This is a genomic window from Rhizobium sp. 21-4511-3d, from assembly GCF_053522545.1.
The window spans coordinates 164,918-276,181 of record NZ_JBNWCF010000007.1; the positions used below are offsets into that span (position 1 = coordinate 164,918).

Genomic DNA, 111,264 nt, shown 5'->3' on the forward strand with positions numbered 1-111,264 from the left:
CTGCCAGCCGACATAGGGCGCGCCGTCATATTCGACGGTCATCCGGTAGCGCGGCATCAGCTGATCCTTGTGCCGCGGGCAAGCGGCGTGCCGCGCAGGAAGTCTGCGGCAGGCAGAGGCTTGCCACCGGCTTTCTGCAACCGGGTGAGCCGGATAGCGCCGCTCGCACAGGCCACGACCAGATCGTCGCTCAGCAACTCGCCCGCCGGGCCATTGCCCTCTGCGAGTTCGGATCCGAGAACCTTGACGCGTTCCGGCTTGCCGCCGATTTCGAGTTCAAACCACGCACCCGGGAACGGCGCCAGACCGCGGATGTGATTGTGAACGTCAGCAGCGTCCCTCGCGAAGTCGATCCGGGTTTCGCCCTTGTCGATCTTGCTCGCATAGAGCACGCCTTCGTCCGGCTGCGGCGTCAGCGGCAGGTTGCCGCTTTCGAGCGCAACCATCGCCTCGCCGATTGCCTTGGCGCCGACATGCATCAGTTTGTCATGCAGCTCGCCGGCCGTCATGTTCGGGCCGATCTCGACCTCACGGGTGAGCGCGACAGGGCCGGTATCCAGCCCCTTGTCCATCTTCATCACCATCATGCCGGTCTTTGCGTCACCGGCCATGATCGCCCGCTGGATCGGCGCGGCACCCCGCCAGCGCGGCAGCAGCGATGCGTGACCGTTGTAGCAGCCGTCGCGCGTGCCCGTCAGGATCGCTTCGGGAAGCAAAAGACCATAGGCGACGACGACGGCGACATCGGCATCGAGGGCGCGGAATTTCTCGCGCTCGTCCGGATCCTTGAAATTGACCGGCGTGAAGACCGGCAGGCCGAGCAACTCCGCTGCCTGATGCACCGGCGACTTCTGCAGATCGAGCCCGCGGCGGCCACCCGGGCGCGGCGGCTGCGAATAGACGGCAACGATCTGATGCCCGGCATCGACAAGCGTGAGCAGCGTCGGAACCGAGAATTCGGGCGTGCCCATGAAGATGATACGAAGTGACATTCTGTTCCGCCGTTTACCGATCAGCCGTCTTCAAACGGGTTTACGAGCTTGAGATCAAGCCCCTCGAAATCTTTTATGTTGCGGGTCGCCAGCGTCGCGCCATGCGAGAGGCAGATGGCGGCGATCATGGCGTCCTTCGTTTCCATGCGCCTTCCGCGTCTCTCCTGCTCGGCCCGGAGCTTCCCATAGCGGTGCGCCGCATCAGCCGTGAAAGCCACAATACGCCCTGCAAAGGCTTGCTCAATCCGCAAATAGCTCTCCATCAAGCCATCGCGCCGCCGGCCGTCAGGCAATCTTGAAAGGCCGTATTGAATCTCGGCGATGCTGATGGTGCTGATCAAGAGTTCGTCCGGACGATAGCCATTCAGCCACGAGACAAGCCGCTCGCTATACAGCCGACCTTCCAGCTCCGAAAGCACGTTGGTATCGAGCAGGACACTCATTCGTCGAACTTCGGCGGTTCGCGGTCGGGCTCCCGCCGGGCGGCCTCAATCGCTGCCAATTCGTCATCCGTCCACCGCTCGGTGGAAAGCAGTGCGGCAAGCCATTCGCCCGCCGGACGGCTGCCGCTTCCGGCGGAAGCAAGTGACCGGCGCAGATGAGCGATTGCCTCGTCGGAAAGACTACGGCCGCTTTCGCGGGCGCGCTCCTGAAGCTCACGCTTCAGCGCATCGTCCAGATTCCTGATCAGCAGATCGCCCACGAAAGCCTCCTACGATATCACTGATATCATAGTGCTTCCGCGCGCCTTTTTCAACGACCGGTCAGATCGCCTTCGACTTGGCAGCCTTGGTGAACTTCTTGATGACCATCTCGCGCTTCAGCCGCGAGATATGGTCAATGAACAGCACGCCGTTCAGGTGATCGATTTCGTGCTGCAGGCAGGTCGCCAGCAGGCCGTCGGCTTCGGCGGTCAGTTCCTTGCCGTCGCGGTCGAGATATTTGACGGTGATCGTGGCGGGACGTTCGACCTCGGCATAGTAATCCGGGATAGAAAGGCAGCCCTCTTCATAGACAGAGCGCTCGTCCGAGGACTTCAGGATTTCGGGATTGATGAAAACCTGGGGCTGCTTGTCTTCGCCTTCGCGCGAGACGTCGATGACGAGCATGCGGCGCGGTACGCCGATCTGGATAGCGGCAAGGCCGATGCCCGGCGCGTCATACATGGTTTCCAGCATGTCGTCGGCGAGACGCTTCAGTTCATCGTCGACGCGCTCGATCGGCTTGGAAGCCTGACGGAGAATGGGATCGGGAAGAATGATGAGTGGCTTGATGGTCATGGCGTTCCCATAACCTATCTTTTCGGGCGTGGGAATTATCCCGAAACTTCCGGAGGCGGTTTTTTGCTGCCGCCACCGGAAAATCGCCGTATTCGTCTTACGCAGCGCGGCGGCTGATGGTGCCGCGGATATCGGCCTGGGTGCGGAAGCGCTGCAGCAGATCCATGAGATTGCTGACCTCGCCGCGCAGGCGGCGGGTTTCGGCAGAGGTGTGCTCGACCATGCCGGAATTCTGCTGGGTGATCGTATCCATGTTGCGGATGGCGACGCTGACTTCGTTGACACCGGTCGCCTGATCGCGGGCGGCAGCGGCGATCTCGGCCACGACATGGTTGATCATGTCGATGCGGCTGATCATGTCGTTCAGAGCTTCACCAGTGCTGCTGACGATGCCGACACCTTCGTCCACCTGGGCGGAGCTTTCCGAAATCAGGTTCTTGATCTCCTTGGCAGCTTCCGCCGTGCGCTGGGCAAGCTGACGAACTTCCTGCGCCACGACGGCAAAGCCCTTGCCCGCTTCACCGGCACGGGCGGCCTCGACGCCGGCATTCAGTGCCAGAAGGTTCGTCTGGAAGGCGATCTCGTCGATGACGCCGATGATCTTGGCGATCTCGTCGGATGACTTCTCGATGCCGGCCATGGCCGAGACGGCGCTGCTGACGAGCTCGCCGGAGCTCTTCGCACGCTGCTGCGTCTCGCGAACCGCGTCCGAAGCCTTCTCGGCATTGGCCGCTGTCAGGCCGACACTGACGGACAGCTGCTGGAGGGCGGCTGAGCTCTCCTCGACGCCGGCCGCCTGCTGCGCGGTGCGCAACGCCAGATCGTCGGTTGCCTTGGAGATGGTGTTGGTGCCGCTCAGGATTTCGGCAGACGTGCTGCGGACCGAGCCGAAGGAGCTGCGCAGAGCCGCAACGGCGCGGTTATAGTCTTCGGCCATATGCTTGAAATTGCCGGGCAGATCGGCCGGGAGGGAGGCTTCCAGATCGCCGTTCGACAGCGCTTCGAGGCCGCGGCGCAAATGATCGAGCGCCATCGCCTGATCCGCCTCGGCCCTGGCGCGCTCCTCTTCCAGCTTGTGGCGCCGCTCTTCGAGCGCCTCGAGATAGACGGAGATCGAGTAATCCATGTCGAGCATCGCTGCCTTGATGACGGCGGAGAGCTTTTCGGCAAGCGCCTTACCCTGCTGGCGGCCGAACATCGACGGCCACTGCTTCTCCATGATGCCCTTGACGAGCTCGGACATGACGATCGCGTAGCCGCCGATATACCAGCGCGGCTCCAGACCGATGCGCGCATGCGTGCGGCCCACGGCGGTGACGCCCCTCACGTAGGTCTCGTCGAAATTGCCGCCCGCGAGGTTCGCCCAGTGGTTTTCCTGCGCCTTCTTGGCGTGGCCCATATGCGACTTGTCGGAGAAGAAACCGGCGACTGCGGGGGTCTTGGCTATCTTGGCGTAGAACTTGTCCAGCGCACCGCCGACCAGCGAGCTGATCACCGGCCGCATCTCGCTCATCGTCTTGCGCGCGGTATCATCGAGCTCGATGAAATCAAGGCGCTGCTTGAGGGAGGACTGCGAATGCTGGCTGGTCATGATGATCTCTGTCTGCCGGGGGGCGATGTAAGGAATTGTTTCCGCAGCGACATTTCTAAAATATGGTTGAGCAATCGTTAAACCCCGCTACGATTTATCGTTGCAGCAACTTGGCAGGCTGCGGCCTTTTGGCGGCATCTTCTGCAGCTGTTGATATGTTCACGTTTTGATCTAGTCAGGGCGTTGAAGTTTGCTATGGTGGGGCATGAACAATTCCGCCGACTCGCTCGCCATTTCGCTCGCCGCCATCAATCCGGCCATTCTTGCTCTCGTCGGCGGCGCCATCGCCGCGATGATTGTCCTGCTGGTTTTCCTGCTTTTCAGGAGCGGTAATCTCAGACGGGAGCAGAATGAGGAAGCGGCCATTCGCTCCGCCGAAGCGGATGCGCGCATGGCCGAACTGCTGAAGATCCAGGCCGAGATGCAGGGCCGCATCTCGACGATGGCCGAAGTCTTCGGCACTCGTCAGGCCGAGCTCAATCAGGCGATCAACCAGCGGCTGGACGGCATGTCGCAGCGCGTCAGCCATACGATCACCGAACAGACGAAATCGACGCACGAGAACCTGCAGCGGCTTCAGGAGCGGCTCGCCGTCATCGATGCGGCGCAGAACAACATCCAGACGCTTGCCAAGGATGTCGTCGGCCTGCAGGCGATCCTCTCCAACAAGCAGACGCGCGGTGCCTTCGGCCAGTCGCGCATGGAAACGATCGTCGCCGATGGCCTGCCGATGGGCGCCTATGCATTTCAGCAGACGCTGTCGAACGGCTCGCGCCCGGACTGCACGGTGAAGATGCCGAACGGCGCGCCGCCGCTGGTCATCGACGCCAAGTTTCCGCTGGAGGCCTGGAACGCGATCCGCGATGCCGGCGGTTCGGATGCAGGCAAGGCAGCGTCCCAGCAGTTTCGCCGCGATATGGAAATCCATATCCGCGATATTTCCGAGAAATACCTGATTCAGGGCGAGACGCAGGACACGGCCTTCATGTTCGTGCCGTCGGAATCGATCTTTGCCGAGATCCACGAGAATTTCGAGCCGATCGTCCAGAAGGCGCACCGGTCGCGGATCGTCATCGTCTCCCCATCCCTGCTGATGCTGTCGATCCAGGTGATCCAGGCCGTCCTCAAGGATCAGCGCATGCGCGCGCAGGCGCATGTGATCCAGGGTGAGGTCGCAAACCTGATGGACGATCTCGGACGTCTGGACGAGCGTGTGCGCAAGCTGCAGGGTCATTTCGCCATGGCGCAGAAGGATGTCGACATGATCGTCACCTCTGCCGACAAGCTGACCAAGCGCGGCTCCAAGATCGAAGCGCTGGAATTCGAGGCGACCGCTGACGGCGCCAAGCCGGAGCGCGACGCGGAGCCGGCGGCGAAATCCGTCGAGAGCCGCACCGGTCTTCTCAAGCTCAGGGTGGTTGACGAAGAGTGAGGCCTTCGGGCAGTGTCGCGCCAAAATCAAAGGACGGGACATTCACATGATCACTGTGTTCGGCTCCATCAATATGGACCTCATCGCCACCACCGCACGCCTGCCGAAACCCGGTGAAACGGTCGCCGGAAACGGCTTTGCGACTGCGGCGGGCGGCAAGGGCGCCAATCAGGCGCTGGCGGCCCGGCGCGCTGGACGCACGGTGCGGATGGCGGGCGCCGTCGGCAAGGACGAATTTGCGGCGCCGGCGCTGGCGCTGCTCGATGACGCCGGAACCGACCTCGCAACCGTCAAGCGCGTCGAAGGCCCGACCGGCACTGCGCTGATCCTCGTTGGCGGCGATGGTGAGAACATGATCGCCGTTGTGCCCGGCGCCAATGGTACGGTCAGCGCGGCGGATGCCGATGCTGCGATCGCAGCGATGGATGCCAGCGATATCCTGATGCTGCAGCTTGAGGTTCCCGCGCCTGCGGTGGAGCGTGCGCTCGAAGCCGCCCGCAACAAGGGCGTTCGCACTGTGCTCAATCTCGCGCCGCTGATTGCCGATGCCGCACGCCTCGGGCGCCTCGCCGATATCGTCATCGCCAACGAGACGGAATTCGAGCTGCTTGCCGGCCAGGAGAACATGACAGCGGGCGACCGCGAGGCCGCGCTTCAGCGCCTGCATGGCGAGACCGGCCAGACGCTGATCGTGACGCTCGGAGCCGATGGCGTGATCGCCATTCGCGACGGCCAGCTGGTGCGCGCAAAGGGTCTGAAGATCGAGCCGGTCGATACGGTCGGCGCCGGCGATACCTTCTGCGGCTATCTCGCTGCCAGCCTTGATGAAGGGCTCGATTTCGAGGCCGCGCTGCGTCGCGCAGCCGTTGCCGGATCGCTTGCCTGCCTCAAGGCCGGAGCCCAGCCGTCGATCCCGCTGAGTGCCGAAGTCGCAAACAAGCTATAGACTTTTCTGTTTCCGATAGACGCAAGCAAAAAGTGAAGGTGTTCAGACTACTAACGGTCCGCTTTCATACAATTTCACTCAAATTTAAGAGATTTCTGGCGATCTTTTCGGCGATCGCCAGGCCTCCTCAGAGGGTGCCCGGTTTAGCCCCACGGCCGCTCCATGACGAAGCGGCTCACCTCGCCTTTGCCGGAAATGTTCGTCCGGCAAGTCGCCCCGCCGAGGCACCATGTTCATCTTTCGCATGAAGTCGCTTGCCGCAAAGCTTATTGTCATCACGGGCGTTGCAATCGCGCTCGTTCTTTTCGTTTCTAACTTTTTCCTGATCGATCAGACGCGCAGCCGCGTGCAGACCCTCACGATGGATCAGGCCAATCTTGAAGCTAAAGCCATTGCCAACGAAATCGCCGCCAATGTCGGCGAACTCGCCAGCGCAGCGCGCTCCATGTCCGGCGTCGTCGGCCGCGGCCACGAGGGCGGCAATTTCGACCGCAAGGGCATCATCAACGTCCTGAAGGCCAATCTCGAAAAGAACCCCTTCGCCTTCGGCAGCTGGTTCTGCGAGCAGCTCGGCGCCTTCGATGGCAAGACCACCGAGATTGCCGACAAGCTCGATCAGGGCACCAACAAGGCCGGCGCCTTCACGCCCTACTGGTCGAAGACAAAGGATGGCGCCATCCAGTTCTCGACCTTCGATAACGATTATACCGCCGAGTGGTGGAAGCTTGCCGCCGAGAGCGGCAAGGGCGCGATCACGTCGCCCTATCTCGCCGAAGGCACCGACGTTCCGACCCTCCTGACCTCGATCGCCTACCCGGTTGTCTCGGGTGACAAGATGATCGGCGTCGAAGGCGTCGATATCTCGCTGAAGTCGCTGACCGACAAGCTGCAGGCCCTGCATCCGTTCGGCTCCGGCCGCGTCACGCTCGTTGCCCAGAATGGCAACTGGATCGTCGCGCCGACCAAGGAACTGATGTCGAAGCCTTATGAAGGCGACGGCTCGACCGAGATCAAGAACGCCCGCGCGTCGATGGCGCCGACCGTTGTCCGCAACCTGACCTTCGATGGTTACGAGCCCTTCGACCGCGTCGTCTATCCGTTCGCCGTCCCGGATCTCAACGCAACATGGGTCGTCCTCGTCGACGTACCGCATACCGCGATCAATGCCCCGGTTCAGGATCAGACCTTCATGATGATCGTCGGCGGCATTCTCGTCCTCGGCGCCGTTATGCTGGCCCTCTACTTCGCTGTGCGCTCCTTCGTGCAGAAGCCGCTCGGCCAGCTGGTCGCCGGCGTCAAGAAGCTGAGCGACGGCGCCTATGATCAGCCGGTTGCCGGTCAGGATCGTGCCGACGAAATCGGCTCGGTCGCCAAGGCTCTCGAAGGCTTCCGTTTCGCTCTTGCCGATACGCGCCGCCTTGAAGCCGAAGCAAACAACCAGCGCAGCGCAGCTGAATCCGAGCGCAGCCGCTCCGAGAGCGAGCGTCAGCAGTCGGTCGCCCTGCAGCGCCAGATCGTCTCGATCGTCGGTGCCGGTCTTTCCGAACTGTCGCAAGGCAATCTCGGCCACCGCATCAACGAGGATTTCCCGGGCGAATACGCGAAGCTGAAGCAGGACTTCAACGCCGCCCTCGCCAGCCTCGAAGAGACCGTCCATACGATGAACACGAGCGTCGTGAACATCGGCTCCGGCACCAGCGAGATCAGCAACAGCGCCTCTGACCTTGCCAAGCGCACGGAACAGCAGGCTGCAAGCCTCGAGGAGACCGCTGCGGCGCTGAACGAGCTGACTGCGCAGGTCAATTCGAGCGCCGAGAATGCCCGCACCGCGGCTGACAACGTCAACCTCGCCTGCGAGGATGCCGAGAAGTCCGGTGAAGTCGTGCAGAAGGCGATCGCCTCGATGCACGGCATCGAGCAGTCGTCCACGGAAGTGTCGCGCATCATCGGCGTCATCGACGAGATCGCGTTCCAGACCAACCTGCTCGCCCTCAACGCCGGTGTCGAAGCCGCGCGTGCCGGTGAGGCAGGCAAGGGCTTCGCCGTCGTCGCACAGGAAGTCCGTGAGCTCGCACAGCGCTCTGCAAGTGCCGCAAAGGAGATCAAGACGCTGATCAACACCTCGGCCGTCCAGGTCAAGGAAGGCGTCGATCTCGTCGGCCGCGCCGGCGGTACACTGCACAAAATCGCCGAGCAGGTCATGGGCATCAACGGCCTGATCCGTCAGATCTCCGCGTCGGCCAGCGAGCAGGCGATCGGGCTGAAGGAAATCAACCAGGCCATGAACCAGATGGACCAGGTGACGCAGCAGAACGCCGCGATGGTGGAAGAGGCAACGGCGGCCAGTGTGACGCTGAACGACGAGGCGCAGACGCTGAAGGCGCTCGTGCTGCGCTTCCGGGTTTCCGGCCAGGCAAACAGTGCGGCGCTGCGGGCAACCGCCGAGCATCTGCGCGCGCCCGTCGCCGCACCCGCATACCGGGCTCCGGCACCACGCCGAGCGGCTGTCTCCCACGGCTCGGCCGCAGTCGCGCAGGACAATTGGGAAGAGTTCTGAGAAACCATCTCAAACGAAAAGAGGCGCCCGGGATGACCGGGCGCCTCTTTCATTTCTGCGATTGAAAATCTCAGGCGGCGTTCGAGGTCTGCTCTTCGTTGAGGAAGGCATAGATCGCCGAGGCGGAGTCGGTGGCGCGCAGCTTGGCGACCAGATCCTGGTCACGCAGCACGCGCGCGATGCGCGACAGGGCCTTGAGATGATCGGCGCCCGCCCCTTCGGGAGCGAGCAGCAGGAAAACGAGATCAACGGGTTGATCGTCCAGGGCCTCGAAATCGACCGGGCTCTCGAGACGTGCGAAGACGCCAACGATCGAGCGGACGCTGGCGAGCTTGCCATGCGGAATTGCGATGCCATTGCCGACGCCGGTCGAACCCAGACGTTCACGCTGCAGCACGACGTCGAAGATTTCCCGCTCAGACAGGCCCGTGATTTTCGAGGCCTTTGCCGCCAATTCCTGAAGCAGCTGTTTCTTGGAATTTACCTTGAGGGCGGGGATAATCGCATCTTGATGCAGCAGATCTGCCAATGCCATTTCTTTTTCCTTCTGTGGCCGAAGCCGGGTGATTGGAAGAGCGGCGCTTGGCGCCGCTCTTCGCCCGATTTCAGCTCTTGATATTGGCTGCGTCGATCCAGCCAATATTACCGTCATGCCTGCGGTAAACGATGTTCAAATGTTCCTTGCCCGGGCTGCGGAACAGGAGCAGCGGCTCATCCGTCATGTCGAGCGCCATCACGGCGGTTGCGACGGACATTGTCTTCAGCTGCTTCGTGCTCTCGGCCACGATGGCCGGGGCGAAATCGTCGGGAACCTCTTCTTCGTGGTCAGGCACTGCGTCCATGACCGTATAGGCGACTTCCGCAAAACCGTTCAGATGATTTCCGGCATGATGATCCTTGAGCTTCCGCTTGTAGCGGCGCAGACGCTTCTCGATACGCTCCGAAGCGGCATCGAAAGCCACCTGCGGATCCATCGCCTCACCAGCCGCATGCAGCACGACCCCGCTATCGAGGTGGAGCTTGCAATCGGCCGAGAAGCGCGAGCTCGACTTCTCAACGATCACTTGACCAGAATATCCCCCGTCGAAGTATTTCGTGACGGCCATGGCCACTTGGTCCTCGATCTTTTGACGGAACGAGTCACCAATTTCCATATGTTTACCGGATACACGCACACTCATGGAGTTTCCCTTCTTATAGTGGTTTGCGGTACCAGTTTACGCCAAGCCTACTTCTCATCCAAGCACTTCACGCAAACTCAAGCAAGATCGGCTTAAGTCTCGTGCTTCAAGCGCCCTGAGGATGATGGGGATAAGTCTGAACGCTGTTCACAGCGCCAATTGCGGCGGGCTAATAAACGGAGGTTACCAAAAAGTCAACGCCCGGCCGTCAGGCCTCAGAAGCCGGCGACCTTGGCGAGCGCCCGCTTTTCGCGGCGGCGCTGCACCGAAGAGGCGATGTTCATCGCTTCCCGGTATTTGGCGACGGTGCGGCGGGCGAGATCGATCCCGCCCTTTTTCAGCATGTCGACGATATCGTCGTCCGACAGCACGGCTTCCGGGCTTTCCTGCATGATCAGCATGCGGATCTTGTGGCGGACGGCTTCCGCGGAGTGACCATCACCGCCCTCTACCGCGCTGATCGAGACAGTGAAGAAGTATTTGAGCTCGAAGAGCCCGCGCGGCGTCAGCATGTATTTGTTCGAGGTGACGCGGCTGACGGTCGATTCATGCATCTTGATGGCGTCGGCAACGGTCTTCAGATTCAGCGGGCGAAGATGATCGACACCGTGCAGCAGGAACGCATCCTGCTGGCGGACGATCTCGGTCGCCACCTTCATGATCGTCTTGGCGCGCTGGTCGAGGCTGCGCGTCAGCCAGTTGGCATTCTGCAGGCATTCGGAGAGGAAAGCGTGCTCCTCGCCATTCTTCGTGACATTGGCGAAATAGGACTGATTGACCAGCACGCGGGGCAGCGTGTCGGGATTGAGCTCCACCAGCCAGCTGCCGTCGCTCGACGGCCGCACGACGACATCCGGCATGATGGCTTCGGAGACGCCGGTCTCGAAACCGCTGCCCGGCTTCGGATTGAGCTGGCGAAGCTCCGTAAGCATGTCGAGCAGATCTTCCTCATCGACACCGCAGAGGCGCTTCAGCGTCGAGAAATCGCGGCGCGCCAAGAGTTCAAGATTGGCGACAAAGGCCTGCATCGCCGGATCGAAGCGATCTTTCTGGCGTAGCTGGATCGCCAGACATTCCGCCAGGTTGCGGGCAAAGACGCCGGGCGGATCGAGGGTCTGCAGCGCGCTGAGCACGCGCTCCACATCGACCGTCGTGGCGCCGAGACGTTCGGCGGCTTCGGCGATATCCCCCTGGAAATAGCCGGCCTCATCGAGCTGATCGAGCAGGTGCTGGCCGATCAGCCGGTCGGCCATGTCAGGCAGGACGAAGGGCACCTGCTGGACGATATGGTCGCGCAGCGAAACCTGGCCGGCGACGAAATCATCGAGATCATAGGCCTCGCCCTCGGCGCTGCCGGGCATCGACTTCCACTGGCTCATCAGCTCCGGCGCATCGGCCCGCTGTGGCGCGCCGTCGTCCTGGAAGACATTCGAATAGTTGGAATCGAGCTCTTCGCTCAGATGGCTGACGCTGCCTTCGCTGCCATTGTCGTACCAGTCGCCGGAGAGCGCATCGGTGCGCTCGTCGTCATCCTGCTGGTGGGTGTGGGATTCATCTTCGCCGTCACGCTCGCTGCCCGTTTCCGCGTCATTTGACGGAAATTCCAGCAGCGGGTTCTTTTCGACTTCCTGGGAGATGAATTGAACGAGTTCGAAATGCGTCATCTGCAGCAGCTGGATGGACTGCATCAGCTGCGGCGTCATGACGAGGGATTGGTTCTGTCGCAGGAAAAGATTGGCAGACAGGGCCATGGCGGACGCGAAACTCCCGTTCATTTCCTCCGGGAAGCCGCGTCCGAACAAGCATTTCAGGCCACGGAAATCCAGTTGGCCCAAAAATTGCTTTTTTATTCTATTTGGTCAAGCTCAAGTGTGACGGGAAGGTGAATTTCCGTCGCCTTCGACCGTATCAAAGGCTGAAATTATCGCCAAGATAGAGGCGGCGAACCTCAGGGTTGTTGACGATATCGTTGGCCCGGCCATGCGTCAGAACTTCACCGGCATGGATGATGTAGGCGCGGTCGATCAGACCCAGGGTCTCGCGGACATTGTGGTCGGTGATCAGAACGCCGATGCCGCGTGCCGTCAGATGGTGCACGAGGTTCTGGATATCGGAGACCGAAATCGGATCGACGCCGGCGAAGGGTTCGTCGAGCAGCATGAAGGTCGGGTCGGTCGCCAGCGCGCGGGCGATTTCCAGACGCCGGCGCTCACCGCCCGACAGCGATACGGCTGCCGCCTTGCGAAGCTTCGAGATGTGGAACTCTTCGAGCAGCTCGTCGAGCTTCTTCTCGCGTGCCGCCTTGTCCCTCTCGTGAACTTCGAGAACGGCGCGAATGTTTTCCTCGACCGTCAGGCCGCGAAAGATCGAGGCTTCCTGCGGCAGGTAGCCGACGCCGAGGCGCGAGCGGCGATACATCGGCATGGTCGTGACATCATTGCCGTCGATCTCGATCGTGCCTTCATCGACCGGCACGAGACCAGTGATCATGTAGAAACAGGTGGTCTTGCCTGCGCCGTTCGGCCCGAGAAGCCCTACCGCTTCGCCGCGCCGGACGACCAGCGACACGCCATTGACGACACGCCGGGTGCTGTAGGTCTTCGTCAGACCGCGCGCAATCAGCGTGCCCTGGTAACGGCTTTTGTCTCCGGCAGATGCGTCCGCGGCCTGCGGCGCGGACTTGCCGAACATTTTGGGAAGCGAGAGAAGTTTCACGAGAGGGCCGGGTCAGTTCTTCTTCTGGGACTTCGGATCGAGCTGGATCTGGACGCGGCCCCCGCAGCTATCCAGTTGTGCCTGTCCGGTTTGCATGTGGACCGTGAGCTGGCAGCCGGTGAAGACATTCGGGCCATCCGAGAGCACAACCTTGTCGCCCTTCAGGATGAATGTCTGCGCCGCCATGTCGAAGGCGCCGTTATCGGCGGTTGCCGTCTGTGTGCCGGAGCTCAGGAAAACCTTGTCGGTGACCACGATGTGGTCGATATCGGCGTTGCCGGACGAGATCGATGCAGCGCCGGCATCCGGCTTGGCATTCGCATCCGTCGCCTGACCGTCGGCATTTGCCTTCGGCTTGTAAAAGACCGTCATGTGGCCAGCCTGCAGCGTCGTCTTGCCCTGAACGACCTTCACGTTGCCGGTAAAGTCGGCCTTGTGTTCCTGGTCGTGGATTTCGAGCTTGTCGCTCTCGATCTGGATCGGCTCGTTCTTGTCGAGCTTGAGGCCGTCCATCTGGCTGGTCGTTGCCTGCGCGAATGCAGCTCCTGCAATCATCAGAAGCGCCAGAGCGCCGCCGGTTGCTGCTGCGCCAAGCTTACGAATTGGAGAGTGACAATCTTTTGTCATTAAAGAACCCGGCTGTTAGGTGCCCTGTTTGCGGATGGCGGATGGATCGACGTTCATACGAACTTTCCCCTCGAACGTGATCACGCGACCCTTATCCGTCATCTTGAGGGAGTTCGCAACAACCGAAGTTCCCTCTTTGGTAATGGTTACGGGGTCGTCCGTGCTCATGCTGCCACCCTTGATATCGAGCTTGGCAGACTTGAAATCGGCGGTCAGACCGTTGCTCAGGAGAACGGTGAATGGCGAGGTAAGCGCGAGCTTGTCGGTCGAGCGGTCGTAATCGGCCGATTGCGCCTCGACGCGAGCGATCAGATCGTCGTTGACAGGGACGGCCGCCTTGATCGTCTCCAGCGTGATGAGGCTCGGGTTCTTGATGTCCTGCAGAGCGCGCTCGGCGAGCATCGAATAATTGATGCCATCGGAATTGCGACCGGCGATCGCGGGCTTGGCCATGACGACCTTGCCGTTCTCGATCTTGGCGCCCTCGATCTTCAGGTTTTCCGGCAGATAGGCGCGGACCATGGAGACGGCGATGAAGGCCAGAGAAACGACGACGGCGGCGACCGGAAGCAGCACCTTCAGACGGCGCACGCGCCCCGAATGACTGAGCGCAGCGCCATAGGCAGTGCGCGCGGGTCGGGCAAAGGCAGCCTTCCCGCCGCTGTTGATCGTATCGAGCATTAAGTCTGTCCGTGTCTGTCGATCGGCATTCCTATATAGGAACTACTTCGGCCGATCACAGATCGTTTCGCATTATTACATTACCTTGCCAATATGGATTTTTTTCTGCAACAAGCAACAAAGGCAAGAAAACGCGGCAAACCGGCATTTTCACAACAGCATGCCGCCTTATCTGATATCGCTGTGAATTGTGGCCGTCTCAGGCCCTGGAGGACTTATGGACAGCTCGACGATCGCCGACCGCCGCAGACTTCGCCGGCGACTGGGCTTCTGGCGGATCGCAGCAGCGGTGCTTCTGGTGGCGCTCGGCCTCTCGCTCTACCTGTTTTTCCGCAGCGATATCGAGCAGAGCCGTCCGCAGATTGCCCATGTGACGATCTCCGGCCTGATCACCGACGACGACGAGCTGCTTGAGCGGCTGAAGAAGATCGAAGAGAACAATCAGGTGAAGGCCGTGATCGTCTCGATCTCCTCGCCGGGCGGCACGACCTACGGCGGCGAGAAGATCTTCAAGGCGATCCGGGCGATCTCGGCCAAGAAGCCCGTCGTCTCGGACGTGCGTACGCTCGCCGCTTCCGCCGGCTACATGATCGCCACCGCCGGTGACACGATCATTGCCGGAGACAGCTCGATCACCGGTTCGATCGGTGTCATCTTCCAGTATCCGCAGATCCAGCCGCTGCTCGAAAAGCTCGGCGTGTCGCTGCAGGAGATCAAGTCCTCTCCGCTGAAGGCCGAGCCCTCGCCTTTCCACAATACCAGCGAAGAGGCCAAAGCGATGATCAATAACATGGTCCAGGACAGCTATGCCTGGTTCGTGGATCTCGTCGCCGATCGCCGGAAACTGCCGCGCGATGAAGTACTTAAGCTCGCTGACGGGACGATCTATACCGGCCGCCAGGCGCTGAAAGTGAAGCTGATCGACCAGCTCGGCGGCGACCCTGAAATCCGCGACTATCTGGCCAAGCGGGACATTAGCAAGGACCTGCCGGTCGTTGATTGGGACAAGAAGAGCAACACGCCCTTCCTGCTCGCCGGCGCGGTTTCGAAGGTCGCCACACTTCTCGGCTACGGCGACCTCTTCAAAGCCCAGGACCTTGAGGGCATTCTGCCACAAAAGTTGCTCCTTGACGGGCTCGTTTCAGTTTGGCAGTTTGGCCGCGATTGATAAGAAATCAATAATTTAAGGGGGCGACCGTGATCAAGTCGGAACTGGTGCAGATAGTTGCCGCGCGCAACCCGCATCTCTATCACCGCGACGTCGAGAATATCGTCAATGCCGTCCTTGACGAGATCACCGATGCACTGGCGGCGGGCAACCGCGTCGAGCTGCGCGGCTTCGGCGCCTTTTCCGTCAAGAACCGCCCATCGCGCTCCGGCCGCAACCCCCGCACCGGCGACACCGTTTTCGTCGAGGAAAAGTGGGTTCCCTTCTTCAAGACCGGCAAGGAGCTGCGCGAGCGGCTGAACCCCGGCCAGGCCGATCAGGACGATTGAGCCTTCCGCCTGCGGCGAAACCGCGCTTGAAGTTCGCCGCCGGATTCCTATTCTGCTCTTAGCTTGAGAAGCGCCGTTTCAACGACGGCGCCATAATGCGCGGAGGCCATACATGGCGAAGAAGATCACCAACCTTTTGATTTTGCTGCCGCTCGGCATCATCCTGATCATCTTCTGCGTGGCCAACCGGCAGAGCGTGACGCTTGCTTTCAACCCGTTCCGCCCGGAAGATCAGGTTCTGTCGCTCTCCGCGCCATTCTTCGTCTTCCTGTTCATCGCGCTGATCATCGGCATGCTCGCCGGCTCTGCCGTCACCTGGTTCAGCCAGGGCAAGCACCGCAAGCGGGCGCGCGTCGAAGCCAAGGAAGCAATCCGCTGGCAGGGCGAAGCCGGCCGCCACAAGGCGCGTGCGGAAGAGATCGCCGGGCAGCTGCCCTCACGCTGATTGGCGCGACGGATCGAAGGTCAGCTCTTCGTATTCGCCTTCGGCCGAAGTTCCGGTGCCGGTCACGGCAAAACCCTTCGCGACATAGAAGGCCTTGGCGCCCACATTGTTGACCAGGCATTTGAGCCGGTATCTGTGGCGCGGCCAATCAGGGAGTGCGCCCAGCAGCGCCGTTCCGACGCCCCTGCCCTGCCATTCCTTGCGGATATAGAGCATGTGAATGAAATCGTCGGCCGCCCAGAGCGTCATGAAGCCGGCAACAGAGCCATCCGCCGTCTCGGCGAGCCAGACGAGCTCGCCTTGCGTATGGGAAAAGAAATCCTCGTGCTTGAAGCGCGACGGATCGACCCAGGTGAAAGTCTGGCGGCGGACCGCGAGATAGATATCGGCAAGCTCCTCGCGGTCCGACGGCCGCGGCGTCCTGATCATCAAATCCATGATCAAGAATTAGCCGATGAACGGACAGCCGCCAATGGCCGGATCACGTACCCGCCTTTTCCGAAACGGCGGCGTTGAAATCGGCGAAGAACTGCTGCGCCAGCTTCTGCGAGGTGGAATCGACAAGGCGGGCGCCGAGCTGAGCGATCTTGCCGCCGACCTGGGCCTTTGCGTTATATTGCAGCACGGTTTCCGCGCCGTCTTCTTTCAATACGACATCGGCGCCGCCCTTGGCAAAGCCGGCGATGCCGCCCTTGCCCTCGCCCGAGATCGTGTAGCTTTCCGGCGCATTGATGTTGGAGAGGGTCACCTCACCGTTGAAGGTTGCCGAGACGGGGCCGATCTTGATCTTGACGGAGGCGGCGAGCTCGGTGGGCGACTTCATCTCCAGGGTCTGACAGCCCGGAATACAGCGCTTGAGGACTTCGGGATCGTTGAGCGCCGCCCATACGGCATCGCGCGGTGCGGTGATGCGTTCTTCGCCGGTCATATCCATTCGAAATCCTCCCATTTCGGATTGCTAAACTTATCACAGCGGGAAAGCGCTTTGCCAAGGTGAAACGGAATGCTATTTGCACGGGCTCCATCGAATTGAAGACGCGGAAAACCACGTTGAGACAAAAAGACCGCCGGCCGGGCGCAAAGACGCCTTCCGGCTCCTCCGGCCCTCGCCGCAGCGACGACCGTCCGAACCGCCCGGCCAAGCCGGTTGCCAAACCCGCAGCGCCCCGCGAGGCGGTGCGTGAGGCAGCCGTGCCTGTTGCCGTCGAGCGGCCGCTGAAGACCCGCACCGGCGACCGCCCGATCGAGCGCGTGCCCGTCATCCTGGAATCGCTCGGCGCCGGCGACTTCCACCTGATCGACAGCGGCAACGGCCAGAAGCTCGAGCAATACGGCCCCTACCGCATCGTGCGGCCCGAGGGACAGGCGCTGTGGCAGCCGACCCTTTCCCAGCCGGTCTGGGACAAGGTCGATGCCGTCTTTACCGGCGATGTCGACGAAGAGGGCACCGGCCGCTGGCGCTTCCCGAAGGAAGCGCTCGGCGAAACCTGGCCGCTGCACCTGCTTGGCGTCGATTTCTTCGGCCGCTTCACCTCGTTCCGCCACGTCGGCGTCTTCCCTGAGCAGATCGTCCACTGGAGCTGGATGAAAGAGCAGGTGGAGAAGGCAGGCAGGCCGCTGAAGGTGCTCAATCTCTTCGGTTATACCGGTGTCGCCTCGCTGGTGGCCGCCGCTGCCGGCGCTGAGGTCACCCATGTCGATGCATCCAAGAAGGCGATCGGCTGGGCGCGCGAAAACCAGGCGCTCGGTCGCATGGAAAAGCTGCCGATCCGCTGGATCTGCGAAGACGCGATGAAATTCATCCTGCGCGAAGAACGCCGCGGCAATACCTACGACATCATCCTGACCGATCCGCCGAAATTCGGCCGTGGCCCGAACGGCGAGGTCTGGCATTTGTTCGAACATCTTCCGCTGATGCTCGATATCTGCCGGGAGATCCTCTCGCCGAAGGCTGTCGGCCTGGTGCTGACCGCCTATTCGATCCGGGCGAGCTTCTATTCGATCCACGAGCTGATGCGCGAAATCATGCGTGGCGCCGGTGGCGCCGTCGAGTCGGGCGAGCTGGTCATCCGCGAAGGCGGGCTTGACGGCAAGACGCCGGGCCGCGCCCTCTCCACATCCCTCTTTTCGCGCTGGGTGCCGAAATGAACGAATTCCACGACCGCGGACCGCGCCGGGTCGGCCAGGTGAAGGAAGTCACCTCGCTTGCCAACCCCATCATCAAGGACATCAAGGCGCTCAGCGACAAGAAGTCCCGCGAGCAGAGCGGCGCCTTCATGGCCGAAGGCCTGAAGCTCGTCATCGACGCGATCGAGCTCGGCTGGACGATCCGCACGCTTGTCTATGCCAAGGCCGCCAAGGGCAAGCCGCTGGTCGAGCAGATGGCGGCGAAAACCGTCGCCTCCGGCGGGCTGGTTCTCGAAGTCAGTGAGAAGGTGCTCTCTTCGGTCACGCGGCGCGACAATCCGCAGATGGTGGTCGGCATTTTCGAGACCCGCTGGAAGCCGCTGCGCGATATCCGCCCGCAGCAGGGCGAGACCTGGATTGCGCTCGATCGCGTTCGTGACCCCGGCAATCTCGGCACCATCATCCGCACTGCCGATGCGGCCGGCGCCTCCGGCGTCATCCTCGTCGGCGAGGCAACTGATCCCTTTTCGCTCGAGACCGTGCGGGCAACGATGGGTTCGGTCTTCGCCGTGCCGGTCGCCCGGGCATCGATGGACGAGTTCATCGCCTGGAAGAAGACGGCCGGTGTGCAGGTCGTTGCCACGCATCTCGCCGGCTCCGTCGATTATCGCACCATCGATTACAAGAAGAAGCCTGTCGTGCTCCTGATGGGCAACGAGCAATCCGGCATTCCCGAGCAGCTCGCCAGGGAGGCCGATGCGCTTGCCCGCATTCCGCAGCAGGGCCGCGCCGACTCGCTCAATCTTGCCGTTGCGAGCGCCGTCATGCTCTTCGAGGCGCGCCGCCACCTTCTCTCACTGTCAGAGGCAAAATGACCGAACAGACGCTTCCGCGCCCGGCCCTCTTTTCGCGCCCGCTGCCGATCCTGCTCTTCATCATCGTGGCGGTGATCCTCGACCAGATAGTCAAGATCGCCGTCGATCATTACCTGCCGCTGCAGGAAGCCGTTCCCGTCATTCCGATGCTGGCGCTCTACCGCACCTACAACCTCGGCGTTGCCTTCTCGATGCTGTCAGGGATGGACGGCTGGTTCATCGTCGGCATGCGCCTTGTGATCGTCGCCTTCGTCATCTGGATGTGGCACCGCACCGCCAAGGACCGCTGGATCGCCCATACCGGCTTTGCGCTGATCATCGCGGGCGCGCTCGGCAACCTTATCGACCGCTTTCTCTACGGGCACGTGATCGACTATATCCTGTTTCATACGGAGACATGGTCGTTCGCAGTTTTCAATCTGGCCGATAGTTTCATCACGATCGGCGCGGGATGCGTGATTCTTGACGAGTTGCTGCAACCGAAAAAGAGCGAAAGCTAAAATCTTAGTCTTTTCCTGAAGGCATTCGGAAGAGCGCCTATGTTAGCCAGCAGTCATGCAAAGCTTGGCTCAACTGCAGGAAAGACTGGCCGCTGCTTTCGGCCCCGCCAAACCGCAGGACGTGCGGACGGTCGAGGATTCCCTGCAACCGGTGGCTGGTCCGAGAACGATACAGCGCAAGAAGTCACTGGTCTCGCTTTGGCTCGGCGGCGCCGGCATTCTTGCCGCGGCCCTGCTCCTCATCCTCGGTCAGGCCGGCGGCCCGCTGCTCTTTTCGATCGGGCTTGCAGCAATTGCCATTGCCCTCATTACCTATCTCGTGGTTTCCAGGCGCAAGGCGAAGGCACTGCCGAAGAAACAGACAGGCAGCGCTGCAACGAGCGAAGCTGCCGAGCTCTTCGCCAATGTGCATGACGTTCTCGGCGACATCACCATTACCCGCAGCATCGACCGGCGCATCATCGGCGCCAATGCCACGTTCCGGCGCCTGACCGGCCGCCTGAAGCCCGAGGGGCAGACATGCGAGGAGATCGGCATCGCCTTTCGCCCGGGTGCCGAGCCGCACCGCTTCGATGTCGAGATTTCGACGCTGGAAGGGCAGCGCATTTTCGTCTGGCACGATGTCGTCACCCGCGATCCGGCAAACGGCAATCTGCTGATCCAGAGCATTGCCCGCGACGTGACCAACGAGCGGCTGACCGCCCAGGCCCGCGAAGAGGCCCGCCAGAAAGCCGAATATAACAGCGCCGCCAAGTCGCGGCTGCTTGCGACCGTCAGCCATGAAATCCGCACGCCGCTCTCAGGCATTCTCGGCATGACCCATCTGCTTGCCCAGGCGCAGATGACGCAGGAGCAGCAGAATTATCTCGGCGGCATCCGCCAATCCGGCCACGCCCTGACCCAGCTGGTCGAAGACCTTCTCGACTTCTCGACCATCGAGGTCGGCCGCTTCCAGCTGCGCCCACGATCGGAATCGCTGCGGCAGCTTCTCGAAAGCGTCGTGGAAATGCTGGCGCACCGGGCGCACGAGAAGGACATCGAGATCGGCGCCACGGTCTCGTCCGATGTGCCGGAATTCATGAGCTTCGACCCGGCGCGGCTGCGCCAGGTGCTTTTCAACGTGATCGGCAATGCGGTGAAGTTCACGCATGCCGGCGGCGTCTTCATTCGCGCCACACTGTCTGACGAGGACCTCGTCATTACCGTCACCGACACCGGCCCGGGCATGACTGCGGAGGAGCAGTCCCGGATCTTCGGTGAATTCGAACAGGGAGGAACCATGGTCGAAAAGAGCGGCGGCACCGGTCTCGGCCTGACCATCTCGGCGCGCATCATGCGCGAATTCGGCGGCTCGCTGACGGTTGCCAGTGAGAAGGGCAAGGGCAGTGAATTCACCATCCGCTTTCCGGCGGGCATCACTGAAGAGGGCCGCGGCCGCCGCAAGGGTCTGCTGGCCGGCAATACCGTCGTGCTGCTCGCGCCTGCGGGTGCTGCGCGGGCGGCAATTGCCGAAACGGTCACCGCGCTCGGCGGCGCCTGCCATCTCGTCGAGGATGGTGAGACCGCCCGCGAGACGCTGCTCTATATGGCCGGCCGCGGCCAGCGCCCGACCGATATCATCATCGATCACCGTCTTTCGACCGAGTTCGCCAGCCATCTCGCCGACCGCACCGACATTGCGGCGCTTGGCCTGCGCAAGATCCTGCTCGTCAACCCGGAAGAGCGGAACGCCCATGCACTCGATCTTTTCGACGCTTGGCTGATCCGGCCACTGCGCGAACAGTCGCTGATCGACGTGTTGCGTGGACGGATGCGTGGCATGGAGAAGCGGGATGCGCTGAACGACAATCAGCCGGGCTTCAGCGCCTCCATTCCCGAAGCCAGCCTGCAGCGCGGTCTCAACATCCTGCTTGGCGAGGACGACCCGATCAATGCCATGCTGGTGCGCGCCATGCTGGAGAAGGGTGGCCATACGGTTCGCCATGTCGAGGACTTCGAGAGCCTGCTCGACGGCGCGCTTTCCGAGAACGGCAGCCGCCCCGATATCGTCATCAGCGATCTCACGATGCCGGGCGGCGAAGGCGTCGACATGATCGGCCGCCTGCGCGGTCACGAGCGGCGTCTCGATCTGGTGCCGGTGCCTGTCATCGTGCTGACGGCAGACAAGCGCGACGAGTCCCGTCGTGCCGTTCTGCTGGCCGGTGCTAACCGGGTGATGATCAAGCCGGTCGATCCGATCCGGCTACTGACCGAGGTCCAGGCTGTGGCCGCGCTCTCGGCCCGCAGGGCGGAAGCCCTTTAAAGCGGGGTGACATTGCCCCAAATTCCCCCTAACGTTCATGTCACTTTCCTGTCGCACATAAGTGTTTTATGGCAGCTCATGAGCCGGCAACGGGAGAATCTTCAATGGATATCGACACCTTGAAACGCGAGACGATTGCGGAGACCAGCCGGTCTTCGGCGACTGTTGCGCCGAAGGAAGGCGACGTTCTCGGCCGTATCGGCAATCTCGAGACCCGGCTGGCCCGCAGCGCCAGCGAAATCGATGCCGCCCAGCATGTGCGTTACCGCGTCTTCGTCGAGGAGATGAAGGCACAGCTTCCGGCTGAAGCCATGCGCCGCGAGCGCGATTTCGACGCCTATGACGCCTTCTGCGATCACCTGCTGGTCCTCGACCGCTCGCTGGAAGGCGACAGCGAAGACCAGATCGTCGGCACCTACCGCCTGCTGCGTCAGGATGTCGCGATGGCGAATGGCGGCTTTTACTCGGCTTCCGAATTCGCGATCGGCGAACTGCTCGCCCGCCATCCCGACAAGAAATTCATGGAGCTCGGCCGCTCCTGCGTGCTGCCGGAATATCGTACGAAGCGTACCGTCGAACTGCTCTGGCAGGGCAACTGGGCCTATGCTCTGAAGCACGGCATGAGTGCCATGTTCGGCTGCGCCTCCTTCCCGGGCATCCATCCGGAAAGCCATGCACTGGCCCTCTCCTTCCTGCACCACACGGTTCAGGCCAAGAACGAATGGGCCGTCAACGCCCTGCCGCATCTGGCCCGTCCGATGGACCTGATGCCGCCCGAAGCCGTCAACCCGAAGAAGGCGCTGATGGCACTGCCGCCGCTGATCAAGGGCTACCTGCGCTTGGGCGCGATGGTCGGCTCCACCGCCGTGGTCGACCACGCCTTCAACACCACCGACGTGCTGATCGTTTTGCCGATCTCCAGCATCTCGGACCGTTACCTGAACTACTACGGCGCCGACGCCGGCCGGTTCTCTAGCTAAGCTGGCACTTGTCATTCAAATGAAGTACGGTCATCTCCTGACGGAGGTGACCAATGTCTTCGACCACTCTTGTTCAAACGAGAATCGATCCTGAGATCAAGGAACGCGCGGCAGCCGTTCTTGAGACGATGGGCCTGACCGTTTCCGATGCTGTCAGGATTTTGCTGACGAGGACGGCGAACGAAGGCGCTCTACCACTCGAACTGGTGAGCAGCAGCGAGGCGCATAACGCCTGGTTCAAGGCGAAGGTGCTGGAGGCGCTCGCCGATACATCGGCGGATGTAGACGACGACGAGGTGGCAGCGCATTTCGCAAAGAGACGCGCCGACGCCTTGCGCAATGCGGGGGGCGGCCGGTGAAGCTTGTCTGGACCCGCTATGCGCTTTCAGACCGAGACGACATCTTCTCCTTCATCCAGACGGAAAATCCGCAGGCCGCAGTGCTGATCGACGAGCAGATTGCGGCTGCGGCCCAGCGCCTGACCGCGTTTCCACAAAGCGGCAGAGCCGGCCGGATCGAAGGGACGCGCGAACTCACTGTGCCGCGCACGCCCTATATCATCGCTTACATCGCCTTGCCGGATCGGGTGCGAGTACTGCGCGTTCTTCACGGCGCGCGCCTGTGGCCGGGCAAATTCCCGGAATAGCGCCCTACCGCGCGATATCGCGATAGGGCGTTGTCTTTACGACCCCGCCGCGTAAGCCGCGATTGCGGCCATGTTGACGATGTCGCTGTCCTTGGCGCCCATCGAGGTGATCTGGACGGCCTTGTCGAGGCCGACGAGGATCGGGCCGATGACGGTGGAGCCGCCGAGTTCCTGCAGCATCTTGGTGCTGATCGAGGCCGAGTGGAAAGCCGGCATGACGAGCACGTTGGCCGGGCCGGACAGACGGCAGAACGGATATTGCTCCATCGCCTTGCGGTTCAGCGCCACATCTGCCGACATTTCACCGTCGTATTCGAAATCGACGCGGCGCTTGTCGAGGATCTTCACCGCTTCGCGGACGCGCTCGGAGCGCTCGCCGGAGGGGTGGCCGAAGGTGGAATAGGCGAGCATCGCGACGCGCGGCTGGTAACCCATGCGGCGCGCGAGGCCCGCGGCTTCCTCGGCAATATCCGCCAGCTCTTCCGCCGTCGGCATGTCGTGGACGGCGGTATCGGCGACGAAGACAGTGCGGCCGCGGGCGAGCACCAGCGATACGCCGATGACGCGGTGGCCGGGCTTTTCGTCGATGCAGCGGCGGACGTCTTCCAGCGCTGTCGAGTAGTTGCGGGTGATGCCCGTGACCATGCCATCGGCATCTCCGAGCGCCACCATGGTTGCCGCGAAATGGTTGCGGTCGTTATGGATCAGGCGCTGCGCATCACGGTGAAGGTATCCCTTCCGCTGCAGGCGGGCGTAGAGATAGTCAATATAGGCTTCGACGCGGGTCGAGATGCGGGCGTTGACGATTTCGAGACCCGGGCGATTGAGATCGATACCGGCGCGCTCGGCGGTTGCCTTAATCAGATCCTCACGACCGAGAAGGATCGCGGTGCCGAGCTGCTGGTTGGCATAGGACATGGCAGCGCGCATGACCTGCTCTTCTTCAGCCTCGGCAAAGACGATGCGCTTCGGCCGGCGGCGCACGCGCTCGTAGAGGCTTGCAAGCGTCGAGGCGATTGGATCGCGGCGGGCGGAGAGCTCGCGGCGATAACCTTCCATATCGGTGATGACCTTGCGGGCGACGCCGCTCTCGATCGCAGCTTCGGCGACGGCAGCCGGAATGGCCGAGATCAGACGCGGATCGAAGGGAACCGGGATGATGTACTGCGCGCCGAAGCGTGGGCGATTGCCCTGATAGGCGGCAACGACATCGTCAGGAACGTCTTCGCGGGCGAGGCTCGCGAGCGCCTTGACGGCCGCGATCTTCATGTCGTCGTTGATGGTCGTGGCGCGGACATCGAGCGCGCCGCGGAAGATATAGGGAAAACCGAGGACGTTGTTGACCTGGTTCGGATAGTCCGAGCGGCCGGTCGCCATGATCGCATCGTCGCGGATGCGGGCGACTTCCTCCGGCGTGATTTCCGGATCCGGGTTTGCCATGGCGAAGATGATCGGCCGGTCGGCCATCGAGCGGATCATGTCCTCGGAGAAAGCACCCTTCTGCGACAGGCCAAAGACGACGTCGGCGCCCTTCATGGCCTCTTCCAGCGTACGGGCCTTGGTCTTCACCGCATGCGCCGACTTCCACTGGTTCATGCCCTCGGTGCGGCCCTGGTAGATCACGCCCTTGGTGTCGCAGAGAACGATATTTTCTGGCGCGAAGCCCATTGCCTTGATGAGCTCGACGCAGGCGATTGCCGCAGCACCTGCGCCGTTGCAGACGAGCTTGGTCGTCTTCAGGTCGCGGCCGGTCAGTTCCAACGCGTTGATCAGGCCGGCGGCGGCGATGATTGCCGTGCCGTGCTGGTCGTCATGGAAAACAGGGATATCCATGAGCTCGCGCAGGCGCTGCTCGATGATGAAACAGTCGGGAGCCTTGATATCTTCGAGATTGATGCCGCCGAAGGAGGGGCCGAGGAAGCGGACGCAATTGATGAACTCGTCGACATTCTCCGTATCGACTTCCAGGTCGATGGAATCGACATCGGCGAAACGCTTGAAGAGAACGGACTTACCTTCCATGACCGGCTTCGACGCCAAGGCACCGAGATTGCCGAGGCCGAGGATGGCCGTGCCGTTGGAGATGACGGCCACCATGTTGCCGCGCGAGGTGTAATCATAGGCGGTGGCGGGATCGGCGGCGATGGCCTTGACGGGAACGGCGACGCCCGGCGAATAGGCAAGCGAGAGATCGCGCTGTGTCGCCATCGGCTTGGTCGGGTTGACCTCGAGCTTGCCCGGCCGCCCCATTGAGTGGAAGTCGAGTGCTTCCTTGTCGGTGATGCCGTTGGCGGGGCGCTGCTTGCTGTTCATGTCGGGCATATCTCCTCCAAATCTCCTGGCAATCGGCTTTCGATTGCGCCGTTTCCCCAATCTATAGACAGGGCTATAGGGGCTGACACGACGCCTTGCGAAAAAGCCGTACGGCTACAATCGATTAAAATATCCGTTGGAACTGGCAGGCGCCCCTCAAGGACTTCCTGACCGCGCGGTTCAGCGAATACCTCCCTCAATCCTCCTGTGGGCTAACGGCTCCCATTTCCCGATAGCTGTTGTCTTCTATAGCCGCGCTTCGATAGGGTGGCACCTGATTTTTTAGGGAAAAGCCTACCGACGTGAACGACAGAATGGATCCTCGACACGAAGCCTTTTCGGCTGCCGAACTCGCGACAGAGGAAAGCCGCGCTTCGGCGACGCCGATGATGGAGCAGTTCATCGAGATCAAGGCGAACAATCCGGATTCGCTGCTCTTCTATCGCATGGGCGATTTCTATGAGCTGTTCTTCGAGGACGCGCTCGATGCGTCGCGCGCGCTCGGCATCACGCTGACGAAGCGCGGCCAGCACATGGGGCAGGATATCCCGATGTGCGGTGTGCCGGTTCATGCGGCCGACGACTATCTGCAGCGGCTGATCGGTCTCGGTTTCCGCGTCGCTGTCTGCGAGCAGGTGGAAGACCCCGCGGAAGCGAAGAAGCGCGGCTCGAAGTCGGTCGTCAAGCGTGACGTCATCCGTCTCGTCACGCCCGGCACGATCACCGAAGAAAAGCTGCTTTCGCCATCCGAATCCAACTACCTGATGGCGCTCACCCGTATCCGCGGCGCGTCCGAACCGCTGATGGCGCTTGCCTGGATCGACATTTCGACCGGTGTTTTCCGTGTTGCCGAGACCGAGAGTTCACGCCTGCTGGCCGATATCCTGCGCATCGAGCCCCGGGAGCTGATCGTTCCCGATACGATGTTCTATGATCAGGAACTGAAACCCGTCTTCGACGTGCTGGGCCGTGTGGCCGTGCCGCAACCGGGCGTACTGTTCGACAGCGCCACTGCCGAAAGCCGGATCACGCGCTATTTCGGCGTCTCGACGCTCGATGGCTTCGGGACATTTTCTCGTGCCGAACTCGCCGCGGCGGCAGCGGCGATCGCCTATGTCGAGAAGACCCAGATCGCCGAGCGGCCGCCGCTCGGAAAGCCAGAGCGGGAAAGCGGTGCCTCGACACTGTTCATCGATCCGGCAACCCGCGCCAATCTCGAACTGGCAAAGACCCTTTCAGGCGACCGGAACGGCGCGCTGCTGAAGGCGATTGACCGTACCATCACCGGTGGCGGCGCCCGTCTGCTTGCCGAGCGGCTGATGTCGCCGCTGACAGATCCGGCGAGGATCAACGAACGTCTCGATTCCATCGGTTTCCTGATCGAGGAGCCGTCGCTCTGTGGCGACCTGCGGGATGCCCTGAAGCATGTGCCCGATATGCCGCGCGCCCTTTCGCGGCTGGCGCTCGATCGTGGCGGACCGCGCGATCTCTGGGCGATCCGCCAGGGCCTTGGCGCTGCGGCCGAGCTGGCGCGCCGGCTTTCGGATGCCCTGCTGCCGGGAGAGCTGGATGCTGCAGCAGCCGAGCTTCAAGCGCTCCCGCCCACGCTGGAGCGCATGCTTGGCGAAACGCTGGCCGATGAGTTGCCGCTGCTGAAGCGCGACGGCGGCTTTCTGCGCGATGGCGCCAACGCCGAGCTCGACGAAGTCCGGGCGCTGCGCGATCAGTCGCGCCGGGTGATTGCCGGCCTACAGCTGCAATATGCCGACGAAACCGGCATCAAGTCGCTGAAGATCAAGCACAACAACGTTCTCGGATACTTCATCGAAGTCACGGCCGGCAATGCCGGTCCGATGACCGACACCGCGGAGGCCAAGGCCCGTTTCATTCATCGCCAGACGATGGCCAACGCCATGCGCTTCACGACGACGGAGCTTGCCGATCTCGAAAGCCGCATTGCCAATGCTGCCGACCGGGCGCTGCAGATCGAGCTTGCCGCCTTCGACCGGATGACGGCGGCTGTTGTCGCGGAAGCCGAGGCGATCAAGGCCGGCGCCCGGGCGCTTGCCATTATCGACGTTGCGGCTGCACTGGCGCTGCTTGCCGAAGAGCAAGCCTATTGCCGCCCGCTCGTCGACGGCTCGAAGATGTTTGCGATCGAGGGCGGGCGTCATCCCGTCGTAGAGCAGGCGCTGCGGCGTCAGTCGTCCGGCCCCTTCGTTGCCAATAATTGCGATTTGTCGCCGGTCTCCGATGGCAAGGACGGCGCTATCTGGCTGCTGACCGGCCCGAACATGGGCGGTAAATCGACCTTCCTGCGCCAGAACGCGCTGATCGCGATCCTGGCGCAGATGGGCTGCTTCGTTCCGGCGACGTCGGCGCATATCGGCATCGTCGACCGTCTATTCTCGCGCGTCGGCGCATCCGACGATCTGGCGCGCGGCCGTTCGACCTTCATGGTCGAGATGGTCGAGACCGCGGCTATCCTCAATCAGGCCACCGACCGCTCGCTCGTCATCCTTGATGAAATCGGCCGCGGCACCGCGACTTTCGATGGCCTCTCGATCGCCTGGGCCGCCGTCGAGCATCTGCATGAAGCGAACCGCTGCCGCGGGCTTTTTGCGACGCACTTTCACGAATTGACCGTGCTTTCTGAAAAGCTTGCCCGGCTATCGAACGCCACGATGCGGGTGAAGGAATGGGACGGCGACGTCATTTTCCTGCATGAAGTCGGCCCGGGCGCTGCCGATCGTTCCTATGGTATTCAGGTTGCCCGGCTGGCCGGTCTGCCGGCTTCCGTCGTTGCCCGTGCACGCGATGTGTTGACGCGGCTTGAAGATGCCGACAGAAAGAACCCGGCGAGCCAGCTGATCGACGACCTGCCGCTCTTCCAGGTGGCGGTGCGCCGCGAGGATACAAATCGCGGTCCGTCCAAGGTCGAGGAAACGCTGAAGGGCATGAGCCTTGACGACATGACGCCGCGCGAGGCGCTCGATGCGCTTTACGCATTGAAGAAACAAGTGAAGTAGGAGCCGTCCGATGTTCATGCGCAGCCTCGTTCGTGAGACACAGCGGCTCTCCGATATGTTCACGATCCTCGAAGCGCTTCGCCGCGCCGACGAGCACGGCAATCCGCGCGGCTGGAAATCGCCCTACGGCCTGCTTGAGGTTACCCGCTGCTGCACACTGATCTGCGAGCTCGCCTCGATGATCGCCAAGGCGGGTTACCGCGAATGCGACCGGCCGACGCTGGAGGCGATCACTCAGGAAGCCCGCCAGGTGCTCTACTCGGTTCAGGCCCAGACGGTCTGACCGCCGGCAATCTGCCAACTTGCGGCAAAGCGCCCCGCCCCTGCGGCTCGCAACACCTTTTCGCCAAAATTAAAGGTTCTTGAGGTATGAAGCCGGTGTCATCAGCCGGGTAGAGAGGCTATATCGCATGCAGACGAAACGAGAGGCGCAGACCGAGCAAGCCGCGCCGCGCGAACACAGCATGGCGAAGCAAGACATCGACTTTTCCGGCATCCTCGATACGGCCTATCTGCAGAGCCAGTGCGATGCCGTGGCCGAAGCCAACAAGAACCGCCCGGACCTTCTGCGCTCGGATCTCCTCGCAGTCCTGAAAAAGGCCAGCAACGAGGGGCGGCAAAAGGCCCGCGAGCTGCTCTCGGAAGATGGCGGCGGCCTGCATTGCGCCTACCGTATCTCCTGGCTTCAGGACCAGATCATCACGGTCCTCTATCATTTCACCGTCACGCACATTTTCCCGAAGCAGAAGGACAAGTTCTCGGTCACCGCCGTCGGCGGCTACGGGCGCGACACGCTGGCGCCGGGTTCGGATATCGACCTGCTGTTCCTCTTCCTGCCGAAGCCCGGCGAGGAGACGCACAAGGCCGTCGAGTTCATGCTCTACATTCTGTGGGACATGGGCTTCAAGGTCGGCCATGCGACGCGCACCGTCGAGGAATGCATCGCGCTGTCGAAGTCCGACATGACGATCCGCACGGCGATCCTCGAGATGCGCTACATCTGCGGCTTGCAGTCACTGGAGACCGACCTCGAAGCCCGCTTCGACAAGGAAATCGTCACCGGCACCGGCCCGGAATTCATCGCCGCCAAGCTGGCCGAACGCGACGAGCGCCACCGCAAGGCGGGCGACACGCGCTATCTGGTCGAGCCGAACGTCAAGGAAGGCAAAGGCGGCCTGCGCGACCTGCACACGCTCTTCTGGATCTCGAAATATTATTATCACGTCCGCGATCCTGCCGAGCTGATCAAGCTCGGGGTTCTTTCCAAGCAGGAATACCGGCTGCTGATGCGCGCCGAGGATTTCCTCTGGGCGGTGCGTTGCCACATGCATTTCCTGACCAACAAGGCAGAAGAGCGGCTTTCATTCGACATCCAGCGCGAGATCGCTGAGGCGCTCGGCTACCACGCCCGCCCCGGCCTTTCGGCCGTCGAGCGGTTCATGAAGCACTATTTCCTCGTTGCGAAGGATGTCGGCGACCTGACGCGCATTCTCTGCGCGGCGCTTGAAGACCAGCAGGCGAAATCGATCCCCGGCCTGACGGGCGTGCTCAGCCGCTTCACCCACCGCACCCGCAAGATCGCCGGCAGCGTCGAATTCGTCGAGGATCGCGGCCGCATCACGCTTGCCGACCCCGATGTCTTCAAGCGCGATCCGGTTGCCATCATCCGGCTCTTTCATGTCGCCGATCTGAACGGGCTTGAGTTTCACCCGGATGCCTTGAAGCGCGTCAGCCGCTCGCTTGGGCTGATCGACAACGACCTGCGCGACAACGAGGAAGCAAACCGCCTCTTCCTCTCGATCCTCACCTCGCATCGCGACCCCGCCCTGATCCTGCGGCGGATGAACGAGGCCGGCGTGCTCGGCCGCTTCATTCCCGAATTCGGCAAGATCGTCGCGATGATGCAGTTCAACATGTATCACCACTATACGGTGGACGAGCATCTGATCCGCAGCGTCGACGTGCTCTCGGAGATCGACAAGGGCAAGGCGGAAGAGCTGCACCCGCTCTCCAACAAGCTGATGCCGCATATCGAAGACCGGGACTCGCTCTATGTCGCGGTGTTGCTGCACGACATCGCCAAGGGCCGCCAGGAAGATCACTCGATCGCCGGTGCCCGCGTCGCCCGCAAGCTCTGCGCCCGCTTCGGCCTGTCGCAGAAGCAGACGGAGATGGTCGTCTGGCTGATCGAGGAACATTTGACGATGTCGATGGTCGCCCAGACCCGCGACCTGACCGACCGCAAGACGATCACCGATTTTGCCGATCGCGTGCAGTCGCTCGACCGGCTGAAGATGCTGCTGATCCTGACGATCTGCGATATCCGTGCGGTCGGCCCGGGTGTCTGGAACGGCTGGAAAGGCCAGCTGCTGCGCACGCTCTACTATGAAACCGAGCTTCTGCTGGCCGGTGGCTTCTCGGAAGTGTCGCGCAAGGAGCGCGCCGGCTTTGCCGCCGAGGCGCTGTTCAACGCGCTCTCCGAATGGACGCAGAAGGACCGCAAGACTTATACGAAGCTGCACTACCAGCCCTACCTGCTCTCGGTGCCGCTGGAAGACCAGGTGCGCCATGCGCATTTCATCCGCCAGGCCGACAAGGCCGGCCAGGCGCTGGCAACAACGGTGCGGACCGACAGCTTCCATGCGATCACCGAAATCACCGTGCTCTCGCCGGACCATCCGCGCCTGCTCGCCGTCATCGCCGGTGCCTGCGCGGCAGCGGGTGCCAATATCGTCGATGCGCAGATCTTCACGACCTCGGACGGACGTGCGCTGGACACGATCCATGTCAGCCGCGAATTCCCGAATGACGAGGACGAGCTTCGCCGTGCCGCCACCATCGGCCGGATGATCGAGGACGTGCTTTCCGGCCGCAAGCGGCTGCCCGAAGTCATCGCCACGCGGACGAAGAACCGCAAGAAGAGCAAGGCCTTCGTCATTCCGCCGTCGGTCAACATCACCAACAACCTGTCGAACAAGTTCACCGTCATCGAGGTCGAGTGCCTCGACCGCGCCGGTCTCCTGTCGGAAATCACCGCGGTGCTTTCCGATCTCTCGCTCGACATTCAATCCGCCCGCATCACCACCTTCGGCGAGAAGGTGATCGACACCTTCTACGTCACCGACCTCGTCGGCCAGAAGATCACCAGCGACAGCAAGCGCTCCAACATCACCGCCCGGCTGAAGGCCGTCATGGCCGGTGAAGAGGACGAGCTGCGCGAACGCATGCCATCCGGCATCATCGCGCCCGCTGCCACGGCACGCTCTTCGCAGCCGAGCGACAAGAAAGCCGGTTCCCCCGCATGAGCCTCGTCAAGAAATTTGCCACCGTCGGCGGCGCCACGCTCGGCAGCCGCATCTTCGGTTTTGCCCGTGAAACGCTGATGGCCGCAGCCCTCGGGACCGGTCCGATGGCCGACGTGTTCTACGCCGCCTTCCGCTTTCCGAACCTCTTCCGGCGCCTGTTTGCCGAGGGCGCTTTCAACGCCGCCTTCGTGCCGCTGTTTGCCAAGGAGATCGAGGCGAACGGCACCGACGGCGCCAAGCGCTTCTCGGAAGAAGTCTTCGGCGTGCTCTTCTCGGTACTGCTGCTCATCACCATCGTGATGGAGCTCTGCATGCCGCTTCTGGTGCGCTTCATCATCGCGCCCGGCTTCACCGACGATCCGGACAAGTTCTCGATCACCGTGCGCATGGCGGCGGTGATGTTCCCTTATCTGATGTGCATGTCGCTGACGGCGATGATGAGCGGGATGCTGAACTCGCTGCATCACTTCTTCGCCGCCGCGGTCGCGCCCGTCTTCCTGAACGTCGTGATGATCGGCGCGCTGTTCTATGCGCTCTACACCGGCTCGGAGCCGCTGCAGACGGCTTGGTATCTCTCCTGGGGCGTTCTCGCGGCCGGTATTCTGCAGCTCGCCGTCGTCTATCTCGGCGTCATCCATGCCGGCATGAGCATCGGCCTTCGCCGCCCGCGCATGACGCCTAACGTCAAGCGGCTGCTGATCCTCGCGGTGCCCGCAGCCGTCACCGGCGGTATCACGCAGATCAACCAGATGATCGGCCAGGCGATCGCCTCGTCTCGCGAGGGCGCGATCGCGGCGCTTCAGTATGCCGACCGCATCTATCAGCTGCCGCTCGGCGTCGTCGGTGTCGCCGTTGGCGTGGTGCTACTGCCGGAACTGGCGCGCGCGCTGAAGGGCGGCAATCTGCGCGAGGCGGGCAACCTGCAGAACCGCTCGATCGAATTCGTCCTGTTCCTGACGATCCCGGCTGCCTTCGCGCTCTGGATCCTCTCCGACGAGATCATCCGCGTGCTCTACGAGCGCGGAGCCTTCCATCAGGAAAACACCCTGATCGTCGGCTCCATCCTGGCGATCTACGGCATCGGCCTCCCGGCCTTCGTGCTGATCAAGGCACTGCAGCCCGGCTTCTACGCCCGCGAGGACACCAAGACGCCGATGCGCTTTTCGGCGATCGCCGTCGGCGTCAACTGCGCGACGGCGCTGACGCTGTTCCCCTATCTCGGCGCTCCCGGTATCGCGGTCGCCGAGGCGACGGCGGGGTGGATCAGCACGGTCCTGCTTTTCGTAACGCTGCTGCGTCGCGGACATCTGGCCTGGGAATGGGCACTGGCGCGGCGCGCGGTTCTGCTCGTCGTCTCGGCGGCCGTCATGGGCGCCGTCATCATCTATCTGCAGCATCGCTGGGCGCCGTCGCTCGCATCGGACGCGCATCTGACGACCAAGGTCGGCACGCTCGGTCTGCTGATCGGCATTTCCATGATCGTCTATTTCGCGACAGCATTCCTGATCGGCGGCGCCGATCTCGGCATGATCCGCCGCAACCTCAACCGCAAGCCCGCACCTTCCACGGAAAGCTGAGGCTCAACAATAGGTCCAGCGCCGTTTCGGCCCGGTATCGACGTGAATGATACCGTTGCAATAGCGGCCGATACCGCCAATACCTGGTGCGCTCTGGGCGGCGGCAATCACCGTCCGCTCGGAAACGCCGGGCACTCGGATATCGGCGGCATTGCAATGCCGGTGCTGCGAGTGCGAGCGGCCGGAATGCGGCCGGAAGCCCGATGTCACCATCGGCCGGCGTCCGGTTTTTGCGGCGATATGCGCGAGAATTCCTCTCAGCCGCGGCGGAAAGCAGCCGACACGAACGCTGACGGTCTGCACCGTATAGGCGGAATTGGCGCTGTTCTTCAGCAGTCTGACGGATGGCTTCTTGGCCGTCTGGGCATTGGCGTTGAGGCAACAGGACACGGCGAACAGGCCGGCGAGCGCCAGGGATAGAATGGTATGCATCGACGTCCCTCCGGAAAGGGCCGGGCTGAAGGGGCGCTGCCCGGCCGGATGGCGGGAGGAACGTTGGTTTCAATTGTGACCATTTTGTGAAATTTTCTACTAATTCAAAATGTGAAAATCCCTCATTTATAGGATATAACCGTTTTCAACATAGCTATTTATGAGTATAAAATACTCCCGGCACCCAAAACGGAATCAATACGTTGAAGGCGGCGTGCATAGCCCGTTCGAAATCGCGGGAGACGCGCGAAAAATGCGGTGTGGCGGCTCAAAAAAGTTTAAGAGAGTGATCTTCAACCCGTTGAAATGCCTCGAACCAGGAGCCCGGAGCGATGCAATCGCTGTTTCTCGTCACGCTTGTCGTCGATGATTACGATCGCGCCAAAGCTTTCTATTGCGGTGCGCTCGGCTTCGACTGCCTGCAGGACGAGGCAATGCCGGATGGCAAGCGATGGGTGGTGGTGAAGCCGCGTGACGGTGATGGCGCTGCGTTCCTGCTGGCGCAGGCTGCGGACGACAGGCAGAAGGCGGCGATCGGCAACCAGACCGGCGGACGCGTCGGCTTCTTCCTGAAGACCGATGATTTTACGCGCGATCACGCGGCAATGACCGCCGCCGGCGTCCGCTTTCTGGAGGAGCCGCGGCATGAGGTTTACGGCACCGTCGCGGTGTTTTCGGATCCTTACGGCAACACCTTCGACCTCATCCAACACGCCGCACCCACGGCCTCTTGATTGCCGCCCTTGGCGCGTGCATAAGCGCGCCCGTTAGCAACATGGGCGTTTAGCCCTGGGGCCCTCCACCAGCCTAATCGAGGACATCATCATGGGCGAATTCAAGAAGCTCGTTTTCTCCGGCGTTCAGCCGACCGGCAATCTGCATCTCGGCAATTATCTCGGCGCGATCCGCAAGTTCGTGGCGCTGCAGGACGGCAATGACTGCATCTATTGCGTCGTCGACCTGCACTCGATCACCGCACAGCTCGTGCATGAGGATCTTCGCGGCCAGATCCGCTCGATCGCCGCCGCCTTCATCGCATCCGGCATCGACCCCGAGAAGCATATCGTCTTCAACCAGTCCGCCGTGCCGCAGCATGCCGAGCTCGCCTGGATCTTCAATTGCGTCGCCCGCATCGGCTGGATGAACCGCATGACGCAGTTCAAGGACAAGGCCGGTAAGGACCGCGAGAATGCCTCGCTCGGTCTGCTCGCTTATCCGAGCCTGATGGCTGCCGACATTCTCGTCTATCGCGGCACGCATGTTCCCGTCGGCGACGACCAGAAGCAGCACCTCGAGCTGGCGCGCGACATCGCCATGAAGTTCAACCTCGACTACCAGGATCATATCCGGCGCGCCGGTCACGGCACCGACATCACCGTCGGCGACGAGCCCGTGCACGCCTATTTCCCGATGGTCGAGCCGCTGATCGACGGCCCCGCGCCGCGCGTCATGTCGCTGCGCGACGGTACCAAGAAGATGTCGAAGTCCGATCCGTCGGATCTGTCGCGCATCAACCTGATGGACGACGAGGACGCGATCTCGAAGAAGATCCGCAAGGCCAAGACCGATCCGGATGGTTTGCCGAGCGAACTCGAAGGCCTGAAGGGCCGCCCTGAAGCCGACAATCTCGTCGGCATCTATGCGGCGCTTGCCGACAAGACGAAGGCGCAGGTTCTTGCCGAATTCGGCGGCCAGCAGTTCTCCGTCTTCAAGCCGGCGCTGATCGATCTCTCGGTTCAGGTGCTTTCGCCGATCACCGCCGAAATGCGCCGCCTGATGGACGATACGAGCCATATCGACGCGATCCTGCGCAATGGCGGCGAACGCGCCCGCGCCCGCGCCGAGGCAACGATGAAGGACGTTCGCGACATCATCGGCTTCCTCTACTAGCAGATAGCGAGCCGGGCTTTGCAAGCCCGGCTCAAGCTCTCCCTCCTATGGTATGAGACAGACCGCTGCGGTGCCGCAGCCGCAGTCCAGCAATCACATGCCATAGGGAATATCGATGACCCCGTTTGCCGCTATGCAGGCCGCTACGTATCTACCCGATGCCGCGACGGTTGCCGCAAAGGCGTCGCAGAGCGGATGCCTGGTCTACCAGCCCTACCTCAACAGCGACCAGCGGGCGTATCTCCATCCGGACGCGATCGCCTTCGATATCTCGTTCAATACGGATGCCAATACCCGCGAGTACGAGCTTTTCCGCACCCTCTACGACCACCACAAGGCTATCGGTCTTGATCGGGAGGCGTTCTGGGGTCTGGTCTCAAGCAAATTCGAACTGAAGGCTGCGACGTCATTTTCGCATTTCGCATCGGAAGCAGCGAAGGCCAAAGACGCCGGTTTCGATTGCTATATCTACAATCCCATGCTGGCGAATGCCGCGATCTACATCAATGTATGGGAACAAGGCATAGCCACCGGCCATACCGGCCTGGACAGGATCTGCGAGTATCTCGGCAACAAAGGCTACCCTGTCGTTCAGCCGCAGGGGCAGGATACGTTCTTTCTGTGCAACTACGTCTGCGGCAACGAGCGCTTCTGGCGTGGTTACTTCTCCTATTGCGAAGCCGTTCTCTACGGCCTTGACCAGGAAGCAGGCATGGGCCGTCCGGCAGGCCTCGCCTATCGCGGCGTCGCCAACTATGCCCGTGACAGAGGCGCCGGAATGCGGCCATTCGTGATCGAACGCCTGCTCGGCCTCTATGTGCAGACCGCGAGCGCCGAGGGACTGAAAGTCGCGACGTTCAAACCTCAGCCTGAGGATTTCGACCGAAAATTCGGCCATCGGCTGGGACCGGTGCTTTCCAAACTTTTCCATGAAAAGAACGAGGCGCTCGCCAGCAACCATCCTGTTCGCATCGAGGCCTGGAAGCAGGCGCGGCTCGCGATCACCTCGCGATCGGTGCTCGCGCTCCACGCCGACGATCCGCCGAACTGGCTGCCCAATGTCACAGGACCCTGAACATTGAGTTCACAGGCCGGGGCTTGCAAATTTTCGGGTTAGGGTGTCAGAGTCCGCGCCATGGTATCAAAGCGACTCTCACGTCTCGAAGGTCATCGCCGCAAGTTCATGGCGGTCATTGACGGCACACCCGAATGCCAGCGTGCCGTCCACTATGCCGGCCGGCGCGCCAAGAACTCGAATGGCGGTCTCGTTCTCGTTTATGTGATCCCGGAAGGCGATTTCCAGCAGTGGCTGGGGGTCGAGGAGATCATGCGTGCCGAGGCGCGCGAAGAGGCGGAAGCCGTGGTCGCCAAATCGGCGCAGGTCGTGCGCGAGACGATCGGTATCGAACCCGAGATCGTCATTCGCGAAGGCAGCGCTGCCGAGCAGATCAACATGGTGATCGAGGAAGACCGGGACATCGCGATCCTGGTGCTTGCGTCCAGCTCCGCGAAAGAGGGACCGGGACCGCTCGTTTCCTCCGTCGCAGGCAAGGGCGCGGCCTTTCCGATCCCGGTAACGGTGCTGCCCGATACATTGACCAACGAAGAGTTGGACGCGCTGGCCTAAACCAGCAATTCTGGAGTCATTATCTCTTGAATGGCGCGTCCAAACGGCCTATTTTCTTTTGAAGAATTCTAAAGACGGTACCGAGCGACGGCTTGGCCCGCATGGAGAGCGAAATGTTCATTCAGACCGAAGCCACCCCGAACCCCGCCACGCAGAAGTTTCTGCCGGGCAAGGTGGTGATGGAGAACGGCACGGCCGAATTCCGCAGCACGGAAGAAGCCCAGGCTTCGCCGCTCGCCGCGCGCCTCTTCGAAATCCCGGGCGTAACCGGCGTCTATTTCGGTTATGATTTCATCTCCGTCTCCAAGGACAATGCCGAGTGGCAGCACCTGAAGCCGGCGATCCTCGGCTCGATCATGGAACATTTCATGTCCGGCAAGCCGGTCATGGGCGACGCCTCCATTCTCTCCGAAGATGCCGATGCCGGTGACGAGTTCTTCGATGCCGGCGACGAATCGATCGTGCTGACGATCAAGGAACTGCTCGATACCCGCGTGCGTCCGGCCGTTGCGCAGGATGGCGGCGACATCACCTTCCGTGGCTTCAAGGACGGCAAGGTCTATCTCAACATGAAGGGCTCCTGCTCGGGTTGCCCTTCCTCCACCGCGACGCTGAAGCATGGCGTTCAGAACCTGCTTCGCCACTTCGTTCCCGAAGTGCAGGAAGTGGTCGCGGCCTAAACAACAGTATTTGCGCATGAATTCACCCGGCCGGGCTATTGCAGCACGGCCGGATGAATTTATTCTGCGCGCGGAAGAATTTATTCGGAAATTGATGGCATGATTGTTCTGGCGCTCGACACGGCAGGTGTGGATTGCGCTGCCGCTGTTTATGACAGCGGTAGTGATACGATGCTGGGGGAGGCATCGGACATGATTGGAAAGGGGCATGCAGAACATCTGATGGGCATCGTTGACCGCGTGCTGGCGCAGGCGGGAAAGAAGCTCGCGATGGTCGAACGCATTGCCGTCACGATCGGTCCAGGCTCGTTTACCGGTATCCGCGTCGGTGTTGCCGCAGCGCGCGGCTTTGCCCTCGCCCTGAATATCCCGACCGTTGGCATCACCACGCTCGAAACCATGGCCGCAGCCCAGCGCGTGAAAACGCCCGGTCGCGCCGTACTCGCAGCGATGGATGCCAAGCGCGGTGAAATCTATCTGCAGAGCTTTTCGGCCGAGGGCGAACCTCTCGACGATCCCCGCGCCGTCACCATCGAGGAAGCGCAAGCCTTCGCCTCGACCTTCGATGGCGAGATCACCGGTTCCGCAGCACCATTGCTGCGCCCCGAACTGACTGGCGACTACGCCAATTCCTTCCCCATCTCGTTCGTGGCGCGCCTCGGCGCTGCCGCCGACCCATCTTCCGGAAAGCCGAAGCCCCTTTATCTGCGTGGACCTGACGCCAAGCCACAGGCGGGGTTTGCGATTGCGCGAGTATGACAATGCTGGAAGCCTATCTGACGCTTAAGCCGGAATTCGAGATTGTCCCCATGGACGGCGACGACTGCCACGCTGTTGCCGTGCTGCATGGCGAACGCTTTGCCCGCCCTTGGGGCGATGGCGAATTTCACAGCCTGCTCAGCCAGGATAACGTCTTCGGCTTTGTGGCGCGCCAGACCAATGCCTTCCTCAAGAAGCCGCTGCCCGGTTTCGTGCTCGCCCGCCAGGTTGCCGGAGAGGCCGAAATCCTGACGGTCGCCGTACAGGCCAAGGCTGCGCGCTCCGGTCTCGGCTGGCGGCTGATGCAGGCTGCGATGCGAGAAGCCCATGCGCGCGGCGGCGAAAGCCTGTTCCTCGAAGTCGATGCGGGCAACGCACCGGCGCTCGGTCTCTACCGCAAGCTCGGCTTCGAGAAGGTCGGCGAGCGCCGCGGCTATTACAAGGACGACAAGGGTGCTGTTTCCACGGCGCTTGTCATGAAGCGCGTTCTTCGCTAGTTCCCTTGCGGAACTGGAATCTGTTGTGAAGGCCGCCAATGACCGACGTAGCCAAGACCCTTGAGGAGCTATGCGCCGAACGCGGCATGCGGATGACCGAGCAGCGCCGCGTCATTGCCCGCATTCTCGAAGAATCTGCGGATCATCCTGATGTCGAGGAGCTCTATCGCCGCTCCGTGAAAGTCGATGCCAAGATCTCGATCTCGACGGTCTACCGCACCGTCAAGCTGTTCGAGGACGCCGGCATCATTGCGCGTCACGACTTCCGCGACGGCCGCTCGCGCTATGAGACGGTGCCGGAAGAGCATCACGATCACCTGATCGACCTGAAGAACGGCGTCGTCATCGAGTTCCGCTCGCCGGAGATCGAGGCGCTGCAGGAACGGATCGCCCGCGAGCATGGCTTCAAACTGGTCGATCACCGGCTGGAGCTCTATGGCATCCCGCTGAAGAAAGACGAACGCTAATCCGATGACCGCAGCAGAAGGCCTCCGCTGATGGTGTGGGTGCGCATGATCTATGCCGCCGTCGTCATTGCGCTGGCGAGCATCCTGCTGATGCCTTTCCAGCTGCTGGCGCTCAAATTCGACTGGAAGCTCCGCCGCACGCTGCCGCGCGTATGGCACAAATTCGCCTGCCACGCTCTGGGGATCCGGGTCAGGGTCAAGGGTAACCTTGAAACCCGCCGCCCGCTGATGCTCTGCGTCAACCACGCCTCCTGGATGGACATCATGGTGATGTCGTCGGTGGCCGACGTCTCCTTCATCGCAAAGATCGAAGTCAGCGGCTGGCCGGTGTTCGGCCATCTCGCCAAGCTGCAGAAGAGCGTCTTCATCGTCCGCGAGGAAAAGCGCAACACCGGCAACCAGGCGAGCGAGATCGCCGGGCGCATGGCCGATGGCGAGATCATCGTGCTCTTTCCTGAAGGCACGACCTCCGACGGCAACCGCCTGCTCGAAGTGAAATCCTCGCTCTTCGGCGCCGCCGCCATGGCAGTGCCGCACTCCCCGAACGGCTCGGTTTTCGTCCAGCCTGTTGCCATCGCCTATACTGGTGTTCATGGCATCGCGATGGGCCGCTATCACCGCCCGCTGGCTGGCTGGCCGGGTGATGTCGAACTGATGCCGCATCTCCTCGATGTTCTCAGGATGGGCGCGCTCGATGCCGAAGTGAGCTTCGGCGAGCCGGTCGATTACCGTGCGGATTCGAAGCGCAAGGATGTCAGTGCGACGATCGCGCAGCGCATCCGCGCGATGCTGAACAGCAGCCTGCGCGGCCGCGACATCGCCTGAGACAAGATTTCGATTTTCTAGCGGGCAAAAAACCACTAAATAGCCCGCCATGACCCAAGACAGCGCCCTTCTTCAGGCCCCGGAGCAGCTCCCGAGCGAGAGCCTCCGCGATGGCAGCAACAGCCGCAAGGTCTTCATCAAGACCTATGGCTGCCAGATGAACGTTTATGACTCGACGCGCATGAGCGACGCTCTCGCCCGCGACGGCTATGAACCGACAGAGGATATGGAAGAGGCCGACCTCGTCCTGCTCAATACCTGTCATATCCGTGAGAAGGCAGCGGAGAAGGTCTATTCCGCCCTCGGCCGCCTGCGGGAAATGAAAAAGAAGAAGGCTGCCGCCGGCAAGGAGATGATGATCGGCGTTGCCGGTTGCGTCGCCCAGGCCGAAGGTGAAGAGATTCTGCGCCGCGCGCCGGCCGTCGATGTCGTCATTGGTCCGCAGACCTATCACCGTCTGCCGGAAGCGCTGCGCAAGGCCAAGGAAGGCCAGCGGATCGTCGATACGGAATATGCGCTCGAGGACAAGTTCGAGCATCTGCCGATCGCCGAAACGAAGAAGATCCGCTCGCGCGGCGTCACCTCGTTCCTCACCGTGCAGGAAGGCTGCGACAAGTTCTGCACCTTCTGCGTGGTGCCCTATACCCGCGGCTCGGAAGTCTCGCGTTCTGTCGCGCAGATCGTCGAGGAGGCGCAGCAGCTCGTCGAAGGCGGCGTACGCGAGATCACGCTGCTTGGCCAGAACGTCAATGCCTGGCATGGCGTCGGCCCAAACGGCGAAGAATGGAGCCTCGGCGACCTTCTTTACCGCCTCGCCGACATCCCCGGCCTGGCGCGCCTGCGCTACACGACCAGCCATCCGCGCGACATGGACGACCGGCTGATCGAAGCGCATCGCGATATCCGGCCGCTGATGCCTTATCTGCATCTGCCGGTTCAGGCCGGATCGGACCGCATTCTTAAAGCCATGAACCGCCGCCATACGGCTGCCGAGTATCTGGCGCTGATCGAGCGTATCCGTGCCGCGCGGCCCGATATAGCTCTTTCGGGTGACTTCATCGTCGGCTTCCCGGGGGAGACAGAGGCCGATTTTGAGGATACACTCAAGCTCGTCGAGGAAGTGCGCTATGCGCAGGCTTTCTCGTTCAAATATTCGACACGTCCGGGTACGCCCGGCGCTGACTTGAAGGACCAGGTGCCCGAAGAGATCAAGGCAGAAAGGCTCGAACGCCTGCAGGCGCTTCTCTTGAAGCAGCAGCAGGAATTTGCCGAATCCTGCGTCGGTAAAACGATTGATCTGTTGCTCGAAAAGCCCGGTCGCATGGAAGGACAGCTTATTGGGCGTTCTCCCTGGCTTCAGTCTGTGAATGTTGATGCAAAAGCATCGCAAATCGGTGACATTATTAAAGTGCGAATCACCGGAACTGGAACGAACAGCCTGTTTGCCGAATTTGCAGAGGGCTGAGGTTCAACAAGGAGCTCGACCGCTTGAACGGACAAGAATTGGTTTCTTCTTCACCGCGCCACCCACGCATTGCGAGCGACGCCAATCACTTTGTCCTGACGTTCGAGAACAACCGGTTCGCCAGCGAACTTTTTGGTCAGTTCGATCAGAACCTGAAGCTGCTTGAAGAGCGGCTTCATATCGACGCCCGCGCCAGAGGCAATTCCGTCGTCATCACCGGAGACGTGATCGCCACCAACCAGGCGCGGCGCACGCTCGATTATCTCTATGAAAAGCTTCAGAAAGGTGGCAGCGTGGAACGATCTGACGTCGAAGGTGCGATCCGCATGGCTGTTGCCGCCGACGACCAGCTGAGCCTGCCGACGATGGAAAAGAAAGCCAAGCTGACCATGGCGCAGATTTCGACGCGCAAGAAGACGATCATCGCCCGGACGCCGACGCAGGACGCTTATATGCGTGCGCTCGAGCGCAACGAGCTCGTCTTCGGCGTCGGCCCGGCTGGTACCGGCAAGACCTACCTCGCTGTCGCCCAGGCCGCCCAGCTTCTGGAGCGCGGCGCCGTCGAGAAGATCATCCTGACCCGCCCGGCCGTCGAAGCCGGCGAGCGCCTCGGCTTCCTGCCTGGCGACATGAAGGAAAAGGTCGATCCCTATCTGCGTCCGCTCTATGACGCGCTCTATGACATGATCCCGGGTGACAAGGTGGAGCGGGCGATCACTGCCGGCGTCATCGAAATCGCCCCGCTCGCCTTCATGCGCGGACGCACGCTCTCCAACGCCGCGATCATCCTCGACGAAGCGCAGAACACGACGTCGATGCAGATGAAGATGTTTCTGACGCGCCTCGGCGAGAACTCGCGGATGATGATTACCGGCGACCCGAGCCAGATCGACCTGCCGCGCGGCGTCAAGTCGGGCCTTGTCGAGGCTCTGCGCCTCCTGAATGAAGTCGAGGGCATCTCGACCGTCCGCTTCAAGGATGCAGACGTCGTGCGCCATCCGCTGGTCGGCCGCATCGTCCGCGCCTATGACGCGACCTATACGGCGCGCGAAGAAGACGCGGTCAATCAGGACTGATGACCCTGCTCGATATTCAGATCAGTGTGGAGGAAGGCGGCTGGCCTTCCGAGGATGAGCTGCAGCCTCTGGCCGAACGCGTGCTAGAGGCGGCTGCGGGTCACCTGAAGACGCACGCCAAGCAGAAGTTTCCGAAGATGGCGACGGAGCTGTCTCTGGTCTTCACCGACGACGAATCCATCCGGGCGATCAATGCCGAATGGCGCCAGAAGGACAAGGCGACGAACGTGTTGTCCTTCCCGGCCTTTCCGATCACGCCCGGCAAGATGCCGGGGCCGATGCTCGGGGATATCATCATCGCCAGGGAAACCGTCGAGCGCGAAGCTGCCGAGCTCGAAAAGCCCTTCGACGACCATCTGACGCATCTGATGGTACATGGTTTCTTGCATCTGTTCGGCTACGACCATATGAATAATGCAGAAGCCGAAATTATGGAGGGGTTGGAGACTCGCATTTTGGCAGATCTCGGCCTATCTGACCCATACGAGGGTCAAGACCTTAAATTGGAACCATGAGCGACTTTACAGCAAAACCCGCGGCAGACACAAAGGATGCCGACCAATCTTCCTCCTCAGACGAAGGCGGAAGTAGTAGACACTCCGGACGATCTTTCTGGGCACGCGCAGCCCGCATCCTCCGGCCACAGCAAGGCTCACGCCTGCGCGAAGACATTGCCGACGCGCTGATGACCAGCGATACCGGCGATGACGCCTTTTCGCCCGACGAGCGGGCGATGCTTCACAACATCCTGCGCTTCCGCGAAGTCCGTGTCGCCGACGTCATGGTGCCACGCGCCGATATCGAGGCCGTCGACCAGACGATCACGATCGGCGAGCTGATGATCCTCTTCGAAGAGTCCGGCCGTTCGCGCATGCCCGTTTACGCCGATACGCTCGACGATCCGCGCGGCATGGTCCATATCCGCGACCTTCTCTCCTATGTCGCCAAGCAGGCGCGCAACAAGCGCCGCGCCGGCGCCAAGACCAAGGCTGCCGAGCCGCTGGTCGAGATCGCGCCCGAAAATATCCAGAAGCCGAGCCGCGCCGCAAAGCCGAATTTCGATCTGGCGCGCGTCGACCTGCAGAAGACGCTCTCAGAGGCCGGCATCATCCGCAAGATCCTGTTCGTGCCCCCGTCGATGCTGGCATCGGACCTGCTGCGCCGCATGCAGGTCAACCGCACGCAGATGGCGCTTGTCATCGACGAGTATGGCGGCACCGATGGTCTCGCCTCGCATGAGGACATCGTTGAAATGGTCGTCGGCGACATCGACGACGAGCATGACGACGACGAAGTAATGTTCAAGCGCGTCTCCGAAGACATGTTCGTTGCCGACGCGCGCGTCGAGCTGGAAGAGATCGCTGCGGCGATCGGCCCGGATTTCGACATTGCCGAACAGGTGGACGAGGTCGATACGCTGGGCGGCCTGATCTTCTCGGCGCTCGGACGTATCCCGGTGCGTGGCGAAGTCGTTCAGGCACTGCCGGATTTCGAGTTTCACATCCTCGATGCCGATCCGCGGCGCATCAAGCGCGTGCGCATCACCCGCAAGCGTCAGGCAATCCGCCGCCGCGTCAAGGCGGATGGTGACGGCGTTGGTGGCTCGGAGCAGGGCGACGACAGGCCCGCAGAATCTTCTGCGGCAAACTGAGTGCCCGTAAAGCACGACAAACAGCTGCTTTTTTGAAAGACTGCGAGCCGGGTTGATTCGCGGCTTGATGGGGACTGCGCATGGAGCGGCTTGCGGACAGGGTTATCCTGGTCTGGGGTTTCAAAAGGGCACTGCTGGCGATCCTGGCCGGCGCCATCGGCGTTATAGCGCTTCCCCCGATCGGCTTCTTTGCCGCGATGTTCATTTCCTTCACGCTGCTCGTCTGGCTGATCGACGGGGCGGCTGCGTCACCCGAGGCAAGCTTCATCGGCCGTCTCTGGCCTGCGTTCCTCACCGGCTGGCTTTTCGGCTTTGGCTATTTCGTTGCCGGCCTCTGGTGGCTGGGGCATGCACTGCTGATCGATTCCGACGCCTTTGCCTGGGCTCTGCCGCTTGCCATTCTCGGCCTGCCAGCGGTGCTGGCAATTTTCTACGGGCTGGCGGCGGCGACCGCGCGGATCTTCTGGTCGGAGGGACTGGGGCGGATTGCCGCACTGGCGGCAAGCTTCGGCCTGTTCGAGTGGCTGCGAAGCGTGGTCTTTACCGGCTTTCCCTGGAATGCCATCGGCTACGGGATGATGCCCGTTCCGCTGATGATGCAGTCCGTGCACATCCTCGGTGTCATGGGGATTACCGCCCTCTCCGTCTTTGTCTTCGCTGCCCCTGCCCTTCTCGGCACGCGTCAGGGCGCGAAGATCGGCGTGACGCTCGCCACCCTGCTCTTTGCGGCGCATGTCGGCTATGGCGCCTACGTTCTCTATTACCTGCCGAAGCCTGAGGCTGCGCCTGCCGACAAGCAGCCGGTCGTGCGCCTGGTCCAGCCGATGATCGACCAGGCCGCCAAGCTCGACAGTGACGCCGACCGCTCGGCGATCTTCGAGAAACATCTCAAGCTCTCGGCTGAAGCGCCGAAGGATGGCGGCAAGAAGCCCGATATCATCGTTTGGCCTGAAACCTCTATCCCCTTCATTCTAACGGATAATCAGGATGCTCTGACGCGGATTGCCGATACGCTCGACGACAACCAGATCCTGATCGCCGGCGCCGTTCGCGTCGAGGAAACCGGCCCCGGTAACGCACCGCGCTATTACAACTCGATCTACGTCATCGATGGCCGCGGGCAGATCATTGCAGCATCCGACAAGGTACATCTCGTCCCCTTCGGCGAATATGTGCCGTTCGAGAATTTCCTTGATGATTTCGGCATCCAGAACGTCGTCGAAATGCCGGGCGGCTTCACCGCCGCCGCGAGCCGCGAGATGCTCAATCTCCCGAGCGGCCTCTCGCTCTACCCGCTGATCTGCTACGAGATCATTTTCCCCGGAGAGATGGCCGGCATCAATCAGGCCAACGCTATTCTCAACATTACTAACGATGCTTGGTTTGGATCTACGCCTGGACCTTATCAGCACTTTCAGCAGGCAAGAATCCGCGCAGTTGAGACAGGATTACCGCTGATTCGCGACGCCAACAGCGGCATTTCAGCGCTGGTGAATTCACGCGGAGAGATTATTAGTGGACTCAGCCTCAATGAGAGCGGTTTCATAGATGCAACTCTTGAGGGCTTTGAGGCCGATTCAACACCAGTCTATCCACGTCAAACCTACTTTTGGTTGACTGAAACGTTGCTGTTTATGATTGCGCTGATTTCTCGCATGGGTTTTATTTTCAAGCAGAATTGACCGAAAACCCCTAAAATTGCATAGTAGTTCAGATCGGCGTTGTTAACGTATGCTTGAGGGTGGGTTAACGCCTCATGCAACGTGGCGTTACGGATGGGTTCAGGGAATGCCGGTTTCACTCGTTGAAATATCTTTTGTTAGGGCACGACCATGATTGAGAACAAGAAGAAGCCGAACCCGATCGACATCCATGTTGGCAGTCGCATTCGTCTTCGCCGCACTATGCTTGGCATGAGCCAGGAAAAACTTGGCGAAAGCCTTGGCATTACATTCCAGCAGATTCAGAAGTACGAGAAGGGCACGAACCGCGTCGGCGCCAGCCGTCTGCAGAACATCTCGAGCATCCTGAACGTCCCGGTTTCCTTCTTCTTCGAAGATGCACCCGGCGAGCACGCCGGCGCAATGAGCGGCATGGCTGAAGCCTCCAGCTCCAACTACGTCGTCGACTTCCTCTCCTCCTCCGAAGGCCTGCAGCTGAACCGCGCCTTCGTGAAGATTTCCGACCCGAAGGTACGCCGCAAGGTCGTCGAGCTCGTCAAGGCGCTGGCCGCCGAAGCCGACTCCGACTAAGCGCTCCCGACAGCGTCCAATGACAGAAGGCGGTCGAAAGGCCGCCTTTTTCGCGTTTTTAAGGCAAAATTTGTCATTTAGCCGTAGATATAAAGATATATTTATGTCCTTCTGCGCTTGTTTTTCGAGCGTGAACTGAGTACCAATTCGTCGAACTTTATTCTTTGAGGGGAATCCCGGAATGCGCGCTAATTACCTCTTCACCAGTGAGTCTGTTGCCGAAGGTCACCCGGACAAGGTGTGTGACCGTATCTCGGACGAGATCGTGGATCTGGTCTACCGCGAAGCGGCAAAGACCGGCGTAAACCCCTGGGGCGTGCGCATTGCCTGCGAAACGCTGGCCACCACGAACCGCGTCGTGATCGCTGGTGAAGTACGCCTGCCGCCGAGCCTGATGAAGAAGGACAAGGACGGCAAGGACGTCATCAACCCGTCGAAGTTCAAGGCCGCCGCACGCCGCGCCATCAAGGATATCGGCTACGAGCAGGACGGCTTCCACTGGAAGAAGGCGAAGATCGACGTTCTCCTGCACTCGCAGTCCGCAGACATCGCCCAAGGCGTCGACAACGCTGCCGACCAGCAGGGTGACGAAGGTGCCGGCGACCAGGGCATCATGTTCGGCTACGCCTGCAAGGAAACGCCGGACCTCATGCCGGCGCCGATCTACTACTCGCACAAGATCCTGCAGCTGCTCGCCACCGCCCGCAAGAAGGGCGACGGCGACGTTGCCAAGCTCGGCCCTGATGCCAAGAGCCAGGTGACCGTTCGCTACGTCGACGGCAAGCCGGCAGAAGTTACCTCGATCGTTCTTTCGACCCAGCATCTCGACGAGAAGTGGGATTCGAAGAAGGTTCGCGCCGTCGTCGAGCCCTATATCCGCGAAGCTCTCGGCGACCTGCCGATCGCCAGCGATTGCAAGTGGTACATCAACCCGACCGGCAAGTTCGTCATCGGCGGTCCGGATGGTGACGCTGGCCTGACCGGCCGCAAAATCATCGTCGACACCTACGGCGGTGCGGCTCCGCATGGCGGCGGCGCATTCTCCGGCAAGGACACGACCAAGGTCGACCGTTCGGCTGCTTATGCTGCCCGCTACCTCGCCAAGAACGTCGTTGCCGCCGGTCTCGCCGACCGCTGCACGATCCAGCTGTCCTACGCCATCGGCGTCGCACAGCCGCTGTCGATCTATGTCGACCTGCACCAGACCGGCAAGGGCGTGACCGAAGACCAGGTCGAAGCCGCGATCCGCAAGAACATGGACCTGTCGCCGACGGGCATCCGCCGCCACCTCGACCTCAACAAGCCGATCTACGCAAAGACCTCGGCTTACGGTCACTTCGGCCGCAAGGCCGGGCGTGACGGCTCGTTCTCCTGGGAGCGCACCGACCTCGTGAAGGGCCTCAAGGAAGCCATCAAGCTCAAGGCCGCAGCATGACGGATATGGAACGCCGCGGCCGCGCGACCGAAGCCTTCTTCGGTCGCCGCAAGGGAAAGGCTCTACGCGGACAGCAAGCGGAAAAGCTGAGTACTCTGCTCCCGGCATTCCTCATCGATATTTCAGCGGCTCCCCCCGAGCCGCTGAAAGGCCTTTGGCCGGTTCCGGTCGAAAAGTTGCGGCTGGAGATCGGCTTCGGTGGCGGCGAGCATTTGATCCACCGCGCCCAGGAACTGCCCTCCACCGGCTTTATCGGCGTCGAGCCCTTCATCAATTCCATGCAGAAGCTGCTTGCCAGCGTCGAGGACAAGGGCGCCAGAAACGTCCGCGTCTATAACGACGATGCGACGCAGCTGCTCGACTGGCTGCCCGATGGCTGCCTCGCCCAGATCGACCTGCTCTATCCCGATCCCTGGCCCAAGCGGAAGCACTGGAAGCGCCGCTTCGTCTCGCAGACGAACCTCAAGCGTTTCCATCGCGTGCTGAAGCCGGGCGGACTGTTCTGCTTCGCTTCAGATATCGATACCTATGTGAACTGGACGCTGCTGAAATGCCGCGACCACGGCGGCTTCGACTGGCTGGCGAGCAATGCTGCGGATTGGCTGACGCCCTACGAGGGCTGGCCGAGCACACGCTACGAGGCCAAGGCACGGCGCGAAGGCCGTTCGTCCGCCTATCTGACTTTCAAGAAGATCTAAGCCAGCAGGCAAGTGACATAAGCCCGCACGTTTAGTGCAGGCTTACCGTCTTGAGCTCGTCTTCAGCCGCCTTGAAAAAGGTGCTGGAGCGGTTGTCCGTGAGCAGGATCGGCGTGCCGTCAGCGCCGAAAAGGGCCCAGAGGTCGACGCCAGGGTCGATATCGGGCGCTTCGGGGAAGCACTTCGATACTTCTTCAGTACGCATTTTGCGGATATAGGCGACCTCGCCGTTGCCGATGCCGGCAAGTTCGGACTTGGTCAGGTGAGAATTCGCTTCTTTCATCAACATTCCTGTACCTCCAAGAGAAGGGACCAACGGCGCAATCGAACCGTTGTCCTACTGTGAGACCGAAATGTTAATTTTCTTGACCATGCGTGCGGGCTCCGGGCGAATTAGATCGACGGAGAGAAGACCGTTCTTGAGGCCGGCGCCGAGAACCTGCATGCCATCGGCAAGCACGAAAGTGCGCTGGAACTGACGCGCGGCGATGCCGCGATAGAGATATTCGCGCTCGCCCTGCTCGACCTGCCGGCCGCGGATGAGAAGCTGGTTTTCCTCCGTCGTGACATCGAGCTCATCCTCGCCGAAACCGGCGACGGCAAGGGTAATCCGCAGGCGCTCGGGCTGACCGTGATCGGCGGCAATACGCTCGATATTGTAGGGAGGATAACCGTCGCTCGCCTTGGAAATCCGCTCAAGCGTCTTTTCCATGGCATCGAAGCCCAGGAGCAGCGGGCTGGCGAAGGGAGTGATACGGCTCATGTTTTCAAGTCCTTGATGCAAGCGACCTTTCCGGACCTAAGCTAGCATCCGGGTCTTGCTAATATGGGAATTGGCGCGCGGTCGCGCAAGGTTTTGCGGCCGCCGGGCAAGGACCCGGAAATTTTAGGGTAAACGCCGGCTTTGTCCTTGCTTGACAAAGCGCATGCAGGCTCGCATCAAATCGTCACCCGCAAGGGCTGCGCCGATTTGCGACGCAATCATAAACAAATGGTGCCTGCCAAAACGACGTGCACCTGAGGAGGGACCGACGTACATGGCAAACCCCAGAAAGATCATCATCGATACCGATCCCGGCCAGGACGATGCCGCAGCGATCATGCTCGCCTTCGGCAGCCCGGAAGAGCTGGAAGTGCTCGGTATCACCACGGTCGCCGGCAACGTGCCGCTGTCCTATACCAGCCGCAACGCGCGCATCATCTGCGAGCTCTGCAGGCGCACCGACATCAAGGTCTTCGCCGGCGCCGACAAGCCGATCGCCCGCAAGCTGGTCACCGCCGAGCACGTGCATGGCAAGACCGGCCTCGACGGCCCGACGCTGGCCGAGCCGACCATGCCGCTGCAGCCGCAGCATTCCGTCGACTTCATCATCGAGACGCTGCGCTGCGAGCCTGAAGGCAGCGTGACGCTCTGCACGCTCGGGCCGCTGACCAACATCGGCCTCGCCTTCCAGAAGGCGCCAGATATCGTCGCACGCGTCCGCGAACTGGTGATGATGGGCGGTGGCTTCTTCGAAGGCGGCAACATCACGCCGGCTGCCGAATTCAACATCTATGTCGACCCTGAAGCGGCCGACATCGTCTTCCGTTCGGGTGTGCCGATCGTGATGATGCCGCTCGACGTGACCCATCAACTGCTGACCCGCAAGGACCGCGTCAAGCGCATGGCCGACCTCGGCACGGCGCCCGCCCAGGCAATGGTGGAGATGCTGGAATTCTTCGAGCGCTTTGATATCGAGAAATACGGTTCCGACGGCGGCCCGCTGCATGACCCGACGGTTGTCGCCTATCTCCTGAAGCCGGAGCTATTCAAGGGCCGCGAGTGCAATGTCGAGATCGAGGTGAAGTCGGAGCTGACGGTCGGCATGACCGTCGTAGACTGGTGGCATGTGACCGACCGCAAGCGCAATGCCCAGGTGATGCGCTTCGTCGATGCCGACGGTTTCTTCGATCTTCTGATCGAGCGCTTTGCCCGCATCTGAGCGACGGCAGACCGGAAAAGAAAAGGGCCGCTTCTCAGCGGCCCTTTTTCATTATGCGTCCTTCTGATCCAGATAGGAATTGGCAGCTTCCGCTTCGGGCTTCGGACCGCCCTTGGCGACACCGACCATGGCCGGGCGCAGAACGCGCTCGCCGATCGTGAAGCCTGCCTGCACCACCTGGACGACGGTGTTGTTCGGGACTTCCGTGTTCGGAATTTCGAACATCGCCTGATGGAAATTCGGGTCGAACTTCTGGCCGACGGGATCGAGCTGGCGAACGCCATGGCGCTCGAGCGTCGAGAGCATGGAGCGCTCGGTCATCTCGACGCCTTCGATCAGCGTCGTCAGGCCGGCTTCGCCCGCAGCCTTTGCTTCGGCCGGGATCGAGTCCAGCGCGCGGCGCAGGTTGTCGGATACAGCCAGCATGTCGCGCGCGAAGGAGGCGACCGAGTAGGACTTGGCATCCTTCACATCACGCTCGGTGCGGCGGCGCAGGTTGTCCATCTCCGCGGCGAGACGCAGGTAGCGGTCGCGCAGCTCGGCATTTTCGGCCTTCACGAGTTCCATCGGATCCGGCTGGGACGATGCCTCAGCGGCCGCTTCATTCTCGACGTTTGCGGCTGCGTCCGCAGCAGCGTCGGCCGCGGCAGCCTCAGGTCCGTTTTTCGTCGTTTCGTCAGTCATGACGGTCTCCGGGTAAAGGGTTTCGGGATGCGCCCGATATCGAGCTTTGACCGCAAAAAATCAAGTCTGCGTGACAAAGAAGCGGAAAATCGGGCTTTTCAGAGGGCGCCGCCGCGCGAAAGGCGGGAAATCAGCTGCGCGGTGTAATCGACCATCGGCACGATGCGCGAATAGTTGAGCCGCGTCGGGCCAATGACACCGACCGCGCCAACGATCCGGTCGTCATCATCGCGGTAGGGAGCGACGATCAGCGAGGAGCCGGAAAGCGAGAAGAGCTTGTTTTCCGAGCCGATGAAGATGCGCACGCCCGGTCCGCTCTCGGCTAGGTTCAGGAGCTCGATCAGGCTGTCTTTCTTTTCGAGATCGTCGAAAAGCATCCGCAAGCGATCGAGATCGTCGGCACCGGCGAGCCCTTCCAGCAGGTTTGCCCGGCCGCGGATGATGAGCTGCGCCGGCTTGCCCTCGTCAGGGCTGCCGGACCAGACGGCGATGCCGCGCTCGACGAGGTCCTGCGAGAGAGCATCGAGTTCATGGCGAACATCGATCTTCAGCTTGTCGAGTTGCTTGCGCAATTCCGGCAAAGTCTGGCCAGTCATATGGGCATTCAGGAAGTTCGCAGCTTCCGTCAGCTGCGAGGAGGTCACGCCAGCCGGTAGCTCGATGATGCGGTTTTCGACCTGATCATGCTCGCCGACCAGCACCGCCAGAGCCTTGGTCGGCTCGAGGCGGATGAACTCGACATGCTTGAGGATGGGATCGCTCTTGGCGGTGATGACAAGCCCTGCGCCGCGCGAAATGCCAGACAGCATCCGGCTCGCCTCGTTCATCATCGATTCCACCGGGTTGTCGCGGCTTTCGGCGCGCACCTGGCGATCGATGCTGGCGCGGTCCTCGGCAGAGAGATCACCGACCTGCATGAAGGCGTCGACGAAAAACCGCAGGCCCACCTGGGTCGGCAGGCGCCCGGCGCTGACATGCGGCGAATAGATGAGGCCGAGCTCTTCGAGATCGCTCATGACATTGCGGACGGAAGCCGGGGAAAGCGACATCGGCAGGATGCGCGACAGGTTGCGCGAGCCGAGCGGCTCGCCATTCTCGAGATAGCCCTCGACGATCCTGCGGAAGATTTCCTTGGAACGCTCATCCAGCGCAGCAATGGCATCCGAAACCGGCGACGACCTGAAGGCCATGAATCCTAAAACACCCACGCTGATGAAACTCCGGAAAATATAGTCAATCTCGCGGGCGTGGCAAAAGGGAATTTGCAAATGGCCGCAGCCAATCGTAGAAGCGGGGCAGCATCAGAAACACGCATGACTACGCCCTGCCGCCGCCGCGGCCACGAGGCCTCATGCAGCAGGAGACAGAGAATGCGGCCGTCAGGCAGAAAAACCGACCAGATGCGCAAGGTCAGCTTCGAGCGCAACTTTTCCAAGCACGCCGAGGGCTCCTGTCTGGTGAAGTTTGGCGACACGCATGTGCTCTGCACCGCGAGCCTGGAAGAGAAGACGCCGCCGTGGCTGCGCAACACCGGCAAGGGCTGGGTCACCGCCGAATACGGCATGCTGCCGCGCGCCACCGGCGAGCGCATGAAGCGTGAGGCGGCTGCCGGCAAGCAGGGCGGACGCACGCAGGAAATCCAGCGCCTGATCGGCCGCTCGCTGCGAGCCGTCGTCGATCTGACCGCACTTGGCGAGCGCCAGATCACCATCGACTGCGATGTCATCCAGGCGGATGGCGGCACGCGCACGGCCTCGATCACCGGCGGCTGGATCGCGCTTTATGACTGCCTGAAGTGGATGGAAAGCCGCAACATGATCAAGGTCGACCGCGTCCTCAAGGACCATGTCGCCGCGATCTCCTGCGGTATCTTCGCAAACCAGCCGGTCATAGATCTCGATTACCTGGAAGATTCCTCGGCCGAGACCGACGCCAACTTCGTCATGACTGGCGCCGGCGGCATCGTCGAGATCCAGGGCACGGCTGAAGGCACGCCCTTCTCCGAAGCCGAATTCGCATCGCTGATGGGCCTTGCCAAGAACGGTATCGCCGAACTCGTGGACCTGCAGAAGCAGGCGATCGCCGGGTGAACGACATGCTGGAAGGCATGCTGGAAACGGCGCTCTACGCAAAGGATCTCGATAAAGCCGAGGCTTTCTATGAAGGTGTTCTCGGCCTTGCGAAGATCACGCGTGCGGCGAACCGGCATGTCTTCTTTCGCTGCGGCCCGGGCGTGCTGCTGATCTTCAATCCGGACGAGACGGTAAAGCCACCGGCCGCCGATTCCCTGCAGGTTCCGCCGCATGGTACCGAGGGAGCCGGGCATGCCTGCTTCCGGGTCTCGGCTACGAATATCGACGCCATGGCTGCCAAGCTGCAGGCCGCCGGCATCGCCATCGAATCCGAAGTTCACTGGCCGAATGGCGGCCGCTCGATCTACTTCCGCGACCCTGCCGGCAACAGCCTGGAATGCGCCGAAGCCCGGATCTGGGGCATCGAATAGGAAAACAGAATGCGCAAACTCGATACCAAGACGATCGTTGTCGCCAGCCATAATGCCGGCAAGATCCGCGAAATCCAGGACCTGATCGGCCCTCTCGGCTTCACCGCCAAGTCGGCCGCCGAGCTCAATTTCATCGAACCGGATGAAACCGGCACGACCTTCGAAGAAAACGCCAGGATCAAGGCGCTTGCCTCTGCGAGCGCCGCCAACATGCCGGCACTCTCTGACGATTCCGGTCTGGTGGTCGATGCGCTCGGTGGCGATCCCGGCGTCTATACGGCCAACTGGGCCGAGACCGCCGATGGCACGCGCGACTTTGCGATGGCGATGGAGAAGGTGGAGAAGGCCCTTGAAAAGGCTGGAGCCGCCAAGCCCGAGCAGCGCACGGCCCGGTTCGTCAGCGTTCTCTGCCTGGCCTGGCCCGATGGTCATACGGAGCTCTTCCGCGGCGAAGTGGAAGGCACGGTCGTCTGGCCGCCGCGCGGCACGCAGGGTTTCGGCTATGACCCGGTATTCCAGCCGCAGGGCTACGACACCACCTTCGGCGAGATGAGCGCCGAACAGAAGCACGGCTGGAAGCCCGGCGACGAGCAGGCGCTGTCGCATCGCGCGCGCGCCTTCAAAGTCTTTGTCGAAGCCTGCCTGGAAGCGTAAGATCCGCCAGTGGATGATTTGAACAACCTGACTTCGCTGCGTGATGCCAAGCTTCTGCCGGATACGGGGGAGCCCGGTTTCGGCGTCTATGTGCACTGGCCCTTCTGCGCCGCGAAATGCCCCTATTGTGACTTCAACAGTCATGTCCGGCACCAGCCTGTCGATCAGGAGCGCTATGTTGCGGCCTTCCTGAAGGAGATGGCGGCGATCCGGCAGTTGAGCGGACCGAAGACGGTGACCAGCGTCTTCCTCGGCGGCGGCACGCCGTCGCTGATGAAGCCGGAGACTGTCGATGCGATCCTGAACGGCATTGCCAAGGAATGGCATGTGCCTGCCGGCATCGAGATCACCATGGAGGCCAATCCCTCCAGCGTCGAGGCCGAGCGCTTCCGTGGCTACCGGGTGGCCGGCGTCAATCGTGTCTCGCTCGGCGTCCAGGCGCTGAACGATCGCGATCTGAAATTCCTTGGCCGCCTGCACGACGTTGCGGATGCGCTGAAGGCGATCAAGCTTGCCCGCGACATCTTTCCGCGCATGTCCTTCGATCTGATCTACGCCCGTCCCGACCAGACCGTGGACGAGTGGGAGCGTGAGCTGAAGCAGGCTATCTCCTACGCCGTCGATCACCTGTCGCTCTACCAGCTGACGATCGAGGAAGGCACGCCCTTCTTCGGCCTTCACAAGGCCGGCAAACTGATCGTTCCGGATGGTGACCAGTCTGCGGCCCTCTACGAGGCGACGCAGGAGATCACGGCGCGCGAAGGCATGCCCGCCTACGAAGTTTCGAACCATGCCCGCCCCGGCGCCGAGAGCCGTCATAACCTGACCTACTGGCGCTATGGCGACTATGCAGGCATCGGCCCCGGCGCCCATGGCCGTCTCAGCCGCGGCCCGGAGAAAATCGCGACGGCGACCGAGCGCAAGCCGGAAGCCTGGCTTGAGATGGTCGAGCGCGACGGGCACGGTATTCTCGACGAGGAACGGCTCGGCTACGAGGAGCAGTCGGACGAACTGCTGCTGATGGGCTTGAGGCTCAAGGAAGGCGTCGATCTCGCCCGCTGGCAGCAGCTTTCCGGCCGCGATCCCGATCCTGCGCGCGAAGAGTTTTTACTGGAACACGGCTTCATCGAGCGGATCGGCAATTCGAGGCTGCGCTGCACGCCTGCGGGCATGCTGATCCTCGATTCCGTCGTTGCCGATCTCGCCTGCTGAGCTTCAGACCGCCCGCTTCCGCCCGATCGACATCAGCCGCCCATCGATAGCCGCAAGGCCGATGGCGATCATTGCCATGCCGATCAGATGCTTGGTCTGCAGCTGCTCGCCGAGCACCAGCGCGCCGAGCAGGATGGCGCTGACCGGGATCAGGAAGGTGACGAGCATGAGATTTGTCGCGCCCGCCGTCGCCAGAATGCGGAAGAACAGCACGTAGGCGACCGCCGTCGACAGGATCGCGAGCCCGGCGAGAGCGAGCCAGGTTTCCATGCCGGGCATGGGAAGCGTCCAGGGCTGATCAGCTATCAGCGCGATCGGAATCATCAGAATGGTTGACGCCGTGACCTGGCCTGCCGCCGGCAACAGCGGCGGCATACCCATGACGCGGAAGCGGCGGCCCCAGATCCCGGCGAAGGAATAGGAAATCGCAGCTCCCAGCACGGCAAGCTGCGCCAACACATTCGAGCCGAGATCGTGCAGGGCATCGAAGCCGATCATATAGGCGACACCAGCAAAGCCGACGACGACGCCGATCAGCCTGTTGGCCGTCATCTTCTCATCCGCGGTCAGCAGATGGGCGACGACGACAGCGAAAAGCGGCGTCGTGGCATTGAGGATCGAGGCGAGGCCGCTGGCGATATGCGTCTGGCCCCAGACGATCAGGCAGAAGGGGATCATGTTGTTCAGGACGCCCATGCCGAAGAAGGCGACCCAGCTCTTGCCGTCGCGCGGCATGGCATGGCCCATCACCCGAACGATCAGATTGAGCGCAATCGCCGCCAGCAACACGCGGCCTGTGACGATCGTGAAGGGCGGCAGCGCCTTGACCAGGATGCCGTTGAACAGGAAGGAACCGCCCCACAGCAGCGACAGCACCAGCATCATGCCCCATTCGGCCAAACCCATCTGCTTCTGCATCGTCATCCTCCATTCGATTCCTGCCTGCATAGGACACCACTGGTGGCGCCGCCACCCGTTTCCTGCGCAGTGAAGTGTTCGATTTATTCTCGCAGCAAACCGGCATTGGATCGGTGTTGCGATACATCTTGATGCTGATATTATTTCGCTAATTCAGATGGATCAAACGAGTCTTTCTCGCGCAACACTTTAGCTGAGCTAAATCATGAGCGATTATCTGCCCTCCCTTTCCGCACTTCGTGCCTTCGAAGCGGCAGCACGGCATCTCAGCATGACGCTGGCGGCAAAGGAGCTGAACGTGACGCCCGGCGCCGTCAGTCTGCAGATTCGCGATCTCGAGGCGGCACTCGGCGTTCAGCTTTTCGAGCGCAAGCCGCGGGCGCTAGCCTTGACCGTCGAGGGTGCCGATTACTTCACGACGCTGCGGGCCGCCTTCCGGCTGGTGCGGGAAGCGACGGCGGCGATCACGGCGCGCAGCCGCGGTGCGATCCTCAACGTGACCTGCACGGCCGGGTTCGCCACCTATTGGCTGGTGCCACGGCTCGGCAGGTTCGAGGTGCTGCATCCCGATATCGACGTGCGCATCAGCGCCTCGCATCGCGTGCTGGATTTTCAGCGCGACGGTATCGACCTTGCCATCCGCCACGGGCTCGGCGGTTATGAGGGGCTTGTCAGCGAGCGACTGGTGGATGACGAACTGGTGCCGGTCTGCATCCCCAAGCTCGCCGCAGAGCTCGGCGACCATCCCTCGCCTGCCGCACTGGCGCCCTTCACGCTGATCCACGACGTCTACAGGCACGACTGGCAGCTGTGGCTGGAGGCTGCGGGGGTGGCCACTGCCGTCGACGCCTCCCGCGGCCCGATCTTCATGCATGGCAACGGCGCCTATGACGCAATGAAGGCCGGTCTCGGCATCGCGTTGATGCGCCGTTCCTTCGTCGAGGGCGAGATGAAGGAAGGCACCGTGGCTGCCCCCTTCCCCCTCGGCGTCGCCAGCCGCCTCGCCTTCCACCTCGTCTATCCCGGCGCCTCGCTGGAACGCCCGGCGGCCGCCGCTTTCCGCCGCTGGCTGCTCAGCGAGTCGAAAGCGTGAAGGTCCAAAAAGATGACTTCAACAGTCATCTTTTTCTTTCCTTTTCCGTTCAGGCGTGATTATCAGGTTAGCGACTGCCGATATTCGAGCCGACCGGTGCCATGAGAAACCAGCGCCTTCGACCATACCCGCTCGTTCAACCGAGCAATGCTGCTGCCCGCCTTGGCCGACTGCAGGCGGTGGCGCTTTGACGATGACCGAAACGCTCGAACGCTCCATCAAGGACATCACGCAGCCAGAGCCGCTGGCGGCCCTGTTTGCCGGCGAGCATTCCTGCTGGGCTCAAAAGCTGATGCTCTCCAGTGATCTTGATGACGGGACGCCGTTGCGGAGCTTCTTTGCCGATGGCAGCTTCAACGCGGCGATCGATCGCTATACCGCCGCCTCGGGCGGCGCAGACCGCCGCGCGGTCGTCTCCATGTGGTCACTCTACTATTTCTCCGGCCTGACGATCCCCTATCTGATCGCCCGGCAGTTGCGCCGCCGGTTGCTGCCGGTTTCCTTCGACGAAATGACGATTGCTGTCGGCGAGGATGGCCTGCCGCGGGCCTTCGGGGTGCGGCATGCGGGATGGGAGGATAGCAATCCTTCTACTGACTCCTTTGAAGCCGTGGATCCGCTGCTGGAGACGCATCTCTTCAAGGCCGTCGATCTTCTGAAGCAGAACGGGATTTCCGCAAAACTCTGCTGGAACAATGCGGCCGTCTATATCGACTACGCGCTGCGCCTGACCGAAGCTGAAGGTGCCGAACCCTGCCGGTCCGACTTGCCGCTATTCGTGCGCGGCTGCCTGCCGAATGGCGGGGTCAATCCGTTTTCGGGCTGTGTTAGACAAGTCGAGGACGAAGGCGAGTATATCGCCCGCCGCAAGCTCTGCTGCCTGCGCTACATGCTGCCCGGCATCCCGAGCTGCGGCAAGTTCTGCGCGCTCCCGGAAAAGCGCAAGCAATAGGCCTTAGGCGCCGGCCCAAGCGCCATCTTCACCCCAAAATACCGATAAAAGAAAACGGCCGGGATCGCTCCCGGCCGTGGATTTCAGCACCAAGTGGCGCACTATTCGTTGATCAGGCGCTTCAGCAGCTCGATCTCGTGGGACAGCTTGGTGTCCTCGGAAATCAGCTCTTCGATCTTGCGCACGGCGTGCAACACGGTGGTGTGGTCGCGCCCGCCGAAGCGGCGGCCGATTTCCGGGAAGGAGCGCGGCGTCAGTGTCTTCGAGAGATACATGGCGATCTGGCGCGGCTTGACGATGACGCGCGTGCGGCGGTTCGAGACCAGCTCCTGACGCGAGACATTGTAGTGGCGCGCGACGATGCGCTGGATATCCTCGATGCGGACGCGGCGGGGTTCGCCGGAGCCAACGAGATGGGCCAGAAGCTCATCCACGCGCTCGATCGACAGGTTCGGCTCGAAGGAGCGGCGGAAGATCAGCTGGTTGAATGCGCCTTCCAGTTCGCGGCCGCTGGCCGTGACATTGCGGGCGACATGCGACATCAGCTCGGCCGGAATTTCCAGCGACGGATCTTCGACACGGGCAACGGCCAGACGGCGCTTGAGGATTTCAAGACGCATCTCGTAATCCGGGCCGTCGAGTTCGATTGCCACACCGCCCTGCAGACGCGAGCGAACGCGCGGGTCGAGCGATTCCAGCTCCCAGGGAGCGCGGTCGGCAGCGACCACGACCTGCTTGGCGCTGTCGAGCAGCATGTTGAGCAGGTGGCAGAACTCGTGCTGGATCATCTTGCCCTGCAGGAACTGCATGTCGTCGATGATCAGGAGGTCGATGTTGCGCAGCGAGTCCTTCAGCGTCAGGGCATCATTGTCGCGGATCGCGGTTGCGAAACGCCACATGAAGTATTCAGCCGTCAGATAGACGACGCGCAGCGAGCGCGGGTTCTGCACGGCGGCATTGGCGATCGCCTGCAGCAGGTGCGTCTTGCCGAGGCCGACCGTCGAGTGAACGAAGAGCGGGTTGAAGCGCACAGCGCCCTGGCCAGCTTCTGCGATCGTCTTGGCAGCCGCGAGAGCAACGCGGTTGGAGCTGCCTTCGACGAAGGTGTCGAAGGTGAAGCGGGAGTCGAGCGGCGAGCCGAAGAGCGGCTGGCCGGTACCGGTCGTTGCCGGGCGGGCTGCGGCTGCAGCGGCGACCGTCTGCTGAACCGACTGACCTGCCGGCTGCATGCTGGTCGAGCGGCGCATCGGCGCCACCTGGGTCACGGGCTCTTGGGTAGCCGCATTGTCCATAGGCTTGGCGCCAGGACGAGCCGCCGTCCGGACGAGGATTTCGACCTTCAGGATATCAGCGTTTTCCTGCTGGAAGAGGCTGGTGATCAGATCGATGTAACGGTTGTTGATCCAGGACTTCAGAAAGGTCGTCGGCACCGTGAGGCGAACGACGCTCTTGGAAACCGAATGAAGCTTCAGACCCTGGAACCAGCTTGCAAAAACGTCAGGGCCAACCTGGGCCTTCAGACGGGCGCTAACGCGATCAAAAAGTACGCCATGTTTCATGTCTCCCTTTTCCCCCGCCGCATCAAGGCAAGTAGAGTCAAACGCCGGTGCCTTGTCCCCATTCTCAAGAGCACCCGCCGCCATAGAATTCATCTGCATCATGCCGCCTTCCAATTTCATTTCACCGGGCGGTCATCCGAAAAACGGCCGCCCGATTAATTTTCCCCGTTAGGCAGGCTGGCGTCCCCTCATGAGCCGCAGGCTTGCCGGTTCACTCAATACAGATGTCCCAGCCCAAAAAGACCGGCGCAAAAACCCGTGGCGGAAACCGCCATCATGGGGCCTCCGTCATGCTGTTTCCTCGCCGTGCTGGCTGGCGGCCCTCGTTTGCCCGCTAACCAACCGGAACACAAAAGTAGTTTCCCCATCCCCTTCGGTTTCGCCTCAGGCGTGTAACCGTCGAGAGCACAAAAGATACCCGTTCCGAGACCAGCCACGGCCGCGGTGCAAATAGCTCAAGTGCTTGAAAAAACGGAGAGATAGGCTGCTCCGCGACAAAAGGCACAAAAACCCATCGCCCTGCCGGTGTGGCAGTTTAGACTGTCCCCTTGCAGGTGATGTCCGCGCCCTTTGCTGGAAGTCATTTAGGCAGGATCGATGGCGCCTTGCAACGATGAATTTTACGCAAAATTAAGAGGGAGCCATTGACTCCGGGCGCCGGTTTAGGGCGTCACGCCGATGTCAAAAAAGAATCGCAGAAGAATCAATGAGATTCCCAAAGTGGGTATTTTCGACACGCTATGAAAGAAAAAAAATAAAAATCCGCTTGACTCATTTCGCCCCCCTTCCGGGAGGGCGAGAGTCGCGCATTCTGGAAAGAACCTTGCGCAACTATTTGATTTTCAATGCATATTAGTGTCATTCCCCTGACACGAAATCGTCGCCGAATTAACCATTCAAGGGGCAGATCGCGGAATCGAAAAAGCCCGGTAAAATTACCGGGCTAATCATAACGAGCAGTTCGTTAATGAAATGTTATGCGCTTGCCGAAGCCGACAGCGTCTTCACACGAGCGGCAAGACGCGAGATCTTGCGGGATGCCGTGTTGGCGTGCAGGACGCCCTTGCTTGCTGCGCGGGCCAGTTCCGGCTGCGCTGCGATGAAGGCTGCCTTAGCCTTGGCCGCATCACCAGATGCGAGTGCCTCTTCGACCTGGCGAACGAAAGTACGAACGCGCGAGCGACGAGCCTTATTGACGTCGGTACGGCGGGCGATCTTGCGGGTCGCTTTTTTCGCCGAAGTTGTATTGGCCATGGATGCCTCTCTCAAGAATTCGAACAAACTCCGTCATTACCGCGGGCCCTGCGGCCACAAATTCAGCAATGCGGGAGCATTATCGGGAAAGACCAGAATGGCTTCCCGAACCGTGGACGGGCGTATAACCCTAAAGCCGGGCCGCGTCAACGCGCATTTTCAAGGAAAAGCCGCCTTTCTCCATGAATCCGGCTCAGCGGTGTTTGAAGTCCGGTTTGCGCTTTTCGATGAAGGCAGACATGCCTTCCTTCTGGTCTTCCGTGGCAAACAGGCTGTGGAACAGACGGCGCTCGAAACGCAGCCCTTCCTCCAGCGTTCCCTCGAAAGCGCGGCTGACGGCTTCCTTGGCCATCAGCACCGAGGGGCGCGACAGCGAGGCAATCTTGGCCGCCGCTTCCAGCGCCTCGTCGAGCAGCCGCTCGGGCGCCACCACACGCGAAACGAGTCCCGCGCGCTCGGCTTCGGCCGCATCCATCATGCGGCCGGTCAGCACCATGTCCATCGCCTTCGACTTGCCGACGGCACGCGTCAGCCGCTGCGAGCCGCCCATGCCGGGGATGACGCCGAGGGTGATCTCGGGCTGGCCGAACTTGGCGGTCTCGGAAGCGATGATGAAATCGCACATCATGGCGAGCTCGCAGCCACCGCCGAGCGCAAAGCCGCTGACGGCGGCGATGACGGGCTTGCGGGCGCGCCAGATCTCTTCCCAGCCGCTGATGAATTCCGACTTATATATATCGGCGAAATTCAGCGGCTGCATTTCCTTGATATCGGCACCGGCGGCAAAGGCGCGCTCGGAGCCGGTGAGAACGATGGCGCCGATCGCCTCGTCGGCGTGAAAGTCCGCATAGGCCCGCTTCAGGTCAGCCAGAACGGTGGAGTTCAGCGCGTTCAGCGCCTGCGGCCGATTCAGCGTGATGAGGCCGACATTGCCACGGGTTTCAACGATCAGGGTTTCATAGGCCATGCGTTCCTCCTCACTTCTGGCAGACGGGGCAATAGAATGTCGAGCGGCCCGCCTGCACGATGCGCGAAACCGTACCGCCACAGCCGGGCGTGCGGCAAGGGTCACCTTCACGGTCATAGACGGAGAAGGAATGCTGGAAATAGCCGAGCGAGCCATCCGTCTGGATATGGTCCCGCAATGAGGAACCACCGGCCTTGATGGCGTCGGCGATGACATCGCGGATCGATGACACGAGGAGGTTCAGCGCTTCCTTCGGCTTTCCGGTTTTCGTCACCAGCGTGCCGGCAGCATTGGTCGGCATCAGATGCGAGCGCCACAGCGCCTCGCACACATAGATATTGCCGAGACCGGCAATGTTCTTTTGGTCGAGCAGCGCCCCCTTCAGCGGCTGGGCCTTGCCGGCGAAGCGCTCCGCCAGATAGGCGGCGCTGAGCTCGTTGCCGGTCGGTTCCGGGCCGAGCCCGAAGAGGAATGGATTGTTCTGCAGCTCGGTGCGTTCGGCAATATCCATGAACCCGAAACGGCGGGGGTCATTATAGATGACGCGCCGCGGCCCTTCGCTGCCTTCCAGGTGAAAGATCGCGTGGTCGTGCTTCTCATCCTTGGACCGCTCGTGATGAAATTCTCCCGGCGTCGTCTTCTGCCTGCCTTCCTCTATGCGGAAGGAGCCGGACATGCCGAGATGGGAGATGATGGTCTTGCCGCTGTCGAGATCGATCAGCAGGTATTTGGCCCGCCGGCCAAGGCCGACGATCGTACGGCCGCTGACATCTTCCGCGAGATTTTCAGGAAAGGGGAAGCGCAGATTGCCGCGGCGAAGCTCCAGCCGCTCGATGCGCGTGCCCTCCATCGCGGGGGTCAGGCCGCGCCTGACGGTTTCGACTTCTGGCAATTCCGGCATCGTTACCCATCTGTAGCTAAACGTGTTTCAACCGCGGATGATGTGCGCTATAGCGCCAGAAGGCCGCGGCTTTTGATCCGCGCATACAGATAGCGTCCAAAGCATCGCTTCGCTATGGTCGCCGCACCGATTTCGAGTAACGGAGTTGTCCGATGTCAGATAGCCGCACTTCCGCCGATGGCGGCATGGAAACGTCCTACGGTTTCCGCGAGGTGCAGAACGGCGAAAAGCAGGGTCTCGTCAACGAGGTCTTCCATAAGGTCGCCAAGCGCTACGACATCATGAACGACGTCATGTCGGCAGGCATGCACCGGGTCTGGAAGGACGCGATGATCGCGTCGCTGAACCCGCGCAAGGAAGCGGGATACAAGGTGCTCGACGTTGCCGGCGGCACGGGCGATATCGCCTTCCGCATTGTCGAAGCCTCCAACCGTCTCGCCCATGCCACCGTGCTCGACATCAACGGCTCTATGCTCGGCGTCGGCGCCGAGCGGGCCGCCAAGAAGAAGCTCTCGGACAATCTGACCTTCGTCGAGGCCAATGCCGAGGACCTGCCTTTCGAGGCGAACAGCTTCGACGCCTATACGATCGCCTTCGGCATCCGCAATGTGCCGCGCATCGATGTGGCGCTTTCGGAGGCCTATCGCGTGCTGAAACGCGGCGGGCGGCTTCTGGTGCTTGAGTTCTCAGAGGTCGAGCTGCCGGTTCTCGACAAGGTCTATGATGCCTGGTCGTTCAACGCGATCCCGAAATTCGGCAAGGCGATCACCGGCGATGCCGAGCCCTATCAGTATCTCGTGGAGTCGATCCGCAAGTTCCCGAACCAGGAGAATTTCGCGGCGATGATCCGCGAGGCGGGCTTCTCGCGGGTTTCCTACACCAATTATACCGGCGGTATCGCCGCGCTGCATTCCGGCTGGAAATTATAGAATAGATGAGTGCTTTCGGCGCATATTTCCGGCTTTGGCGCGTCGGCTGGGTGCTCGTGCGCGAGGGGGTCGTCTCGGCCCTCCCGTCCGAAGGGCTCCCGCCCGTGGTGGCGCTTGCCAAATCCTCCGTGACGATTTTCGAGCGCAGCAAGGCAAAGCGCCAGAAGCGCAGCGACCGGCTGGCGCGCGCGGTCGAGCGTCTCGGTCCGTCCTATGTGAAGATCGGCCAGTTCCTGGCGACGCGTCCTGACGTCGTCGGCGTCGATTTCGCCAACGACCTGTCGCAGCTGCAGGACCGGATGACCTTTTTCCCGATTGCGGCGGCAAAGGCCAATATCGAGGGCTCGCTCGGGCGTCCGGTCGAGGAGCTCTACGCGAGCTTTGGCGATCCGATCGCGGCAGCCTCGATCGCCCAGGTTCATCCGGCTGAGGTCGATGGCAGCGAAGGCCGCAAGAAGGTGGCCGTCAAGGTCGTACGCCCCGGCGTGCGCCAGCGCTTCGGCCATGACATCGAGGCGATGTATCTCGTCGCCCATCTGCAGGAGCGCTTCATGCCCTCCAGCCGCCGGCTGCAGCCGGTGGAGGTGACGAAGACGCTGGAACAGACGACCAAGGTGGAGATGGATCTCCGTCTCGAGGCCGCAGCCCTTTCCGAGATCGCCGAGAATACCGAGAAGGATCCGGGTTTCCGCGTCCCCAAGGTGGACTGGGAGCGCACCGGGCGCGACGTCATCACCATGGAGTGGATCGACGGCGTGAAGATGTCGGATGTCGAGGGGCTGCTCGCCGCCGGCCATGACCTCAACGCGCTCGCCGACACGCTGATCCAGTCCTTCCTGCGTCATACGCTGCGCGACGGCTTCTTCCATGCCGACATGCATCCCGGCAATCTCTTCGTCGATCCGCAGGGAATGATCGTCGCCGTCGACATGGGTATCGTCGGACGGCTCGGAAAGAAGGAACGGCGCTTCCTCGCCGAGATCCTCTACGGCTTCATCACCCGCGATTACATCCGGGTGGCCGAAGTGCATTTCGAAGCCGGTTATGTGCCCGGACATCACAATGTCGAGAGCTTCGCTCAGGCGATCCGGGCGATCGGCGAGCCGATCCACGGCCAGCCGGCCGAGACGATCTCGATGGGCAAGCTGCTGACGCTGCTTTTCGAAGTGACCGAACTCTTCGACATGCAGACGCGGCCTGAACTCGTCATGCTGCAGAAGACGATGGTCGTGGTCGAAGGCGTGTCGCGCATGCTCAATCCGCGCTTCAACATGTGGAAGGCATCGGAACCTGTCGTCGGCGAATGGATCCGCAACAATCTCGGCCCGAAACGCATAGTCACCGACCTGAAGGACGGGCTGAAGGCCGCCGTGAAGCTGGCGGAAGCGGTCCCGGAAATCGCGGCACAGACGGAAAAATTCCATCACCAGCTCCTGCATATGAGCGAGCATGGACTGCGTTTCGACGAGCAGACGGCAGAGGCGATCGGCAAGTCCGAAGCGCGTCATAACCGTTCTGCCCGCATCGCCCTCTGGATTATTGCGCTGACGCTTCTTTATATTGCCTGGACGCTGAGCTGACCTCAGGCATAAAGCAGCATGCTGTGTTCGGCATTTGGGATATCCCATGATGCGAGACACTCGCTTAGTCTCGCCCTCAAGGAGACCAGCAGATGAAGCATGAACGCCCCGGCATCGAACTATCCGGCCAACCCCTCGGCTTTGCCGAGATGGTAAGGATCGGGTCGGGCAAGGTGGCGCTTTCGGCTTCGGCAGCGGGCATGGCGCGCGTCGAGCATGCGCGCTCGATCGTCGAGGATGCGATCGATGCGGGCGTTCCCGTCTACGGCTCGACGACAGGCGTCGGGGCCATGAAGGATGTCGAGTGGTCGAATGACGAGCTCGAAGCCTTCAATCTCGGCCTCGTGCGCGCCCACCATTTCGGCACCGGCACACCCTTTTCCTGCGCCGTCGTGCGCAACGCGATGGCGATCCGCATCAATACGGCACTGACGGGACAGGTCGGCTGCACGCCCGAGCTCATCGAAGCCTATATGCGGCTGCTGGATGCCGACCTTATCCCGCTGGTGCGACGTACCGGATCGATCGGCTGTGCCGATATCGGCCTCATGGGACAGATCGGCGCGGTGCTGACCGGCGTCGGCGAAGCCGTCTATCGCGGCAAGCGCATGCAGGCGGCCGAGGCCTTCCAGGCCGCCGGTCTCGAACCGATCAAGATGGCGCCGCGCGACAGCCTGGCTTCGCTCAGCGTCAATGCGGTGAGCTTCGCGGCTGCCGGAGAGGCGACGCGCAATGCCGCCGCCTCGATCCGCGTGCTGCTGGCGACCGGCATGATGGCCTCTGGCGCGCTCGGCGCTTCGCGCGACCCGTGGAAGGCCGTGCGTCATGTCGGCACCGCCCGCGAAGCGCTGATCGGCTCGTGGCTCTGCAATGCCTCGGAAGCCTGGAACTGGCCGGTTGCCACGCATGTTCAGGACCCTTTGAGCCTGCGCATGGTCGCCCAGGTCTTCGGCGCCGTGATCGAGAACCTGCTGTCAACGGGCCACAAGATCCTCGCCGCCACCGGCCGCTCGGACGACAACCCTGTCGTCGTCGAGGGCCGCGTCATGACCTCTGGTGGTTCTCTGCCGCTCGACGTGACGATCCTGCTCGAATCCGCCGCGCTCTGCATGGCGCATGCGGCGCGCAATGCCTTCAATCGCTGCGTCATTCTCGGCAACGGCCAGCGCCGCGATCTGCCTGTCAATCTTGTGCCGCATGGGCGCATCGCCACAGGCTTCGGCCCGATCATCAAGCTTGCCGGCGAAATTTTCTCGCGCGTTCTGTCGATGTCCAATCCGGTCTCGGCGCAGTCGCTGGTGGTCGCCGCCGGCCTTGAGGACGAGGCGGCCTTCCTGCCGCTGGTCATCGAGCGTTTCGAGCGCCAGATGCGAGCGCTCCGGCGCCTTGCCGCGCTGGAAGCCCTGCTCTCGGCGCAGGCAATCGACATTCTCGGCGACGAACCGCAAGGCGTTGCGAAGATGATCTACGATCTCGTGCGCAGCCATGCCGGCTTCTACACGGTCGACCGGCCGCTTTCGGCCGAAGTCGAGGCGATCGAGGAAGAGCTCGGCTCCGACGCCTTCATCTCGAAGCTGATCGGCGAAGTCCCGATTGCATCCTTCGACGATTTCTTCGCCCTCGGTTCGCTGGAGCGCATCGAGGAACGGCTCGCAAGCGAACCGATGGTTCTCTGACAACAAAGCATCTGGAGGCGCCGCATGGCTGATTTCGATCTCGTTCTGCAAGGGACTGTCGTCCTGCCCGAGCGCATTCTGGAACAGGGCTATGTCGCAGTGCGCGACGGCAAGATCGCCGAAGTCGGCGTCGGCGTGCCGCCCGCGGCAAAGGAGCGCCATCTGCTTGGCAAGGCGCTGATCCTACCCGGCGCGATCGACGCCCAGACGCATTCGCTCTCGCAGAAGGATCAGGAAGACTTCCTCTGGTCGACCCGTTCGGCGGCGGCCGGCGGCGTCACGACGATCGTCGACATGCCCTATGATGAAGGCAATCTCGTCTGCTCCGCCGCAGCGGTGAAGAAGAAGGTGGATCACGCAAGCCCGCAGGCCCGCGTCGATTTCGCGCTCTACGGCACCGTCGATCCAGAGGAAGGTGCCGCCCGTATCCGCGAGATGGTGGATGCCGGTGTTGCCGCCTTCAAATTCTCGACCTTCGGCACGGATGCCAAGCGCTTCCCGCGTATTCCCCCGGCCCTGCTCGATGAATGCTTCGCCGCGATCGCGCCGACCGGCCTGACGGCTGGCGTGCACAACGAGGATGACGAGGCGGTCCGGACCTATATGGAGAAGGTCAAGGCGAGCGGCATCACCGACTGGCGCGCCCATGGCCTGTCGCGCCCGCCGATCACCGAACTGCTTGCTATGCACACGATCTTCGAGACCGGCGCCAATACCGGCTGCCCCTCGCATGTCGTGCATTGCTCGCTCGGCCGCGGCTATGACATCGCCCGCGCCTACCGCCGCGATGGCTTCGAGGCGACCGTCGAATGCTGCATCCACTATCTGACGCTCGACGAGGAAAACGACGTGAAGCGCCTGGGCGGCAAGGCCAAGATCAATCCGCCGATTCGTCCGCGCGCCGAAGTCGAGACGCTGTGGCGCAAGGTGGCCGAAGGCAATGTCTGGCTGGTCTCGACCGATCACGTCAGCTGGTCGGAAAACCGCAAGACCAATCCCGATATGCTCGCCAATTCCTCAGGCGTGCCCGGCCTCGAAGCCATGGTGCCGCTTTTCGTGAAAGGCGCGCTGGAGCGCGGCGTTTCGCTGACCTGGGCCGCGAAGCTGATGGCCGAAAATCCCGCGAAGCATTTCCGTCTCGATCACATCAAGGGCGCGCTAACGCCCGGCAAGGATGCCGATATCGTCGTGTTGGAGCCGCGCGAGATGGTCTACGATGCAGCCGCGAGCGGTAACAACATCGTCGGCTGGAGCCCCTATAACGGCATCCGCTTGCCCTGGACCGTTTCCGCAGCCTATCTGCGCGGCGAAAAGATAACCGATGGCGCCAAGGTGCTTTCCGAGCCCGGCAACGGCAAGTTCGTCCGGCCCCTGCCCCGTCATGTCATTGCTGGAGAAGCCGCATGAGCCGCAACCTGCCCGTCAACGCCGGACGTATCGCCGAAGATATCGACGCCCTGGCAAAGATCACCGAGCCCGATCATCCCTGGACGCGCCGCGCCTTCTCGCCGCTCTTCCTGGAAGGACGCGCCTATATCGAGGCTCGGATGAAGGCAGCCGGTCTTGAGACGCGGATGGATGCCGCGGGCAACCTGATCGGCCGCCGCGCCGGTAAAAAGCCAGGTCTCGGCACGATCATGGTCGGCTCGCATTCCGATACCGTGCCTGACGGCGGCCGCTTCGACGGCATCGCGGGAACGATCACGGCGCTCGAAGTGGCGCGCTCGCTGAAGGACCAGAACATCCAGCTCGATCATGATCTCGAGATCATCGACTTCCTGGCCGAAGAAGTCAGCATCTTCGGTGTCTCCTGCATCGGCAGCCGCGGCATGACCGGCCAGATCCCCGAAGCATGGCTTTCGCGCACCAACGGCGACCGCACGCTCGCCGACGGCATCACCGAAGTCGGCGGCGATCCGGCAACGCTGCTCTCCCAGAGCCGTCCTGATCTGAAGGGCTTCCTCGAACTTCACATCGAGCAGGGGCCGATCCTGGAAAACGAAAAGAAGGATGTCGGCATCGTCACCGCGATCGCCGGGATCACCCGCATCGAAATCACCGTCGAGGGCCGCGCCGATCACGCCGGGACGACGCCGATGGATGGCCGCGCCGATGCGCTGGTCGCCGCGTCGCAGCTGGTGCTCGACATTCGCGAAGCCGCCGCCCAGAGGGCCAAGACACCCGGCCATTTTGCCGCGACCGTCGGCGAATTCCGCATCGAGCCGAACGCCGCCAATGTCGTTCCCTCGAAGGTCGTGCTGCTGATCGATGGCCGCGCCGAAATCCGCGGTGACATGGAGGCTTTCTGCGAGTGGCTGGATGCCCATGTCATCAAGCTGGCGATCGCCCAGGGCGTGACCATCAAGTCGCCGAACCGCGTTTCGGACAATTATCCGACGCCTGGCGATCCGCGGCTTCTGAAAATCCTAGAGCAGGCCTGCGATACCGTCGGCGCCAAGCATCGCCGCATGGCATCGGGCGCCGGTCACGATACCGCCTGGGTCGCCAAGGTGGCGCCTGCGGCGATGATCTTCGTGCCCTGCAAGGAAGGCCGCAGCCACTGCGCCGACGAATGGGCCGAGAATGACGATATCGCGCTCGGCGCCGCCGTGCTGTTCGAGGCGGTGCGCGATATGGACAAGAGCTTGAACGAGGAGAAGGCTTGATGGGACGCATACTCGTTGAGAAAGACGTGGAGGCTGCCGTCAAGGGTGGTTCGGTCTATGCGGCAGGCGGTGGCGGCTGGGCCGACCACGGCCGGATGCTCGGCTATGCGGCCGTCAATGTCGGCAAGCCGGAACTGGTCTCCATCGACGAATTGAAGGACGACGACTGGATCGCGACCGCTGCGGCGATCGGCGCGCCAGCCTCGACCACGCCCTGGGAAATGCAGGGGATCGATTACGTCAAGGCCGTCCAGCTTCTGCAGGAAGAGCTTGGCGAAAAGCTATCAGGCCTGATCATCGGCCAGAACGGCAAGTCCTCGACCCTGAACGGCTGGCTGCCCTCGGCCATTCTCGGCACCAAGGTCGTCGATGCCGTCGGCGATATCCGCGCGCATCCGACCGGCGACATGGGCTCGATCGGCATGGCGGGATCGCCAGAGCAGATGATCCAGACGGCAGTCGGCGGCAACCGCGCCGAGAACCGCTACATCGAGCTTGTCGTGAAGGGTGCGACGGCGAAGATTTCGCCGATCCTGCGGGCTGCGTCGGATCAGTCGGGCGGCTTCATCGCCTCCTGCCGCAATCCGCTGCGGGCTTCCTATGTGCGCAAGAATGCGGCGCTCGGCGGCATCTCGATGGCGCTGGCGCTTGGCGAGGCGATCATCGCGGCCGAGAAGAAGGGCGGCTCCGCCGTCATCGACGCGATCTGCAAGACAACCGGCGGCCATATCCTGACCGAGGGCATCATCACCAAAAAGGATGTCGTCTACACGAAGGAAGCCTTCGACATCGGCACCGTCTCCGTCGGCGCCGGCGATAATGCGGTGACGCTGCATGTGATGAACGAATACATGGCGGTGGACGATGCAGAGGGCAAGCGCGTCGCGACCTTCCCGTCGGTCATCACCACGCTGTCGCCCGAGGGAGAACCGCTCTCCGTCGGCCAGCTGCAGACGGGCATGCATATCTTCATCCTGCATGTGCCGATGGATATCATTCCGCTCTCGGCAAGCGTTCTCGACCCGACCGTCTACCCGCCGGTGGAGAAGGCCATGGGCATCGAGATCGCCCGGTATGCGCTGGGGGCGCGGGCTTGAGCTGAGCATCCCTTCTCCCCAGCGGGGAGAAGATGTCCGTCAGGACAGATGAGGGGGCGAGCGCCGGAAGCGCGAGCGGCCGAGCGAAAGTGAGGCCGAGGACTTGGCCCCCTCATCCGACCCCTTCGGGGCCACCTTCTCCCCGCGGGGAGAAGGGAAAGTCGAAATCAAACGAGGAACACCGAGATGCCGAAGCCGAACCCACGCCATCCGAAATTTCCGATCCCGGGCGGACCGGAGCTGCGCGCCAAGGGCTGGCGGCAGGAAGCGTTGCTGCGGCTTCTAGAAAACGTACTCTCGGTCGGCGAGGATCCTGACAATCTCATCGTCTATGCCGCGCTCGGCAAGGCGGCGCGCAACTGGGCGGCCCACAAGGGCATCGTCAAGGCGCTGACCGAGATGGACGAGGACCAGACGCTGCTCATTCAGTCCGGCAAGCCGATCGGTCTCGTGAAGACCCATGCCAAGGCGCCGCTGGTGATCATGGCCAATTGCAACATCGTTGGCCAGTGGGCGAAGGCCGAAGTGTTCTACGAGCTGCAGCGCAAGGGCCTGATCTGCTGGGGCGGCCTGACGGCCGGCGCCTGGCAATATATAGGCAGCCAGGGCGTCATCCAGGGCACCTATGAGATCTTCATGCGGATTGCCGAGCGGCGTTTCGGCGGCGACCTTTCCGGGCGCTTCGTGCTGACGGCTGGCCTCGGCGGCATGGGCGGCGCACAGCCGCTCGCCGGCCGCATGGCGGGCGCTGCGATCCTCTGCGTCGATATCGATGCCGAGCGGGCGAAGAAGCGCCAGGAGATCGGCTACTTGCAGGAGATCGCACCCGACCTCGATACGGCGCTGAGGATGATCGACGATGCCGTGAAGGAAAAGCGGGCGCTGTCCGTCGGCCTCGTCGGCAACGCGGCGGAAATCTATCCGGAGATCGCGCGCCGCGGCATCGTGCCTGATGTCGTTACCGACCAGACTTCGGCGCATGACCTCGTCTACGGTTACGTGCCAAAGGGCATGAGCATTGCCCAGGTGAAAGAACTGCGCGACGACGGCCAGGGCCAGCTGATGGCGGCCAGCCGCGCCTCGATCGTCCAGCATGTGACGGCGATGCTCGACTTCCAAAAGAAGGGTTCAGAGGTCTTCGACAACGGCAATCTGATCCGCACCCAGGCGAAGGAAGGCGGCGTTCAGAACGCATTCGACATCCCGATCTTCACCGAAGCCTATCTGCGCCCGCTCTTTGCCCGCGCCATCGGCCCGTTCCGCTGGATGGCACTGTCGGGCGAGGAAAGCGACATCGCCCGCATCGATGATCTGCTGCTCGAAATGTTCCCCGACAACAAGATCATTACCAACTGGATCCGGCTGGCGCGTGAGCATGTGCCCTTCGAGGGCCTGCCTGCGCGCATCGCCTGGCTGGGCCACGGCGAGCGTACGGCGCTGGCGCGGAGGGTCAACGAACTGGTCGCAAGCGGCGAACTCAAGGGACCGGTCGCCTTCTCCCGCGATCATCTCGATGCCGGCGCTATGGCGCATCCCAACATCATGACCGAGCGCATGAAGGACGGCTCCGATGCCATCGCCGACTGGCCGCTGATCGATGCGATGATGCTCTGCTCCTCGATGGCCGACCTCGTCGTCGTCCATTCCGGCGGCGGCGGCTATGCGGGCTACATGACGAGCTGCGGGGTCACGGTCGTTGCCGACGGTACCGGCGATGCCGACGAGCGGCTTGATCATGCGCTGACCAACGACACGGCGCTGGGCGTCATGCGATACGCGGATGCGGGATACGAGGAAGCGCTGGATGAGGTCGCCAAGAAGGACGTGCCGTATATCCGGCTTGGTTGACCTCCTGATGCGGCATCAGAGATGCCGCGTCTCCTCCGGCGGCGCGTCATAGCGCTCGTGCAGACCGTCGACATAGGCGATGGGGGCGTTGCCGAGCTCGTCGGCCGTGGCGTCATCAAGGCAATTGACGGCGACGGCGAAGAAGGTGCCGAGGGCTTCGTTTTCGCCCCAGGCATAGGAGCTAACGCCGCAATTCCTGCAGAAGAGATGATGCAGCTTGCGGGATGCGAACTGATATTCGCCGAGCGCTTCCTTGCCCGAGAGCAAGCGGAAGTCTTCGGGCGATGCCACCGCGAGCCAGCTGCGCTTCTTCCTGCAGACGGAGCAGTTGCATCGAAAGGTGCCCGCCTGGAGGTCGAGCGCGGTTTCGTAGCTGACTTCGCCGCAATGGCAGCTGCCATGATAGGTCTTCTTCATGATGCTCTCCTCCCTGCTTGCTCCTCAGCATAGGCCGCCACCTTGTCGAGCGCTTCCGCCCAGCCGCTGCTCTGAAGCTTGAATTCCGTGTCGCTTGGCAGTTGATGTTTGCGGAAGGTGAGCTTCGTTCTGCCGCCCTTATCTTCCAACTCCACAATCGCCTGCATCTCATGTTCCGGCTGACCGGCCGAATTCTCCCAGGCGAAAGTGAAGACTAGCCGCTCGGGCGGGGTGATCTCGATGTAGCGGCCGCGGCTCCAATATTCCTTGCCATCAGGCGCGAGGATGCAGTGACGCCAGGCACCGCCTTCGCGTAGATCGACGGAGACGGATGGCGCTGAGCAATTGTGCGGACCCCACCATTTCAGCAAATGCTCCGGCTCCGTCCATAGACGGAAGACGAGTTCGCGCGGGGCATCGATCTCGCGCACCAGCACGATTTCGCGGCTGCGCACAGCCGGGCTGACATCACTTGCCATTCTTTTCCTCCTTGCTCTTCAGGCTCGCGGCATAGGCTTCGAGCTTGTCCAGGCTTTCGCTCCAGAAAACGCGGTAGTTCTCAAGCCAGTCGTCGACGACACGCAGCGATGCCGGCTCCAGCCGGCAGGGCCGCCATTGAGCTTCCCGGCCCTTCGATATGAGCCCGGCATTCTCCAGCACCTTGAGATGCTTGGAGACGGCGACCAGCGACATGTCGAAGGGTTCGGCGAGCTCCGACACGGATGCCTCGCCCGAGGCGAGCCGGGCGAGGATTGCCCGCCGTGTCGGATCGGCCAGTGCGGAAAAGGTCGCGCTTAAGCGGTCCATTATTTATCCATTAAGTTAATTAACTTATCTGTTAAGTAATGGACGATGCGGTGCCAGTCAAGGCCTCTGTGTCAGATGGCGATTGCTAGACGCGCGCTGCCTTTGAAAGACGCCTTGCGCCATAGGCGCAAGCGAAGGCGCAAAGGAGCATGGCGAGGGTAAAGAACACCACGGCCGACCAACCCTCAGCAGAGAAGAACCATCCGCCCGCCGAGCCCATGACGCTGGAGCCGACGTAATAGGCAAGCATATAGAGCGAGGAGGCGTGGCCCTTGGTGCCTTTGGCGAGCTTGCCGACGAGGCCGCTGGCGATCGAATGGCTCATGAAGAAGCCGCTCGTCAGCACGATGATGCCGATGATGATCATGGGCAGCGACGATGAGAGCGTCAGCGCGCTTCCGGCAGCGGTGACGGCCAGCCCAGTCAAGAGCACGGCGAAATGGCCGAAGCGATCACCCAGGATGCCGCCGATCGACGAGGCGCCGATGCCGAACATGTAGACTGTGAAGATCAGGCCAAGTTCGGTTTGCGTCAGCTCGTAGGGTGCCGCGACGAGCCGGAAGCCCGCGTAATTGTAGATCGTCACGAAGGAGCCCATTGCCAGGAAGGCGATCGAAAAGACGAAGGGCAGAGCCGGATTTCTGAGATGACCGGCCCAGGCTTTCAGGTGAAAGCCTGGATCGAAGCCGGGGCGGCGGATGAAGTTGCGCGAGGCCGGCAGCAGGAAGATGAAGCCGATGGCGGCAGCCAGCCCGATAACGCCCATCAGCGCCATGGCGGGACGCCAGGTGAGGTATTCGGCGAAGATGCCCGTCAGCACGCGGCCGGACATACCGCCGAAGGCCGTTCCGCCGACATAGAGGCCCATCGTGGCACCGAGGCCCTTTGGATCGATTTCTTCGGCGAGATAGGCCATGGCGACGGCGGGCACCCCGCCAAGGACGAAGCCGAGCAGCGCCCGCAGCACCAGCAGCACATGCCAGTTCGGCGCAAAGGCCGCGGCGATCGTCAGCAGTGCGGCACCGACCAACGAGATCGACATCAGGCTGCGGCGGCCGAGACCTTCCGACACCGCGGCGGCGCAAATGATGGCGACGGCGAGGAAACCGGTGGAAAGCGAAAGCGCCAGCGAGCTCTGGGCCGGGCTGACCGCGTAGTCGGAGGCAAAGGCCGGCAGCAGCGGCTGGACGCAATAGAGCAGCGAGAAGGTGGAGAAACCGGAGAGAAACAGCGCCAGGCTGGCGCGCCGGTAGGGCAGCGTGCCGCGCGTGAGATACTGTTTTGCAGGCGGCGCTTCCGTCACCTCGATCGGGGAAATATCGCTCATTCTCGCTGCTGTCTTTGGCATGTCAGGCGCCTTTCATGCCTGATCTAGCCAGCGAGGCTCAATTTGTCCAATATATGGAACTGTCATTCTCGATAGGTTTTGGAGATACCGGTCATGGAGCTTCGGCACATTCGCTACTTTCTTGCCGTGGCCGAAGAAGCGAATTTCACGCGGGCGGCGGCGAAGCTCGGCATCGGGCAACCGCCGCTCAGCCAGCAGATCCGCGATCTTGAGGCCGAAATCGGCGCAGCGCTCTTCCATCGCGTGCCGCATGGCGCGGAACTGACGGCGGCCGGTGAGGCATTCCTCAGCGAAGCCAAGGCGTCGCTCGCCTCCGCAGAGAAGGCGAAGCTTGCGGCACAGCGCGCCAATCGCGGCGAGACCGGGCGCCTTGCGCTCGGCTTCACGGCGTCCTCGGCCTTCAATCCTGTTGTGAGCGCCACGATCCGGCGCTTTCAGGCGCAGTGGCCGGATGTGCGGTTGTCGCTCACCGAACTCAATACGCTGTCGCTGATGGAAAAACTGCATCGCGGCGAACTCGACGCGACCTTCATGCGGCCAAGCCTCGACGATCCGCCCGGCGTGCGGCTGAAGCGGCTGGCTGACGAGCCGATGGTCGTTGCCCTGCCCGCAAGCCATCCGCTGGCGAAGCGCGAGACTTTGCCACTGGCGCTGCTGGCAACGGAGCCGTTCATCCTCTTCCCGCGGCTGGTCGGTCTCAGTCTTTTCGACGACGTCGTGCTCGCCTGCCGCAAGGCGGGCTTCGAGCTCACGGTGGCGCAGGAGGCGCCGCAGATCTCGTCGGTGGTCAATCTCGTTGCTGCCGAATTGGGTGTCTCGATCGTTCCGGAGTCGATCGCGCAGATCAAGCTCGATGGCGTTGCCTACCGGCCGATCGAAGGGCCGCCTGCCGTTGCGCGGCTGGCACTTGCTGTGCTGAAGACGCAGCGGTCGCCGGTGACCGAGAACCTCATGAGCCTTCTCTAGCGGCGCTCCCAATAGGGCGGATCGCCAAAAGCCTTGCGGAGGTGATCGGCAATGGCGCGCAGTTTTGCCGAGGGGTTCCTGCCCTCCGGATGCGCCATGTAGATGAATTCCGGCTCCGGCTTGTCGCCGACATCGACCTCCGCAAGGCTGCCTTCGCGGATCGCCGGTCCGGCGATGAAGGCCGGCAGCAGCGCGATGCCGAGACCGGCGATTGCGGCATCCCGCAGCATGTCGCCGTTGTTCATGCCCATCGAGAGATGAGCGCGAACGACCTCCGTGCCGTCAACCGTCTGGAAGCGCCAGTCGGCAACGCCGCGATTGGTATAGAAAAGACCGCGATGCTCCTGCAGATCTGCGAGCGTGCGCGGAATGCCGGCCTTTGCGAGATAGGCAGGCGAGGCGACGAGCATCCTGCGGCTCGGCGCCAGCTTCCAGGCAACCAGGCGGGAATCGGCTATCGGCCCGTTGCGGATGATCGCGTCATAGCCTTCCGATGCCGCATCGACGCGGCGGTCGTCGATATCGAGCGTCAGCGATATTTCCGGGTGCTCCGCCAGAAAGGGATAGAGGGCGGGCCCGAGATGCATGCGCCCGAAGGTAACAGGGGCGGCAATCCGCAGCGGCCCGGCAAGTGTGCCGCGGCGTTCGGCCATGGAAGCCGAGGCTTCATCGATATCGTGGATGATGCGGAGCGCCCGCTCCAGAAAAGCGGTGCCATCCTCCGTCAGTGTCAGCTTGCGGGTCGTGCGGTGGAGCAGCGTGCCGCCGAGAGTTTTCTCCAGCTCGGCAAGCCTTTCGCTGACCACCGACTTCGACAATCGCAGGCGCCTGGCCGCCTCGCTGACCGATCCTGCCTCCACCACCGCGACGAAAGCCGCGATCCCCTCAATCCTGATCATCGTTCGGTATTTCCGAATTCGAGCTCCACTACTTGGAGACTAATCCGAACGAAAAGAAAATGCCATCTTCCACTCATCGAAGGGGCACAACACCCCGCAACAAGGAGATGGAACAATGAACCGCCTGAACAACAAAGTCGCAATCGTCACCGGTGCAAGCTCCGGTATTGGCCGCTCGACGGCCAAGCTGTTTGCCGCCGAAGGCGCAAAGGTCGTGGTCGGCGCCCGCCGCCAGGCTGAACTCGAAAGCCTCGTCGCCGAGATCAAGGCCGCCGGTGGCGAAGCCGTCGCGGTTGCCGGTGACGTCCGCTCAGAAGATTATCACAAGGCGCTGGTCGCTGCCGCCGTTGCCAATTACGGCAAGCTCGACATCGCCTTCAACAATGCCGGTACGCTCGGCGAGGCCGGCCCCAGCACCGAGGTTTCCGAAGCCGGCTTTGCCGACACGCTGACGATCAACCTGACGGCCTCGTTCCTGGCAGCCAAGCATCAAGTCGCCGAAATGGTAAAGCATGGCGGTGGCTCGGTGATCTTCACCTCGACCTTCGTCGGCTATAGCTTCGCCTTCCCGGGTGTCGCCGCTTATGCCGCCAGCAAGTCCGGCCTGATCGGCCTGACCCAGGCGCTTGCCGCCGAATTCGGCCCGCAGAATGTGCGCGTCAACTCTGTGCTGCCGGGCGCTGTCGATACCGACATGTATCGCGAGATGAACGACACGCCTGACAAGAAGGGCTTCGTCACCAACCTGCACGCCCTGAAGCGTGTCGCCACCCCGGAAGAGCTTGCCCGCTCGGTTCTCTATCTCGCTTCCGACGATTCGAGCTTCGTGACCGGTACTGCCTCGCTGGTCGATGGCGGCGCATCGATCACCCGCACCTGACGAACGGGGCGCGATCATCCGCATTCTTCGAAAGAAGGGATGGTCGCGCCTTCCATTTTCGTATGAATATTCGGCGCGTCAGCCCCCACCCAAAGGACCATCATCATGTCACGCCTTGCAAACAAGACCGCCCTCATCACCGGCGGCACCAGCGGTATCGGCCTTGAGACCGCCCGCCAGTTCATCGCTGAAGGCGCCCGTGTCGCCATCACCGGCAGCAGCGCCGCGAGCGTCGAAAACGCCCGCAAGGAATTGGGTGAGAAGGCGCTGGTCATCCAGGCCGATGCCGGCAATGCTGATGGCCAGAAGGCTGTCGCCGATGCCATCAAGAATGCCTTCGGCCATCTCGACATCCTCTTCGTCAATGCCGGTATTGCCGAGTTCGGCCCGCTTGAACAATGGACGGAAGCGGCTTTCGACAAGTCGATTGCCATCAATGTGAAGGGACCGTTCTTCCTGATCCAGGCGCTGCTGCCGCTTTTTGCGAAGGGTGCCGCGATCGTTCTGAACACCTCGATCAACGCCCATATCGGCATGCCGAACTCCAGCGTCTATTCGCTGACCAAGGGCGCTTTGCTGACGTTGGCGAAAACGCTGTCCGGCGAACTCATCGGCCGCGGCATCCGCGTCAACGCCGTCAGCCCCGGCCCGATCGCCACGCCTCTCTACAGCAAGCTCGGCAATTCGGAAGCCGATTCCAAGGCGATGGCCGCACATATCCAGAGCCAGATCCCGGCCGGCCGCTTCGGCGATCCCTCGGAGGTCGCCAAGACCATCATCTTCCTGGCATCCGATGAAGCCGCCTATATCGTGGGTAGCGAACTGATCATCGATGGCGGGATGAGCAATCTCTAAGACCAAGAAGGCCGCGGCACTGATCTGCCGCGGCCTTTTTCATCAACCGCGTTCTACCAGCGCGCGGATGGCGGTTTCGAAGGTGGTCTCGCCCTTGCGCGATCCAGCCTCGCCGCCCTCGAACTCGATCCAGCCTTCATTGAAGCCATCGAGCATGCGCATGCGGGGTCCGGGGTTCTGCATGCCCTGGCTGCGGAACAGGGGCTCCCACGCATCCCGTTCGATCGTCTCGGCTTGCACCGGACGGCCAAGCACGGTGGCAAAGGCTTCGGCCATTTGCAGCGGTGTGATGCGGTAGGGCCCCTCGAGTTCGACGGCGCGCTTACCGGTCCAGTCCTGCTGCAGCATTTCGGCAGCGACGGCGCCGACATCGCGAACACCGACCATCGGAACGGGCTTATCCAGCGGCTGCAGGAAGCTCGGCATCACGCCGTCCCGCGCCGGAGCGATATCCCACACCGAATTTTCCATGAACCAGCCGGCGCGCAGAAAGGCGACCGGCATGGGCAGTTCAGAGAGAGCCTGCTCGACGAGGCCGAGTTGCGTCAGCAGATTTTCTTCCTTTGCCTGAGCGCCGATCGTGGACAGGCAGACGACCTTCTTTGGCGCCGCCTTCACCAGAGCCGTCTTCAAGGCTTCGATGAGGATCTTTGCCTGCGGAAAGCCCGGTGCCGGATCGAAGGCCGGCGGGATCAGCAGGAAAACGGCTTCCGCTCCGGCAAAGGCATCAGCAAGCGCCGCTGCATCCGTCATCTCGGCGATGGCTATTTCGGCACCGCGTTCGCGCCAGCTTCCTGCCTTCTCCTCATTGCGCATGACGGCGCGAACGGGCAATCCGCGCTCCAGCAGTTTCGCGCCGACGACGGCACCGACCTGGCCTGTTATTCCGGTTACAGCAAACATGTTCGAACTCCTTCTGACAGCGGCCTGTGCCGCGATGGCCAAAAGATGCGCCAAAACCGCCTTTGACTAAATTGCGCTTTTGTCCAATAATTCATGACCAAAAATCAGGAATGAAATGATGTTCGACGGGCGATTGCTGAATGGAGTCAGCGTGCTGGCTGCCGTGGTCGAGAGCGGCAGCTTTGCGCGGGCAGCCGATGCACTGGGGCTGACGGCATCGGGGGTCAGCCGGGCGGTGGCGCGCCTTGAGAGCCGGATTGGCGTACGCCTGCTCGATCGGACGACGCGGTCACTGCGGCTGACCGATGACGGCGCGCGCTTCTACGAGCAGGTGGTGCCGCTGCTTGGCGGTATCGAGGAAGCGGCCGCCTATGCTGCCGGAACGAAGCAGGCGGTGCGCGGGCGGCTGCGGATCAATGTCGATCCGTATTTCTCCAGACTGATTCTCGCGCCGAAGCTCGGCCTCTTTCTCGACCGCTATCCCGACCTGCAGATCGAGGTGGTGACGCGCAACGAGATCGGCGATCTCGTGGCCGACGGCATGGATGTGGCGGTGCGCTTCGGCGAAATCCCGGCGAAGAGTTCGCTGATTGCCCGCCAGCTTTTTCGCACACGGGTGATCACGGTCGCAGCGCCCTCCTATCTCGCGAAACATGGCACGCCGAAGGTGCCGACGGATCTCGCCGATCACACCTGCATCCAGTATCAGGATCCGCTGACCGGAAGGCCTTTCGAGTGGGAGCTCAGGCGCGGCAAGAACGTGGTGCCGATCGAGACGCGCGGCCGCGTCCTCGTCAACGATGCCGGCACGACGCTCGCGACTTGCCTTGCCGGGATCGGCGTTGCCCAGGTCTTCTCGCTCGGCATGAAGCCCTATCTCGACAGCGGGCAGCTGGTCGATCTCTATCCGGATTGGCCGGACGAAACCTTCCCGCTGCACTGCTTCTATCCGTCCCGTCATCATGTGCCGGCCAAGGTTCGCGCCTTCATCGATTTCTGTGTCGAAATCATCGGTCGCGGCTGAGACTTGTTTGGCCGATGCCCGCGGCCTATCAAGAAGGCATCCAATCACTTCATCGTCCGGCGGTTTCGCCTCGGGTGTTCCATGCTTCTCGGTATTCTCTGCGGCCTCGCCACATGCGCCTTGTGGGGACTGACCTTCGTCGTGCCGCGCGCCATCGCGCCCTTCAGCACCATGGACCTGACGGTGACGCGCTACGGGCTGTTTGCGCTGGCGAGCATCGTGCTGATGGTCAGCCCACGCTTCCGTCCCCGGAATATCAGGCCGCGAATGGCGATAACCGCGCTGCTGCTCGGCGGCATCGGCTATGTCGGTTATTTCGTCAGCGTCGCCTATGCGGTGCGGCTGGCGGGCGCTGCGATCCCGCCGCTCGTCATCGGCACCATGCCGGTGCTGCTCGCCGTCATCGCCAATCTGCGTGACCGCTCGGTGCCGTGGCGGCTGCTGGCGCTGCCTTTGATCCTGATCGCGATCGGCATCGGCTGGGTCAATCTGTCGATCTTCGCGACGACGCCATCGGGCGATCAGGGCGCCATCCTGCTCGGCATCGGCTCGGCGATGATCGGCCTGATCCTGTGGGTGATCTACGGTCTTGCCAGCACCGCCGCGATGCAATCGCCCGACGCGCCCGACATTCTGCAATGGACCGGACTGCAGGGCATCGGCGCCGGGCTCGGCTGCCTCGTGCTCATCCCCTTCACCTCCGCCGGCACCGATATCGTCTTCACCACGGCCGAGCTCTGGCGCTTCATTCTCTGGTCGCTGATCATGGGGCTTGCCGGGGCTTGGCTCGCGACATTGCTCTGGATGATTGCCTCGAAGCGGCTGCCGCTGGCGCTCGCGGCGCAGCTGATCGTTGCCGAGACGGTGTTCGGCTTGATCTTCGGCTTCCTCTTCGAGCAGCGGCTGCCGACGATCGCCGAAGCGGGCGGCTCGATCCTGCAGCTTGCAGGCGTCGGGCTGGCGATCGCCATCTTCACGCCGGCGCGCGGGCGGCGGGCGCACTGAGCGCTGCACGCATTGCATGTTATTCGCCAAAGGCTTAGGCTCACCGCAACAACAAAACGACGGGTAGAAGGCCATGGCTCTCAGCGGCAAACGCATCCTGCTTATCATCTCGGGCGGTATCGCAGCCTATAAGAGCCTCGATCTGATCCGCAGATTGCGCGAGCGCGGCGCTTCGGTGCGTCCCGTCATGACATCGGGTGCGCAGGAATTTGTGACGCCGCTCGCGGTCGGCGCGCTGGCGGCCGATCATGTCTTCACCGATCTCTTTTCACGGCAGGACGAACAGGATGTCGGCCACATCCGGCTGGCGCGCGATTGCGACCTGGTGCTGATCGCGCCTGCGACTGCCGACCTGATAGCGAAGATGGCGAACGGCCTTGCCGACGATCTTGCCTCGACCATTCTGCTCGCGACCGACAAGCCCGTGCTCGCTGCACCGGCGATGAACCCGCGTATGTGGACGCATCCGGCGACGAAGCGCAATGTCGCGACGCTCGCTGGCGATGGCATCCGGATGATCGGGCCGATGGCGGGAGAGATGGCGGAGAGCCGCGAGGCCGGCACCGGCCGCATGGCGGAGCCGCTGGAAATCGTCGCTGCCGCCGAAGCGCTGCTGGACGGTGGCCCGAAGCCGCTGGCCGGACGCAGAGCCGTCGTCACTTCGGGGCCGACCCATGAGCCGATCGACCCGGTGCGCTACATCGCCAACCGCTCCTCGGGACGTCAGGGCCATGCGATCGCCGCGGCGCTGGCGAAGCTCGGCGCCGATGTGACGCTTGTGTCGGGGCCGGTGACGATCGCCGATCCGGTGGGCGTGAAGACCATTCATGTCGAGCGCGCCGACGAGATGCGCGATGCGGTTCTGGCGGCGCTGCCTGCGGATATTGCCGTGATGGTCGCCGCTGTCGCCGACTGGCGCGTGGCCTCCGCCGCCGACCAGAAGATCAAGAAGCAGCCCGGCGAATCCATCCCGACGCTGGCGCTGACCGAAAACCCCGACATCCTGAAGACGGTCGGCCATCACACGATGCGGCCGAAGCTCGTCGTCGGCTTTGCGGCCGAGACGCAGGATGTCGAGAGCAATGCAAAGACCAAGCTGGAGCGAAAGGGCGCCGACATGATCGTCGCCAACGACGTCTCTCCGGCAACCGGCATCATGGGCGGAACGCGCAACAGCGTGAAGCTGATCAGCCGTGGCGGTATCGAACAATGGCCCGATATGGCGAAGGAAGAGGTGGCCGATAGGCTGGCTGCCGTGATCGCCGAGCGGCTCAGGCAGGGATAGCGATATCGGCCCTGGTCGGGGGGCGCTGTTCCGGCCGGAACGGCACGACATGGATGCCCGTTTCGTTGATCGTCACGGCACTGCCATCGGGGATTTCGGCCCAGGCATCGACATCGTCATTCAGCGGCTCGGAGACGAGGCAGTGGCCGTCGCGCATCGGCGAGGCATAGAGCGTCGGCGCTTTGCGATCGGTGGCATAGCGGATGCCGTAGAGCGACTTGCCGTCTGAGAATGCCGCGGTGAAGCGCAGGTGAACGCTGCCGAGCACGTTTTCCGAGAGGCCTTCGACGAAGCTCACCATTTCCGACATGGCAGAGACAGGCGCCTGGCGCAGGCCGAACTGCATGGCGAGCAGGAACATCAGTTCCGAGTCCGTCGTGCCACTGCGCGCATTGAAAAGCTCGTCGTCGAGCATGGCTTCCATCGCCCGGCGCAGCCGCTCGAAACCGCCGATCTGGCCGTTATGCATGAAGGACCAGTTTTCGTGCGTGAAGGGATGGCAATTGTCGCGGCGGGTGCCGCCGCCGGTGGCGGCGCGCACATGCGCGAGAAAAAGCGGCGAGCGGATCTGCCGCGCAAGGCTCTTCAGATTGCAATCGGACCAGGCGGGAAGGATATCGCGATATCTGCCCGGCTCCGGCCGGTCGCCATACCAGGCGATGCCGAAGCCATCGCCATTGGTGGCTGTCTTGGCGCGGGTGGCGCAATGGGATTGCTCGATCAGCGAATGCGCGGGCGAGGATACCAGCTCCTCCAGATAGAGGGGGTCTCCGCGATAGGCTGCCCAGCGACACATGCTCTTTGCTCCAGCCTGCCGTCTTGGCGGCAGAAAATGCCCGAAAACACGAGATCCGATTGTCGGGCGCGGTGGTAAATAAGGCCTTAAGGGCTACCGGAGTCGCAAGCCTTTATGACGGATTGTTGACGTTTCCCGCGATCGTCTGGCGCTGCTCACAACTTTTCTCGGCGCATGAGGTCGGTCTGCCACAGGGTGTCATCACCTTGATTTTTCTTAAATCTGCGTCGCAACGCTGCTCGAAGTCTTGGTGCGTCAGGCGGCAAGGCACGGCTGCGGCCGGGTTTTTTCTTGCATCGCGGCCGAATCGGCCTACCTTTGAGTCATGTTCAACGAAACGAAAGGAAGGTGATCCAATGTCTAATGAGATTTCGGTCTTTGTAGCAGGCTTGGAAGTGGTGACGAAAGCGGGGCAGCCCTCGCTCTAAAGCCAGCCTTCCTAGGACCGCCTGACGGTCCGGCCAGTTCAAGGCCAAACTCATGGAAAGGGTCGCGAAAGCGGCCCTTTTTCCGTTTCTGCAGAAAGCGTTTGACGACATGAGCCCCGCGTCATATTCATAAGGTCATCTGATGACTTTATGAATATGACCATGCAACCTCTCAGCAAGACCAATCTGGCGGAGACCGCGATCGAGGCGATCCGCAGCGAGATTCTCGCCAAGCGCTGGGCCGTCGGCGACAAGCTGCCGAACGAAGCCGCCCTCTGCGGCATGCTCTCCATCAGCCGCGGAACGGTGCGCGAAGCCGTGCGTGTGCTGGTGTCGCAGGGCTATCTCGAGACCCGGCAGGGTTCGGGCACCTACGTTCTCTCGACGACCGACAGCAGCATGCCGCTGACCATGGCGCGGCGGGCGGGCCTTCGCGACCAGTTCGAGGCGCGCTGCGCGCTCGATGTCGAGGCCGCCCGGCTTGCCAGCATCCGGCAGACGCCTGCCGTGATAGCCGGGTTGCGAGCCCTGCTCGAAGAGCGCGGCAACTACGATGGCGGCGACAAGGCCGCCTTCATTGCCCGCGATCTCGCCTTCCACAAGGCGGTCATCGCCGCCGCGCAGAACCGCGCGATGATCGAGATCTACGACTTCTTCTCGGCGTCGATTGCCGAAACCATCGAAGCGACGCTTGGGCAGGATGTGCCCGAGCCTGACATGCCGGCGCATGCCGCCATTATCGATGCCATCGAAACCGGCGATCCTCAAAAGGCCGATGCGGCGGTGCGCCGTTTCATGGCCCCCGTGATCGCCGCACTGGACCGGATGCTCCTGTCATGACCACTCCCCTCAATGATACCGCGCACGCCTTCGATGCGGCGAGCGAACAGCTGATCGATGCCGAAACCGACAGCGTGCCGCCGGTGCAGCCGCCCGCGGCGATGTCATCGACCGCGCGTATCCTGCTCGGTGTCAGCCTCGTACTGATCGCCTTCAACCTGCGGCCCGTCTTCTCCAGCGCCTCGGCGCTGCTGCCGGAAATCCGCTCCGGGCTTGGCCTTTCGCCGCTCGGCGCCAGCCTGCTGACCACGCTTCCTGTCGTCTGCCTTGGCGCCTTTTCGCCGCTGGCACCGCGGCTGGCGCAGCGCATAGGTTCAGAGCGAACTTTGCTCGGCGTCATCTTCCTTCTGGCGCTCGGAACGGCGATGCGCGGGCTCGACTCGATCCCGCTGCTGTTTCTCGGCACGGCGATCGCCGGTGGCTGCATCGCGGTCGGCAACGTGTTGCTGCCGGGTCTGGTGAAGCGCGACTTTGCAGATCGAGCCGCGCTGATGACCGGTTGCTATACGATGGCGCTTTGTGCCGGTGCGGCGAGTGCCGCAGGCCTGACACTGCCAATCGAGCATGCGCTCGGCGGTTCACTTTCGGGCGCATTGGCCGCCTGGGCTGTTCCGGCCGTCGTCGTCGGGCTGATCTGGCTGCCACAGGTTCTCAGCACCAAGAATGTCGCCAAGCGCAGCGGCTTTCGCGTCGAAGGCCTTTGGCGCGACAGGCTTGCCTGGCAGGTGACGCTGTTCATGGGCTTGCAATCGGCCCTCGCCTATTGCGTTTTCGGCTGGCTGGTTCCGATCCTGCGTGAGCGCGGCCTCGACGGCGTCACGGCTGGTGCGATCGTTTCGATGTCGGTCATGGTGCAGGCCGCCGCCTGCCTGGTGGCGCCGCAGGTCGCCGTGCGCGGCAGGGATCAGCGGCTGATCAATGCTTCGCTCTGCGTTATCGCCGTCATTGCGCTCCTCGGCCTGCTCTTTGCGCCGCTGTCCACCGTCTGGCTCTGGGCGGCGCTGCAGGGCGTCGGCCAGGGTGGACTGATCGCGGTGGCGATGACGGCGATCGTGTTGCGCTCGAAGGACTCGCATGTTGCGGCCCATCTTTCCGGCATGGCGCAATGCGTCGGCTATCTGCTTGCGGCGATCGGCCCGCTGATCGTCGGCATGATCCGCAGTTGGACGGGGAGCTTTGCCTGGTGCGCCGTGCTGTTCGTCGCCCTCGGCCTCGGCGCTGCCATCAACGGCTGGAATGCCGGGCGCGCGCTGCAGGTCAACGCGAGGACGATCGAGACGCCTTGATCGCGGTTGCTGCGGGGATGAGCTCACCCGGGGGATGAGCTGCGCTCACCCGGGGATCACCATGTCTTGATGAGTCTGCACGGCGGGGGATGATACCCTATCTCAGGCTCTACCTACCGCCGGAGGAGATCATTTGCCGTTTCGCTCGCTGACGCTGACCATCGCTCTTACACTCTCGCTTGCCGCCGCACCGGCCTTTTCCGAGGAGCGGCCGGGTGTTCTCAAGCTGCTTCCGCAGGATGCCGTCACGGAACACCAGGCAACGATCGGCGGCCGGAAACTGGATTATACGGCAACGGCCGGGACGCTCGATCTGTTCGGCCAGGACGGCAACCAGACCGGAGCGATCTTCTACACAGCCTATACCACAAAGAATGCCGGTACGAACCGGCCGCTTACCTTTGCCTTCAACGGCGGGCCGGGCGCCGCGTCCGCCTTTCTGCATCTCGGCCTCGTCGGCCCGCGCATTCTCGATTTCGGGCCGCAGGCGCGCGATGGCGCCCACGCGAAGCTCACCGACAATCCCGAGAGTTGGCTGGATTTCACCGATCTCGTGCTGATCGATCCCATCGGCACCGGCTGGAGCCGGACGGCGAAGGCCGATGACGCAAAGGACTATTATAGCGTCGGCTCGGATGCGCAGAGCATTGCCAAGGCGATCGCTCTTTACGTCGCCCACAACAACCGTGCGGCCTCGCCAAAATATCTGCTCGGCGAGAGCTATGGCGGCTTCCGCGCCGCAAAGGTGGCCGGAGCGCTGCAGGAGAGCCAGGGCATTATCGTTGCCGGGGCGATCATGCTGTCGCCGCTGCTTGAGGCGCAGCTGATGTTCAATGCCGACGAGTTCGCTCTCGGCGCTGCTCTCGAACTTCCCTCGCTCGCCGCAGCAGAGATGGACCGGCGCGGCGCTTTCTCAGCGGAAAAACAGACCGAGGCCGAGCGCTTTGCGCTGGGAGACTATCTGACGACCCTCGTGGGGCCTGAGCCGTCCGGCGATGCGGCCAAGGCATTCTATACCAAGGTTTCCGGCCTGACCGGAATTCCGGAAGATGTCGTAACCCGCAGCCGCGGTTTCCTCGGCAACGCCTTTGCCAAGAATTCCGGCAAGGAAAAGGGCGAGGTGATGAGCCCTTACGATGCCGGGTTTGCCTCGCCCGATCCCTATCCTGAATCCGATTACGATCGAGGCGACGACGCCATTCTCGACGGATTCACGCGCGCCTATGGCGGCGCCTTTAGCGACTACGCCCGCAACGAACTGGGCTTCAAGACCGAGATGACCTATTCGCTGCTCGACAACGATGTGAACCGGCAATGGGAATGGGGCGGACGCGGCGGCGGATCGCGCCTGCAGGCGAGCGTCACCGGCGATATCCGGCAGCTCCTGGCATCGAACCCGAGCTTTCATCTGCTGATAGCCCATGGCTACAGCGATCTCGTGACGCCCTATGGCGTCAGCCGCTATGTCGTCGATCACCTGCCGCAGAGCCTTGCCAAGGATCGCGTGCAGCTCGACGTCTATCGCGGCGGCCACATGTTCTACACCAATGCGGACCAACGGGCGGCTTTCACGGCGGATGCGAAGGCATTCTACGCCAAGAATGGCGGCATCCAGCCAGGCGACTAGGGTTCGAGACCGGACAAATAGGGTTGCCGCTTGGGAGCGCTGACATAGATAGGTCTCATGTCCTATCAAAAGCAGCCGCTTGTCATCGCGGAGCCGGATGCGGCTTCAGGCGAGGACTCCATCTTTGCCGCGCTGGCCAACGCTCCAGATTCCTGGGCCCTGTTTCTCGACATCGACGGCACGCTGCTCGACCTTGCGGAGACGCCTGACGGCATCGTTGTGCCGCCGGAACTTCCCAGCCAGCTCGAAGCTCTCTCCGCAAGGCTTGGCGGCGCATTGGCGCTGGTGACCGGGCGGGGCCTTTCCTATGCCGACCGGCTGTTTGCACCGCTTCGCTTCCCGATCGCAGGGCTTCATGGTGCCGAACGCCGCGCAGCCGATGGCACGGTGACGACAGCCAAGGCGACGGCGGAATTCGAGGCGCTGAAAGTCGATCTCGTGCTTCAGACCCAGGGCTGGCCTGGCGTCCTCATTGAAGACAAGGGAGCGGCTGTTGCCGCGCATTACCGGCTGGCGCCGGATCGGGAAATCGATCTCGAACCGCTGATGCAGCAGGCGCTCGACCGCGCCGGGCCTGATTGGCACATGCAGCATGGCAAGATGGTGATCGAGATCCGCCCTTCCAGTGCCGACAAGGGACATGCCGTCGAAGCTTTCCTGGCGCAGCCCCCCTTTAAGGGCCGCCGCGCCATCGCGATCGGCGACGATGTGACCGACGAGGCGATGTTCCGCGCGGTCAACCCTCTCGGTGGCCTGTCGATCCGCGTCGGACCGCTCTCGCCCGCAAGCGAAGCCAAAGCGTCGATCGCCTCCGCGGCAGCCCTTCGCGGCGTCGTCGCCCGGCTGGCGGCGTGAACCATTTGATCATCAAAACCATTTCCATGAAAAGGACTGAACCATGAGCCGTCTCGTCGTCGTTTCCAATCGCGTTCCCGTTCCCGACAAGGGCGGAATTGCGCCTGCCGGCGGCCTTGCCGTTGCGCTGAAGGCAGCGCTCGAAGAGCGCGGCGGCATCTGGATGGGCTGGTCGGGGAAATCGAGCGGCGAGCAGGAACCGGAGAGGCTCGCGGAAATTCAGCAGGGCAACATCACCTATGCGCTGACCGACCTGACCGACACCGATGTCGAGGAATACTATCACGGCTTTGCCAACCGCGTGCTCTGGCCGATCTGCCATTACCGGCTGGATCTGGCCGAATATGGACGCAAGGAAATGGCCGGATATTTCCGCGTCAACCGCTTCTTCGCGCATCGGCTGGCGCCGCTGATCAAGCCCGACGATGTCATTTGGGTACACGACTATCACCTGATCCCGCTCGCTGCCGAACTGCGGCAGATGGGGCTGAAGAACAAGATCGGCTTTTTCCTGCACATACCCTGGCCGCCGGCCGATGTGCTCTTCACCATGCCTGTCCACGAGGAGATCATGCGCGGTCTCTCGCATTACGATCTCGTCGGCTTCCAGACCGATCATGACCTTGAAAACTTTGCCGGCTGTCTGCGCCGTGAAGGGATCGGCGACGAGCTGGGTGGCGGGCGCTTCAGCTCGCACGGCAGGACATTCAAGGGCGGCGCCTATTCGATCGGCATCGAGACCGCCGCTTTCGCCGAATTCGCCCGCAAGTCCTCAACGCACAGCATGGTGCGCAAGGCTCGCGAGAGCGTCGAGGGCCGCAGCCTGATCATCGGCGTCGACCGGCTCGACTACTCCAAGGGTCTGACGCAGCGCATCGACGCCTTCGAGAGCTTCATCAAGGCCAATCCGGCGCAGCAGGGGCATGTGACCTATCTGCAGATCACTCCGAAATCCCGCTCCGAAGTGCCGGAATACGAAGCAATGCAGCGCACCGTCGCCGAACAGGCGGGCCGGGTGAACGGCGCGCTGGGCTCGGTGGACTGGGTGCCGATCCGCTACATCAACCGTTCCGTCGGCCGCCATATCCTTGCCGGGCTCTACCGTCTTGGCCGTGTCGGGCTGGTGACGCCGTTGCGCGATGGAATGAACCTTGTCGCCAAGGAATATGTCGCAGCGCAGGATCCCGACGATCCCGGCGTTCTCGTGCTGTCGCGCTTTGCGGGTGCTGCCCGCGAATTGAAGGGCGCGCTGCTCGTCAATCCCTACGACGTCGAAGGAACCGCCAATGCCATGGCGCGGGCGCTCAGCATGCCGCTCGACGAGCGGAAGGAGCGCTGGAAGAAGATGATGGATCATCTTCTGGAATTCGACGTCTCCCGCTGGTGCAAAGATTTCCTGAAAGATCTCGGCGCCTGATATTTCAGCGCCCCGCCTCGGCCTGCAGCCATTCCACCAGGCTTTCCGTCTCCGCGGTTTTCTCGCGCGGCGGGATCAGCCAGTAGCCGCGATCGGCCGCCTCCAGAACCGGTCCGGCGGTGACCAGCATGCCGGAGGCCAGGAGCGAATCCACCAGGCCCATCCAGCCGATGGCAATCCCCTGCTCGCCGACGGCCGCCTGGACGACGAGCGAATAGGTGTTGAAGCTCATCTCGCCCGGCGCCGCCGAGCCGTCACGGCGCAGACCGAGCTCGGCAAAATAGCTCGGCCAGTCGAACCAGGGCGAGGCGCCGGGCACATCGAGATGCAGCAGGCGTGCTCCCGGCAGCTCGTGTGCCGCGCCGAACGGCCCGTGTCTTGTCATGAACCCCGGCGAACAGACCGGCACGACCTTTTCCGGCATCAGCAAAATGCCGTGCGCGCCGAAATCGCGCCGGCTGCCGAAGACGATCGCCGCATCATGGCGGTCCGGCATCGGCCGATCGACGAACTGAGTGGCGACGATCTGGATATCGAGGCCGGGGTGGCGCTGGCCGAAAGCATGCATGCGCGGGATCAGCCAGAGCGAGGAGAAGGCATAATCGGTATGCAGGCGGAGCGTCAGGCGCTCGGCCTCGTTGCGGAAGCTGCGCACCAGCGTGTCGACATCCGCAACCGTGCGCGAGGCGATATCGAAGAGACGGCGGCCCTCCGCCGTCAATTCGACGCCGCGATGACGGCGCTCCAGCAGGCTGACCTGCATCTGCTCTTCCAGACGGCGGATTTGATAGCTGACCGCAGGCTGCGTGAGCCCTAGCACCTCGGCCGCCGACGACAGGTTTCCGAGCCTGCCGGCTTCGGCCAGAATGCGCAGCCATCCGAGATCAATGTGCCGATCAGCCATAAAAATTCCTTTTGTCACGCATCGAAATAATTCAGCTTCACAAGGATACACAGCCGTTGTTCAATAAAATGATCGAATAGCAGGCGAAGCGCAACGGCCTTCGAAACATAGGCAGGACAACAGCATGACGCGCCCGAATATCCTCATCCTCATGGTGGACCAGTTCAACGGCACCTTCTTCCCTGACGGTCCCGCGGACTTCCTGCATGCGCCGCATCTGAAGGCGCTCGCCAAGCGCTCGGTGCGTTTTGCCAACAGCTATACGGCAAGCCCGCTCTGCGCGCCCGCCCGCGCCTCCTTCATGTCCGGCCAGCTGCCGAGCCGCACGCGCGTCTACGACAACGCCGCCGAATTCGCCTCTGATATCCCGACCTATGCGCATCATCTGCGGGCGGCCGGCTATCACACGGCGCTTTCGGGCAAGATGCATTTCGTCGGGCCGGACCAATTGCACGGCTTCGAGGAGCGGCTGACAACCGATATCTATCCGGCCGATTTCGGCTGGACGCCCGACTATACGAAGCCCGGCGAGCGGATCGACTGGTGGTACCACAATCTCGGCTCCGTCACCGGCGCCGGCGTGGCCGAGATCACCAACCAGATGGAATATGACGACGAGGTTGCCTATAACGCGACCCGCAAGCTCTACGACCTCTCACGCCGCCAGGACGACCGTCCCTGGTGCCTGACGGTGAGCTTCACCCATCCGCACGACCCCTATGTGGCGCGGCGGAAATTCTGGGACCTCTACGAGGATTGCCCGGCACTCGACCCTGAGGTCCCGGCCCTACCCTTCGACGAACTCGATCCGCATTCGCAACGCCTGCTCGAAGCCTGCGACTACAAGGCCTTCGACATCACGCCCGAGCAGATCCGGCGCGCGCGGCGCGGCTATTTCGCCAATATCTCCTATGTCGACGAGAAGGTCGGCGAAATCCTCGACGTGCTCGAGCGCAGCCGGATGGCCGAGGATACGATCATTCTCTTCGTTTCGGACCATGGCGACATGCTCGGCGAGCGCGGGCTCTGGTTCAAGATGTGCTTCTTCGACGGCTCGTCGCGGGTGCCGCTGATGATCAGCGCTCCGGGCTGGGAACCGGCGCTGATCACGCAGCCGGTCTCGACGCTGGACGTCACGCCGACGCTCGCCGGTCTTGCGGGTCTCGATATCACCTCGCTGAAGAAATGGACCGACGGCGAGGATCTGGCGCCGCTCGCCAACGGCACCGGCGGCCGCAGCCCGGTTCCGATGGAATATGCCGCGGAAGGCTCGATCACACCGCTCGTCGCCATTCGCGACGGCCGCTACAAGCTGTCGCTTTGCGACGCCGACCCGGCCATGCTTTTCGACCTCGATGCCGATCCGCATGAGCTGGCCAACCTCGCAGAAGATCCCAGGCATGCGGAAGCAATGAGCCGACTAAAGGCACAGGCGGACGCGCGCTGGAGCCTGCCAACCTATGATGCCGCAGTGCGCGAAAGCCAGGCGCGGCGCTGGGTCGTTTACGAGGCGCTGCGCAACGGTGCCTATTATCCCTGGGACTACCAGCCGCTGCAGAAGGCCTCGGAGCGCTACATGCGCAACCATATGGACCTTAACGTGCTCGAAGAAAGCAAGCGCTATCCGCGCGGGGAGTGATCCTGCGCGGCTGATATCACGTGATGATTGCATAAATTTGCAACTTTAAGGAAATGTTTTGGCGCTTATAAAGCCATCAGTGATATCCAAACCTCCAGAGAAGCAACTGGAGGGAGGCGAACTTGCGGCGTTGGATCAGTGGTAGGGATTATGCAGTTGGCGCAGCCATACGTTTCGGCGCGTTCTTGGCCATTACCGTGGGCTTCCCGTTTTTTGTCTATGGGATCGTGATGCTATCCGGCGCACAGGGGACCGGCGGCGCTGCAGGCGCATTGGCGCTGGTACTTGGCCTTTATCTGAAGCCGGTGATCTATCTGATCTTTGCGTTCTCGCTGCTCAGTATATCGATACGGCGCGCCCGAAGCCTGGAGATTTCGCTACTCATCGGCATCTGTATTTCCCTGCTTGTCCTGTCCGATCTCGCTTTTGGAATAACCTTCGGATCTTTCTGGGCCGTTGGCTTCTCCCTCGGCATGCTCACTTTGCCGATGCCCGCTTCGGTATTTACGGCGGTGATGGCGATTGCGACACTGAGCCTCCTGAAAGATTCCGACGAATTGACCACCGATGGAGCAGCGACGCTGTACAAGGCCTGGAAAACGCTTCTTTTCGTTTCCACCGCTCTCGGTCTACTTGGCCTGCTGCCCTATCTCTCGATCTGGCTGCTTGGCAGCTCAGGCCTGGCCCTGGCGGCAGCCCGCGTCCTCTTCTATCTCAGATCCGCGCTGGTCTATCCCTACGGCCTGTTGCTCATCTTTGCCGGCGTGTCGGTTGCACTCGTGATCGCAAGCAGGCGCACGCCGCCGGCAGGCAGCCGCCCGTCGAGCCGCTCACCATCCGCAAGCCGTGCACCGATGTTCGGCCGGCAATCGCAATGAGGTATCACGCCGCCTTGGCGACGTGATATTCCTTGATGGCGTCCATCTTGATGTCGGGGTAGCGCTCGGATTCGTAACGAAGCGAGAAGCTGTCCTGCGCCAGGAAGACCGGGTCGCCATCGAGATCGCGGGCGATATCGCCGCGCTTGACGGTGAGGAATTTGTCGAGCTCCGCCGGCTTTTCCGACGAGACCCAACGGCACACCGAGAAGCGCGACATTTCGAAGGAGACGGGCAGGCCATATTCCTGCTGCAGGCGCTCCTTGAGAACATCGAGCTGCAGGGCGCCGACGACGCCGACGATTGCCGGTGAGCCATCTTCCGGCGAGAACAGCTGGACGACGCCTTCTTCGGCCATCTGCTGCAGCGCTTCCTTCAGCTTCTTTGCCTTCATCGCATCTTCGAGGCGCACGCGGCGCAGGATTTCCGGCGAGAAGTTCGGAACACCCTGGAAGACCAGCGCTTCGCCTTCGGTCAGCGTATCGCCGATGCGCAGCGTGCCGTGGTTCGGGATGCCGACGACATCGCCGGCATAGGCAGTATCGGCCAGCTGGCGTTGCGAGGCGAAGAAAAACTGCGGCGCCGTGAGGCCGAGCTGCTTGCCGGTACGCGCCAGGCGCGCCTTCATGCCGCGCTCCAGCTTGCCGGAGCAGATGCGGGCAAACGCGATGCGGTCGCGATGGTTCGGGTCCATGTTCGCCTGAATCTTGAAGACGAAGGCGGTCATCTTGTCTTCATTGGCATGGACGGTGCGGATGTCCGCAACCTGATCGCGCGGCGGCGGAGCGAACTCGCCGAGCGCGTTGATGAGATCGCGAACGCCGAAATTGCGCAACGCCGAGCCGAAGAAGACGGGCGTCATATGGCCTTCGAGGAAAGCCTGACGGTCGAACGGGCGGCAGGCTTCGATCGCCAGCTCCGTCTCGTCGATGAAGGCCTGGCGCTCGTTTTCCGGCAGGCGGTTGGCGACGCTCTGCGGCCCGTTGACCGGCGTGCCCTCGACTTCGGTATCGGAGCCGCGGACGGTGTTAGCGGCGATGTTGTAAGAGCCGCAGAATGTCTTCGAACGGCCGATCGGCCAGGTGATTGGGGCGGTATCCAGCGCCAGCTTCTCTTCGACCTCATCGAGGATCTCGAAGGGATCGCGGCTTTCGCGGTCCATCTTGTTAATGAAGGTGATGATCGGGATGTCGCGCATGCGGCAGACTTCGAAAAGCTTCAGCGTCCGCGGCTCGATACCCTTGGCGGCATCGATGACCATAACGGCGGCATCCACCGCCGTCAGCGTGCGGTAGGTGTCGTCGGCGAAGTCTTCGTGGCCGGGCGTATCGAGAATGTTGAAGACGTTGTCGTCATATTCGAAGGTCATGACCGAAGTGACCACCGAGATGCCGCGCTCACGCTCGATCTTCATCCAGTCGGAGCGCGTCTGGATGCGGTCCTTCTTCGCCTTGACTTCGCCGGCGAGCTGAATGGCGCCGCCGAACAGCAGCAGCTTTTCGGTCAGCGTCGTCTTGCCCGCGTCCGGGTGCGCGATAATAGCGAATGTGCGGCGGCGGGAGACCGCCTCGGCGAGTGTTTCGGCCATCATGTGAATCCTGTGGAATTGCGGGCTATCTAGCGATTTAGGCCGGGCTTTGCAATTGACCTTCGGCGGCCGGACGCAAAGTAATGCCCCCATGAACATCCAAAGCGACCTCCGCCCGAAGCTCAACCTCGTCCGCCTGGCAAATGGCGAAGGATTGGACCTGCCCTCCTACGAAACATCGGGGGCAGCCGGTATGGACCTGCGCGCGGCCGTCGATGAGGGCGCGCCGATGACGCTGGCGCCGGGCAAGCGCGCGCTGGTGCCGACCGGATTCATCTTCGAAGTGCCCGAAGGTTTCGAGGCGCAGATCCGCCCGCGTTCCGGGCTTGCCTTCAAGAACGGTATCACCTGCCTCAACACGCCCGGCACCATCGACAGCGATTACCGCGGCGAAGTGAAGGTGCTGCTGATCAATCTCGGCGAAGAGCCTTTCGAGATCAGCCGCGGCATGCGCATCGCCCAGATGGTGATTGCGCCTGTTACCCAGGTGCGCGTTGCCGAAATCACCGAGACGAGCGCCACGGCGCGCGGCGCGGGCGGCTTCGGCTCCACCGGCGTATGAGCGCGGCAGCGGACACGACGGGCCTCTCTTTCCGGCAGGATTATTTTGCCGACCACGCCGCCTGGCGCGCACTGGTCTCGCTTCTCCATGACACGTTCGGCATCGACATCGGGCCGCTGATGCAACTCGGCGGACCGGATGCGACAAGTATGCCGTTCGGCTGGTTTGCCGGGGACGGGACGCTGGCCGCCAATCTCTCGGCCTTCGCCATGCCTCTCTTGATCAACGGCCGCCGGATCAATGCGGCCGGTCTGCAATCCGGCGCGGTGCGGCCGCCCTGGCGCGGGCGCGGCCTTTATCGCGATGTGACGACGAAGGCGCTCGACTGGTGCGCAGCGCAAGGCTTCGAGGCCATCGTGCTCTATACCGACAAGGCGGCGCTCTATGAGCCCTATGGCTTCCGGACGTTGCCGATGCACAGCTTCAGCAGCGATGCGCCGACGCCTGTTTTCGCAACGCAGGGCCGATCGATCGATCCGGGCAATGCGGATGATCTCGCCTTGCTGCAGGACCTGCTGGCACGACGCGAGCCGGTCTCCGATGCGCTTGCCGTGGTCTCAAGCCCTGCGATGTTCCTGATCAATACACAGCTCGACCCCGATGTGAGGCTCACCTTCATAGAGCAGCTGCCGGCCGTTATCGCCTGGAAGCTCGATGGCGGGACATTGATCCTACTCGACGTGCTCGCCGCGTCGATTCCGCCGCTGGCCGCCATTCTGGGCGGACTCGGCGTTCGGCCTGACCGGGTGGAGGTGCTCTTCCGCCCCGACAAGCTTGGCTGGAATGGCGAGCCTGCACCGGCCTCTGCGCATGGGACGCATTTCATGATCCGCGGCCCGGACGGTCTGGCGCTGGATGCGCCGGCCATGCTTTCGCCGATGGCGGATTTCTGATCAGACCGGCGGCAGGCGGCGCTTGACCGGCGATGACTTGATCATCGACGTGTTGGTCTCCGCGCGTTCCGCGATCTTGTCGAGGATGCCGTCCAGCTCCCCCATCGAGCGCACGACCAGCCGGGCGATAAAGCAATCGTCGCCCGTCACCTTGTCGCATTCGATGAATTCGGGAATCTCCTGGATGAGCTTCTCGACGATGTGCAGCTGGCCTGGAAGCGGGCGGACGCGGACGATCGCCTGCAGGGGATAGCCGAGTGCGGCCGGATCGATGTCGATGGTGAAGGCCCGGATGATGCCGCGCTCCTCCAGGCGCCGCAGACGCTCGGCCGCGCTCGGCGAGGACATGCCAGCCGCCTGGGCGAGTTCTTTCAGCGACAGGCGGGAATTGACGGCAAGCGCATCCAGCAGCTTCTGGTCCGTTTCGTCCATTCTATCAGAATTAGCCACATCGCCTCCTTCGCCTAAATTTATTAGGCCAGATCCTTCCCTTTTGTGTCACACGATATAGAGACGGCTCTGGTTGCGCAATAATCTGCGCTTCCATCAAGGGAGAGTTGCGATGCAGAGCGAGATCAAGCGCGGAAGCGCGGAAATGACGGCGGCAATGCTGATTTCGGGCAGCATCGGCTGGTTCGTCGTGATGTCGGGCCAGCCGGTCGGCAATGTCGTGTTCTGGCGCTGCCTGTTCGGCGCAATCACCCTGCTCGTGATCTGTGCTGTGCTCGGGCTTCTCAATCCGCGGCTTCTGTCGCTGAAAAGCTTCGGTATCGCTGTCTTCGGCGGCGTCGCCATCGTGCTGAACTGGCTGCTGCTGTTTGCCTCCTATTCGCATGCGTCGATTTCGATCGCCACGACGGTCTACAACACCCAGCCTTTCATGCTGCTGGCGCTGGGCGCCGCCTTTCTCGGCGAAAAGATCACTGGCACCAAGCTTTTCTGGCTGGGGCTTGCCTTCGCGGGCATGATGGCGATCGTCGAGGCTAAGCCGGATAGCGGTGTTGTTACCGGCAGCTACGGCCTGGGGATCGCCTTGGCACTTGGTGCCGCCTTCTTCTATGCGCTGGCAGCGCTGGCGGCCAAATGGCTGAAGGGCACGCCGCCGCATCTGATCGCGCTCATCCAGGTTTCGACCGGCATTCTGATGTTGGCGCCTTTTGTAGACTTCTCGGCCCTGCCGGCGACATCAGGAACCTGGTCGCAGCTGGTCACGATGGGCGTCTTTCATACGGGGCTGATGTATGTGCTGCTTTACGGCGCGATCCAGAAGCTGCCGACACATCTGACGGGCGCGCTGTCCTTCATCTATCCGATCGCGGCGATCGCCGTCGACCGCATTGCCTTCGGCCACGCGCTGCAGCCGCTGCAGGTGATCGGTGCCGCGATCATCCTTCTCGCAGCCGCCGGTATGAATCTCGGCTGGACGCCGGGGCGGTTTCTGCGTGCAGTCAGAAGCTGATATCGGCGGCTTTCGACAACTTGACGCCATGCGCGCCGGCGCCGAAGCCGCCGAGTACGGCGTTGTGATGCGCGATGATCTGTTCGAAGCCGAGTACGCCGTTATCGCCGCTCATGTGGCCGTCGGATATCAGCGTGACATCGAAGCCGAGCGAGACGGCGCGGCGCACCGATGTATCGATACAGAAGGGCGTGACGCAGCCGCCGATGACGAGATGGGTGATGCCGCGGCTGCGCAACTCCGCCTCCAGCGGCGTCTCGAAGAAGGCGTCGCAGGCCTCCTTGTTGATCAGCAGTTCGCCCGGCAAGGGCGCCACTTCCGCCCTGATTTCCCAGCCCTTGCTGCCCCTGGCGATCGGGTCGCCCTCGGCCTCGTCATGCTGGACGATGATGACAGGGACGGTTTCCGACCGGGCTTTGCCGAGCACTGCTGCCAGCCGCCTGGTAACGCCGTCATAGGCTTGCTGGATCACCGGCACGCGGTCGTCAGCACCCATGCCTTCGAGCACGGCATTCTGGATATCGATCAGCAGCAAGGCCTTCGTCATGTCATCGCCCATGAGTTCATTTTCGAAGTTGCTTGAAAGCGATTTCGCACAGTCGTAAATAGGCGGCAATCAGGGAGAGACAAATGACGATCGCAGCGCTCATTGCCTATAGCGGCGCATTGTTCATCGCAGCCGCCATTCCGGGGCCGGGTATCACGGCGATCGTCGCGCGGGCACTCGGCTCGAATTTTCGCGAGACCTTCTTCATGGGTCTCGGCCTGGTGCTGGGCGACATGACCTATCTGACGGCGGTCATTCTCGGCCTCGCATTCGTGGCGCAGACCTTCACCGAGATCTTTCTCGTCATCAAGTTCGCGGGCGTGATCTATCTCTGCTACATCGCCTACAAGCTCTGGACATCCGGCCTGCTGCCGCAGGATATCGCGGCGCGCAAATCGAGCAGCGTCGGCATGTCGTTTCTTTCGGGCCTGCTGGTGACGCTCGGCAATCCGAAGACAATGCTGTTCTACGTGGCGCTGGTGCCGACGCTGATCGACATCCATGCGATCGGCCTGCGCGAATATGGATTGCTGCTGACAGCCACCTTTGTCGTGCTGCTCAGCGTGCTGATCCCCTATATGCTGCTTGCAACCCGCGCCCGCAGCATGCTGAAGCAGCCGCGCGCATTGCAGGCGCTGAACCGGACGGCGGCCGGCATTCTGGCGGGCACGGCAGCCTTTATCGCCACTCGCGCAGCCTGAAAAATTCGTTCGTCAAACGGCGGTTTTAAAAGGATTTTTTCTCCTTGATGCCGCCGTGGCGGAGGGCTCAGTCTGGCTTCCATCCGCCTTTGACCCTATTCTCTCGGCAACACACTTAAAGGGAGAGCACGCATGTCGAAGAAACCGGGCCGCGGCCGCATCTATTCGTCCATCACCGAGACCATCGGCGATACGCCGATCGTGCGCCTCGACAAGCTCGCCAAGGAAAAGGGCGTCAAGGCCAACCTGCTGGCCAAGCTCGAGTTCTTCAACCCGATCGCCTCCGTCAAGGACCGTATCGGCGTGGCGATGATCGAGAGCCTGGAAGCGCAGGGCAAGATTTCGCCCGGCAAGACGACGCTGGTCGAGCCGACCTCCGGCAACACCGGTATCGCGCTTGCCTTCGCGGCAGCCGCCAAGGGCTGCAAGCTGATCCTGACCATGCCGGAGACGATGTCGGTCGAGCGCCGCAAGATGCTGGCGCTGCTCGGCGCCGAGCTGGTGCTGACCGAGGGGCCGAAGGGCATGAAGGGCGCGATCGCCAAGGCCGAGGAACTGGCCGCGACGCTGCCTGACGCGATCATTCCCCAGCAGTTCGAAAACCCTGCCAACCCCGAGATCCACCGCAAGACGACGGCCGAGGAAATCTGGAACGATACCGACGGCAGCGTCGATATTCTCGTTTCCGGCATCGGCACCGGCGGCACGATCACCGGCGCAGGACAGGTGCTGAAGTCGAAGAAGGCCAGCATCAAGGTGATCGCCGTCGAGCCGGAAGAATCCCCGGTTCTCTCCGGCGGCCAGCCAGGCCCGCACAAGATCCAGGGCATCGGCGCCGGCTTTGCGCCTGCGATCCTCGACACCAAGATCTACGACGAGGTCGTCACCATCAACAGCGGAACGGCGATGGAAACTGCCCGTCTGGTTGCCAAGCTCGAAGGCGTGCCGGTCGGCATCTCCTCGGGTGCTGCACTTGCCGCAGCCATCAAGGTGGGCAGCCGCGAAGAAAACGCCGGCAAGAACATCGTGGTGATTATCCCGTCCTTCGCCGAGCGTTATCTGTCGACGGCGCTGTTCGATGGGCTCGGAGGCTAAGCTTCGCCTGCTGCACTTAATCGAATGGACAGGGCGCTTCGGGCGCCCTTTCTGTTGGTCACTTATACCCGCCACCTCGGAAGCAAGTCCGCATGTTGCTGATCGTCGGAACCATTCGCCTGCCACCCGAAAACCTCGCTGCCGCCCGGCCTGTGATGAAACGCATGGTGGAAGGCAGCCTCAGCGAAAATGGCTGCGCGGAATACTCCTATGCCGAAGATGTACTCGAACCTGGCCTCATCCACGTGAAGGAGATGTGGCAGGATCAGGCAACGCTCGATCGCCATTTCAAGACGGCACATCTCGCCAAATGGCGCGCCGCTTGGCCGGAACTCGGCATCCATGATCGCAACCTTCGAAGCTATGAGGTCGGTGAACCCCGCCAAACCTGACGGTGCTTCCTGATCCGCCGTCAGCGGAAACCCTCATGCTGCCGCGGTCAGCCGCTCTCCTGCGATGCGATAGGAAATCGCTTCGGCGAGATGGATGCGGCCGACGGTTGGCTTGCCGTCGAGATCGGCGAGTGTGCGCGCCACTTTCAGGACCCGGTGATAGCCGCGGGCGGAGAAACGCATCTTCTCGGCGGCATCGCGCAACAGCTGGAGACCTCCGGCATCCGGCTCGGCATATTTCTCGATCAGTGATGTCGAGCAGCGGGCGTTGGTGGTGATTGTATTGAGGCATGCAGCGATGAAGCGGTCGGCCTGCAGTTCGCGGGCGCGGGCGACGCGGGCGGCGATCGTGCTGCTTGCCTCGGCCGGCATCGGGCGGATCAGGTCCGCTGCAGAAACGGCCGGGACGTCGATGCGGATATCGATGCGGTCCATCAGCGGGCCCGAGATGCGCGCCTGATAGTCGGCCTGGCAACGGGGACCGCGGGCGCAGCTATGGCCAGGCTCGCCCGCCATACCACAGCGGCAAGGGTTCATGGCGGCGACCAACTGGATGTTGGCGGGATAGGTCACGCGGTGATTGGCGCGGGCGATGATGCATTCGCCGGTTTCCAGCGGCTGGCGCAGGGCATCGAGCGCTTGCGGCGAGAATTCCGGAAACTCGTCGAGGAAGAGAATGCCGTGATGGGCGAGCGAAGCCTCGCCGGGACGGGCGCGGAGCCCGCCGCCGACCATGGCGGCCATCGTTGCCGAATGGTGCGGGGTGCGGAACGGCCGCCGGTCCGAAAGCTTGCCGCCGGAGAGCTGACCGGCGATCGAATGGATCATCGACACTTCGAGCAGCTCGGCCGCCGACAGCGGCGGCAGGATGGAGGGCAGACGGGCGGCAAGCATCGACTTTCCGGAACCGGGCGGGCCGACCATCAGCAGATTATGACTGCCGGCGGCCGCCACCTCCAGTGCACGCTTGGCGCTTTCCTGACCCTTGATGTCGGCGAGATCGGGAAGGTTTGCGGCATTGGCGCGGATCGATGGCTCCGGCCGCGACAGAACCTGCGTGCCGCGGAAATGGTTGGCGAGCGCGATGAGGCTCCGCGGCGCAAGGATATCGAGTTGCGTTCCGGCCCAGGCGGCTTCCGGGCCGCTTTCGGCCGGGCAGATCAGCCCCTTGCCGAGCGCATTGGCGCCGATTGCCGCAGGCAGCGCGCCGGCAACGGGTGCGATCGTGCCATCGAGATTGAGTTCGCCCAAGACGACATAATCCGAGAGCGCATCCGCCAGGATGGCGCCGAGAGCAGCCATCAGGCCGAGCGCGATCGGAAGATCGAAATGCGAGCCTTCCTTCGGAAGATCGGCGGGCGCCAGATTGACGGTGACACGCTTGGCCGGAAGTGCCAACCCGGATGCGTGGAGTGCTGCCTGCACCCGCTCGCGGCTTTCCGCAACCGCCTTGTCGGGAAGCCCGACGATCTGCATGCCGATCTTGCCGGGAGCGACCATCACCTGGACTTCGACCGGCACACCTTCAATACCGTGGAATGCAACCGTACTGACGCGTGCGACCATGCCCCTGCCCCCGCAACCAACTACATCGCGTATTGCGACCTTTCATGGCCGCGGATTGCAATCTGGCATAGTAAGCAGAATAAAACAAGAACAATAAATGAACAGATTCACGTCCCCGCTGCACTCAGGTTGCAGCGGGTTGTATCAGGCCCACAAATGAGAACAAAAGCCCTGAAGAATCAGGCGCGCTTGCGCTCGATCGCATCCCAGAGGAGGCTGGCGATATCGGCGCCGCCGAACTTCTTGACCTCGCGGATGCCGGTCGGAGACGTGACGTTGATCTCTGTCATGTAGTCACCGATCACATCGATGCCGACGAACAGGAAGCCGCGTTCGCGCAGGGCCGGGCCGATGCGCTTGCAGATTTCCTGCTCGCGTGCGGTCAGTTCGGTCGCCTCGGCGCGGCCGCCGACATGCATGTTGGAGCGGCTGTCATGCTCGGCAGGAACGCGGTTGATGGCGCCGACGGGCTCGCCATCGACGAGGATGATGCGCTTGTCGCCCTTGCGCACGTCAGGCAAATACTGCTGAGCGATGAAGGGCTCGCGGAAGAGCTGGCCGAACATTTCGAGCAGCGAGGAAAGGTTGCGGTCGTCCTTGGTCGAATGGAAGACGCCGGCGCCGCCATTGCCGTAGAGCGGTTTCAGGATGATATCGCCCATCTCGTCGCGGAAGCGGCGGATCTCGGCGGCATCCTTGGTGATCAGCGTCTTCGGCATCAGGTCGGCGAATTCGGTGACGAAGATCTTCTCAGGCGAATTGCGTACCCAAGCCGGATCATTGACGACGAGCGTCTTCGGATGGATGCGCTCGAGAAGATGCGTCGAGGTGATGTAAGACATGTCGAAGGGCGGATCCTGGCGGAGCAGGACGACATCCATGGTCGAGAGATCGACACGCTCGGGCGCGCCGAGCTCGAAATGGTCGCCCTTGACGTCGCGCAGGATCATCGGCTCGACGGAGGCGAAGACCTGGCCGTCGCGGAAGCTCAGGCGATCGGGCGTATAGTGGAAGAGCTTGTAGCCCCGGGTCTGCGCCTCGAGGCTCATGGCGAAGGTGGAATCGCCTGCGATGTTGATGCCCGACACATGGTCCATCTGGACCGCTACGTTCTTGATCTTGGCCATTTCCGTCCCTCACTGAATGCCGGACAGATGTAGGTCGCAAGAGGGTCGAACGCAACGGTCAATCAAGGACTTCGCAGCATCGCGATCAAGGATTTTTCAAGCGGCGAGGCCCTGCTGGCCGCTATTGCGCAGCATGTTGCGAAGACGATAGGCGAGCGCGACCGGCTTCGGGAAGGGCTTGCGCAGGAAGGCCACCTTGCGGACGTAGGTGTCGACACGCCAGCTGGCCCAGGTGCCACCGGCGAAGAAGGCGACGTCGCCGGCGCGAAGTGTGCGCTCGGTGCCGTCTTCAGCGGTGATATGCACTTCGCCTTCGAGGATCATCACCGTTTCGTCCCAGCCGAAGAACCAACGGAATTCGCCTGCCGTGCAGTCCCATATCGCCGTCAGCGAGGCTTCGTCATGGCCGCGGGAATGCTCGGCGGTGCGCGCCTGCGGGTCGCCGCTGACGATCCAGTCCGGATTGATGGGCGTCGATTTCATCGGCAGGTGATCGCTCGAATGCGCGATGAAGGACTTGCCGCGCGGCATCGCCACGGCATACGGCACCGTGCGCGCAGCCATCGCGACCGCACTTGCAAGCATAAGCTTCCAGGCCATGAAACACCCCGTTTACTACCCCAATGTTCGGGCAATAACAGAAGAGTCGTAAGAGAGGCGTTCAAGCGGCTGCTAAAATTTTAACAGATCCTGTCGACGCCTATTGGACCGCTTCGGCCGTAACCGCCGCATTCGATGCCTGCGCAACACCATTGCCGATCCGCTTGCCGGTGTCTGCCGCGAAGAAATGCAGCTTCTCAGGCGTGATGACGAAGCGCATTTCTGCGGTCATCGGCGTTTCCGGCGAGACGACCGCGGTCAGCTGCTGGTCGCCGAGCAGGCCGTGGACGAGACGCTGCGAACCGAGTTCTTCGACATATTCGACGGTAAGCGGCATCGCATATTCGTCCGCCTTGGCAAGGCGCAGATCTTCGGCGCGCATGCCGATGGTGACCGGGCCGGATGTCGGCGCATTGCCTGCGAGATCGATCAGGCTCGGGCCGATCGCCAGCTTGTCGCCATGCAGCTCGCCCTTCAGCAGGTTCATGGCGGGAGAGCCGATGAAGCTCGCGACAAAGGTCGAGGCGGGCGTGTGATAGACTTCGAGCGGCGCGCCGATCTGCTCGATATGGCCGCCGTTCAGAACGACGAGGCGGTCCGCCAGCGTCATTGCTTCCAGCTGGTCGTGGGTGACGTAGATCGACGTCGTGCCGAGACGGCGCTGCAGGCGCTTGATCTCGCCGCGCATGGAGACGCGCAGCTTCGCATCGAGGTTCGACAGCGGTTCATCGAAGAGGAAGACGGCGGGCTTGCGGACGATGGCGCGGCCCATGGCGACACGCTGGCGCTGGCCGCCGGAGAGAGCCTTCGGCTTGCGCTCGAGATACTGCTCGATCTGCAGCATGCGGGCGGCTTCGGCGACACGGGCATCGATCTCCGCCCGCGGCGTCCCGCGGTTTTTCAGGCCGTATTCGAGGTTCTGGCGCACCGACATATGCGGATAGAGCGCGTAATTCTGGAACACCATGGCGATGTCGCGGTCAGCCGGCTCGACATTGTTGACGACGCGGCTGCCGATCTTCACCTGTCCTTCGGAGATGCTCTCGAGACCGGCGATCATGCGCAACAGCGTGGACTTGCCACAGCCGGACGGGCCGACGAGGACGATGAACTCGCCATCGCGGATGTTGATGCCGACATCCGAAACGGCCTTGACGCCGCCCTGATAGATCTTGCCGACGCCTTCTACATCGATAGAGGCCATTGTCACTTCTCCGTTTCGACCAGGCCTTTGACGAAAAGGCGCTGCATGACGATGATGATGAGGACCGGCGGCAGGGCGGCGAGAATGACGCCTGCCATGACGAGGTTCCATTGGGTGTCGCCGTCCAGGACCGAGGCCAGGCGCTTGATGCCCATGACCGCGGTGTAATAGCCGGGATCGGTGGTGATCAGCATCGGCCAAAGATACTGGTTCCAGCCATAGATGAAGAGGATGATGAATAGCGCCGCGATATTGGTGCGCGACAGCGGCAACAGGATATCCCTGAAGAATTTCATGGCGCCGGCGCCATCGACGCGAGCCGCTTCCATCAGCTCTTCCGGGATCGTCAGGAAGAACTGACGGAACAGGAAGGTTGCCGTCGCCGAGGCGATCAGCGGGATGACGAGGCCCGGATAGGAATTCAGCATGCCGAGATCGGCGACGACCTTATAGGTCGGCAGGATGCGGACTTCGACCGGCAGCATCAGCGTCAGGAAGATGATCCAGAAGGCGACCATGCGCAGCGGGAAGCGGAAATAGACGATCGCAAATGCGGAAATGATCGAGATGGCGATCTTGCCGACGGCGATCAGCACCGCCATCAGCAGGCTGTTTGCCAGCATCAGCGCGAAAGGCGGCGCACCGGCCACCGAATTTCCGGCGCTCAGCAGCTGGTCGAAATTGGCAACCAGCTGGTCGCCCGGAAGCAGCGGCGTGAGGCCGCTCATGAAGTCGGTCGGACCATGGGTGGCTGCGATGAAGGCGAGGTAGACGGGGAAGACCACCGTGACGACGCCGACGATCAGGATGAAGTGCGTGAGGACGTTCAGAAAGGGGCGGTTCTCGATCATCGCTCGGGCCTCAATACTGTACTTTTTTCTCGATCCAGCGGAACTGGACGACGGTGAGGACGACGACGATCAACATCAGCACGACGGACTGCGCGGCCGAAGGGCCAAGGTTCAGACCGACGAAGCCATCGGCATAGACCTTGTAAACAAGCGTGTTCGTCGATTGCGACGGGCCGCCAGAGGTCGTGGAGTCGACGATCGGGAAGGTGTCGAACAGCGCATAGGTGACGTTGATGACAGCCAGGAAGAACGTCGTCGGCGAAATCAGCGGGAAGACGACCGTCCAGAAACGCTTGAACGGACCGGCGCCATCGATCGACGCGGCTTCGATCACCGACTGTGGGACAGACTGCAGGCCGGCGACGAAGAAGAGGAAATTGTAGGAGATCTGCTTCCATGCCGAGGCGATGACGATGAGGATCATTGCGTCATTGCCATCGAGGCGGTGGTTCCAGTCATAGCCGAAGTGGCGAAGGATATAGGGCAGGATGCCGATGCTGGGGTTGAACATGAACCACCAGAGCAGACCGGCCGCCGCAGGCGCCACCGCATAGGGCCAGACGAGCAGCGTCGTATAGATGCGTCCGCTCTTCAGCACGCGATTGACGCAGACGGCGAAAAGCAGCGACACGCCCATCGATAGAACGGTGACGGAGACCGAGAAGATCAGCGTCACCCAGAGCGCGTTCATGTAATCGCTGCTGCCAAAGAGCTTCGTGTAATTGGCGAACCAGACGAAGGTGGTCTTCATGCCGAAGGGATCTTCACGCAGGAAGGACTGGCGAAAGGCCTGAAAAGCCGGCCAGATGAAGAAGACCAACGTGACTGCGAGCTGCGGCGCCAGAAGGAAATATGGCAGGACGCGGTTCGAGAAGATTGTGCGCTTTGTCTGCATGGCTCGCCCGATATGGAAAGGCCCTCCCCGGAGCGGGGAGGGCTTGGCTTCAGCCTCGAAAGCTTAGTTCGAGTTTGCTTCTTCGAATTCGCGCAGGATGGCGTTGCCTTCCTTGACGGCTTCGTCGAGCGCCTGCTGGGCGGTCTGCTTGCCGGACAGCACGGTTTCGAACTGCTGGTCGATGACGTCACGGATCTGCGTCAGGTTGCCGAAACGAACGCCCTTGGAGTTGTCGGACGGCGTGCCGCGCAGGATCTGCTTCAGGCCAACGTCAGAGCCCGGGTTCTTTTCGTAGTAACCCTGCGACTTGCCGAGGTCGTAAGCAGCAGTGGTGATCGGCAGGTAGCCAGAGAACTGGTGCCAATCAGCCTGAACTTCCGGCTGGCTGAGGTAGGTGTAGAACTTGGCAACGCCCTTGTAGACTTCCGGCTTCTGGCCGTTCAGCGTCCAGAGCGTCGCGCCGCCGATGATCGAGTTCTTCGGATCCTTGGTGACGTCGTCGTAGTAGGGCAGCGTCGAGAAGCCGACCTGGAAGGCCTTGGCGTTGTTGATGACGCCAGCGCGCGAACCCGAGGAGCCCATGTAGATGGCGCATTCCTGCGAGTAGAACTTCGGAGCTGCATCGGGGCCGCCACCCGGGCCGCCGTACTGGAAGTAACCGGCATCCTGCCACTTCTTCAGGTCGGTCCAGAGACGAGCCTGGTTCGGACCGTTGAAGCTCAGCTCAGCCTTGGTGCCACCGAAACCGTTCTGCAGCGTGCCGTAGGGCAGGTCGTGGATGGCCGAGAAGTTCTCGAGGCCGAGCCAGGTTGCAGCGTAGGTGATGGTGAAGCCGCACTTGGCAGCGCCGGAATCGACGATCTTCTTCGAGAACTCAGCCAGTTCGGCATAGGTCTTCGGAGCGACTTCCGGATCAAGACCAGCCTTCTTGAAGACGTCCTTGTTGTAATAGAGGATCGGCGTCGAGGAGTTGAACGGGAAGGAGAGGATGTTGCCTTCCGGGTCGGAATAGTAACCGACGACGGGAGCGATGAACTTCGACGGATCCCACGGCTCGCCTTCATCGGCCATCAGCTTGTAGACTGGATAAACGGCACCCTTGGCGGCCATCATCGTGCCGGTGCCGACTTCGAAGACCTGAACGATAGCCGGCTGCTGACCTGCGCGGAAAGCAGCGATAGCGGCCGTAAGGGTTTCCGGATAGGTGCCCTTGAAGACCGGGGTAACGTGGTATTCGGTCTGGCTGTCGTTGAACTTCTGAACGATCTGCTCGAGCTTCTGGCCGAGCTCGCCGCCCATGGCGTGCCACCAGGTGATTTCGGTTGCGGCAAAGGATGCCGACGAAGACAATACGACCGCAGCGGCGGCCAGAGAAAACGTCTTGAACATGGATAAACCCTCTCCACCAGTTATTGGGGTGAGGAAGCCAATAGAGGCCTTCCGTGACGTCTCCTTTACATTTGTATGACAGAAAAATTACAAATGCACGCCTATGCAAGACCGCTAAAAGGCATTGGGGAAATGCCGTGGCAGCCGGCCCGGAAGCACTGCAACGATATCGTAGCGCTGCGACAACAAGTGGCTATTGGCCTGACGGGCGAGCCAGAGATCGCTCGCATCGCGAATGCGTTTCTGAGCCGCATAAGAAACTGCATCGACCGCGACCCGCTCGTCGCGCCGGGCTTTGACCTCGACGAAAACAGCAAGATCGCCCTTTCGGGCAATGATATCGACCTCGCCAAGCTTAGTGCGATAGCGGAAAGCCGCGATGCGGTAGCCCTTCATCAGCAGGTAGAGCGCCGCCACATATTCGGAGAAATGTCCGCGGCGGAGCGCCTTTTGTCTGCTGACGCTCGTGCCGCTATCGCTCATCAGGCGCCCTTCATGTCGAGGAGCCGCTGATAGAGTTCCTTGCGCGGCAGACCGGTGAGCCGCGCCGCCTCGGCTGCCGCTTTCGCCGTTGGCATGGTGCCGGAGAGATCGGCAAGGATCGCATCGACGTCAGCGGCGTCAGCCGGTTTTTCCTCCGGCGGCGCGACGACGAGGACGATCTCGCCTTTCACATTATCGTTCTCGGCATAATAGGCGGCGAGATCGGCAAGCGTGCCGCGGCGAAACTCCTCGTAGGTCTTCGTCAGCTCGCGGCAGACGGAGGCCATGCGATCGCCGCCGAGCACGTCGGCGGCGGCCGAAAGCGTCGCGCCGATGCGGTGGGGTGATTCAAAGAAGAGCAGCGTAGCGGGGGTCGCCGCGAATTCACCGAGCCGGTCGCGCCGCGCCTTGTCCTTGACGGGAAGAAACCCGGCAAAGAGGAAGGCATCGTTCGGCAGACCTGAACCGACGAGTGCGGCGAGCGGCGCCGAGGCGCCGGGGATCGGGATGACGCGGTATCCGCTGTCGATCGCCGTCTGCGCCAGCCGGTAACCGGGATCGGAAACCAGCGGCGTTCCGGCATCGGAAACGAGTGCGACGGACTTTCCGGCCTCCAGCGCCTGCAGCAGGCGCGGCCCGGCCTCGTCGGCATTATGTTCGTGATAGGCGAAAGGGCGGTTCTGAATGCCGTAGCGATCGAGCAGCACGCGGGTGACGCGCGTATCCTCGCAGGCGAGCACATCGGCACCGGCAAGCGTTTCGAGCGCGCGAAGCGTGATATCGCCGAGATTGCCGATCGGCGTCGCGACCAGATAGAGCGCGGCCTCGAGCGGGCGCGCAGGTATGCTGACATTATGCAGGCGGTAGGTGCGATGCTTGCCGCCCTCGCCCGCCGTCTCTTCATGACTCAATTTCAAAGGCCCTCTCTGGCGTCGGCCCTTTATGCGCGCAGGCTTCGTTCGCGGCAAGGGTTCGGATTTCTGTGAGCATCATCGTGTAAAACCACCTTTGCAGCCGCGCGAAGCC

112 protein-coding genes (1 of these 112 running past the window's edge) are annotated in these 111,264 nt (G+C 62.2%); 67 read left to right on the forward strand and 45 right to left on the reverse strand.

Translation table 11 applies throughout. The annotated features are described in order from the left end of the window. From truA to ACQZ5H_RS17085, 6 genes are all read right to left on the reverse strand, one after another. Positions 1-57 carry the start of a tRNA pseudouridine(38-40) synthase TruA gene (gene truA, locus ACQZ5H_RS17060; protein WP_413710881.1) on the reverse strand. Its footprint begins 750 nt before the window's first position, so the window shows 57 of its 807 coding nt (coding positions 1-57); its start codon is at positions 55-57; its stop codon lies beyond the left edge, outside the window. Then, the gene (gene fmt / locus ACQZ5H_RS17065; protein WP_449098468.1) at positions 57-992 is read right to left on the reverse strand and encodes a methionyl-tRNA formyltransferase; all 936 of its coding nucleotides are present in this window, start codon (positions 990-992) and stop codon (positions 57-59) included. Before fmt ends, truA begins: the two co-directional genes overlap by 1 nt. A gap of 20 nt (positions 993-1,012) precedes the next feature. Next, positions 1,013-1,435, reverse strand: a complete 423-nt coding sequence (locus ACQZ5H_RS17070) for a PIN domain-containing protein (protein ID WP_449098469.1) — start codon at positions 1,433-1,435, stop codon at positions 1,013-1,015. Beyond that, on the reverse strand, positions 1,432-1,695 hold the full coding sequence (locus tag ACQZ5H_RS17075) for a FitA-like ribbon-helix-helix domain-containing protein (RefSeq protein WP_130279183.1): 264 nt from the start codon (positions 1,693-1,695) through the stop codon (positions 1,432-1,434). The genes ACQZ5H_RS17070 and ACQZ5H_RS17075 overlap by 4 nt, the downstream gene beginning before the upstream one ends. A 61-nt stretch (positions 1,696-1,756) precedes the next feature. Further along, positions 1,757-2,272, reverse strand: a complete 516-nt coding sequence (gene def / locus ACQZ5H_RS17080; RefSeq protein WP_130279184.1) for a peptide deformylase — start codon at positions 2,270-2,272, stop codon at positions 1,757-1,759. Between the two features lie 97 nt (positions 2,273-2,369). Next, a complete protein-coding gene (locus tag ACQZ5H_RS17085) occupies positions 2,370-3,863 on the reverse strand; it encodes a methyl-accepting chemotaxis protein (RefSeq protein WP_449098470.1) in 1,494 nt (497 codons plus the stop codon). Between the two features lie 205 nt (positions 3,864-4,068). Here ACQZ5H_RS17085 and ACQZ5H_RS17090 point away from each other — a divergent pair, with 205 nt between their 5' ends. From ACQZ5H_RS17090 to ACQZ5H_RS17100, 3 genes are all read left to right on the forward strand, one after another. Beyond that, positions 4,069-5,295, forward strand: a complete 1,227-nt coding sequence (locus ACQZ5H_RS17090; protein WP_449098471.1) for a DNA recombination protein RmuC — start codon at positions 4,069-4,071, stop codon at positions 5,293-5,295. A gap of 46 nt (positions 5,296-5,341) precedes the next feature. Continuing rightward, positions 5,342-6,241, forward strand: a complete 900-nt coding sequence (locus ACQZ5H_RS17095; RefSeq protein ID WP_449098472.1) for a ribokinase — start codon at positions 5,342-5,344, stop codon at positions 6,239-6,241. A gap of 229 nt (positions 6,242-6,470) precedes the next feature. After that, entirely contained in the window at positions 6,471-8,798 is a 2,328-nt protein-coding gene (locus ACQZ5H_RS17100) for a methyl-accepting chemotaxis protein (protein WP_449098473.1), read from the forward strand. Positions 8,799-8,868: 70 nt separating this feature from the next. Here ACQZ5H_RS17100 and ptsN read toward each other — a convergent pair whose 3' ends face one another. The 6 genes from ptsN to lptC all read right to left on the reverse strand — a co-directional run bounded on the left by ptsN (position 8,869) and on the right by lptC (position 14,002). Next, complete coding sequence (gene ptsN / locus ACQZ5H_RS17105; protein ID WP_130279189.1) at positions 8,869-9,333, reverse strand: PTS IIA-like nitrogen regulatory protein PtsN; 465 nt, start codon at positions 9,331-9,333, stop codon at positions 8,869-8,871. A gap of 70 nt (positions 9,334-9,403) precedes the next feature. Next, positions 9,404-9,979 carry a ribosome hibernation-promoting factor, HPF/YfiA family gene (gene hpf, locus ACQZ5H_RS17110; RefSeq protein ID WP_112713677.1) on the reverse strand — a complete coding sequence of 192 codons (576 nt, stop codon included), beginning with the start codon at positions 9,977-9,979 and terminating at the stop codon, positions 9,404-9,406. A gap of 215 nt (positions 9,980-10,194) precedes the next feature. Then, complete coding sequence (gene rpoN, locus ACQZ5H_RS17115) at positions 10,195-11,730, reverse strand: RNA polymerase factor sigma-54 (protein WP_449098583.1); 1,536 nt, start codon at positions 11,728-11,730, stop codon at positions 10,195-10,197. 157 nt (positions 11,731-11,887) lie between these two features. Next, the gene (lptB, locus tag ACQZ5H_RS17120; protein WP_130279191.1) at positions 11,888-12,670 is read right to left on the reverse strand and encodes an LPS export ABC transporter ATP-binding protein; all 783 of its coding nucleotides are present in this window, start codon (positions 12,668-12,670) and stop codon (positions 11,888-11,890) included. A 36-nt stretch (positions 12,671-12,706) separates the two neighbouring features. Further along, complete coding sequence (locus ACQZ5H_RS17125) at positions 12,707-13,321, reverse strand: LptA/OstA family protein (protein WP_112713683.1); 615 nt, start codon at positions 13,319-13,321, stop codon at positions 12,707-12,709. Between the two features lie 15 nt (positions 13,322-13,336). Then, positions 13,337-14,002: an LPS export ABC transporter periplasmic protein LptC gene (gene lptC, locus ACQZ5H_RS17130; protein ID WP_112713685.1), complete on the reverse strand. Its 666-nt coding sequence runs from the start codon at positions 14,000-14,002 to the stop codon at positions 13,337-13,339. Between the two features lie 217 nt (positions 14,003-14,219). Here lptC and sppA point away from each other — a divergent pair, with 217 nt between their 5' ends. The 3 genes from sppA (at position 14,220) to ACQZ5H_RS17145 (ending at position 15,944) form a co-directional block, all read left to right on the forward strand. Then, positions 14,220-15,170: a signal peptide peptidase SppA gene (gene sppA / locus ACQZ5H_RS17135; protein ID WP_112713687.1), complete on the forward strand. Its 951-nt coding sequence runs from the start codon at positions 14,220-14,222 to the stop codon at positions 15,168-15,170. Between the two features lie 29 nt (positions 15,171-15,199). Next, positions 15,200-15,499, forward strand: coding sequence for an integration host factor subunit beta (locus ACQZ5H_RS17140; RefSeq protein WP_018898213.1), 300 nt, complete (start codon positions 15,200-15,202; stop codon positions 15,497-15,499). 112 nt (positions 15,500-15,611) lie between these two features. After that, positions 15,612-15,944, forward strand: a complete 333-nt coding sequence (locus ACQZ5H_RS17145; protein ID WP_112713689.1) for a LapA family protein — start codon at positions 15,612-15,614, stop codon at positions 15,942-15,944. On the opposite strand, the gene ACQZ5H_RS17150 is transcribed toward ACQZ5H_RS17145, so the two are convergent. Further along, on the reverse strand, positions 15,936-16,382 hold the full coding sequence (locus ACQZ5H_RS17150; protein ID WP_449098474.1) for an N-acetyltransferase family protein: 447 nt from the start codon (positions 16,380-16,382) through the stop codon (positions 15,936-15,938). The two genes, ACQZ5H_RS17145 and ACQZ5H_RS17150, sit on opposite strands and share 9 nt — an antisense overlap. Positions 16,383-16,425: 43 nt before the next feature. Next, complete coding sequence (locus tag ACQZ5H_RS17155) at positions 16,426-16,878, reverse strand: SRPBCC family protein (RefSeq protein WP_112713693.1); 453 nt, start codon at positions 16,876-16,878, stop codon at positions 16,426-16,428. Between the two features lie 116 nt (positions 16,879-16,994). On the opposite strand from ACQZ5H_RS17155, the gene ACQZ5H_RS17160 reads away from it, so the two are divergent. The 7 genes from ACQZ5H_RS17160 (at position 16,995) to ACQZ5H_RS17190 (ending at position 23,374) form a co-directional block, all read left to right on the forward strand. Beyond that, on the forward strand, positions 16,995-18,092 hold the full coding sequence (locus ACQZ5H_RS17160; protein WP_449098475.1) for a class I SAM-dependent methyltransferase: 1,098 nt from the start codon (positions 16,995-16,997) through the stop codon (positions 18,090-18,092). Further along, complete coding sequence (locus ACQZ5H_RS17165; RefSeq protein WP_449098476.1) at positions 18,089-18,946, forward strand: TrmH family RNA methyltransferase; 858 nt, start codon at positions 18,089-18,091, stop codon at positions 18,944-18,946. The genes ACQZ5H_RS17160 and ACQZ5H_RS17165 overlap by 4 nt, the downstream gene beginning before the upstream one ends. Beyond that, positions 18,943-19,446, forward strand: coding sequence for a signal peptidase II (gene lspA, locus ACQZ5H_RS17170; protein WP_130279197.1), 504 nt, complete (start codon positions 18,943-18,945; stop codon positions 19,444-19,446). The genes ACQZ5H_RS17165 and lspA overlap by 4 nt, the downstream gene beginning before the upstream one ends. Positions 19,447-19,501: 55 nt before the next feature. Then, positions 19,502-21,748, forward strand: coding sequence for an ATP-binding response regulator (locus ACQZ5H_RS17175; protein WP_449098477.1), 2,247 nt, complete (start codon positions 19,502-19,504; stop codon positions 21,746-21,748). Positions 21,749-21,852: 104 nt separating this feature from the next. Continuing rightward, complete coding sequence (olsB, locus tag ACQZ5H_RS17180; RefSeq protein WP_112713703.1) at positions 21,853-22,728, forward strand: l-ornithine N(alpha)-acyltransferase; 876 nt, start codon at positions 21,853-21,855, stop codon at positions 22,726-22,728. Between the two features lie 53 nt (positions 22,729-22,781). Next, on the forward strand, positions 22,782-23,087 hold the full coding sequence (locus ACQZ5H_RS17185) for a type II toxin-antitoxin system RelB/DinJ family antitoxin (protein ID WP_449098478.1): 306 nt from the start codon (positions 22,782-22,784) through the stop codon (positions 23,085-23,087). Next, entirely contained in the window at positions 23,084-23,374 is a 291-nt protein-coding gene (locus ACQZ5H_RS17190) for a type II toxin-antitoxin system RelE/ParE family toxin (protein ID WP_449098479.1), read from the forward strand. The genes ACQZ5H_RS17185 and ACQZ5H_RS17190 overlap by 4 nt, the downstream gene beginning before the upstream one ends. 36 nt (positions 23,375-23,410) lie before the next feature. On the opposite strand, the gene ACQZ5H_RS17195 is transcribed toward ACQZ5H_RS17190, so the two are convergent. Continuing rightward, on the reverse strand, positions 23,411-25,696 hold the full coding sequence (locus tag ACQZ5H_RS17195; RefSeq protein WP_199626049.1) for an NADP-dependent malic enzyme: 2,286 nt from the start codon (positions 25,694-25,696) through the stop codon (positions 23,411-23,413). A gap of 305 nt (positions 25,697-26,001) precedes the next feature. On the opposite strand from ACQZ5H_RS17195, the gene mutS reads away from it, so the two are divergent. The 4 genes from mutS (at position 26,002) to murJ (ending at position 33,598) form a co-directional block, all read left to right on the forward strand. Further along, on the forward strand, positions 26,002-28,716 hold the full coding sequence (gene mutS, locus ACQZ5H_RS17200; RefSeq protein WP_449098584.1) for a DNA mismatch repair protein MutS: 2,715 nt from the start codon (positions 26,002-26,004) through the stop codon (positions 28,714-28,716). A 10-nt stretch (positions 28,717-28,726) separates the two neighbouring features. After that, positions 28,727-28,999, forward strand: a complete 273-nt coding sequence (locus ACQZ5H_RS17205; RefSeq protein ID WP_112713713.1) for a hypothetical protein — start codon at positions 28,727-28,729, stop codon at positions 28,997-28,999. Positions 29,000-29,126: 127 nt separating this feature from the next. Then, the gene (locus ACQZ5H_RS17210; RefSeq protein ID WP_449098480.1) at positions 29,127-32,021 is read left to right on the forward strand and encodes a [protein-PII] uridylyltransferase; all 2,895 of its coding nucleotides are present in this window, start codon (positions 29,127-29,129) and stop codon (positions 32,019-32,021) included. Beyond that, entirely contained in the window at positions 32,018-33,598 is a 1,581-nt protein-coding gene (gene murJ / locus ACQZ5H_RS17215; RefSeq protein ID WP_449098481.1) for a murein biosynthesis integral membrane protein MurJ, read from the forward strand. Before ACQZ5H_RS17210 ends, murJ begins: the two co-directional genes overlap by 4 nt. 3 nt (positions 33,599-33,601) lie before the next feature. Here the strand turns inward: murJ and ACQZ5H_RS17220 are convergent, their stop codons facing one another. Beyond that, a complete protein-coding gene (locus ACQZ5H_RS17220) occupies positions 33,602-34,030 on the reverse strand; it encodes a YcbK family protein (RefSeq protein ID WP_449098482.1) in 429 nt (142 codons plus the stop codon). Between the two features lie 332 nt (positions 34,031-34,362). On the opposite strand from ACQZ5H_RS17220, the gene ACQZ5H_RS17225 reads away from it, so the two are divergent. The 17 genes from ACQZ5H_RS17225 (at position 34,363) to trmB (ending at position 49,352) form a co-directional block, all read left to right on the forward strand. Next, positions 34,363-34,764, forward strand: coding sequence for a VOC family protein (locus ACQZ5H_RS17225; RefSeq protein ID WP_449098483.1), 402 nt, complete (start codon positions 34,363-34,365; stop codon positions 34,762-34,764). A 91-nt stretch (positions 34,765-34,855) separates the two neighbouring features. Next, positions 34,856-35,920 (forward strand): tryptophan--tRNA ligase, encoded by a 1,065-nt coding sequence (trpS, locus tag ACQZ5H_RS17230; protein ID WP_112713723.1) that lies wholly within the window; start codon positions 34,856-34,858, stop codon positions 35,918-35,920. A gap of 115 nt (positions 35,921-36,035) precedes the next feature. Next, positions 36,036-36,995: a hypothetical protein gene (locus ACQZ5H_RS17235; protein WP_449098484.1), complete on the forward strand. Its 960-nt coding sequence runs from the start codon at positions 36,036-36,038 to the stop codon at positions 36,993-36,995. 60 nt (positions 36,996-37,055) lie between these two features. Continuing rightward, positions 37,056-37,547: a universal stress protein gene (locus tag ACQZ5H_RS17240; protein ID WP_130279204.1), complete on the forward strand. Its 492-nt coding sequence runs from the start codon at positions 37,056-37,058 to the stop codon at positions 37,545-37,547. Between the two features lie 113 nt (positions 37,548-37,660). Then, positions 37,661-38,227: a NifU family protein gene (locus tag ACQZ5H_RS17245; RefSeq protein ID WP_449098485.1), complete on the forward strand. Its 567-nt coding sequence runs from the start codon at positions 37,661-37,663 to the stop codon at positions 38,225-38,227. A gap of 99 nt (positions 38,228-38,326) precedes the next feature. Then, positions 38,327-38,986 (forward strand): tRNA (adenosine(37)-N6)-threonylcarbamoyltransferase complex dimerization subunit type 1 TsaB, encoded by a 660-nt coding sequence (gene tsaB, locus ACQZ5H_RS17250; RefSeq protein WP_112713731.1) that lies wholly within the window; start codon positions 38,327-38,329, stop codon positions 38,984-38,986. Beyond that, positions 38,983-39,483, forward strand: coding sequence for a GNAT family N-acetyltransferase (locus tag ACQZ5H_RS17255; RefSeq protein WP_246777525.1), 501 nt, complete (start codon positions 38,983-38,985; stop codon positions 39,481-39,483). Before tsaB ends, ACQZ5H_RS17255 begins: the two co-directional genes overlap by 4 nt. 38 nt (positions 39,484-39,521) lie before the next feature. Then, complete coding sequence (locus tag ACQZ5H_RS17260) at positions 39,522-39,950, forward strand: Fur family transcriptional regulator (protein WP_112713735.1); 429 nt, start codon at positions 39,522-39,524, stop codon at positions 39,948-39,950. A gap of 30 nt (positions 39,951-39,980) precedes the next feature. Further along, a complete protein-coding gene (gene olsA / locus ACQZ5H_RS17265; RefSeq protein ID WP_449098486.1) occupies positions 39,981-40,775 on the forward strand; it encodes a lyso-ornithine lipid O-acyltransferase in 795 nt (264 codons plus the stop codon). A gap of 49 nt (positions 40,776-40,824) precedes the next feature. Further along, on the forward strand, positions 40,825-42,240 hold the full coding sequence (gene miaB, locus ACQZ5H_RS17270; protein ID WP_449098487.1) for a tRNA (N6-isopentenyl adenosine(37)-C2)-methylthiotransferase MiaB: 1,416 nt from the start codon (positions 40,825-40,827) through the stop codon (positions 42,238-42,240). 23 nt (positions 42,241-42,263) lie between these two features. Continuing rightward, entirely contained in the window at positions 42,264-43,316 is a 1,053-nt protein-coding gene (locus ACQZ5H_RS17275; RefSeq protein WP_112713741.1) for a PhoH family protein, read from the forward strand. Next, complete coding sequence (gene ybeY / locus ACQZ5H_RS17280) at positions 43,316-43,831, forward strand: rRNA maturation RNase YbeY (RefSeq protein WP_449098488.1); 516 nt, start codon at positions 43,316-43,318, stop codon at positions 43,829-43,831. Before ACQZ5H_RS17275 ends, ybeY begins: the two co-directional genes overlap by 1 nt. Beyond that, the gene (locus ACQZ5H_RS17285; RefSeq protein ID WP_199626043.1) at positions 43,828-44,967 is read left to right on the forward strand and encodes a hemolysin family protein; all 1,140 of its coding nucleotides are present in this window, start codon (positions 43,828-43,830) and stop codon (positions 44,965-44,967) included. The genes ybeY and ACQZ5H_RS17285 overlap by 4 nt, the downstream gene beginning before the upstream one ends. Positions 44,968-45,047: 80 nt before the next feature. Further along, entirely contained in the window at positions 45,048-46,649 is a 1,602-nt protein-coding gene (gene lnt, locus ACQZ5H_RS17290; RefSeq protein ID WP_449098489.1) for an apolipoprotein N-acyltransferase, read from the forward strand. 150 nt (positions 46,650-46,799) lie between these two features. After that, the gene (locus tag ACQZ5H_RS17295) at positions 46,800-47,219 is read left to right on the forward strand and encodes a helix-turn-helix domain-containing protein (protein ID WP_112713749.1); all 420 of its coding nucleotides are present in this window, start codon (positions 46,800-46,802) and stop codon (positions 47,217-47,219) included. 181 nt (positions 47,220-47,400) lie between these two features. Beyond that, on the forward strand, positions 47,401-48,654 hold the full coding sequence (metK, locus tag ACQZ5H_RS17300) for a methionine adenosyltransferase (RefSeq protein ID WP_112713751.1): 1,254 nt from the start codon (positions 47,401-47,403) through the stop codon (positions 48,652-48,654). Then, a complete protein-coding gene (gene trmB / locus ACQZ5H_RS17305) occupies positions 48,651-49,352 on the forward strand; it encodes a tRNA (guanine(46)-N(7))-methyltransferase TrmB (RefSeq protein ID WP_449098490.1) in 702 nt (233 codons plus the stop codon). Before metK ends, trmB begins: the two co-directional genes overlap by 4 nt. A 31-nt stretch (positions 49,353-49,383) precedes the next feature. Here trmB and ACQZ5H_RS17310 read toward each other — a convergent pair whose 3' ends face one another. Together ACQZ5H_RS17310 and ACQZ5H_RS17315 are read right to left on the reverse strand one after the other, a co-directional pair. Next, the gene (locus tag ACQZ5H_RS17310; RefSeq protein WP_112713755.1) at positions 49,384-49,641 is read right to left on the reverse strand and encodes a BQ00720 family protein; all 258 of its coding nucleotides are present in this window, start codon (positions 49,639-49,641) and stop codon (positions 49,384-49,386) included. Positions 49,642-49,689: 48 nt separating this feature from the next. Beyond that, positions 49,690-50,115, reverse strand: a complete 426-nt coding sequence (locus ACQZ5H_RS17315) for an Hsp20 family protein (protein WP_112713757.1) — start codon at positions 50,113-50,115, stop codon at positions 49,690-49,692. Between the two features lie 274 nt (positions 50,116-50,389). Between ACQZ5H_RS17315 and ACQZ5H_RS17320 the strand changes: the two genes are divergently transcribed. Further along, positions 50,390-51,334, forward strand: coding sequence for a nucleoside hydrolase (locus tag ACQZ5H_RS17320; RefSeq protein ID WP_449098491.1), 945 nt, complete (start codon positions 50,390-50,392; stop codon positions 51,332-51,334). Positions 51,335-51,385: 51 nt separating this feature from the next. Here ACQZ5H_RS17320 and grpE read toward each other — a convergent pair whose 3' ends face one another. Both grpE and hrcA read right to left on the reverse strand, forming a co-directional pair. Beyond that, positions 51,386-52,018 carry a nucleotide exchange factor GrpE gene (gene grpE, locus ACQZ5H_RS17325; protein ID WP_112713761.1) on the reverse strand — a complete coding sequence of 211 codons (633 nt, stop codon included), beginning with the start codon at positions 52,016-52,018 and terminating at the stop codon, positions 51,386-51,388. 98 nt (positions 52,019-52,116) lie between these two features. Beyond that, on the reverse strand, positions 52,117-53,208 hold the full coding sequence (gene hrcA, locus ACQZ5H_RS17330) for a heat-inducible transcriptional repressor HrcA (protein WP_112713763.1): 1,092 nt from the start codon (positions 53,206-53,208) through the stop codon (positions 52,117-52,119). A 180-nt stretch (positions 53,209-53,388) separates the two neighbouring features. On the opposite strand from hrcA, the gene rph reads away from it, so the two are divergent. Genes rph through hemW form a run of 4 tightly spaced genes read left to right on the forward strand, consistent with a single transcriptional unit; the run spans position 53,389 to position 56,387 of the window. Next, positions 53,389-54,108 (forward strand): ribonuclease PH, encoded by a 720-nt coding sequence (gene rph / locus ACQZ5H_RS17335; protein WP_112713765.1) that lies wholly within the window; start codon positions 53,389-53,391, stop codon positions 54,106-54,108. Then, positions 54,105-54,521: a VOC family protein gene (locus tag ACQZ5H_RS17340; RefSeq protein WP_449098492.1), complete on the forward strand. Its 417-nt coding sequence runs from the start codon at positions 54,105-54,107 to the stop codon at positions 54,519-54,521. The genes rph and ACQZ5H_RS17340 overlap by 4 nt, the downstream gene beginning before the upstream one ends. A gap of 9 nt (positions 54,522-54,530) precedes the next feature. Beyond that, complete coding sequence (gene rdgB / locus ACQZ5H_RS17345) at positions 54,531-55,175, forward strand: RdgB/HAM1 family non-canonical purine NTP pyrophosphatase (protein WP_203429700.1); 645 nt, start codon at positions 54,531-54,533, stop codon at positions 55,173-55,175. A 9-nt stretch (positions 55,176-55,184) separates the two neighbouring features. Next, the gene (gene hemW / locus ACQZ5H_RS17350) at positions 55,185-56,387 is read left to right on the forward strand and encodes a radical SAM family heme chaperone HemW (RefSeq protein ID WP_449098493.1); all 1,203 of its coding nucleotides are present in this window, start codon (positions 55,185-55,187) and stop codon (positions 56,385-56,387) included. A gap of 3 nt (positions 56,388-56,390) precedes the next feature. On the opposite strand, the gene ACQZ5H_RS17355 is transcribed toward hemW, so the two are convergent. Next, positions 56,391-57,311, reverse strand: coding sequence for a DMT family transporter (locus tag ACQZ5H_RS17355; protein WP_449098494.1), 921 nt, complete (start codon positions 57,309-57,311; stop codon positions 56,391-56,393). A gap of 199 nt (positions 57,312-57,510) precedes the next feature. Here ACQZ5H_RS17355 and gcvA point away from each other — a divergent pair, with 199 nt between their 5' ends. Then, a complete protein-coding gene (gcvA, locus tag ACQZ5H_RS17360; protein ID WP_449098495.1) occupies positions 57,511-58,398 on the forward strand; it encodes a transcriptional regulator GcvA in 888 nt (295 codons plus the stop codon). A gap of 193 nt (positions 58,399-58,591) precedes the next feature. Then, the gene (gene fhuF, locus ACQZ5H_RS17365) at positions 58,592-59,350 is read left to right on the forward strand and encodes a siderophore-iron reductase FhuF (protein ID WP_449098585.1); all 759 of its coding nucleotides are present in this window, start codon (positions 58,592-58,594) and stop codon (positions 59,348-59,350) included. 101 nt (positions 59,351-59,451) lie between these two features. Here the strand turns inward: fhuF and dnaA are convergent, their stop codons facing one another. From dnaA to mutM, 4 genes are all read right to left on the reverse strand, one after another. Next, positions 59,452-61,008, reverse strand: coding sequence for a chromosomal replication initiator protein DnaA (gene dnaA, locus ACQZ5H_RS17370; protein WP_112714384.1), 1,557 nt, complete (start codon positions 61,006-61,008; stop codon positions 59,452-59,454). 876 nt (positions 61,009-61,884) lie between these two features. Beyond that, entirely contained in the window at positions 61,885-62,163 is a 279-nt protein-coding gene (gene rpsT / locus ACQZ5H_RS17375; RefSeq protein WP_112713777.1) for a 30S ribosomal protein S20, read from the reverse strand. Between the two features lie 193 nt (positions 62,164-62,356). Continuing rightward, positions 62,357-63,130, reverse strand: a complete 774-nt coding sequence (locus tag ACQZ5H_RS17380; RefSeq protein WP_449098496.1) for an enoyl-CoA hydratase — start codon at positions 63,128-63,130, stop codon at positions 62,357-62,359. Positions 63,131-63,140: 10 nt separating this feature from the next. After that, positions 63,141-64,031: a bifunctional DNA-formamidopyrimidine glycosylase/DNA-(apurinic or apyrimidinic site) lyase gene (gene mutM / locus ACQZ5H_RS17385; protein ID WP_130279221.1), complete on the reverse strand. Its 891-nt coding sequence runs from the start codon at positions 64,029-64,031 to the stop codon at positions 63,141-63,143. Between the two features lie 152 nt (positions 64,032-64,183). Between mutM and ubiE the strand changes: the two genes are divergently transcribed. The 7 genes from ubiE to ACQZ5H_RS17420 all read left to right on the forward strand — a co-directional run bounded on the left by ubiE (position 64,184) and on the right by ACQZ5H_RS17420 (position 73,827). Next, positions 64,184-64,960, forward strand: a complete 777-nt coding sequence (gene ubiE, locus ACQZ5H_RS17390) for a bifunctional demethylmenaquinone methyltransferase/2-methoxy-6-polyprenyl-1,4-benzoquinol methylase UbiE (protein ID WP_130279222.1) — start codon at positions 64,184-64,186, stop codon at positions 64,958-64,960. A gap of 5 nt (positions 64,961-64,965) precedes the next feature. Next, positions 64,966-66,540 carry a 2-polyprenylphenol 6-hydroxylase gene (gene ubiB, locus ACQZ5H_RS17395; protein ID WP_449098497.1) on the forward strand — a complete coding sequence of 525 codons (1,575 nt, stop codon included), beginning with the start codon at positions 64,966-64,968 and terminating at the stop codon, positions 66,538-66,540. A 92-nt stretch (positions 66,541-66,632) separates the two neighbouring features. Then, positions 66,633-68,216 carry an aromatic amino acid lyase gene (locus ACQZ5H_RS17400; RefSeq protein ID WP_449098498.1) on the forward strand — a complete coding sequence of 528 codons (1,584 nt, stop codon included), beginning with the start codon at positions 66,633-66,635 and terminating at the stop codon, positions 68,214-68,216. A 24-nt stretch (positions 68,217-68,240) separates the two neighbouring features. After that, positions 68,241-69,623, forward strand: coding sequence for a dihydroorotase (locus ACQZ5H_RS17405; protein ID WP_449098499.1), 1,383 nt, complete (start codon positions 68,241-68,243; stop codon positions 69,621-69,623). Beyond that, the gene (locus ACQZ5H_RS17410) at positions 69,620-70,882 is read left to right on the forward strand and encodes a Zn-dependent hydrolase (protein WP_449098500.1); all 1,263 of its coding nucleotides are present in this window, start codon (positions 69,620-69,622) and stop codon (positions 70,880-70,882) included. The genes ACQZ5H_RS17405 and ACQZ5H_RS17410 overlap by 4 nt, the downstream gene beginning before the upstream one ends. After that, positions 70,882-71,979: a DUF917 domain-containing protein gene (locus ACQZ5H_RS17415; RefSeq protein ID WP_449098501.1), complete on the forward strand. Its 1,098-nt coding sequence runs from the start codon at positions 70,882-70,884 to the stop codon at positions 71,977-71,979. Before ACQZ5H_RS17410 ends, ACQZ5H_RS17415 begins: the two co-directional genes overlap by 1 nt. 186 nt (positions 71,980-72,165) lie before the next feature. Further along, positions 72,166-73,827, forward strand: a complete 1,662-nt coding sequence (locus ACQZ5H_RS17420) for a urocanate hydratase (RefSeq protein WP_449098502.1) — start codon at positions 72,166-72,168, stop codon at positions 73,825-73,827. Between the two features lie 15 nt (positions 73,828-73,842). On the opposite strand, the gene ACQZ5H_RS17425 is transcribed toward ACQZ5H_RS17420, so the two are convergent. The 4 genes from ACQZ5H_RS17425 to ACQZ5H_RS17440 all read right to left on the reverse strand — a co-directional run bounded on the left by ACQZ5H_RS17425 (position 73,843) and on the right by ACQZ5H_RS17440 (position 76,378). Beyond that, positions 73,843-74,244, reverse strand: coding sequence for a GFA family protein (locus tag ACQZ5H_RS17425; protein WP_449098503.1), 402 nt, complete (start codon positions 74,242-74,244; stop codon positions 73,843-73,845). Next, on the reverse strand, positions 74,241-74,723 hold the full coding sequence (locus ACQZ5H_RS17430) for an SRPBCC family protein (protein ID WP_199626027.1): 483 nt from the start codon (positions 74,721-74,723) through the stop codon (positions 74,241-74,243). Before ACQZ5H_RS17430 ends, ACQZ5H_RS17425 begins: the two co-directional genes overlap by 4 nt. Beyond that, positions 74,713-75,051 (reverse strand): ArsR/SmtB family transcription factor, encoded by a 339-nt coding sequence (locus ACQZ5H_RS17435; RefSeq protein WP_112713802.1) that lies wholly within the window; start codon positions 75,049-75,051, stop codon positions 74,713-74,715. Before ACQZ5H_RS17435 ends, ACQZ5H_RS17430 begins: the two co-directional genes overlap by 11 nt. Positions 75,052-75,136: 85 nt before the next feature. Continuing rightward, a complete protein-coding gene (locus ACQZ5H_RS17440) occupies positions 75,137-76,378 on the reverse strand; it encodes an MFS transporter (RefSeq protein ID WP_449098504.1) in 1,242 nt (413 codons plus the stop codon). A 114-nt stretch (positions 76,379-76,492) separates the two neighbouring features. Between ACQZ5H_RS17440 and ACQZ5H_RS17445 the strand changes: the two genes are divergently transcribed. Next, positions 76,493-77,365: a LysR family transcriptional regulator gene (locus ACQZ5H_RS17445; protein ID WP_449098505.1), complete on the forward strand. Its 873-nt coding sequence runs from the start codon at positions 76,493-76,495 to the stop codon at positions 77,363-77,365. On the opposite strand, the gene ACQZ5H_RS17450 is transcribed toward ACQZ5H_RS17445, so the two are convergent. Next, entirely contained in the window at positions 77,362-78,264 is a 903-nt protein-coding gene (locus ACQZ5H_RS17450) for a LysR family transcriptional regulator (RefSeq protein ID WP_449098506.1), read from the reverse strand. The genes ACQZ5H_RS17445 and ACQZ5H_RS17450 overlap by 4 nt on opposite strands. Before the next feature lie 115 nt (positions 78,265-78,379). On the opposite strand from ACQZ5H_RS17450, the gene ACQZ5H_RS17455 reads away from it, so the two are divergent. Next, entirely contained in the window at positions 78,380-79,144 is a 765-nt protein-coding gene (locus ACQZ5H_RS17455) for an SDR family oxidoreductase (protein ID WP_449098507.1), read from the forward strand. Positions 79,145-79,249: 105 nt separating this feature from the next. Next, a complete protein-coding gene (locus ACQZ5H_RS17460; RefSeq protein ID WP_449098508.1) occupies positions 79,250-79,999 on the forward strand; it encodes an SDR family oxidoreductase in 750 nt (249 codons plus the stop codon). 42 nt (positions 80,000-80,041) lie between these two features. On the opposite strand, the gene ACQZ5H_RS17465 is transcribed toward ACQZ5H_RS17460, so the two are convergent. After that, entirely contained in the window at positions 80,042-80,902 is an 861-nt protein-coding gene (locus tag ACQZ5H_RS17465) for an NmrA family NAD(P)-binding protein (RefSeq protein ID WP_449098509.1), read from the reverse strand. 118 nt (positions 80,903-81,020) lie between these two features. Here ACQZ5H_RS17465 and ACQZ5H_RS17470 point away from each other — a divergent pair, with 118 nt between their 5' ends. The 3 genes from ACQZ5H_RS17470 to coaBC all read left to right on the forward strand — a co-directional run bounded on the left by ACQZ5H_RS17470 (position 81,021) and on the right by coaBC (position 84,216). Beyond that, positions 81,021-81,926, forward strand: coding sequence for a LysR family transcriptional regulator (locus ACQZ5H_RS17470; protein ID WP_449098510.1), 906 nt, complete (start codon positions 81,021-81,023; stop codon positions 81,924-81,926). Positions 81,927-82,007: 81 nt separating this feature from the next. Further along, positions 82,008-82,931 carry a DMT family transporter gene (locus ACQZ5H_RS17475; RefSeq protein WP_449098511.1) on the forward strand — a complete coding sequence of 308 codons (924 nt, stop codon included), beginning with the start codon at positions 82,008-82,010 and terminating at the stop codon, positions 82,929-82,931. A gap of 73 nt (positions 82,932-83,004) precedes the next feature. After that, the gene (coaBC, locus tag ACQZ5H_RS17480; protein ID WP_449098512.1) at positions 83,005-84,216 is read left to right on the forward strand and encodes a bifunctional phosphopantothenoylcysteine decarboxylase/phosphopantothenate--cysteine ligase CoaBC; all 1,212 of its coding nucleotides are present in this window, start codon (positions 83,005-83,007) and stop codon (positions 84,214-84,216) included. On the opposite strand, the gene ACQZ5H_RS17485 is transcribed toward coaBC, so the two are convergent. After that, the gene (locus ACQZ5H_RS17485; protein ID WP_449098513.1) at positions 84,203-85,012 is read right to left on the reverse strand and encodes a class II glutamine amidotransferase; all 810 of its coding nucleotides are present in this window, start codon (positions 85,010-85,012) and stop codon (positions 84,203-84,205) included. The two genes, coaBC and ACQZ5H_RS17485, sit on opposite strands and share 14 nt — an antisense overlap. A 590-nt stretch (positions 85,013-85,602) precedes the next feature. Here ACQZ5H_RS17485 and ACQZ5H_RS17490 point away from each other — a divergent pair. From ACQZ5H_RS17490 to otsA, 5 genes are all read left to right on the forward strand, one after another. After that, on the forward strand, positions 85,603-86,280 hold the full coding sequence (locus ACQZ5H_RS17490) for a FadR/GntR family transcriptional regulator (RefSeq protein WP_449098514.1): 678 nt from the start codon (positions 85,603-85,605) through the stop codon (positions 86,278-86,280). Further along, positions 86,277-87,566, forward strand: a complete 1,290-nt coding sequence (locus ACQZ5H_RS17495) for a CynX/NimT family MFS transporter (RefSeq protein ID WP_449098515.1) — start codon at positions 86,277-86,279, stop codon at positions 87,564-87,566. Before ACQZ5H_RS17490 ends, ACQZ5H_RS17495 begins: the two co-directional genes overlap by 4 nt. Before the next feature lie 133 nt (positions 87,567-87,699). Further along, entirely contained in the window at positions 87,700-89,193 is a 1,494-nt protein-coding gene (locus ACQZ5H_RS17500; RefSeq protein WP_449098516.1) for a S10 family peptidase, read from the forward strand. A gap of 57 nt (positions 89,194-89,250) precedes the next feature. Next, positions 89,251-90,048 carry a trehalose-phosphatase gene (gene otsB / locus ACQZ5H_RS17505; protein ID WP_449098517.1) on the forward strand — a complete coding sequence of 266 codons (798 nt, stop codon included), beginning with the start codon at positions 89,251-89,253 and terminating at the stop codon, positions 90,046-90,048. 43 nt (positions 90,049-90,091) lie between these two features. After that, positions 90,092-91,465, forward strand: coding sequence for an alpha,alpha-trehalose-phosphate synthase (UDP-forming) (gene otsA, locus ACQZ5H_RS17510; protein WP_449098518.1), 1,374 nt, complete (start codon positions 90,092-90,094; stop codon positions 91,463-91,465). Between the two features lie 4 nt (positions 91,466-91,469). Here otsA and ACQZ5H_RS17515 read toward each other — a convergent pair whose 3' ends face one another. Beyond that, a complete protein-coding gene (locus tag ACQZ5H_RS17515) occupies positions 91,470-92,369 on the reverse strand; it encodes a choline sulfate utilization transcriptional regulator (RefSeq protein ID WP_449098519.1) in 900 nt (299 codons plus the stop codon). Positions 92,370-92,493: 124 nt separating this feature from the next. Here ACQZ5H_RS17515 and betC point away from each other — a divergent pair, with 124 nt between their 5' ends. Both betC and ACQZ5H_RS17525 read left to right on the forward strand, forming a co-directional pair. After that, on the forward strand, positions 92,494-94,008 hold the full coding sequence (gene betC, locus ACQZ5H_RS17520; protein ID WP_449098520.1) for a choline-sulfatase: 1,515 nt from the start codon (positions 92,494-92,496) through the stop codon (positions 94,006-94,008). A 122-nt stretch (positions 94,009-94,130) separates the two neighbouring features. Next, positions 94,131-94,886 carry a hypothetical protein gene (locus ACQZ5H_RS17525; protein ID WP_449098521.1) on the forward strand — a complete coding sequence of 252 codons (756 nt, stop codon included), beginning with the start codon at positions 94,131-94,133 and terminating at the stop codon, positions 94,884-94,886. A 4-nt stretch (positions 94,887-94,890) separates the two neighbouring features. Here ACQZ5H_RS17525 and ACQZ5H_RS17530 read toward each other — a convergent pair whose 3' ends face one another. Continuing rightward, positions 94,891-96,474, reverse strand: coding sequence for a peptide chain release factor 3 (locus ACQZ5H_RS17530; RefSeq protein WP_203430030.1), 1,584 nt, complete (start codon positions 96,472-96,474; stop codon positions 94,891-94,893). 91 nt (positions 96,475-96,565) lie between these two features. Between ACQZ5H_RS17530 and dut the strand changes: the two genes are divergently transcribed. Together dut and ACQZ5H_RS17540 are read left to right on the forward strand one after the other, a co-directional pair. After that, positions 96,566-97,036 (forward strand): dUTP diphosphatase, encoded by a 471-nt coding sequence (gene dut / locus ACQZ5H_RS17535; protein ID WP_449098522.1) that lies wholly within the window; start codon positions 96,566-96,568, stop codon positions 97,034-97,036. Then, positions 97,033-97,929, forward strand: coding sequence for a GNAT family N-acetyltransferase (locus ACQZ5H_RS17540; protein WP_449098523.1), 897 nt, complete (start codon positions 97,033-97,035; stop codon positions 97,927-97,929). The genes dut and ACQZ5H_RS17540 overlap by 4 nt, the downstream gene beginning before the upstream one ends. Here the strand turns inward: ACQZ5H_RS17540 and ACQZ5H_RS17545 are convergent, their stop codons facing one another. Next, a complete protein-coding gene (locus ACQZ5H_RS17545) occupies positions 97,930-98,361 on the reverse strand; it encodes an Lrp/AsnC family transcriptional regulator (RefSeq protein WP_449098586.1) in 432 nt (143 codons plus the stop codon). Between the two features lie 130 nt (positions 98,362-98,491). On the opposite strand from ACQZ5H_RS17545, the gene ACQZ5H_RS17550 reads away from it, so the two are divergent. After that, a complete protein-coding gene (locus ACQZ5H_RS17550) occupies positions 98,492-99,388 on the forward strand; it encodes a DMT family transporter (RefSeq protein ID WP_449098524.1) in 897 nt (298 codons plus the stop codon). Here the strand turns inward: ACQZ5H_RS17550 and ACQZ5H_RS17555 are convergent. Further along, positions 99,378-99,935 (reverse strand): cysteine hydrolase family protein, encoded by a 558-nt coding sequence (locus tag ACQZ5H_RS17555; protein ID WP_449098525.1) that lies wholly within the window; start codon positions 99,933-99,935, stop codon positions 99,378-99,380. The two genes, ACQZ5H_RS17550 and ACQZ5H_RS17555, sit on opposite strands and share 11 nt — an antisense overlap. An 83-nt stretch (positions 99,936-100,018) precedes the next feature. Between ACQZ5H_RS17555 and ACQZ5H_RS17560 the strand changes: the two genes are divergently transcribed. The 3 genes from ACQZ5H_RS17560 (at position 100,019) to ACQZ5H_RS17570 (ending at position 102,123) form a co-directional block, all read left to right on the forward strand. Then, positions 100,019-100,636, forward strand: coding sequence for a LysE family translocator (locus ACQZ5H_RS17560; RefSeq protein WP_449098526.1), 618 nt, complete (start codon positions 100,019-100,021; stop codon positions 100,634-100,636). Between the two features lie 132 nt (positions 100,637-100,768). Beyond that, positions 100,769-101,731 (forward strand): cysteine synthase A, encoded by a 963-nt coding sequence (cysK, locus tag ACQZ5H_RS17565; RefSeq protein ID WP_449098527.1) that lies wholly within the window; start codon positions 100,769-100,771, stop codon positions 101,729-101,731. A gap of 92 nt (positions 101,732-101,823) precedes the next feature. Beyond that, positions 101,824-102,123, forward strand: a complete 300-nt coding sequence (locus tag ACQZ5H_RS17570; protein ID WP_449098528.1) for a putative quinol monooxygenase — start codon at positions 101,824-101,826, stop codon at positions 102,121-102,123. Positions 102,124-102,156: 33 nt separating this feature from the next. Here ACQZ5H_RS17570 and ACQZ5H_RS17575 read toward each other — a convergent pair whose 3' ends face one another. From ACQZ5H_RS17575 to rsmI, 9 genes are all read right to left on the reverse strand, one after another. Further along, positions 102,157-103,689, reverse strand: coding sequence for a YifB family Mg chelatase-like AAA ATPase (locus ACQZ5H_RS17575; protein WP_449098529.1), 1,533 nt, complete (start codon positions 103,687-103,689; stop codon positions 102,157-102,159). Positions 103,690-103,868: 179 nt separating this feature from the next. Further along, positions 103,869-104,816, reverse strand: a complete 948-nt coding sequence (gene gshB / locus ACQZ5H_RS17580) for a glutathione synthase (protein ID WP_449098530.1) — start codon at positions 104,814-104,816, stop codon at positions 103,869-103,871. Positions 104,817-104,912: 96 nt separating this feature from the next. Beyond that, complete coding sequence (locus tag ACQZ5H_RS17585) at positions 104,913-105,416, reverse strand: cupin domain-containing protein (protein WP_130279257.1); 504 nt, start codon at positions 105,414-105,416, stop codon at positions 104,913-104,915. Positions 105,417-105,516: 100 nt separating this feature from the next. Beyond that, positions 105,517-106,620, reverse strand: a complete 1,104-nt coding sequence (locus ACQZ5H_RS17590; protein ID WP_449098531.1) for a sn-glycerol-3-phosphate import ATP-binding protein UgpC — start codon at positions 106,618-106,620, stop codon at positions 105,517-105,519. Positions 106,621-106,622: 2 nt separating this feature from the next. Further along, a complete protein-coding gene (gene ugpE / locus ACQZ5H_RS17595; RefSeq protein ID WP_112713856.1) occupies positions 106,623-107,471 on the reverse strand; it encodes a sn-glycerol-3-phosphate ABC transporter permease UgpE in 849 nt (282 codons plus the stop codon). A 10-nt stretch (positions 107,472-107,481) separates the two neighbouring features. After that, positions 107,482-108,366 carry a sn-glycerol-3-phosphate ABC transporter permease UgpA gene (ugpA, locus tag ACQZ5H_RS17600; RefSeq protein WP_449098532.1) on the reverse strand — a complete coding sequence of 295 codons (885 nt, stop codon included), beginning with the start codon at positions 108,364-108,366 and terminating at the stop codon, positions 107,482-107,484. A gap of 63 nt (positions 108,367-108,429) precedes the next feature. Continuing rightward, positions 108,430-109,755, reverse strand: coding sequence for a sn-glycerol-3-phosphate ABC transporter substrate-binding protein UgpB (gene ugpB / locus ACQZ5H_RS17605; RefSeq protein ID WP_199626003.1), 1,326 nt, complete (start codon positions 109,753-109,755; stop codon positions 108,430-108,432). A gap of 114 nt (positions 109,756-109,869) precedes the next feature. Continuing rightward, positions 109,870-110,238, reverse strand: coding sequence for a YraN family protein (locus tag ACQZ5H_RS17610; RefSeq protein WP_449098533.1), 369 nt, complete (start codon positions 110,236-110,238; stop codon positions 109,870-109,872). Further along, positions 110,238-111,149 (reverse strand): 16S rRNA (cytidine(1402)-2'-O)-methyltransferase, encoded by a 912-nt coding sequence (rsmI, locus tag ACQZ5H_RS17615; RefSeq protein ID WP_449098587.1) that lies wholly within the window; start codon positions 111,147-111,149, stop codon positions 110,238-110,240. Before rsmI ends, ACQZ5H_RS17610 begins: the two co-directional genes overlap by 1 nt. Positions 111,150-111,264: the final 115 nt, after the last annotated feature.

Excerpts from the sequence above, each read along its gene's own strand:
- fmt (WP_449098468.1), bottom strand. The coding sequence starts at position 992 with ATGTCACTTCGTATCATCTTCATGGGCACGCCCGAATTCTCGGTTCCG.
- ACQZ5H_RS17070 (WP_449098469.1), bottom strand. The coding sequence starts at position 1,435 with ATGAGTGTCCTGCTCGATACCAACGTGCTTTCGGAGCTGGAAGGTCGG.
- def (WP_130279184.1), bottom strand. The coding sequence starts at position 2,272 with ATGACCATCAAGCCACTCATCATTCTTCCCGATCCCATTCTCCGTCAG.
- ACQZ5H_RS17085 (WP_449098470.1), bottom strand. The coding sequence starts at position 3,863 with ATGACCAGCCAGCATTCGCAGTCCTCCCTCAAGCAGCGCCTTGATTTC.
- ACQZ5H_RS17090 (WP_449098471.1), top strand. The coding sequence starts at position 4,069 with ATGAACAATTCCGCCGACTCGCTCGCCATTTCGCTCGCCGCCATCAAT.
- ACQZ5H_RS17095 (WP_449098472.1), top strand. The coding sequence starts at position 5,342 with ATGATCACTGTGTTCGGCTCCATCAATATGGACCTCATCGCCACCACC.
- ACQZ5H_RS17100 (WP_449098473.1), top strand. The coding sequence starts at position 6,471 with ATGTTCATCTTTCGCATGAAGTCGCTTGCCGCAAAGCTTATTGTCATC.
- ptsN (WP_130279189.1), bottom strand. The coding sequence starts at position 9,333 with ATGGCATTGGCAGATCTGCTGCATCAAGATGCGATTATCCCCGCCCTC.
- hpf (WP_112713677.1), bottom strand. The coding sequence starts at position 9,979 with ATGAGTGTGCGTGTATCCGGTAAACATATGGAAATTGGTGACTCGTTC.
- rpoN (WP_449098583.1), bottom strand. The coding sequence starts at position 11,730 with ATGGCCCTGTCTGCCAATCTTTTCCTGCGACAGAACCAATCCCTCGTC.
- lptB (WP_130279191.1), bottom strand. The coding sequence starts at position 12,670 with ATGTTCGGCAAGTCCGCGCCGCAGGCCGCGGACGCATCTGCCGGAGAC.
- ACQZ5H_RS17125 (WP_112713683.1), bottom strand. The coding sequence starts at position 13,321 with ATGACAAAAGATTGTCACTCTCCAATTCGTAAGCTTGGCGCAGCAGCA.
- lptC (WP_112713685.1), bottom strand. The coding sequence starts at position 14,002 with ATGCTCGATACGATCAACAGCGGCGGGAAGGCTGCCTTTGCCCGACCC.
- sppA (WP_112713687.1), top strand. The coding sequence starts at position 14,220 with ATGGACAGCTCGACGATCGCCGACCGCCGCAGACTTCGCCGGCGACTG.
- ACQZ5H_RS17145 (WP_112713689.1), top strand. The coding sequence starts at position 15,612 with ATGGCGAAGAAGATCACCAACCTTTTGATTTTGCTGCCGCTCGGCATC.
- ACQZ5H_RS17150 (WP_449098474.1), bottom strand. The coding sequence starts at position 16,382 with ATGGATTTGATGATCAGGACGCCGCGGCCGTCGGACCGCGAGGAGCTT.
- ACQZ5H_RS17155 (WP_112713693.1), bottom strand. The coding sequence starts at position 16,878 with ATGGATATGACCGGCGAAGAACGCATCACCGCACCGCGCGATGCCGTA.
- ACQZ5H_RS17165 (WP_449098476.1), top strand. The coding sequence starts at position 18,089 with ATGAACGAATTCCACGACCGCGGACCGCGCCGGGTCGGCCAGGTGAAG.
- lspA (WP_130279197.1), top strand. The coding sequence starts at position 18,943 with ATGACCGAACAGACGCTTCCGCGCCCGGCCCTCTTTTCGCGCCCGCTG.
- ACQZ5H_RS17175 (WP_449098477.1), top strand. The coding sequence starts at position 19,502 with ATGCAAAGCTTGGCTCAACTGCAGGAAAGACTGGCCGCTGCTTTCGGC.
- olsB (WP_112713703.1), top strand. The coding sequence starts at position 21,853 with ATGGATATCGACACCTTGAAACGCGAGACGATTGCGGAGACCAGCCGG.
- ACQZ5H_RS17185 (WP_449098478.1), top strand. The coding sequence starts at position 22,782 with ATGTCTTCGACCACTCTTGTTCAAACGAGAATCGATCCTGAGATCAAG.
- ACQZ5H_RS17195 (WP_199626049.1), bottom strand. The coding sequence starts at position 25,696 with ATGCCCGACATGAACAGCAAGCAGCGCCCCGCCAACGGCATCACCGAC.
- mutS (WP_449098584.1), top strand. The coding sequence starts at position 26,002 with ATGGATCCTCGACACGAAGCCTTTTCGGCTGCCGAACTCGCGACAGAG.
- ACQZ5H_RS17205 (WP_112713713.1), top strand. The coding sequence starts at position 28,727 with ATGTTCATGCGCAGCCTCGTTCGTGAGACACAGCGGCTCTCCGATATG.
- ACQZ5H_RS17210 (WP_449098480.1), top strand. The coding sequence starts at position 29,127 with ATGCAGACGAAACGAGAGGCGCAGACCGAGCAAGCCGCGCCGCGCGAA.
- murJ (WP_449098481.1), top strand. The coding sequence starts at position 32,018 with ATGAGCCTCGTCAAGAAATTTGCCACCGTCGGCGGCGCCACGCTCGGC.
- ACQZ5H_RS17220 (WP_449098482.1), bottom strand. The coding sequence starts at position 34,030 with ATGCATACCATTCTATCCCTGGCGCTCGCCGGCCTGTTCGCCGTGTCC.
- ACQZ5H_RS17225 (WP_449098483.1), top strand. The coding sequence starts at position 34,363 with ATGCAATCGCTGTTTCTCGTCACGCTTGTCGTCGATGATTACGATCGC.
- trpS (WP_112713723.1), top strand. The coding sequence starts at position 34,856 with ATGGGCGAATTCAAGAAGCTCGTTTTCTCCGGCGTTCAGCCGACCGGC.
- ACQZ5H_RS17235 (WP_449098484.1), top strand. The coding sequence starts at position 36,036 with ATGACCCCGTTTGCCGCTATGCAGGCCGCTACGTATCTACCCGATGCC.
- ACQZ5H_RS17240 (WP_130279204.1), top strand. The coding sequence starts at position 37,056 with ATGGTATCAAAGCGACTCTCACGTCTCGAAGGTCATCGCCGCAAGTTC.
- ACQZ5H_RS17245 (WP_449098485.1), top strand. The coding sequence starts at position 37,661 with ATGTTCATTCAGACCGAAGCCACCCCGAACCCCGCCACGCAGAAGTTT.
- tsaB (WP_112713731.1), top strand. The coding sequence starts at position 38,327 with ATGATTGTTCTGGCGCTCGACACGGCAGGTGTGGATTGCGCTGCCGCT.
- ACQZ5H_RS17255 (WP_246777525.1), top strand. The coding sequence starts at position 38,983 with ATGACAATGCTGGAAGCCTATCTGACGCTTAAGCCGGAATTCGAGATT.
- ACQZ5H_RS17260 (WP_112713735.1), top strand. The coding sequence starts at position 39,522 with ATGACCGACGTAGCCAAGACCCTTGAGGAGCTATGCGCCGAACGCGGC.
- olsA (WP_449098486.1), top strand. The coding sequence starts at position 39,981 with ATGGTGTGGGTGCGCATGATCTATGCCGCCGTCGTCATTGCGCTGGCG.
- miaB (WP_449098487.1), top strand. The coding sequence starts at position 40,825 with ATGACCCAAGACAGCGCCCTTCTTCAGGCCCCGGAGCAGCTCCCGAGC.
- ybeY (WP_449098488.1), top strand. The coding sequence starts at position 43,316 with ATGACCCTGCTCGATATTCAGATCAGTGTGGAGGAAGGCGGCTGGCCT.
- ACQZ5H_RS17285 (WP_199626043.1), top strand. The coding sequence starts at position 43,828 with ATGAGCGACTTTACAGCAAAACCCGCGGCAGACACAAAGGATGCCGAC.
- lnt (WP_449098489.1), top strand. The coding sequence starts at position 45,048 with ATGGAGCGGCTTGCGGACAGGGTTATCCTGGTCTGGGGTTTCAAAAGG.
- ACQZ5H_RS17295 (WP_112713749.1), top strand. The coding sequence starts at position 46,800 with ATGATTGAGAACAAGAAGAAGCCGAACCCGATCGACATCCATGTTGGC.
- metK (WP_112713751.1), top strand. The coding sequence starts at position 47,401 with ATGCGCGCTAATTACCTCTTCACCAGTGAGTCTGTTGCCGAAGGTCAC.
- trmB (WP_449098490.1), top strand. The coding sequence starts at position 48,651 with ATGACGGATATGGAACGCCGCGGCCGCGCGACCGAAGCCTTCTTCGGT.
- ACQZ5H_RS17310 (WP_112713755.1), bottom strand. The coding sequence starts at position 49,641 with ATGTTGATGAAAGAAGCGAATTCTCACCTGACCAAGTCCGAACTTGCC.
- ACQZ5H_RS17315 (WP_112713757.1), bottom strand. The coding sequence starts at position 50,115 with ATGAGCCGTATCACTCCCTTCGCCAGCCCGCTGCTCCTGGGCTTCGAT.
- ACQZ5H_RS17320 (WP_449098491.1), top strand. The coding sequence starts at position 50,390 with ATGGCAAACCCCAGAAAGATCATCATCGATACCGATCCCGGCCAGGAC.
- grpE (WP_112713761.1), bottom strand. The coding sequence starts at position 52,018 with ATGACTGACGAAACGACGAAAAACGGACCTGAGGCTGCCGCGGCCGAC.
- hrcA (WP_112713763.1), bottom strand. The coding sequence starts at position 53,208 with ATGGCCTTCAGGTCGTCGCCGGTTTCGGATGCCATTGCTGCGCTGGAT.
- rph (WP_112713765.1), top strand. The coding sequence starts at position 53,389 with ATGCGGCCGTCAGGCAGAAAAACCGACCAGATGCGCAAGGTCAGCTTC.
- rdgB (WP_203429700.1), top strand. The coding sequence starts at position 54,531 with ATGCGCAAACTCGATACCAAGACGATCGTTGTCGCCAGCCATAATGCC.
- ACQZ5H_RS17355 (WP_449098494.1), bottom strand. The coding sequence starts at position 57,311 with ATGACGATGCAGAAGCAGATGGGTTTGGCCGAATGGGGCATGATGCTG.
- gcvA (WP_449098495.1), top strand. The coding sequence starts at position 57,511 with ATGAGCGATTATCTGCCCTCCCTTTCCGCACTTCGTGCCTTCGAAGCG.
- fhuF (WP_449098585.1), top strand. The coding sequence starts at position 58,592 with ATGACCGAAACGCTCGAACGCTCCATCAAGGACATCACGCAGCCAGAG.
- dnaA (WP_112714384.1), bottom strand. The coding sequence starts at position 61,008 with ATGCAGATGAATTCTATGGCGGCGGGTGCTCTTGAGAATGGGGACAAG.
- rpsT (WP_112713777.1), bottom strand. The coding sequence starts at position 62,163 with ATGGCCAATACAACTTCGGCGAAAAAAGCGACCCGCAAGATCGCCCGC.
- ACQZ5H_RS17380 (WP_449098496.1), bottom strand. The coding sequence starts at position 63,130 with ATGGCCTATGAAACCCTGATCGTTGAAACCCGTGGCAATGTCGGCCTC.
- mutM (WP_130279221.1), bottom strand. The coding sequence starts at position 64,031 with ATGCCGGAATTGCCAGAAGTCGAAACCGTCAGGCGCGGCCTGACCCCC.
- ubiE (WP_130279222.1), top strand. The coding sequence starts at position 64,184 with ATGTCAGATAGCCGCACTTCCGCCGATGGCGGCATGGAAACGTCCTAC.
- ubiB (WP_449098497.1), top strand. The coding sequence starts at position 64,966 with ATGAGTGCTTTCGGCGCATATTTCCGGCTTTGGCGCGTCGGCTGGGTG.
- ACQZ5H_RS17400 (WP_449098498.1), top strand. The coding sequence starts at position 66,633 with ATGAAGCATGAACGCCCCGGCATCGAACTATCCGGCCAACCCCTCGGC.
- ACQZ5H_RS17405 (WP_449098499.1), top strand. The coding sequence starts at position 68,241 with ATGGCTGATTTCGATCTCGTTCTGCAAGGGACTGTCGTCCTGCCCGAG.
- ACQZ5H_RS17410 (WP_449098500.1), top strand. The coding sequence starts at position 69,620 with ATGAGCCGCAACCTGCCCGTCAACGCCGGACGTATCGCCGAAGATATC.
- ACQZ5H_RS17415 (WP_449098501.1), top strand. The coding sequence starts at position 70,882 with ATGGGACGCATACTCGTTGAGAAAGACGTGGAGGCTGCCGTCAAGGGT.
- ACQZ5H_RS17420 (WP_449098502.1), top strand. The coding sequence starts at position 72,166 with ATGCCGAAGCCGAACCCACGCCATCCGAAATTTCCGATCCCGGGCGGA.
- ACQZ5H_RS17425 (WP_449098503.1), bottom strand. The coding sequence starts at position 74,244 with ATGAAGAAGACCTATCATGGCAGCTGCCATTGCGGCGAAGTCAGCTAC.
- ACQZ5H_RS17430 (WP_199626027.1), bottom strand. The coding sequence starts at position 74,723 with ATGGCAAGTGATGTCAGCCCGGCTGTGCGCAGCCGCGAAATCGTGCTG.
- ACQZ5H_RS17435 (WP_112713802.1), bottom strand. The coding sequence starts at position 75,051 with ATGGACCGCTTAAGCGCGACCTTTTCCGCACTGGCCGATCCGACACGG.
- ACQZ5H_RS17440 (WP_449098504.1), bottom strand. The coding sequence starts at position 76,378 with ATGAGCGATATTTCCCCGATCGAGGTGACGGAAGCGCCGCCTGCAAAA.
- ACQZ5H_RS17445 (WP_449098505.1), top strand. The coding sequence starts at position 76,493 with ATGGAGCTTCGGCACATTCGCTACTTTCTTGCCGTGGCCGAAGAAGCG.
- ACQZ5H_RS17450 (WP_449098506.1), bottom strand. The coding sequence starts at position 78,264 with ATGATCAGGATTGAGGGGATCGCGGCTTTCGTCGCGGTGGTGGAGGCA.
- ACQZ5H_RS17455 (WP_449098507.1), top strand. The coding sequence starts at position 78,380 with ATGAACCGCCTGAACAACAAAGTCGCAATCGTCACCGGTGCAAGCTCC.
- ACQZ5H_RS17460 (WP_449098508.1), top strand. The coding sequence starts at position 79,250 with ATGTCACGCCTTGCAAACAAGACCGCCCTCATCACCGGCGGCACCAGC.
- ACQZ5H_RS17465 (WP_449098509.1), bottom strand. The coding sequence starts at position 80,902 with ATGTTTGCTGTAACCGGAATAACAGGCCAGGTCGGTGCCGTCGTCGGC.
- ACQZ5H_RS17470 (WP_449098510.1), top strand. The coding sequence starts at position 81,021 with ATGTTCGACGGGCGATTGCTGAATGGAGTCAGCGTGCTGGCTGCCGTG.
- ACQZ5H_RS17475 (WP_449098511.1), top strand. The coding sequence starts at position 82,008 with ATGCTTCTCGGTATTCTCTGCGGCCTCGCCACATGCGCCTTGTGGGGA.
- coaBC (WP_449098512.1), top strand. The coding sequence starts at position 83,005 with ATGGCTCTCAGCGGCAAACGCATCCTGCTTATCATCTCGGGCGGTATC.
- ACQZ5H_RS17485 (WP_449098513.1), bottom strand. The coding sequence starts at position 85,012 with ATGTGTCGCTGGGCAGCCTATCGCGGAGACCCCCTCTATCTGGAGGAG.
- ACQZ5H_RS17490 (WP_449098514.1), top strand. The coding sequence starts at position 85,603 with ATGCAACCTCTCAGCAAGACCAATCTGGCGGAGACCGCGATCGAGGCG.
- ACQZ5H_RS17495 (WP_449098515.1), top strand. The coding sequence starts at position 86,277 with ATGACCACTCCCCTCAATGATACCGCGCACGCCTTCGATGCGGCGAGC.
- otsB (WP_449098517.1), top strand. The coding sequence starts at position 89,251 with ATGTCCTATCAAAAGCAGCCGCTTGTCATCGCGGAGCCGGATGCGGCT.
- otsA (WP_449098518.1), top strand. The coding sequence starts at position 90,092 with ATGAGCCGTCTCGTCGTCGTTTCCAATCGCGTTCCCGTTCCCGACAAG.
- ACQZ5H_RS17515 (WP_449098519.1), bottom strand. The coding sequence starts at position 92,369 with ATGGCTGATCGGCACATTGATCTCGGATGGCTGCGCATTCTGGCCGAA.
- betC (WP_449098520.1), top strand. The coding sequence starts at position 92,494 with ATGACGCGCCCGAATATCCTCATCCTCATGGTGGACCAGTTCAACGGC.
- ACQZ5H_RS17530 (WP_203430030.1), bottom strand. The coding sequence starts at position 96,474 with ATGGCCGAAACACTCGCCGAGGCGGTCTCCCGCCGCCGCACATTCGCT.
- dut (WP_449098522.1), top strand. The coding sequence starts at position 96,566 with ATGAACATCCAAAGCGACCTCCGCCCGAAGCTCAACCTCGTCCGCCTG.
- ACQZ5H_RS17540 (WP_449098523.1), top strand. The coding sequence starts at position 97,033 with ATGAGCGCGGCAGCGGACACGACGGGCCTCTCTTTCCGGCAGGATTAT.
- ACQZ5H_RS17545 (WP_449098586.1), bottom strand. The coding sequence starts at position 98,361 with ATGGACGAAACGGACCAGAAGCTGCTGGATGCGCTTGCCGTCAATTCC.
- ACQZ5H_RS17550 (WP_449098524.1), top strand. The coding sequence starts at position 98,492 with ATGCAGAGCGAGATCAAGCGCGGAAGCGCGGAAATGACGGCGGCAATG.
- ACQZ5H_RS17555 (WP_449098525.1), bottom strand. The coding sequence starts at position 99,935 with ATGACGAAGGCCTTGCTGCTGATCGATATCCAGAATGCCGTGCTCGAA.
- ACQZ5H_RS17560 (WP_449098526.1), top strand. The coding sequence starts at position 100,019 with ATGACGATCGCAGCGCTCATTGCCTATAGCGGCGCATTGTTCATCGCA.
- cysK (WP_449098527.1), top strand. The coding sequence starts at position 100,769 with ATGTCGAAGAAACCGGGCCGCGGCCGCATCTATTCGTCCATCACCGAG.
- ACQZ5H_RS17570 (WP_449098528.1), top strand. The coding sequence starts at position 101,824 with ATGTTGCTGATCGTCGGAACCATTCGCCTGCCACCCGAAAACCTCGCT.
- ACQZ5H_RS17575 (WP_449098529.1), bottom strand. The coding sequence starts at position 103,689 with ATGGTCGCACGCGTCAGTACGGTTGCATTCCACGGTATTGAAGGTGTG.
- gshB (WP_449098530.1), bottom strand. The coding sequence starts at position 104,816 with ATGGCCAAGATCAAGAACGTAGCGGTCCAGATGGACCATGTGTCGGGC.
- ACQZ5H_RS17585 (WP_130279257.1), bottom strand. The coding sequence starts at position 105,416 with ATGGCCTGGAAGCTTATGCTTGCAAGTGCGGTCGCGATGGCTGCGCGC.
- ACQZ5H_RS17590 (WP_449098531.1), bottom strand. The coding sequence starts at position 106,620 with ATGGCCTCTATCGATGTAGAAGGCGTCGGCAAGATCTATCAGGGCGGC.
- ugpE (WP_112713856.1), bottom strand. The coding sequence starts at position 107,471 with ATGATCGAGAACCGCCCCTTTCTGAACGTCCTCACGCACTTCATCCTG.
- ugpA (WP_449098532.1), bottom strand. The coding sequence starts at position 108,366 with ATGCAGACAAAGCGCACAATCTTCTCGAACCGCGTCCTGCCATATTTC.
- ugpB (WP_199626003.1), bottom strand. The coding sequence starts at position 109,755 with ATGTTCAAGACGTTTTCTCTGGCCGCCGCTGCGGTCGTATTGTCTTCG.
- ACQZ5H_RS17610 (WP_449098533.1), bottom strand. The coding sequence starts at position 110,238 with ATGAGCGATAGCGGCACGAGCGTCAGCAGACAAAAGGCGCTCCGCCGC.